The 87197-nt window shown below is 50.6% G+C and carries 65 protein-coding genes and 1 pseudogene; 25 read left to right on the top strand and 41 right to left on the bottom strand.

Annotation, left to right across the window (positions count from 1 at the left end; all coding sequences use genetic code 11):
- A pseudogene (locus X474_RS26195) lies at positions 1-134 on the bottom strand (IS256 family transposase); the annotation flags it as partial.
- Between the two features lie 472 nt (positions 135-606).
- Between X474_RS26195 and X474_RS14445 the strand changes: the two are divergent.
- Positions 607-4758: an autotransporter domain-containing protein gene (locus X474_RS14445; protein ID WP_044349886.1), complete on the top strand. Its 4152-nt coding sequence runs from the start codon at positions 607-609 to the stop codon at positions 4756-4758.
- 841 nt (positions 4759-5599) lie between these two features.
- On the opposite strand, the gene X474_RS14440 is transcribed toward X474_RS14445, so the two are convergent.
- From X474_RS14440 to X474_RS14355, 16 genes are all read right to left on the bottom strand, one after another.
- A complete protein-coding gene (locus X474_RS14440) occupies positions 5600-7789 on the bottom strand; it encodes a PEP/pyruvate-binding domain-containing protein (protein WP_044349885.1) in 2190 nt (729 codons plus the stop codon).
- Positions 7786-8262: a pyridoxamine 5'-phosphate oxidase family protein gene (locus X474_RS14435; RefSeq protein WP_197282117.1), complete on the bottom strand. Its 477-nt coding sequence runs from the start codon at positions 8260-8262 to the stop codon at positions 7786-7788. Before X474_RS14435 ends, X474_RS14440 begins: the two co-directional genes overlap by 4 nt.
- A gap of 148 nt (positions 8263-8410) precedes the next feature.
- A complete protein-coding gene (locus X474_RS14430) occupies positions 8411-9607 on the bottom strand; it encodes a CaiB/BaiF CoA transferase family protein (RefSeq protein ID WP_044349884.1) in 1197 nt (398 codons plus the stop codon).
- Between the two features lie 13 nt (positions 9608-9620).
- Positions 9621-10202: an HD domain-containing protein gene (locus X474_RS14425; protein WP_044349883.1), complete on the bottom strand. Its 582-nt coding sequence runs from the start codon at positions 10200-10202 to the stop codon at positions 9621-9623.
- Positions 10199-12133, bottom strand: a complete 1935-nt coding sequence (locus X474_RS14420) for a TRAP transporter permease (protein WP_052515236.1) — start codon at positions 12131-12133, stop codon at positions 10199-10201. Before X474_RS14420 ends, X474_RS14425 begins: the two co-directional genes overlap by 4 nt.
- Before the next feature lie 54 nt (positions 12134-12187).
- Complete coding sequence (locus tag X474_RS14415) at positions 12188-13192, bottom strand: TAXI family TRAP transporter solute-binding subunit (protein WP_044349882.1); 1005 nt, start codon at positions 13190-13192, stop codon at positions 12188-12190.
- Positions 13193-13203: 11 nt separating this feature from the next.
- Positions 13204-13989, bottom strand: coding sequence for an IclR family transcriptional regulator (locus tag X474_RS14410; RefSeq protein ID WP_052515235.1), 786 nt, complete (start codon positions 13987-13989; stop codon positions 13204-13206).
- Positions 13986-14894, bottom strand: a complete 909-nt coding sequence (locus X474_RS14405; RefSeq protein ID WP_044349881.1) for a hydroxymethylglutaryl-CoA lyase — start codon at positions 14892-14894, stop codon at positions 13986-13988. Before X474_RS14405 ends, X474_RS14410 begins: the two co-directional genes overlap by 4 nt.
- Before the next feature lie 810 nt (positions 14895-15704).
- Positions 15705-19901, bottom strand: coding sequence for an autotransporter outer membrane beta-barrel domain-containing protein (locus tag X474_RS14395; RefSeq protein ID WP_044349879.1), 4197 nt, complete (start codon positions 19899-19901; stop codon positions 15705-15707).
- Between the two features lie 904 nt (positions 19902-20805).
- The gene (gene tsaA, locus X474_RS14390; protein WP_044349878.1) at positions 20806-21381 is read right to left on the bottom strand and encodes a tRNA (N6-threonylcarbamoyladenosine(37)-N6)-methyltransferase TrmO; all 576 of its coding nucleotides are present in this window, start codon (positions 21379-21381) and stop codon (positions 20806-20808) included.
- 57 nt (positions 21382-21438) lie between these two features.
- Positions 21439-21963, bottom strand: a complete 525-nt coding sequence (locus tag X474_RS14385; RefSeq protein ID WP_197282115.1) for a class I SAM-dependent methyltransferase — start codon at positions 21961-21963, stop codon at positions 21439-21441.
- 155 nt (positions 21964-22118) lie between these two features.
- Positions 22119-22862: an FmdE family protein gene (locus tag X474_RS14380; protein ID WP_044349875.1), complete on the bottom strand. Its 744-nt coding sequence runs from the start codon at positions 22860-22862 to the stop codon at positions 22119-22121.
- A gap of 59 nt (positions 22863-22921) precedes the next feature.
- Entirely contained in the window at positions 22922-24991 is a 2070-nt protein-coding gene (locus tag X474_RS14375) for a TonB-dependent receptor (protein WP_044349874.1), read from the bottom strand.
- Between the two features lie 30 nt (positions 24992-25021).
- On the bottom strand, positions 25022-26311 hold the full coding sequence (locus X474_RS14370) for an MFS transporter (protein WP_156360774.1): 1290 nt from the start codon (positions 26309-26311) through the stop codon (positions 25022-25024).
- A gap of 166 nt (positions 26312-26477) precedes the next feature.
- The gene (locus X474_RS14365; RefSeq protein ID WP_156360773.1) at positions 26478-27488 is read right to left on the bottom strand and encodes a helix-turn-helix domain-containing protein; all 1011 of its coding nucleotides are present in this window, start codon (positions 27486-27488) and stop codon (positions 26478-26480) included.
- A 736-nt stretch (positions 27489-28224) separates the two neighbouring features.
- Positions 28225-29727: a methyl-accepting chemotaxis protein gene (locus X474_RS14355; protein WP_052515233.1), complete on the bottom strand. Its 1503-nt coding sequence runs from the start codon at positions 29725-29727 to the stop codon at positions 28225-28227.
- Between the two features lie 853 nt (positions 29728-30580).
- Here X474_RS14355 and X474_RS14350 point away from each other — a divergent pair.
- Positions 30581-33799 (top strand): tetratricopeptide repeat protein, encoded by a 3219-nt coding sequence (locus X474_RS14350; RefSeq protein WP_052515232.1) that lies wholly within the window; start codon positions 30581-30583, stop codon positions 33797-33799.
- Positions 33800-33896: 97 nt separating this feature from the next.
- On the opposite strand, the gene X474_RS14345 is transcribed toward X474_RS14350, so the two are convergent.
- From X474_RS14345 to X474_RS27115, 8 genes are all read right to left on the bottom strand, one after another.
- Positions 33897-34520, bottom strand: a complete 624-nt coding sequence (locus X474_RS14345) for a cyclodeaminase/cyclohydrolase family protein (protein WP_044349869.1) — start codon at positions 34518-34520, stop codon at positions 33897-33899.
- A gap of 14 nt (positions 34521-34534) precedes the next feature.
- A complete protein-coding gene (ftcD, locus tag X474_RS14340; protein ID WP_044349867.1) occupies positions 34535-35437 on the bottom strand; it encodes a glutamate formimidoyltransferase in 903 nt (300 codons plus the stop codon).
- Between the two features lie 67 nt (positions 35438-35504).
- Complete coding sequence (locus X474_RS14335) at positions 35505-36227, bottom strand: cyclase family protein (protein ID WP_044349865.1); 723 nt, start codon at positions 36225-36227, stop codon at positions 35505-35507.
- 100 nt (positions 36228-36327) lie between these two features.
- Positions 36328-37809 carry a purine-cytosine permease family protein gene (locus X474_RS14330; RefSeq protein WP_044349863.1) on the bottom strand — a complete coding sequence of 494 codons (1482 nt, stop codon included), beginning with the start codon at positions 37807-37809 and terminating at the stop codon, positions 36328-36330.
- Positions 37810-37940: 131 nt separating this feature from the next.
- Positions 37941-39773 carry an adenine deaminase gene (locus X474_RS14325; RefSeq protein ID WP_044349862.1) on the bottom strand — a complete coding sequence of 611 codons (1833 nt, stop codon included), beginning with the start codon at positions 39771-39773 and terminating at the stop codon, positions 37941-37943.
- Between the two features lie 506 nt (positions 39774-40279).
- Positions 40280-41707: a sigma-54 interaction domain-containing protein gene (locus X474_RS14320; protein WP_156360772.1), complete on the bottom strand. Its 1428-nt coding sequence runs from the start codon at positions 41705-41707 to the stop codon at positions 40280-40282.
- 543 nt (positions 41708-42250) lie between these two features.
- Positions 42251-42799 (bottom strand): mechanosensitive ion channel family protein, encoded by a 549-nt coding sequence (locus X474_RS27120; RefSeq protein ID WP_052515230.1) that lies wholly within the window; start codon positions 42797-42799, stop codon positions 42251-42253.
- An 8-nt stretch (positions 42800-42807) separates the two neighbouring features.
- Complete coding sequence (locus tag X474_RS27115) at positions 42808-43200, bottom strand: DUF432 domain-containing protein (protein ID WP_052515229.1); 393 nt, start codon at positions 43198-43200, stop codon at positions 42808-42810.
- Between X474_RS27115 and X474_RS26190 the strand changes: the two genes are divergently transcribed.
- The 3 genes from X474_RS26190 (at position 43195) to X474_RS27280 (ending at position 43956) form a co-directional block, all read left to right on the top strand.
- The gene (locus X474_RS26190) at positions 43195-43362 is read left to right on the top strand and encodes a hypothetical protein (RefSeq protein ID WP_156360771.1); all 168 of its coding nucleotides are present in this window, start codon (positions 43195-43197) and stop codon (positions 43360-43362) included. The two genes, X474_RS27115 and X474_RS26190, sit on opposite strands and share 6 nt — an antisense overlap.
- A 70-nt stretch (positions 43363-43432) precedes the next feature.
- Positions 43433-43735 (top strand): hypothetical protein, encoded by a 303-nt coding sequence (locus X474_RS26185; protein WP_156360770.1) that lies wholly within the window; start codon positions 43433-43435, stop codon positions 43733-43735.
- The gene (locus X474_RS27280) at positions 43681-43956 is read left to right on the top strand and encodes an integrase core domain-containing protein (RefSeq protein WP_353743133.1); all 276 of its coding nucleotides are present in this window, start codon (positions 43681-43683) and stop codon (positions 43954-43956) included. The genes X474_RS26185 and X474_RS27280 overlap by 55 nt, the downstream gene beginning before the upstream one ends.
- Before the next feature lie 142 nt (positions 43957-44098).
- On the opposite strand, the gene X474_RS14300 is transcribed toward X474_RS27280, so the two are convergent.
- The 6 genes from X474_RS14300 to X474_RS14275 all read right to left on the bottom strand — a co-directional run bounded on the left by X474_RS14300 (position 44099) and on the right by X474_RS14275 (position 50770).
- Positions 44099-44881: a sugar phosphate isomerase/epimerase family protein gene (locus tag X474_RS14300; RefSeq protein ID WP_044349859.1), complete on the bottom strand. Its 783-nt coding sequence runs from the start codon at positions 44879-44881 to the stop codon at positions 44099-44101.
- Between the two features lie 413 nt (positions 44882-45294).
- Positions 45295-46347 carry a glycine betaine/L-proline ABC transporter substrate-binding protein ProX gene (gene proX, locus X474_RS14295; RefSeq protein ID WP_044349857.1) on the bottom strand — a complete coding sequence of 351 codons (1053 nt, stop codon included), beginning with the start codon at positions 46345-46347 and terminating at the stop codon, positions 45295-45297.
- 505 nt (positions 46348-46852) lie between these two features.
- Complete coding sequence (gene proX, locus X474_RS14290; protein ID WP_044349855.1) at positions 46853-47887, bottom strand: glycine betaine/L-proline ABC transporter substrate-binding protein ProX; 1035 nt, start codon at positions 47885-47887, stop codon at positions 46853-46855.
- 213 nt (positions 47888-48100) lie between these two features.
- Positions 48101-48931 carry an ABC transporter permease gene (locus tag X474_RS14285; protein ID WP_156360769.1) on the bottom strand — a complete coding sequence of 277 codons (831 nt, stop codon included), beginning with the start codon at positions 48929-48931 and terminating at the stop codon, positions 48101-48103.
- A gap of 60 nt (positions 48932-48991) precedes the next feature.
- The gene (gene proV, locus X474_RS14280; RefSeq protein ID WP_044349851.1) at positions 48992-50200 is read right to left on the bottom strand and encodes a glycine betaine/L-proline ABC transporter ATP-binding protein ProV; all 1209 of its coding nucleotides are present in this window, start codon (positions 50198-50200) and stop codon (positions 48992-48994) included.
- Positions 50201-50230: 30 nt separating this feature from the next.
- On the bottom strand, positions 50231-50770 hold the full coding sequence (locus X474_RS14275; RefSeq protein WP_044349849.1) for a MarR family winged helix-turn-helix transcriptional regulator: 540 nt from the start codon (positions 50768-50770) through the stop codon (positions 50231-50233).
- A gap of 359 nt (positions 50771-51129) precedes the next feature.
- On the opposite strand from X474_RS14275, the gene X474_RS14270 reads away from it, so the two are divergent.
- Positions 51130-51624, top strand: coding sequence for a phospholipase A2 family protein (locus X474_RS14270; protein ID WP_197282113.1), 495 nt, complete (start codon positions 51130-51132; stop codon positions 51622-51624).
- Between the two features lie 264 nt (positions 51625-51888).
- Here X474_RS14270 and X474_RS14265 read toward each other — a convergent pair whose 3' ends face one another.
- Both X474_RS14265 and X474_RS14260 read right to left on the bottom strand, forming a co-directional pair.
- Complete coding sequence (locus X474_RS14265) at positions 51889-52332, bottom strand: Hsp20/alpha crystallin family protein (protein ID WP_052515228.1); 444 nt, start codon at positions 52330-52332, stop codon at positions 51889-51891.
- A gap of 314 nt (positions 52333-52646) precedes the next feature.
- On the bottom strand, positions 52647-55577 hold the full coding sequence (locus X474_RS14260; protein ID WP_052515227.1) for a bifunctional diguanylate cyclase/phosphodiesterase: 2931 nt from the start codon (positions 55575-55577) through the stop codon (positions 52647-52649).
- A 560-nt stretch (positions 55578-56137) separates the two neighbouring features.
- Between X474_RS14260 and X474_RS14255 the strand changes: the two genes are divergently transcribed.
- The 10 genes from X474_RS14255 (at position 56138) to X474_RS14210 (ending at position 65260) form a co-directional block, all read left to right on the top strand.
- Positions 56138-58123 (top strand): SpoIIE family protein phosphatase, encoded by a 1986-nt coding sequence (locus tag X474_RS14255; RefSeq protein WP_044349847.1) that lies wholly within the window; start codon positions 56138-56140, stop codon positions 58121-58123.
- Between the two features lie 105 nt (positions 58124-58228).
- Positions 58229-58777, top strand: a complete 549-nt coding sequence (locus tag X474_RS14250; protein WP_044349846.1) for a SiaB family protein kinase — start codon at positions 58229-58231, stop codon at positions 58775-58777.
- Between the two features lie 11 nt (positions 58778-58788).
- Positions 58789-59172 carry a biofilm regulation phosphoprotein SiaC gene (gene siaC, locus X474_RS14245; protein WP_044349844.1) on the top strand — a complete coding sequence of 128 codons (384 nt, stop codon included), beginning with the start codon at positions 58789-58791 and terminating at the stop codon, positions 59170-59172.
- Positions 59173-59175: 3 nt separating this feature from the next.
- Entirely contained in the window at positions 59176-59862 is a 687-nt protein-coding gene (locus X474_RS14240; RefSeq protein WP_052515226.1) for a GGDEF domain-containing protein, read from the top strand.
- A gap of 312 nt (positions 59863-60174) precedes the next feature.
- Entirely contained in the window at positions 60175-60645 is a 471-nt protein-coding gene (locus X474_RS14235; protein ID WP_044349843.1) for an alpha/beta fold hydrolase, read from the top strand.
- 11 nt (positions 60646-60656) lie between these two features.
- On the top strand, positions 60657-60965 hold the full coding sequence (locus X474_RS14230) for an IS481 family transposase (protein WP_044349842.1): 309 nt from the start codon (positions 60657-60659) through the stop codon (positions 60963-60965).
- Entirely contained in the window at positions 60965-61186 is a 222-nt protein-coding gene (locus tag X474_RS14225; protein ID WP_082464376.1) for an IS481 family transposase, read from the top strand. The genes X474_RS14230 and X474_RS14225 overlap by 1 nt, the downstream gene beginning before the upstream one ends.
- 317 nt (positions 61187-61503) lie before the next feature.
- Entirely contained in the window at positions 61504-62436 is a 933-nt protein-coding gene (locus X474_RS14220) for an alpha/beta fold hydrolase (RefSeq protein WP_197282112.1), read from the top strand.
- Positions 62437-62678: 242 nt separating this feature from the next.
- The gene (locus tag X474_RS14215; RefSeq protein ID WP_052515224.1) at positions 62679-64007 is read left to right on the top strand and encodes an MFS transporter; all 1329 of its coding nucleotides are present in this window, start codon (positions 62679-62681) and stop codon (positions 64005-64007) included.
- Positions 64008-64183: 176 nt separating this feature from the next.
- A complete protein-coding gene (locus X474_RS14210; protein WP_044349840.1) occupies positions 64184-65260 on the top strand; it encodes an AI-2E family transporter in 1077 nt (358 codons plus the stop codon).
- A 178-nt stretch (positions 65261-65438) separates the two neighbouring features.
- Here X474_RS14210 and X474_RS14205 read toward each other — a convergent pair whose 3' ends face one another.
- The 4 genes from X474_RS14205 to X474_RS14190 form a co-directional block, all read right to left on the bottom strand.
- Positions 65439-66269, bottom strand: coding sequence for an ABC transporter permease (locus X474_RS14205; RefSeq protein ID WP_044349838.1), 831 nt, complete (start codon positions 66267-66269; stop codon positions 65439-65441).
- Positions 66270-66284: 15 nt separating this feature from the next.
- Entirely contained in the window at positions 66285-67349 is a 1065-nt protein-coding gene (locus X474_RS14200) for an extracellular solute-binding protein (protein ID WP_044349836.1), read from the bottom strand.
- A gap of 84 nt (positions 67350-67433) precedes the next feature.
- Complete coding sequence (locus X474_RS14195; RefSeq protein ID WP_044349834.1) at positions 67434-68480, bottom strand: ABC transporter ATP-binding protein; 1047 nt, start codon at positions 68478-68480, stop codon at positions 67434-67436.
- Between the two features lie 59 nt (positions 68481-68539).
- A complete protein-coding gene (locus tag X474_RS14190) occupies positions 68540-69334 on the bottom strand; it encodes an ABC transporter permease (RefSeq protein ID WP_044349833.1) in 795 nt (264 codons plus the stop codon).
- A gap of 1219 nt (positions 69335-70553) precedes the next feature.
- On the opposite strand from X474_RS14190, the gene X474_RS14185 reads away from it, so the two are divergent.
- The 9 genes from X474_RS14185 to X474_RS14140 all read left to right on the top strand — a co-directional run bounded on the left by X474_RS14185 (position 70554) and on the right by X474_RS14140 (position 80665).
- The gene (locus tag X474_RS14185; RefSeq protein ID WP_044349832.1) at positions 70554-71348 is read left to right on the top strand and encodes an IclR family transcriptional regulator; all 795 of its coding nucleotides are present in this window, start codon (positions 70554-70556) and stop codon (positions 71346-71348) included.
- A 330-nt stretch (positions 71349-71678) separates the two neighbouring features.
- Positions 71679-72866: a M20 metallopeptidase family protein gene (locus tag X474_RS14180; protein WP_044349831.1), complete on the top strand. Its 1188-nt coding sequence runs from the start codon at positions 71679-71681 to the stop codon at positions 72864-72866.
- Positions 72867-72887: 21 nt separating this feature from the next.
- Entirely contained in the window at positions 72888-73973 is a 1086-nt protein-coding gene (locus X474_RS14175; protein ID WP_044349830.1) for a C45 family autoproteolytic acyltransferase/hydrolase, read from the top strand.
- Between the two features lie 20 nt (positions 73974-73993).
- Positions 73994-75532, top strand: coding sequence for an ABC transporter substrate-binding protein (locus tag X474_RS14170; RefSeq protein WP_052515223.1), 1539 nt, complete (start codon positions 73994-73996; stop codon positions 75530-75532).
- 159 nt (positions 75533-75691) lie between these two features.
- Positions 75692-76609 (top strand): ABC transporter permease, encoded by a 918-nt coding sequence (locus tag X474_RS14165; protein ID WP_331456625.1) that lies wholly within the window; start codon positions 75692-75694, stop codon positions 76607-76609.
- A 13-nt stretch (positions 76610-76622) separates the two neighbouring features.
- Positions 76623-77465, top strand: coding sequence for an ABC transporter permease (locus tag X474_RS14160; protein WP_044349828.1), 843 nt, complete (start codon positions 76623-76625; stop codon positions 77463-77465).
- Positions 77466-77522: 57 nt separating this feature from the next.
- Positions 77523-78497, top strand: coding sequence for an ABC transporter ATP-binding protein (locus X474_RS14155; protein ID WP_044349827.1), 975 nt, complete (start codon positions 77523-77525; stop codon positions 78495-78497).
- Between the two features lie 16 nt (positions 78498-78513).
- The gene (locus X474_RS14150) at positions 78514-79485 is read left to right on the top strand and encodes an ABC transporter ATP-binding protein (RefSeq protein WP_044349826.1); all 972 of its coding nucleotides are present in this window, start codon (positions 78514-78516) and stop codon (positions 79483-79485) included.
- A 352-nt stretch (positions 79486-79837) separates the two neighbouring features.
- Complete coding sequence (locus tag X474_RS14140) at positions 79838-80665, top strand: prephenate dehydratase (RefSeq protein ID WP_052515222.1); 828 nt, start codon at positions 79838-79840, stop codon at positions 80663-80665.
- Positions 80666-80770: 105 nt separating this feature from the next.
- Here the strand turns inward: X474_RS14140 and X474_RS14135 are convergent, their stop codons facing one another.
- The 4 genes from X474_RS14135 to X474_RS14120 form a co-directional block, all read right to left on the bottom strand.
- Entirely contained in the window at positions 80771-81982 is a 1212-nt protein-coding gene (locus tag X474_RS14135; protein WP_082464373.1) for a response regulator, read from the bottom strand.
- Positions 81979-83805, bottom strand: coding sequence for an ATP-binding protein (locus X474_RS14130; protein ID WP_197282110.1), 1827 nt, complete (start codon positions 83803-83805; stop codon positions 81979-81981). Before X474_RS14130 ends, X474_RS14135 begins: the two co-directional genes overlap by 4 nt.
- Positions 83806-84811: 1006 nt before the next feature.
- Positions 84812-85702: a transporter substrate-binding domain-containing protein gene (locus tag X474_RS14125; protein ID WP_052515220.1), complete on the bottom strand. Its 891-nt coding sequence runs from the start codon at positions 85700-85702 to the stop codon at positions 84812-84814.
- Between the two features lie 338 nt (positions 85703-86040).
- Positions 86041-86838: an IclR family transcriptional regulator gene (locus X474_RS14120; protein WP_044349823.1), complete on the bottom strand. Its 798-nt coding sequence runs from the start codon at positions 86836-86838 to the stop codon at positions 86041-86043.
- Between the last annotated feature and the right edge of the window lie 359 nt (positions 86839-87197).

Raw genomic sequence — 87197 nt, 5'->3', positions numbered from 1 at the left:
GTAAGCTCCGCTCCAAGCGCCTTCTCAACCAGGGCCTTCTTCAGCTCTTGGAATATTCCGTTTTCTCCCAACAGGTCTTCGGGCTTCTCATAGCCCTTGAGCAACTCATCAAGCAACTCGTCCTTGGTAGCCATTGTGCGTACTCCTCCGATGAAGGGGTGATTATCTCACAATTGGCTCCATACACGAAATTCCTGACACTCCTGCCATGGGCTTAAAGCCTAACCCACATCAAGACTGTCACCAAAACTGCCATACCGACAAGCGTAGATCTAAAAAACATAAAAACGAGCCAGGCATCACGCTTGGCTCTTCATATTTTAAACGCCTTCGTTGTAGGTCGTCACCAGCCCCATAGCTCCGCGCCACCATCCCAAATTACAGCACTCACCGGGGCATGACCTTGCTGCCCTTGTCCCGCAGCGACAAGGTTTATCCTTGCTTCACGGGTGCCGGCAATATTCGCCCACCGTTCACCAGATATTCCCTACCGTTCGTCGAATACCAGTCCAACCGCTCCATATTGCGTGTTACGAATTTAACCAAATCCCCTCTTAACCTATCTCGTTGGAGGGCGGCAATCATCCAACGCCCCCGGAGGACGTCATGCCTCGCCCCATTTTATCTGTCGGATCGTTTCGGTTGGTTTTTTCCCTCCTGCTATGTCTGGCCTTGCTGACTATACCCATCCCCGGCCTGGCCGGGGTGGGAACCAACCCGACCTCGGGCAACCCCCTGGACTATAGCGGAACCGGAGACTGGTACGGCAGCGCCGATCCAGACCAACTGACCAATGAATCCGGGGCCACGGTCAACGGCGACATCTACGCCAACCATAACAGCGCCGGCGGCTCCAGCGGCGGCGGCAACACCATCTCCAACCAAGCCGGCGGCCAGGTGGATGAGAGCATCTACGGCAGCTACAACGAAGGGGTTGGCTCCAGCGGCGGCGGCAACAACATCTCCAACTCCGGCGCCGTGGTCGATAACATCTACGGCAGCCGCAACACCGGCGCGAACAGCAGCGGAAGCGGCAACACCATCACCAACAACTCCTACAATGTGGATGGAGTCATCTTCGGAAGCAGTAACGAGGGCGAGGGCAGCAGCGGCGGCGGCAACACCATCATCAACTCCGGCTCCGGCTATCCGTTAGGCATAATCGGCAGCTGCAACGAGGGCCTGGGCAGCAGCGGCGGCGGCAACACCATTACCAACATAGGCTCCGCCAGAGTGTGGGGCGTCATCATCGGCAGCGACAATTTCGACGAGGGCACCAGCGGCGGCTTCAACACCATAAACAATTCGGGATCCGCCGAAGACGCCATCACCGGCAGCAGCAACTGGGGCGACAACAGCAGCGGCGGCGGCAACATCATAAACAACTCGGGCGACGTGGCAGCCGGAATCTATGGCAGCGAAAATGCCGGCCTAAACGCCAGCGGCGGCGACAACACCATCACCAACTCCGGCACCGTGAGCGGAGACCTTTGCGGCAGCTTCAACCTTGCCAACAACAGCAGCGGCGGCGGCAACACCATAATCAACTCCGGCACGGTGGACGCAAACCTTGTCGGCAGCTTGAACTGGGGCTCGGGCGACAGCGGCGGCGGCAACAACACCATCACCAATTCCGGCACCGTGACCGGCAACCTCTACGGCAGCTGGAACTGGGGCGCGGGCAACAGCGGCGGCGGCAACAACATCAACAACTCGGGAACCGTGGAGGGCAATATCTATGGAACCTATTCTGCCCTGCCGGGCGCCGTCACCACCGACAACACCATAACCAACTCCGGCACCGTGGGGGGCAGCATCCTGGCCGGCGATGGCGACGACACGGTGATCATGGAGTCAGGCGCTGAAAACGTGACCGGCAGCATTGACGGCGGTGCGGGCACGGACAAGCTTGTCTATGGCGGCGGTACCTGGGCCCTTGGCAACGCCAAGCTGATCAACTTTGAGAGCTTTTCCATAGATGCCACCGCCAATCTGACCCTGGACGGCAATTGGGATCTTCCGGGCGACACCGCCCAAGTGAGCGGCGGCAGCCTGACCGTGAACGACGCCCTGAACGCGGGCGGCCTGAACATAAACAGCGGCACGGCGACCATCAATGGCGACGCAACGCTGAGCGGCGATGTGGCCAACGCCGGCACCTTGGACGTTTCCTCGGGCGGCGCCCTCAGCGCCGCCAACCTGGACAACAGCGGCACCGCCGCCATAAGCGGCAGGGCCAACATCAACGGCGGTGTGACCAATTCGGGCGGCCTGACCGTGGGCGAGGGTGGGGCCATCGTCGTGGACAGCCTGGACAACAGCGGCACCGCCGCCATAAGCGGCAGGGCCAACATCAACGGCGGTGTGAGCAATTCGGGCGGCCTGACCGTGGGCGAGGGTGGGACCCTCGTCGTGGACAGCCTGGAAAACAGCGGCACCGCCTACGTTAGCGGCACGGCCAACATCAGCGGGACCGCCACCAACTCGGGCACTCTGGGCGTGGGCGGCACCATGACCACGGGCAGCCTGGCCAACATCCGCAGGACAAGCATAACCGGGGCGCTCAATGCCGGCAGGCTGGACAACAGCGGCACCGCCTACGTTAGCGGCACGGCGACCATCAATGGCGACGCAACGCTGAGCGGCGATGTGGCCAATGCCGGCACCTTGGACGTTTCCTCGGGCGGCGCCCTCAGCGCCGCCAACCTGAACAACAGCGGCAGGGCCGACATCAACGGCAGGGCCAACATCAACGGCGGTGTGACCAATTCGGGCGGCCTGACCGTGGGCGAGGGTGGGACCCTCGTCGTGGACAGCCTGGACAACAGCGGCACCGCCTACGTTAGCGGCACGGCCAACATCAACGGGACCACCACCAACTCTGGCACCCTGGGCGTGGGCGGCACCATGACCACGGGCAGCCTGGCCAACATCGGCAGGACAAGCATAACCGGGGCGCTCAATGCCGGCAGGCTGGACAACAGCGGCACCGCCTACGTTAGCGGCACGGCCAACATCAGCGGGACCACCACCAACTCTGGCACCCTGAGCGTGGGCGGCACCATGACCACGGGCAGCCTGAGCAATACGGGCTACGCCGCCATTTCCGGCATTGCGGAAATCAGCGGAGATACCGGCAACTCCGGCAGGATGACCGTAAACGGCACACTCACCACCGCCAGACTGACCAACTCTGGCACCCTGGGCGGCAGCGGCACCATCAACGGCGTCATCGTGAACCAAGGCCTCATCAGCCCGGGCAACTCCATCGGCACCCTGCACGTGGGCGGTGCGGCGACCTTCGAGCCCGGATCCACCCTGGTTGCAGAATTGGACAGCACCGGCCTCTGTGATCAGCTGGACGCCTCCGGGCCGGTGACCATCAACGGCGGTACGATTTCCACTGCCGTTTCCAAGGCGCTGTACGCCGACGGCCATGCCTGGACCATCATCAGCGCGGACCAGGGCGTGACAGGACAGTTCGAGGCCGTTGACCACCAGCTGAAATCCGAGGTGCTGAGCTTTGGGCAGAAAAATACCGGCAACGCCCTGAGCCTGGTGATCAGCCGGAAATCTTACGGCGCATTCGCATCCGGCGGAGCCGCCGACGCGGGCCGGGGACTGGACAAAATTGTACCCCTGGCTTCGGGCGACATGGAAAGCCTTCTCACGTCCATGGACTATGACATGACGGCCGACCAGATCAGCCAGATCGTCAACGCGCTGAACCCGGAGATGTACACCGCCTTCTGCGCGGCCTCGCTCAAGGCGGCCAGGCTGTTCGACAGGGCCATGGTCCAAAGGCTGACGGAACTGGGGCAACGGCGGGCTTATTCTTTGGCCGGCGGGCGGGACGGAAGCGGCCTGGTGCAGCTGGCCGCGGCAGAGGCGGCCCCCATGACCGAGGTTTATCAACAGGCGCCACGGGGGTGGGGGATGTGGGGCCGGGCCATGGGCATGTGGGCCGACCAGAAAGAAAAGGACGACTATTTGGGCCGGGGGCAGACCACCGGCGGCGCGTTCATCGGCGCGGATTACATGGTAAGCGATAAGCTCGTGCTCGGCCTCGCCGTAGGCGCCACCCGGACGGACCTGTCCTGGAGCGGCGGAAACTACAGCGGCGACATTGACGCCATGCACACCGGCCTCTATGCGCGGGCCGGGTTCGGCGGCTTCTACACCAGGGCCACGGCCTCCTATGCCAGGCTTACCAACAGCGCCACTAGGCCGGTGAGCTTCGAGGGCTTTGACGCTAAAGCAAAGGCAGATTTCGACGCGAACCTCTACGCGGCGGGCCTGGCCCTGGGCTATCAGGTCCAATTGGGCGATTGGCTGTTTGAGCCTATGGCCGGGCTGGATTACCAGCACTTGCGCGAAGACGGCTTTAGCGAAAACGGGGCAGGCCTTTTCAGTTATGACATAGCAAGCCGTGACACCGATTCGGCTCTGTTCAGCCTTGGCCTCTGCGCCACAAGGCACATCCAGGCAGATGGTTGGGATCTTCTGCCCAGGCTGGGCCTCTCCTGGCAGCACCAGTTCGGCGACGACCGTCCCTCCCTGGACGCGTCGTTTATCGGTTACGGGTCTGCGCCTTTTAGCGTGTCCGGCGCTGAGTTTCCGTCCGACTTGGCGCTGATCGAGGCAGGCCTGTCGCTTTCCACGCGCCCGGGCCTGGATTTCTTTGCCGACTACAGCCTGGCCGTAGCCGACGGCTACCATGCCCAGACTCTGACTGTGGGGTTGAAATATAGTTTTTAGCCCAGGCGATGCCTCCTCAGATTCGGTAACTAGCTCACATCCCGGATCAGTTTATGGAGGAGGCCTCAGAAAGCCGGATTTCTCTATAATTACCCGGTGCCGCTAAGGGGTGAGGCTCACAAGGACCGATTGGAAAACCTGCTCAATTCAGTCAATTAATTCAAGGTTAAGGCGGTCTGATTATGAGTAGTTTGATATCTGTCAGCATGCCATACGGCGAGGTTCGGTCTATTATTTCGCATAACAGCTTGCATCCGTAGGCGGCTGACTGGACGAGCACACCTTACAGTCACTCCGGAATTACTTTGGGAGTTCTCACTTTGCGTGGCAGAAATTCTCATTTCGTCTGACAGCTTACAGCCGATCAAAAAAATATAGCAAAATCAGTGAAAATAGAAAAAGTAAAAAACAGTTCAAATTTTGAAGCGAAATTACAGGTTTATTTAGCTTGATATATGGCATAATTAAACGCTATTTTTATCTTGTAAAGCACAAATAGTGAAGCTTGATCCTTGAAGTTTTAATTTCTATTTTAAATTAATAATATGCGTTTTAATCGATTATTTGGGTGGGTATTAATTTAAAAAAATTGCCCTATTAAACTCGATAATTTACGATTTTGGTAGAAGTTTCTATTCATATATAATTTTATGTTTCATTTTTTATATTGGCCAGATTTATGTCATTTTGACACTATGTATATATTTATTCTAAAAAAATCCAACTTAAACTTGCAGTATTTTAAAAACGTGGAACCTTTACGTAGATAAAAATTAAGAGAAATAGTAATTTGTAGCGGAAAAGAGTGTCGGTAAATATGTTGTTTGTCACTCGAAGCATTTTATTCTTTTTCCAAACTTTTTTTAAGAGAATTCTCTCCTACTATAACAATACCTAAATATCCGTCAACACAGACCGATTCGCCTGTTTTGATCAGGCTCGCCGCTTCCGGCACACCGGTTACGCAAGGTATGTTTTGTTCTCTTGCGATTATGGCTCCATGGATTAACATGCCACCTCTTCGTTCCACAATGCCCGCAGCCAAAGGAACAACCAAAGTCATGTTGGGATCTATGGCGTCACAGATAAGTATTTCGTTTTTTTTGAAATCATAAAGATCTTGGGGAGTGGATACTATTCTGGCTCTGCCTACGGCAATGCCCGGGCTTGCGGGCTGACCTACAAGCTGGCGGGGTTTTTCTTTTAATGAGGTTGTGGGCTTTGTTTTTTGATCTTTTATTGAGCTGATTTGGGGTTTGATTTGATTGGTAAGCGCTTTACAAATTTCTTCTGGTCCAGGCCTATGGTCCAATTTGCCCCACTTCTCTTCCAGACGAATGAATCCCTCATCCAATGCTCTTGTGAGTTCACCTTCAACTTTACCCAAAAAAATGTTGTCATCGTCTCTTAAACGATAACTTGCTATACCTATTTCCAATATATCTTGAGCTTCTTCTCTTTGTTCAGGCTCAAAGCTTTCTAAAAAAACTTTCCGCATTCGGCCTTGATTCGGTTTACTTTTCGTGTCTTTTGGCGTCTCAAATTTAGCGGCCAATCGGGCCAGTTTTTGTCGGGTCATGCCCATGTTAAGGCCGCCCCAGCTCGTCTTGCCGTAGGACTCTATGAACTCATCTAAAAGATCTGTAAATTCAGGCCATTGATCAAAATCCTCATTTCGCTCCAACGCCAAAGCTATTTCTTTTTTTTGTCGGATGCTTTTTCCAATTTGGGAAAGCCGTTGATTTCTTTTTACGCTCACCAAGCCCGAGTTTTCTAACAGCTTCATAAACTCATAAGGATCATTGGGGTTCATACGGTCATTGTAGACTTGACCAAATAAACGCATGCCATGGGCAAAGGGAATGCAGTATTCCCAATAGTCGCCTACTCTTTGCCGTACGATTTCTTGCCGTTTTTTAATTTCTCGGACCAGGTCCTGGTCGGTAAGTTGAGTAAGATAAAATTTGTTTAGCTTTTTAGCCTGGGCTTCCATGTCCGGGATGAGTTGTTTTTCAATTACCAGTTTAAGGGATTTTAGATTATCCAGGCTTCTTTTAAGGCTCAAATATCTTTTGCGTTCGTCATGCTCGTCTGTGATTGTGGTTATGCTTCTGGATTGCAGAATATAAATTTGCTTAAGTCTGATGGTCCATTCCATATCCTGGGGCGATTGGAAGATCTTTTCCATTTGCCTTGAAAAATCGTAGACTTCTTGCACCTCCTGATCATTCAAAGGTGGTATTTTTTGCTGAATTTTGTTTAAGGCTTGGGCTGCCACGCCTTGTTTTTGGGCTTTTAAGGCCTTTGTCCTTTTGGCTGGTCTATGCTCTACGATTTGGCTGTTTGCCCGGTCAAGTTCCCAGTGATCCGGCTCAATGGTGCCGTCAACCAGACCCTGATTGAGGCCATAAACAGCCTCCACCGATCCTTGTTTTGGATTCACCGGATTCATGCTAAAAGAAACGCCCGAACTGTCTCCGAATACCATTTCCTGAACCACAACCCCCATGGCGCTTTCAAATGGGTCCAAGCCTAGTTCTCTTCGGTAAAGCAAGGCTCTGTCAGACCAGAGCGAAGCCCATACTAGCTTGATATGTTGGATTATTTCTTTTTTGCCCACAAGGTTAATATAGGATTCGTGAAGTCCTGCGAAGGAGGTTTGGCTTGAATCTTCGGCAAGGCTGGAAGAGCGTACGCCAACAGGCGTTTGGGGAAACATATCCTCTATGGTTTGGGATATTTCAAATAAAAGATCTTCAGGAATATCCCCTTTACTGAACCTGTTTCTTAAGCGCAAGGCAATATCCCAAAGTTCTTCCCAGCGCATATTGGAAAAATCTTTTTTCCCCAACTCCAGGTTGATTTGCTGGTCCAAAGAGTTTTGTTCAACAAAATATCTGTAAGCGTCTGCAGTGATAAAAAAGGCGTTTGGAACATTTAAATCTTTTTGCCTTAAGGCGGCAAGGGCGAAGGCTTTCCCGCCGATTTTTTCCTTGGGCGGATTTTCCCGGAACGTGAATATCCATTTCATGGCTTCACCTTAAATTCAAAGACATTCTGAAACCTACTCACCACATAGTAGCGATCAACCAAAAGACAGATTTTCGCTGTGTTGGGAGAAGATATAAAGTCAGCAAAATGAGAGTGCTTTTTTAGAAAGATATTTTGGAAATCTTCTTCCTGATCAAGGGAGAGCTCTTTTACTTTTCCGAGCGCTGTTGCCGCGGCCGCTTTTCTTAAGTCACCGATTTGGTTACTTCTGTTGTCTATAAGCATGGAACTTTTGGGATTGCCTTCAAGGTTGCTGAATTTTCTGGTCATGCGGCTTGTGGTGAAATATATGCGCGAAAGATCGTTGCTTGTCGCAAAAGCTACCAGGCTGGCGTAGGGTTGATCTCCTCCCACTGTGGAGAGCACAGCGAATAATTGTGTTTTAAGCATGTTTCTTAAGTATTGTTCCAGTTCTTCTGCTTGCTGCCCTTTGGGATTCGCATTCAAACGCACCTGATCCTCCATATGACCGGTTTGAAACCTTATGAAATAAGTAGTGCATATTTAAGGGTTGGGATCAATGGGTAATTTAAAAGAAACAGTAAAAGAAAAGAGGGACGATAAAAATCGCCCCTCTTGATTGGGATATTGAGGTGCTTTTTTAGGTTTGCTTATCCACCAACACCTGATCGCTAATTAGTTCATCAATCGCTTTTGCGGAAAAACCGGAATTTAAAAGCCATTCTTTTCCACCTTGTCCCAGTTTGGGCGGATTTTTATAAAGGCCCAAATCATGCTCGCCAATCTTTAAGGGAAGCTTGGGAAATTTGGCTTGTTGGCCATTGGGCAGCTCGGTTTTCATGAGCCAGCCGGAGTCATTTAAATGCGGATCATCAAAAAGGTCTCCCGGTTTGGATACTTGAGCAAAGGGAATAACCGCTTTCTGGGCAAAAGTCATTATCTGGCTTTTGGTAAGGCTGCCAAGCCTGTTTTTCAGCTCGGGCAAGAATTTATCCCGGTTTTCAACTCTCAGTTGGTTGCTGCCAAGTGAAGGGTCGTTTAAAAAATCGTCAAAACCAAAAGTTTCGCAAAACCGCTTCCAATGGCGATCACTTGTAATACCGATAAAAACCTGTTCATTGTCTGAGGTGCTAAAAAGATCATAAACAGACCAGGTTCTTCCTCTTTCCGGCATGGGCGGAGGATCTTGACCGGTCAAGGCTGTGACCCCCATATGCTGAGCCATTAACAAGGCAATGGATTCAAACAAAGTTGCTTTCACCAATTGACCAAACCCTGTTTTTTCCCTTTCCCTTAAAGCCGCCAATATGCCCACTGCGCCGAAAGTGCCTCCTAAAATGTCGGTTACCGATGCTCCGGCTCTTAAGGGCCGACCCTTGGGGCCTGTCATATAGGCAAGGCCGCCCATCATTTGAACCACTTCATCCAAAGCCAGGCGTTTTTCATATGGGCCGGGCATAAAGCCTTTTAGGGAACAGAAAATAAGCTTGGGATTGATTTTTTTGACTTTATCATAGCCAAACCCAAGCCTTTCTATGGTGCCGGGGCCAAAGTTTTCAATCAAAACATCGGCTTGTTTTACAAGCTGATTCAGTACGTCAGCGCCTTTTTCGGACTTAAGATCCAAACAGAGGCTTGCTTTGTTGCGGTTAAAATAAGGGAAAAACCCCGCGCCAAAGCCTTTTAAATGGCGAGTGTCGTCTCCTTTGGGAGTTTTTTCGATTTTTAAAACGCTTGCCCCTAAATCAGCTAAGATCAAACCCGCCGTAGGCCCCATGACCGTGTGGGTCATTTCCAAAACTTTGATGCCCGCCAAGGGTAATTCCTGGTCGCTCATGGTTCTCTCCCGGCTATTTCCCAAATTTCGATCCGCCCACCATAATAAGAGGAAGTTTGCGCGAGGCTCTTAACACATCCGCCATGCCGTAATCCAGGTAATGCAAAAGTACGGCTTCCGGTGAGTCGGGCGTTGCTCCGGTCAGCTTGGTGTGGGCCAGGATGATATTCGCGATTTTGGGGCTTAGCCCCTGGGCCATGGCCACCATGGCTCCATAGGTGGCGTGAGGCATTTGACGGTTTAAGGCGCTGAATATCGGTCCCTCATCCGAGGGCTCGATCTCCACAAGTTTGCTCACATCATGCAAAAGCACACCTGTGATCAAATATTGGCGATCAAGCTTTAGTTCGGGATTGTGTTTTTCAAGAGAATCCGCCGCGCCTAAAACCAAGTCGGTTAAGCAGTTTACATGCTCTACCAATGAGACATCGGAAAGATGCGGGTTAAAAGGGCAATCTTTTAGGTTTTCCCAGGCCGATTCATTCCAGCATCTTTGCCAGCAGGCGATGATATCGTTTTTCAGTTCCTGATCCTTTATCCTGGTAAGACCGATCAATCCCTGTTCTATTTGTTCTGTTGGTTTATTCTGCTTCATCTCAAGGCTCCTTGATCACTTGTAGTCATGGGATTTGTTTTTGGGGAAGGGGAGAAAATAAAAAGGTAAAACACCAACCCCAAAACAAGGGCCGCGATTCTTACCCAAATAAGGGGAAAGGCCAGACCAAAGGCCACCAGCAATATGGCCAATCTTTCCCAGGCAAGCATTTTGCGTCTTAAATAGCCGGTGTTTGCCGAGGCCAAGGCCACCACAGCCAGGCCGCAACAAAGAATCACCCAGATATTTGCGACTACATGGTCTCCCATGAGCATCAGCTCAGGGTTATAGATCCATAAAAACGGCAGCAAAAATCCGATCGCTCCCAAACGCACAGCCATGACGCCGGTTTTCAGGGGATCGCTTCCCGCTATGCCCGCACCCGCGTAGGCGCACAAGGCCACAGGCGGGGTGATGGCGGACATTACGGCGTAATAAAAAATGAATAAATGAGCTGTTATAAGGGGTAAGCCCAACTTGGTTATGGCTGGAGCCGCGATAAAAACCACCATAAGATAGCTTGCCGCTGTGGGAAGCCCCATTCCGATCATAAGGCAGCAGGCGGCAGCCATGATAAGAGCCAGGACAAGATTGGCTTCTCCAACTCCGATAATGGCCTGACTGAATTTTATGCCCAGCCCTGTGGCTGATATGCCGCCTATGATAATGCCGATTCCGGCGCAGCTTATGGTCAGGCTTAAACCGTCTTTTCCGCCTTCAACCAGCATTTTGATAAGCGTCTTAAAATTGGGGCGCATTTCTTTTACGAAAAATGAGGCCCCCAAAAGAACAATAGCTCCGGTAAGACCCGCTGTGGCGGGAGTTTGCCCGCTTAATATGCGCCAAAGGATAGCGGCAATAGATAAAACCAGGACAATTATTCTGGGGATCAGGCTTTTTTTGAATTGAGGTATCTGGTCTTCGGGTACGCGTTCAATGCCTCTCAGCCCGGCTTGAAGACGCACATTTGCCATAAGCGAGATGCTGTATAAGATCGCGGGGACTAAAGCCGCAAGCATAATGGCTCCATAGCCTATGCCCGTAATTTCGCTCATGATAAAAGCGCCCACGCCCATAATGGGCGGCATGATCTGGCCAACGCAGCTTGCCGTTGCCTCGACCGCGCCCGCGTATTCGGGCTTGAAGCCGGTGCGTTTCATGAGGGGAATAGTAAATGAGCCGGTGCTTACCACATTTGCAGGGCCGGAACCGTTTATGGAACCGAAAAACGCGCTTGCCACAACAGCGCATTGGGCAGGGCCTCCGGCAAAGCGGCCTGTCAACATATAGGCCAGGTCAATAAAAAGCTCGCCCGCGCCTGTTACCCTTAAAATCGCGCCAAATATGATGAAGATGTAAACCACATTGACCACAACGTTTAAGGCAATGCCGAAAACACCGTTCATGCCAAAGGACATCTCTAAAATTTCCTGATAAGTGATTTTGTGGTGTCCTAAAAAGCCGGGTATCAGATGCCCCAAAAATAAATAGGCCAAAACCAGCAACACCACAGTCAGCAAAGCCCAGCCGTCTGTTCTTCTGACAGCGTCAAGGCAGGCTATGGTGCCTGCGGCATAACAGATAAGATCCCAGTTATTGGGTAAACCTTCCCGGTATTCGGAGATTTCGAAGTAATTCAAAAAAAGATAAACCACCGCAAAGGTCAAAAGAGAGATCAAGCTCAGATCAACAACCCGGTTGGCCCATCTTAAGGTGGGTTTTTCGGATTCCAGCCATTTTTTGTTAAAAGGTTTGAGACAAAATACAGCGCAACCGCAAGCCAACAAAAAGATGCCCCGCTGCACCTGGGCTGTGAATTGACCCATTAAAATGGTGTAAAAGGTAAAGGCAGCCACGATGGCGCATAGGGTCAAACCAAATATTTTTAGACACTTATCCAGCGTGCTTTCAATTGTAAGAGACTGTGTCATGGGTGCTCCAATAAGACTTTGAGGAGCTTTTAAGCTCCTCAAAGCCCAAGTCGGTTACTTAAGCCAGCCTTTTTCTTTGTAATATTTGATCGCGCCGGGATGTAGTTCGGCTGAAAGGGCTTCAAGGCCTTCAACATGGTTGAGTTTGGATAAAGCGGCTCCTGTGCTTTTTATGTCACTTAAGTTTTCCCAGAAAGCTTTTACAAGTTCGTAAACCATGTCTTCGGGCATATCGGCTCTGGTTACGACCTGCATCTGAAAGGTCCAGAAGTTTGCAGGCGTGGTTTGTTCGACACCTTTGCCATAGAATTTTTTCAAGTCGGCGGGGGTGAATTCACGCAGTACATACCATTTGCCTTGGGGCATGTTTTTCTTGAAATCCTCGAAAGCCTTTTGGTCAATGGGAAGAAAGGTTAGGGGAATCTGGCGGGAGAAGTTGTAAGCAGCCGCCTGGGGAACTCCGCCCCAAAGAAAAGAAGCGTCCAGGCGGTTGTTGCGCATTTCATCCAAGGCAGGCCCGTATTTGAGATATTGCGGGCTGAAATCTTTGTCCGCTTCCATGCCATAGGATTTGAAAAGCAGCTTGGTCACTGTGCCTGCCATGCCGCCGGGTCTGCCTATGGCTATTTTTTTACCTTTGAGATCGTTGATGTTTTTGATTGAACTGTCAGCCCTGGCCACATACTGGCCCATGCCTGAGGTAACGCCGAAAAGGGCTTTGATGTTTTTGTATTTTTCCCTTAGCTGAGCAGGGTCTTTTTTAAATTTAAGAGTGCCTTCCAAGGCGTTTATGTAATGAGGAGATCCAATAAAGCCGATGTCGAATTTGTTCATGGCAACCCCCCTTAAAAGCTTGACCGTGCCTCCTCCTTCCAAGGGAGTCAGATTGAGGCCGGTTTTGGCCTTTTTAAGGGCAGTGGACCAGGCGACCGCCATCATGTAGGTGTCAGAAGTTTTCCCAATAGCTCCCAAGGTGAGTGTTTTATCAGCCAAGGCATTCATGGGTAAAATAAAGCCCAAAGCCAGAAATGTGATTATTACAACGGCTTTTTTGAACATCACTACTCCTCCTAGGTTTTTTTTGAGTGCCCTAATTGGGCGGAAAGTTTCTGCGCGGCTTTAGTGATTATTTGTTTTCCATTTGTTTCGATGAGATTTGCTATGCGCGCGGCAGGGCCCGCCAAGGCCAAGGCCCCCACCAGACGATGGTTTTGATCAAAAACCGGGCCGGCTATGGCTCCTGCCTCATTGGAACGCTCGGCAAGGCTCACTGCGATTTTGGCTTCTCTTATTTGTTCAAGCTCCTTTTTGAGTTTTTGGGGATCACTGATAGTGCTTTTTGTGAGTTTTTTAAGTTCGGTTTGCTTAAATAAACGCTCTTGAACGTTTTTGGGGGCAAAGGCCAAAAGCACCTTACCGCCCGCTCCGGCGTGTATTTCCATGCGCTGACCCTCAGTCACCGAAAATCGCAGCAAGCGGGTGCCTTCTTCTCTGGCCATGACTACTCTTTCCAAGCCCTCACGCACATATAAAGAAGCGCATTCACCTGTTTGGGCCACAAGCTCCTTTAGGATCGGTCTTGCCAAAGTCAATAGTGATTGGCTTCTTTCATAGACCTTGCCTAAGATCATGACCCTGGGGCCTAAGCTGTAGCTGCCGTTTGACGGGTCTGAGATCAGGTAGTTTTTATGCTCCAAGGTTCCGGCCAAGCGGGTTACGCGGTTGCGGGTGAACCCGGTCAGGTCCATTAGCTCCTTGGTGGTCAGGTGGGGTTGATTTTGAAAGCAATCCAACATTTCAATGGCGGCCAAGACCGCTTCCACATGTCTTTCGGCTTGTTTGGTGTTGGGGGTCATTTTCGACATCCATTTAGGGTTTTGAGCACATGGCACATGCGGCCGGGTAAGTCGCGGCCCAAAAGGCTTTTTAGTCTTTGCACCATGTTGCAGAGGATGTCGAGATTAATCCCGGTATTTATTCCCATTTGCTCAAAAAGATTAACCGCGTCTTCTGTGGGTATGTTGCCTGCCGCGCCTTTTACAAAGGGGCAGCCGCCTAAGCCACCCAAGGCCACGTCAAAGATGCGTACGCCTGCCATGTAGCCCTCGTACATATTGGCCAGGCCCAAACCTCTGGTGTCGTGGAGATGAAGCGAAATCCGATGATCCGGCAATTCTTGCCTTACTTTGGTCACAAGCTCGAAAACAGCCTTGGGATTCGCCATGCCGGTGGTGTCGGCAAGATTAAGCTCAGTCGCACCTGCCTTTGCCAACCCCAAAAGGCTTGTCAGGATGGTTTTCTCCTCAATCTTGCCCTGATAAACACAGCCAAAAGCGCATTGTAAGCCGGCTCTGACTGTGATTTGGGCTACATGGGCTTCTTTTATGAGGGTTGTCATTTCATTAAGAGCGTCTGAAGCCGTTTTTTTTACGTTTCTCAAAGAATGCTCGTTAGAAGCCGAAACAGACATGCTTAAGTGCTTTAAACCACATGCTTGGGCTCTTTCCAAACCTCTACGGTTCAATATGAGGCCGGTTAACAAAACTGCGTTCTGTTCGGAGCTCAACATTTTTACAAGTTGGTCGGCATCTGCCATTTGGGGCACATATTTGGGATGAACAAAACTGCCCAACTGGACGCGTTTTAACCCTGCTTCCAGTAAACCGTAGAAAAGTTCAGCCTTTTCCGTGGTGGAAATTATGGTGGGCTCAGGCTGCAGACCGTCTCTTAAGGTTTCGTCTTCAAGAATTACATGGGGCATTTAATTTCTCGCGATGTGGCTACTAGATAGCCGTTACGTTTATACTGTAGCCATTCAAACAAATTATGAAACTCTGTGTCAAGCCCATTTCAGGAGAAAATGGAGGCAGGATTTACTTTTTAGTTTTTTTTGGGTTTTGTCTTGGAGGTGAACTGAGGCCGTAACCATATAATTTTTTTAGTTTTTATGGTTGTTAATTTCTAAAGGATTTTGTTTTTATAATTTTATAAATATTAGAGCTTTTTTGCGGAGTATTTTTGTGCCTTACCATTTTACGCACAAAATTCATGGTCTCTTCAGGCGGAAATAAGAGGGTTTTTTATCCTCTTGCAATCCGTATACAACAAACCCGAGGCCGGTCCAATGACCAATGCCTCATTTTCCAAGCGAGGATAATTTTGCGGGGAATAAGCTTAATTTTTCAGGATCAGCCGGTTATGGGCAATCTGTTCTGCCGCCGATTTCCGCTCGGCTTTTTGATTGTAAAGGGCTTTGAAAAAATATAGGAAAGGCAGAATATCTCTCGGAAGCAATTACGGACCAGGACATCTAACTATTTTAAGTTATATGTATAAGCGTTGGCATGGGGAGCCTAAGGCTGTGAGCTCGAATCCCGCATCGCCCCCAAAATAGAGCCGGCTAAAAACAGGTAAAGGCCCTGCCGCTTAAAACCGGCAGGGCCTTTGTTATTTCGATTTTCGGGCAAACTTGACAACTTGTGCCGTCAATCTACCAATCTGTCCCGCCTTTATCCCGTTTCTTGACGTCCTGAAACAGCTGGTGCGGCCTTCCGCCGGAATAAAGCGGGAATCAGAAGCTGATCATAAGCCCCGCAGTTAGGGACTGAGCCTGATAGTCGTCGGCCCAAGCCAGGCTGTAGTCGGCAAAGAAATCAAGCCCAGGTTTTATGGTCAGGCTCACTCCAGCCTCTGCGAGCAGCAGGTCTTCGGGAAAATTCGCGCCGTAGACCGTGAAGGGGGTTGTTTGGTAGCCGGTGAAGGCCGCGTCCAAAGAGGGTTGATCGTCGCGGAGCTGATGCCGCCAGGAAATCCCCAGCCGGGGCAGGATCTCATAGCCTTGCATGCAAAACATCCGTGAGGCGCTGAGGCCAAGGCTGGTCATAAGCGAGTCTGTGTTGCGCTCCGCCACGTCAGTATTAAGATAACCAGCCCCGGATTCCGAGAAGCCTTCCTCCTTTAAGGCCTGGTAGTCAAGGCCCGCCAGCGGTTCCAGCAGCCATTCACCCAGGCGAACCTGATAGCCCAGGGCCAGGCCGGAGGCGAAAAGATCTCCGTCAAATTCAGATGTCGCCTTGGTGTTGCCGCCTGCAAGATTGATCTGCCGGGAGGCGCTGTTTTTCAGACGGGTATAGGAGGCGGTTAACCGGGCGTAGCCCGCGCCAAAGCCGGTCTGGGCGTAGAACCCGGTGTGCGCGGCTTCAATGTCGCCTGCGTAATTGCCCCGGGTCCAGGATAGGCGGCTTTGGGTGACGCCGCCTGCCAAGCCCAGCAAAAGCCATTGATTAAAGGCGTAATCCGCACCCATCACCCCGCCGCCGGTGGATTGGCCAAAGCCCAGGTGATAGTCCACCTGTTCCTGGTCCGCCCACAGGCCCAGGGCCCGGCCCCAAACGTTCCAGGCTTGCTTTGGCTGGTCATCTGCGGTAAAGGCCCGCTCCCGGCTAAGCTCCCGCATACGCAGGCCCAGGGAGCTGTCGAAAAGGCCGCCCGCCTTGAGCGAGGCCGCGCTGAAGGCCAGGTACATCTCGGGATTCAGGCTGTTCAGCACCTGCTCTATCTGGGCCGCGTCCATATCAAAGTCCATGGCCAGAAGCAGGTTTTCCATATTGCCCGAGGCCAGGGAGACCAGGGAGTCCATTCCACGGCCGGTGTCGGCCGCACCGCCCTTGGCGAAATCGGCGTAGGATTTGCGGTTGAGCACCAGGCTCAGGGTGTCGCCGTTATTTTGCTGGCCAAGGCTCAGCACCGCTGACTCCAGCCTGTCGTCAATTGTGTCAAAGACTCCGTTCACCCCGTCTGTGGCTGTGATGAGTTTCCAGGAAAAATTGTTTTTGTAAAGAGCGCGGGAAATGTTGGTTACGATGGTTCCGCCGTCTATTGTCACCGCGCCGGTAACGGCTATCTGGTCACTCCGGCCTTGGCTGTCAAGCTCGGCGATTAATCTTGAACCCTCTGTAAATTTCAATGAACCGATTATATTGAGGGTGCCGATGGAGTTGCCCGGGCTGATGACGCCCGTGTTGTAAACCTCCGCGCGGATCAGGCCCGAGCCGCTTAGCAGGCCCGAGTTGTTAAGCCCGGCGCTTTTGAGCAGACCGTTGACATTCAGGCTGCCTGTGTTGCTTGCGTTTCCTGAGATGGAGGTAGTGCCGCCTATGACCGCCGTGCCCGAGTTGCCCATGCTTCCGGCGCTTAACCTGCCGCCAACATTCAGATAGCCGCTGTTTGCGACCCGGCCGCCTATGGCTGCCGAGCCTTTGATAACAGCCGTCCCTCTGCTGGTGAAGCTTTTCGCACTTAATGTTCCGCCCGAGCTGACGGTCAGGTTGCCTGTGTTATTGGCATCCCCTGAGATGGAAGCCGTGCCGCCAATAGTTGCTGTGCCTGAGTTGATGAGGGTTTCGGCGCTTAATGTTCCGCCCGAGTTAACGGTCAGGTTGCGTGTGTTATTGGCATCCCCTGAGATGGAAGCCGTGCCGCCAATAGTTGCCGCGCCTGAGTTGATGAGGGTTTCGGCGCTTAATGTTCCGCCCGAGTTTACGCTGAAGTTACCCGTATTGTTGGCATCTCCTGCGATGGAAGCCGTGCCGCCAATAGTTGCCGTGCCTGAATTGGTCAGGGTTTCGGCGCTTAATGTTCCGCCCGAGTTTACGCTGAAGTTACCCGTATTATTGACATCTCCTGCGATGGAAGCAGTGCCGCCTATGGTTGTCGTGCCTGAGTTGGTGAGGGTTTCTGCGTTTAATGTTCCGCCTGAGCTAACGGTAAGGCTCCCCATGTTGCCCACGCCGCCGCTGATGGTTGTCTGGCCGTTGATAACCGCCGATCCGCTGTTGATGGTCAGTCCACCCGCGTTAAGGGAGTCGCTCACGGTCAGTTTGCCGCCACTCACCCTGACGGTGGCGCTGCCCGCGTCCCAGGATTGGAGCAGGGTGAGGTTTCCGGTGGCGTTGATGTCCAGCTTTTCAAAGTTGTCTACCCTGGTGCTGAGCCAGGTTCCGCTTCGCACTCCAAAGGTGTCGATTCCGGACCCGCCGTCGATAACACCTCCCACGGTTTCCGGGCCGGATTCCATGATCACGGTGTCGTCGCCGTCTTCGGCGTAGATTGAGCCGCCCACTGTTCCGCTGTTGGTGATGTGGTCGTCCCCGCCCCTGGCGCCATAGTTACTGTTGCAAGAACCCCAGATGTCGCCGTTTACGGTTCCCGAGTTTGTAATGGTGTTTCCGGCGGAGGTGCTGTAGACGCCAATGTTGTAACCGCCGTAGATTGAGCCGCTCACAGTACCCGAGTTCGTAATAGTGTTGGCGGTGGAAGTGGAGTTGTCGCCGATATTTTGACTGCCGTAGATTGAGCCGCCCACGGTTCCCGAGTTTGTAATGGTGTTTCCGCCGCCGTCCGCTCCTTCACCCTCGTTCAGACTGCCGTAGATCGAGCCGCCCACGGTCCCTGAGCTGGTTATGTTGTTTTCACCGCCTTTGGTGTTTTTGGCTTCGTTTTTGGAGCCGTAAATATCATCAAGCACACTGCCTGAGTTCAAGATGGTGTTTCCTCCGCCGCCGCTGTTTTCGCTCATGTTGCGGGAGCCGTAGATATTGCTGTCTGTTGTGCTGCCGTCGCCCACGGTCCGGTAGTTTACGATGGTGTTTGAGCCCCCCTGGACTCCTGCTGATCTGTTATTGCTGCCATAGATGTCATCGGCCACAATTCCGTGGTTATATATGAAGTTGTTGCCGCCGCCGGTGGTGAATGCCATGCTGTAATCGCCGTATATGTCGTTTCCCACTGTGCCGTAGTTGTAGATGGTGTTTGCACCGCCGCTTGAGTTGGCTCCGCTGCTGAAAAGGCCGCAAATGGTGTTGCTGACGGTTCCGTAGTTGTATATGAGGTTGTTGCCGCCGCTTGTGTTGCCGCCCTCGTTTTTGGCGCCGTAGATGACTTGAACCGAGCCGGTGGATTGATTGATGATCTTGTTGGAGCTTCCGCTTGAATTGTCGCCTACGTTGGAGGTTCCATATATATAAGCTCCCACCTCGCCTGAGTTGTAGATAGTATTTCCGCCGCCTGTGGCGCCTGAGTTGGCATTATAGGAACCATAGATATATTTCACTGAACCGGAGTTTTTTATTGTGTTGCTTCCACCGCTGGAATTGACTCCGGCGTTCATGCTGCCGTCAATGAACGACCCGGCTTCTTTGGTGTTTACTATATAGTTGCTTCCGCCGCTTGAGTTCTTGCCGCCATTTAAGCTGCCGTGGATGCCGGTCAGGTTGATCGTTCCATGGTTGATAATGGTGTTTCCGCCGCCGCTTGCGCCTTCACCTTCATTAGCGCTGCCCGCTATGAAATCACCCACCACGCCAGTGGCTGCATTGGTAATGGTGTTGTTCCCGCCCTTGGCGTTTTTGCCGTAACTTGAGCTGCCTAAAATCTTTTGGTCTACATTGCCATAGTTTAAGATGGTGTTTTCGCCGCCGCTTGAGTTGAGGCCATTGTTATAGCTGCCGTCTATTTCATCGCCCACCGAGCCGTAGTTGTTGACGGTGTTCCCGCCGCCGCTTGCGTTGTCCGCGCTGTTGTCATTGGCAATAATATCGTCGGTTACATTTCCGGCGGCCTGGTTGGTCATGGTGTCCGGATCACTGGTGCCGGTCCAGTCACCGGTGATGGTGGCGTTATTGACAAGGTCTGCGGAAAGGGCCGGGTTCGGGGTTGCCAGTATGAAAAGGATTGACGCGGAGGCAATAAGATATGAGTGCAGACGCATTTCTCCCCCTTGGAATAGGCGTTGCGGTTCAGATGATTTCAGTGCTGCTTGAGTTGATGTTTAACAATTCAAATCTTTGTAAAAAAATCGAGATAGAGTTTTTGTTCCGGATTAATGTAAATTAAACGCTGTCTGTAATTATCAAACTAGGCAATACAATAAGAGGTTAACGACTAAGTAAATAGTTGTACGTTTATACCCTATATCTATATTAAAAAGCATTAATAAAATGTAATAGGCTACCTGTTAGGTTAAATAAAATCAATAAATAGCATGAGTTGCCTGCCGGTTTATTGGGAGGTTAGAATTAAAAAAGGTTCTGAAAGTGCGAACCGTCTTTGAAAGGCCACTGTTTTCCGGCAGTCGTCTTTGGCAAAAGAACAGAATTTCGCCGTGGTTATCATCTATCGACATTATAAATATCCGCCGGCCCTGGAATATGTGGATAGCCCGAGTCTGGATATGCCAATTGTGTGTGTAATTGGGAGAGGTTTTACAGAGTTGGTTAAGTTTAGCTTAATAGTGATCTGTCTTTTTGCGGGAAGACGGGGCTGGATATGTATTGGCAAATCTGTTCCAGGTCCTTGGCTGCTTGGTGATAAGGAAACCCGTTAAGACATTTTTTGCCTTTTTCTTAAACTGGGCAGACCGGCACGCTCGAGGCCGGTGGCTTTAACCAAGTTGGCCTATATCTGGTGGTATGGCGGGCGGGATCTATTAATCGTTTTGATGCCAACTACTGTGTATTTTTGAGATTATCCGATTTTTTTAGCAATGGCCCGGCCCTTGCCATGGTGGTGTTTTGCCCGGGCCGCTTTACTGCGGCCCGGGCAAAACCGTGGTTGGAAAAGTGGAGGACACGCGACCAACTCACTACGCAGGTTAGGGGCCGGGCCATGCAAGGTTAACTTTCGTCTTCAGCCATTTCCTCTAACAGCTGCTGCATCCAATCGGCTATCATAATCTCTTTTTGTGGATAGAAGCTTTTGACATAGGGTTTGATGTCAAGCACGGGCGAACCGTCGATGGCGTCGAGGCCGGATACGATGAGGGTGTTGCCTTTTCGTTCACACACCTTGACGACGGTCATGAGGATGGGGTTGGGCCGAGCCGGACTGCAGGTGGAGAAGATCCCCATCAAGGGTACATCTTCTCTGCCCATGGGGTGAATCTTTTTCAGGGATCGGCCGGACCCGGGGACCTTGTGGCCCCAATACAACACCACAAGGTGAGAATAATCGTCTATGCCGTCCAAGATGTCGCCCAACTCATCATTTATGGTTATCTCGGATAAACCATGTTGTGCTTCGTGCACCACCTTTGCGACATCATCAAGTTTGCCCCGCATCTTAAGGCCGGATTCTTCCGCCTTTAGAAAGGGTTCTTTTGTCGTGTTTGTTATGGCGCCCACGGGGGTCAGCACCATTTCCGGACCTTGTCGATTCGCATGAGAATTGGTTTGTTTTTCAGACAATTTCATCTTCCTTGTTACGATCGTCCGTCTAATAGAAACTAGCGCCGTCACCTTTTGAAAGGGCTATTGAACCGCGTATTGCACCATATAGTTCAACCCCAGATCAGCCAGGCTGATTCTTAAAAAACCGTGTTCATCCAGGGCTTCGTCTATTTCCTCAGGAGAAAGACGCATATGGATCGGCGGCCCGAACTGTTGATCTCCCTTTTTACATTCGATGATCGCCAAACGGCCGCCGGGCTTCAGCACACGGCGAACTTCCTTGAACAATTCAGCTCCGGCTTTTTGCACTTGAGGAACGTGCAGAACCGTACACAGAAAACAGACATCAACACAAGCATTGGTTAGTGGCAAGGGGGCTAAGATGTTGGCTTCCATTGCATGGATATAGGAGCACCCTTGAGCTGCGGTTTTTTCCTTTAGTTGCTCCATGCTTTCCTGCTGCTTATCCAGGGCGAAAACCAGGCCTGAATCGCCAACCAGCTTGGAGGCCTGGAGAGAATAATCTCCAGGTCCGCATCCCAGGTCCAGAAAACAGTCTCCGGGTTTTAGTTTAAGTTCTGCGAAGACCTGTCCGGGATCGTGCATCCAATAACTGCTGGGCCCGCGTCCATGTCTTGCATGCCCGCACCGCTGCGGTTCTTTTTTAGCATGCATCTATTTCGCTCCTTGTAACCTTGACCAATCCATATGTTTGGCGTTGTCAACCTTGGTTTGGGGAATTTCGTCTGTTTGCCTGATCCTCAGATCACTATGCCGCGTCCGTCAATCTGGCCGGATTTATGCTTGGCACAGGCATAGCAAAGCCCTTTATTGTCGCCATCTTTAACGACTTTGCTGGCCATGACCTGCTCTCCGCAGGCCGGGCAGATATGGCTTTCGGTGATGGGGGCGTAATCCGGCAGTTCCGGAGTGACCTTTTGGGAGATCAAGAGCTGCTCAAACGGCATTTCAAGTATGGTGAATGCCGCTTTGCGCGCCGTGGCCTTGAAGGTGTCGGCCGCCTCCTGGCCGCCCTCGCGTTTGATTATGACTTTTTCCAGAAGGGGATAAAACTCCGGCACCGCCTGGGCGATTTGGCTCTGAAAGTCGGGCCGCACCCGCACCCGCACACCGGAGTCGCTTCCGCGCACAGTGAAGGTGACGGCGTGTTTGCCATAGTCCCGCAGGACCAGAGCGTTGTTGCCCAGGGTGCATCCGGAGACCGCCTGGACCCCGTCTGTGAAGCAGGCGTTTATCTCAACGATTGCCATGAGTTCTTCCAGCCCGTCCGACTGGGAGGAATCCAGGCCGAGTTGGGAAAGGCCCCAGACCGAAGCCATGACTCCCATGGCGCTGCCCGGACAATAATGCCCGTGTATTTCCGCTGTTTTCAACAGGCACGCTGCCAGGTCTTTTTCCAGAATGGCCTTGCCGAATTCATGTCGCGGATCTTCCAGCAAGTCCGTTGCGCGGGAGTCGCCGAGTATTGTGTTTGATGCAATCATTTGCGATTTCTCCTTTTAATTGATTTTGCCGGAGCGGTTCTCCGTGGAGCCGTCATCGGCTAAAAGCGATAAGTCAAACTTGCGCCGAAGGTTTGAGGAGGACCGTCGATGCCCACCATAGACTGCCTGAACGGGCTGAGGAAGGTCAGGTATTCCTCATCAAATGCGTTTTTCATCCACAGGACAAAGTCAAGGGTGTTGGTTTTATATCCCAGTTGAAGGTTCACGGTCATGTAGGAACTTTGCTCGGCCTTGTTGGCGGCGTCCCCAAAAAACGGGCCGGTGCCTAAAAAGTCTGCCCGCGCAAAGATTCCCGAATCAGCTGTGTATTGCGCGCCGAAGTTGTAGGTGTATTTCGGTGCATATGTGAGGTGGTTCCCCTCATAATTTTTGGTTGTAAGGGCTGTGCCGGTGCTGTTCCACACCGTGGCGTTGAACTTGTCGAATGTGGCCTCGGTGTATCCAAAACCGCCGAATATATCCAGACAGGATAGCGGTTTCGCCTGCAACTGGAACTCGAAGCCCTTTGAGGTCGCTTCGGCCGCGTTGGTTATGGTGGTGGCTGCTATGGTGGGGTGCAATTCCGAGACCTGTTTATCGTCAATGGAGATATAAAAAACAGACAGATTGGCCATAAGTTTATTGTCGAGCCATTTGGATTTCACCCCCACCTCGTAGTTCCAGGTGTATTCTGGATCAAAACAGAAAGTATCGATGGTTCCGGTCAGGCCCCAGTTGTAGCCGCCCACCATATATCCCTTGGCCGCCGAGGCATAGACCATGACGTCGGGGTCAATGTCATAAGATAATGACATCTTGGGCAACACTTCGTTGAACTCAAGGTCTTTACTGTAGCGGACCTTTTTTACGTCATCGCGCAGGTCGCCTTCCATGCTTTGGTGGTCAAAACGAAGACCAAGGGTGAGATGAAGTTTGTCGAACATGGTGTAGGTGGCCTGGCCGAAAAAGGCATAGCCGTTGGTGTCGACATCGGTCACCGGGCGCATGTAGATACTGTTGGCGGAAAGGACTTCATAGCGGTAATCAAAATGTGAGTCCTCGATAAATCCGTAGGCCCCCAAAAGCCATTGCAAAGGGCTGTCATAGGTAGAGGAAACCCGCAACTCCTGGCTGTACTGCCTTTCGGTCATATCAATGGGATTAATGGCTTTCATCCCGGGGTTGTCCCACAGGTCGGCGTCGTTGACTTTTTCCAGGGTTTGATAAAGCGTGTTGGTGACGGACACCACTTTGACGGTGTCGGTGGTGTATTTGGCCCGCAGAGTCTGGCTGTTCCAGTCCTGCCGTAAAAAAGCGTCTGTGTCTCTGCGGTTTTTGTGAGGTTCGGTGGCCATCGGCCCGGATAACACGCGGGACTCGCCGCCATGATCATCTGCGGTTATAAAATCGGCCAGGAGTGATATGTCCCAGGATTCCGAGGGCGTCCAGCGCAGATTGGCCCGGCCGGAGGCTCTGTTTTTATCGGCTGCCTTGTCATCTCCATTGGCTATGTTTTCAACATAACCGTTGGTGGAATAGTACATTCCAGACAGGCCCAAGAAGAGTTTGTCTTCGATAACCGGGCCGCTGACACCGGCAATTGTGCGGAGGGTGTTGTAATTTCCATAATCGGCCGATATGTTGCCTTTTACCTGGTTTCCGGGCTGTTTGGTGAAAAGGCTGATAACCCCGGACTCGGCGTTGCGGCCATACAGGGTGCCCTGGGGGCCTTTCAGTATTTCCGCGCGCTCCAGCTCAAACAGTTCTATGTTTTGCATGTAATGCAAAGGATAGCTCACCTCGTCCACATAAAATGCGGCCGGCGAGTAGGTGCAGCCCCGGAAAGGCGATATTCCCCTGATCACCACAATATGCTCGCAAGACCTTTCCAACATGTGGGTGTTGGGGCTGAAGGTGAGAAGATCAAATAAGTTGTTTATTTTAGAATCTTCCAGTTGCACTTCCGAAAAATGATCAAGGCTTATGGGTACGCTTTGCGGGTCTTGTTCATATTTTTGAGCGGTAACCGAAATTTCCTCCAAATTGTGGGTGTTCGCCCAGGTTATGGTGTTTTGCGCACAGATTGACAAGATCATTACCAAAATAGTCAGCCGGGTTTTGTTACGCATAAAAGGCTCCATGGCGTTCATAGTTTAGATTCAATCAGCTATGTCACTATTGAAAACGTTAATGTTCATCAGGCGTTTTCGTAAAATGTAATCTCCGATGAAAAGGGTTGTGACTCCGAACAGGGCCAGGAAGATATATAGATGGAAGTAGCCGATCATGTCGCAGATCACACCGGCTGCGGGCATGACCGCCAGTTGCACGAGCTGGACCATGCTGGTCAGAACCGCGTAATTGGTGGCTGATTGGGGACCCACGCTGATATTCATGATGATGCTTGAAATAAAGGTGATGATTATGCCCGCCATGAGCTTTTCAGTTCCGATCATCACCGCTATGAGCCGGGTGCTTTCAGATACGCCTTGGGAGATATAAGCCGAGAAAAGACTAAGGCCGGCTGCGCCCAGACAATAAAGAACGCAAACCGGCCTCTCGTTCAATTTGGAGAGAAGCGCGCCGCCCAGGGTGGCGCCGACAATGCATAAAGGTGAGCCGAACCAGATGTTAAGCCGCCCAAACCCGGCGGGGTCCAGGCCTATATCGACCAACATGGGCAGCCTGAGCTGCAGACCGCCCTGGTCCATCACTATCAATAATCCGGCGAACAAAAAGAACCAAAGCGTGTTTTTCTGCTTTAATAAAGGCCACACTTTTGGTTTGACGTCTGCCTTCAGCTGATTTTGAATGCCGGTCTTGGCGGGGTAAATGGCGGGAAGTTCTTGGTGCAAAAATATCGGCACCATCAAAATAAGCTGTATCAGGGTCATTATGAGCACCGTGGCCTGCCACCCGGCGTGCTGATAGACGATTAAAAACACGCCGGAGCCCAGCATATAGCCCACCACATATCCTATGGTCTGAATTGTGTTTCCCCAGGGCCGCTCCTTTGGCTCCAGAATATCCGTGGCATATCCATCAACAGCTATATCAATGGTGGAAAAGGCAAAATTAAGCAGAGTGACCACAGCTAAAATCAGGCCCAGATTGCCTTCAGGAGATAAAAAGGCCAGAAACAGCATTGTCAGGGCCGAGATGCCCAATAAGGGGATTATCCAGCTTTTTCTGCGCCCCAAGCGCCTGCCTTTGGTGCGGTCGATTAGTGAGGCATAGATGAATTTCAGTGCCCAAGGGCAATAGACCAGGGCTGAAAAACCGATGAGGCTGAGGCTCGCCCCGTTCCGGCGCAGAACAATGGGGAAAAGGGTCCAGGAAAAGCACAGGAAAATTCTCTGCGACAGGTACATCACCAGGAGAAGAGATAACTTGTGCGAGGTGCTGGAAACCAATTTATCGTGGATGCTCGTTAAGGGAAAAGCCTTCATCACTAAACCTGTTATGTTCCGGTTGAAATGCAATAGGCTCCTGCTCCCGTGCTTCAGGCGGCAGGAAACGGGGATCTTGCATGAGTGATAGGCTAAAAAGGCGGAGTTGTATTATGAACGGCGCACGGCTGTTTTTGAGAAATGCACTTTTTTTGCAGAATAGGTCTTAACTCAGGGAAATCGGTTTTGTTACGGGCTTGGATAAACCAAATTTGCGCACCATGTTCGGCGATTGGCCAAAATGGCGTCTGAAAGCGGTGGTGAAGTTGGCTTGGCTGTTATAGCCAATGGAAAAGGCTATCTCAACCAGGCTCAATTCGGTGTGCTGCAAAAGAGAGCAGGCCTTGGTAAGCCTTGCGTTGCGCAGGATGTTGAAAACGGTGTCGCCGTAAATCTTTTTAAAGCTGGTGTTGAGCTTGTTTCGGTTGAGGCCCACCATGCGGCTGAGATGGTTCAGGTCCGGGGGATCCGCCATGCGCTCAACCAGGATCTGATGCGCCTGGCGCGCCTGTTGCATTATACGCCCCCGGGGTTCGTCGGTTTCCATACAGCTCTTGGGGTCCAATTCGGCCAGCTTGAGCGCCACCAATTCAAGTGTCTTTGCCTCCATGAATAATTCGCGGGCTTTTCCGGTAAAAGGGCACTGCAGAATTTGCCAAAGCGCCAACCTGGTTTCCGAGTCAAACCGGGATTGATGATAAAAGGCCGGGGTGTGGCCGCCTTGATTGGGCCAGGTGCGCATAAGATTCATCAGCTTTTTACTTATACCGAACATCTCCATGAATGCTTCAACCGGGAAGTAAAGGGATATGCCCAGTACGTTCTCGCCGCTGGTGGATTCCAGAATGCCGCGGCTTTGGGGAAGGTAGGCCAGCACGCCGTCACCGGCCTTGCGCTCAAAGGCTATTTTGTTATCACCGCCGACCAACACGGTGCAGCGGGCCTTTTGGGCGAGGTTGTAGCAGAAACACACCGGAGCCTGGTCCTGGTCAAAAGACATCTTAAGGCTCTCGCCCCGGGTTTGACGGGTTATTGTCATAAAATGGCCCGGGTTGAATTTGATCTCCTCGTGGAAAGGCCTCTCCCGGCGCTCAGCGAGAACAGAGATGCCGTCACTCAGGGCCCCATGGACAGGAGGGATCTCGCTGGTTCCAATGGAATTAATACACCTGATCACTTATCCTCTCCCGAGGCGCAGGGGATAGCTCAAACCTGGCCAAAGTTAACCGTGTTCATATGGCTTGTTGCCCATGAGCCAAAAAAAGACCACCTGTCCAAAAACGGAAAGGTGGTCTTCGTGACCGAAATTAATTCGTATTATTACTTGAGGCCCGGAAGGCTCTTCAATGAGCTAAGCTTCAAAGGGAAACTTGGCGCCCCAAGAGGCGGTTTGTTGTTAAATAGAAAATTCCCAATTCGTTTGGTGAATTGAAAGGATTATATAAGAAGCGAAAATTATAGTCAATGCGGCCAAGGGCGGCGGAGAAGGGGGAGGGTAATTAGCAACGGCTCGCATTGTTTTTTGTGATTGCGCAAGATAGCGGCAGGATTTGGCTTTTAACTAACTTATGGGCTTGATTCGCTTGGGCAATTCCAGAAAGCCCGATTTCAACCGCGCCTCCACTTTGTGGCGTCCTGTGTTCGACTCTAAAAGAGCCTTTTGATTCTGTAATCAATCCGCCTGTCATCCGGGTGGATATCTGGAGGAAATCCGTTTGAATGCCGGCACCCCCGAAGGCTTGGCGAACCAAGTCTTCTTAAATATCAAGCCCGCCAAGCCCTATAAGTTGATTTAACCCCAATAGTGCTTACTGAACCGGGGCGGCAACCGCACCGAAATTTGCGGTTCTTGGTGCCGCCCCGGTGGGCGCCCTTTTAATAAAGGGTAAAATTCATTGGTATTAATGGTCAAATTAACCTTTAAACGGTATGGTCTTTTGCCCCTTTGACGAGGTTTTTCTCCGTGTGGACACCCCGCCCACCAATGATTCCAGATTTGCGACCAACGCTATCATGTTTTTGGCCTGGGCTCTCAGCTCCTCAGCCCCGGCGGCGGATTCCTCGGCATTGGCGGCCAAACTCTGGGTCACCTTATTCATCCCGACAACGGCAATATTCACCTGCTCAATTCCCTGGGACTGTTCTTTATTTCCCACGGCGATCTCGCTCACAAGCTCAACCGCCTTGGATGCGCTCTGAGCCACTTCACCAAAAGCATCGTCGGTTGTAGAAACCAATTCAGTTCCGTTTTTGATAATTTTCATATTATCCGCAATAAGATTCTGAGTGTTGTGAGCCGCCTCGGCCGTGCGCATGGCCAGGGAGCGGACCTCATCGGCCACCACGGCAAATCCTGCGCCGTGAATCCCGGCGCGGGCCGCTTCCACCGCCGCATTTAAGGCCAGCAAATTCGTTTGAAAGGCAATGTTATCTATGGTCTTTATGATGCTTGCAGTCTCATCGGAAGCTTTGTCTATTTCCGTCATGGCCGTCTTCAGCTCACCCATGGCGGTATTAGCCTTGCCTACAATATTGGTCACCTCTCCCATGCGGTTGTCCGCTTGTTGGGCGTTATCGGAATTCTGCCTTGTCATGGAGTCCATTTCCTCCAAGGATGCGGAGGTTTCCTCCAACGATGCGGCCTGCTCTGCCGAGGCCTCTGCCAATGAATGCCCGGCCCCGGCTGTCTGCTCCGAGGCCGCGAAGACTTGGTCTGAGATATTATGAAGATTTTTGATCACCCCGCGTAATGATTTGGTAATGCTTCTGCCAATGCCCAGGCTCAAGCCGATCCCGGCCAAGATGCCCAAGGCCAATATGATAAGCAGGCTGATCAGTTGGGAGCGATATGATTCCGAGGCCTTTTTGTGTTCGGACTGGATTATTTCAAGGTTAAGATCCTGGAGCTTGTCAAGATGATCCCGCATGGCCTCGAATTTTTGTTTTGCCTCGCCCAAACTCAGCTTTTGAGCGAGCTTTTGATCGTCTTTTTTATTTGATTTTCGCAGCTCCAGGACTTTCCGGGATATTTTAGCCCATTCCTGCCGGGCCGCTTGATATTTTGGGAAAGTTGCCTTTTCCGCTTCAGTGGAGGCCAAGGCCTTATATTTGTTCCAGCGGTCATTCGCCTGGTTTAAGTTTAATTCATATTCCTTGAGAAGTAGATTGAACTCATCACTTTTCGAGTCCGTAAACATCAGGGTTCGTTCGGCTATAAGAAGCTGTTGCAAATCTCGATCGGCTTGTAATAAGTAATCAGAACAAGGGAGCCGTTCAGCAAAAATGATTTCCAGATTCTGTTGGATTTCATGGGTTCCTTTAACGCCGGTTAAACCTATTATGACCATGAAGATAATCATAATTACAAAAGAAAGAACCAGTTTTCCGCCGACTTTTAAGTTGCTCAACACAGCCATTTTCAACCTCACACCCAAGGGGTAAATATCTAAAATCCTCTAGTTGTTATTATATCTCTCCCCAAGCATATAGGTTAATACTGCTCTTTTTTTTCTTTAATTCATAGGGATAAAAACAAGAAAATAAATAAAAATTTTAAAGCCTGTTTTGAAAAAAGGTAATACGTTTTGCTTTGATAAAATTAACCTTATTGGGACGGTCTCATAGGAAATTTCCATAAAAAGTTTGATATTTAAATTTACTAAGCTTATGGAGATAATAAATTATAATGTATCAAATGATGTGATATGGAGGCTGGTTCCCTCTGATCGGTTGAAGAAAAAGAGGGCTGGTTCCCTTGTATGTCTATTTCGTTCCGCAAGAGGGCAAGAAGCTTTTTGCTCAGCTTTAACATGGCCATGACCGGGGGTACATTGAGAAATCACTAATCTAAAAACTAAGGCAAAATAAAAATGCCGAGGCATTTTCTCTCCTCCCTCTGCTTGGCATGGCTACCTATTATTTTTAGATCCCAGGTATCGATAACTCAAACCTACAGGCCATGGATAACGCCTTGGGTAATCGAATTTTATTATGGCGGTTTTGCGAGCATCTTTAAGAATGCAATTTGGGGGTGTCAATGGTTGCATCCAATCGCCGCTCCGGGAAAAGCCAAACCTTGGAAAAGGTGGCAGGTCAGGATAACCGAAACAGCTATGGGGATCTGTCGGTTCGGAGGGTCTCTCAAATACGCCTTGACCTTGACTCCCGGTTTTTAATAGGGCTATAAATTGATCACTGTCCCCCTGTTGGGAATTATCGCCCCGGAAGATATGACTTGCCTTGATCCCACCTGAAACAGCGGAGGCTGTAATGGTCGACTTGGTTGCTGATATGGAAGCCGAGGTGGTTGAGCTGATTCCTGAATCAGAGCGCCAGGAGGCGTTGAAATTTCTGTGGGATTCCAAGGAAAGAGACCAGCTCATAGAGGCGTTTTTGCGGGAGGAGATGGGCCTTGAGGGATATAAGGCCAAGCTGGTTGCCAAGATTCTGATTCCCTCCTTGGGTAAGCTGGTTGGTGGGGTGGCTAAACGCAGCGCCAAGCACCTGCACCAATCCCTTGAGGCCTATTCCAGTAAATACGAGAAAATAGCCCAACACATCAGCATATGGCTGGCCTACAGGTTCAGGCCAACCATGGCCAAGGATAAAGCCCTTAAAAATCTGACCCAAAAACCACAGGATATAGATGAAAAAGACTGGGCCAGGTTCAGCGAACAGAACAAGGTATGGATCACCGAGCTTGCCCAATTGGAGCAGATCAGCCTGGCCCTGGGGGACCTCGGCGCAGAGGTGACCCTGGATATTGATAAACCCAAGGAATTGGCAGGTCGTCCCCCCAGTTTTTGGTTGCATCCCTATAATGATTTCATCCCCCTGAAAGGCCGTGACAAGGAGCTTGAGAGCCTTGGTGAACTTGCTGAAAGTTCAGATCCCTTTCTCTGGACTTTTCTTACAGGTGACGGCGGCATTGGCAAGACTAGGCTGGCCCATGAGTTTGCCAAAAGCCGGGAACAGGCAGGCTGGCATGCCGGGTTTCTCAGGGCTGAGAGCCTGGAGAGCCTGGTCAGTAATCCGGGGTTTAAGAAATGGCGGCCCTTTGTTGACACCTTTTTGATAGTGGATTATGCGGCCCAAAAGACCGAGCCCTTAAAAAAACTTTTGTTGCGCTGCGTTCGCCTGGCTGATGCAGATGGGCAGGAAGAAGAGCCGGTGCGGGTTAGGCTGTTGCTCTTGGAACGCCAGGGCGCAATGGATGACGGCTGGCTGAAAACCTTGCTCAGCGCAGGCGAAGGGGCGCAAAAGCAAGACCTGCAATTCTCCCTTGTGTTGCCCAGAGAGCTATATGCCCCGGTGAACGACTCGGCTGATGAGACCCTACAGGATATTTTAAGCCTCTCCTTTAAGCGCTGGCAGGAGATCACAGGCAAAACTCCGCCCCCAATACCTGGCTTTGATGATGACTCCAGGGCCCATTTTCGGGAAGCCACCCAGATGCGTCCCCTTTTTGTGCAGATGGCGGCTATCCATGCCTGTGAAACAGGCGATGCCCTGGGCCTGCATCACTGGACCATGGATGATTTGATCAAAAATGCGGTGGAGCGGGAACGGGAGTTTATTAGAAAAATCCACCCAGACGCATCGTTCAGAATCTGCCTGGAAAGGGCTGTGGCCCTGCTAAACTTCACCGGCCCCCAACCTGTGGATAGCAGCGAATGGATGAACCTGCTTGAACAGGATGCAAAAGACTGCGGCTACCCCAACATCCAGCCCGGTGAATTGTGCGAGGCCATGAAAAGCCTTTTGGGCCAAGAGGCGGGCGGCATCTCCCCCATGCAGCCGGATATCTTGGCCGCCGCCTTTTCCGTAACCATTCTGCAGGAAAGACCAGCTCATATCCAGGAATTGCTGGCCAGGATAGTGGCGCTGTCTGGAACAGAGGCCTGGGGCAGGCTGCTACGCGCTGTGGTTGACCTTTATTACCTGGAAAAGTTGGATGTAATTGAAGATTGGCTGCTTGAGTTTGTTCCCGGTCGGTCTGCAGAAGAATTGTACGCAGTTGAAAAATTGGCGGGGAAGGCATCGGTTGCTTATCGGAAGATATTGGCGGTTTTATACAAGGCTTTACTTAGGTTGATAAAACAGGAAGAAGAAGCATTACCCGAAAGAGGCCGTATTTTTAATAATCTTGGATACAGTTATGATGCCCTTGGCCGCCGTGAGGAAGCCTTTGAGGCCAGCCTTAGTGCTGTGGAGATTTATGAGCGCCTTACGGTGAAGCATCCTGATTCCTTTGAACCAGACCTGGCCAGCAGCTTGAACAACCTGGGTAATCGCTATAGCGCCCTTGGCCGTCGTGAGGAAGCCCTTGAGGCCAGCCTTAGTGCTGTGGATATTTATGAGCGTCTTGCCGTGAAGCATCCTGAGGCCTTTGAACCAGACCTGGCCCGCAGCTTGAACAACCTGGGTAATCGCTATAGCGCCCTTGGCCGCCGTGAGGAAGCCCTTGAGGCCAGCCTTAGTGCTGTGGATATTTATGATCGCCTTGCCGTGAAGCATCCTGATTCCTTTGAACCAGACCTGGCCGGCAGCTTGAATAATTTGGGTATGGATTATAGCGCCCTTGGCCTTCATGAGGCAGCCCTTGAGGCCAGCCAGAGGGCTGTGGATATTTATGATCGCCTTGCCGTGAAGCATCCTGATTCCTTTGAACCAGACCTGGCCATGAGCTTGAATAATTTGGGTATGGATTATAGCGCCCTTGGCCTTCATGAGGCAGCCCTTGAGGCCAACCTTAGTGCTGTGGAGATTTATGAGCGCCTTGCCCAAAAGCATCCTGATGCCTTTGAACCAGATTTGGCCCTGAGCTTGAACAACCTGGGTCATTGCTATAACGCCCTTGGCCGTCATGAGGCAGCCCTTGAGGCCAGCCAGAGGGCGGTGGAGATTCGTGAGCGCCTTGCCGTGAAGCATCCTGAGGCCTTTGAACCAGATTTGGGCAAGAGCTTGAATAATTTAGGTAATGATTATAGCGCCCTTGGCCTTCATGAGGCAGCCCTTGAGGCCAGCCAGAGGGCTGTGGATATTTATGAGCGCCTTGCCGTGAAGCATCCTGAGGCCTTTGAACCAGATTTGGGCAAGAGCTTGAATAATTTAGGTAATGATTATAGCGCCCTTGGCCGCCGTGAGGAAGCATTGGAGGCCAGCCTTAGGGCTGTGGAGATTCGTGAGCGCCTTGCCGTGAAGCATCCTGATGCCTTTGAACCAGATTTGGCCCTGAGTTGCGGTGCAAGGGGCAACGCCTTAAAAGAAGCAGGCCAAGATGGGAAAGCGATTGAATCATTCCTTTTGGGAATAACTAAACTTGAACGTTTATTCCTTTTAAATCCCCAACTCCATGGGCAACTCATGGCCGCTTTAATAGGAGATTACAATAATGCCTACCAGGCAGCCGGAATTGAGCCGGATCAGAAGACTTTGTCACCGATAATTGAGGTATTAGAGGACTTGAAGCAGGAACAGAACCCTTAAGCAAACCAACCTCTCCCCCCCCAAAAAAAAGCCGCCGCTGTCTCCAGCGGCGGCTAAAATCAGGCGGCGCACACCGCCCACTTTCAAGGGCTGTTGTTTAGAGTGCCTTTTTCACTTCTTCATCCACCTGGGCCTTGGCTGCGGCGGCCTGGGCTTTGATTTGGGTCTGTTTTTGCTCAATGGTTTGGACAAAGTCTTTGTCCTTGAGCGAGGGCAGGTTGATGGCCACGTTCATCAAAGCGCCGTTCAGCCCCGCTTCGGCGCATTGGGCGCTGACGCCCAAATCGCTGGCTGTGTTGGGGTTGAATTTGCCCAGAATGCCCCGGGCCAGCTCCAGCACCCGGGCGCAGGTCTCGGCGGTTTTAAGGGGTGTGTTCACAGCCTGGGCAAAGGCCTTTTGAATGGCTTGTGAGCGGGCGGCCTTTTCATCATCACTTGCCTTGGGCATTTTAAAGGCCGCCATAACCTGGTTAAAGGCCTCGGTGTCCTCATCCACCAGGCTGGTCAATAGCGCCTGGCAGGCCTGGGCCTTTTCCAGGGTTTCGGCCAGGACGCCTGCATACTGCTCCAACCCTTTGCGGCCCCGGCTCAGGCGGCAGACCATGCTCACCAGCCCGGCCGCCATGGCTCCGTTTAAGGCGGCTATGCTGCCGCCGCCCGGCGCGGGCGCGTCCGAAGCCAGAACATCCAAGAAATCTTCGACCTTGAGTTGGGTCAGCATGTGGTTAAACCTCCCTATAGGCCAATCATGTGGTTTTCAATGATCTGTTTGGGGTCAAAATCCACCAGTCGGAGGGCATGGCCCGCGCAGCTTATCAGGGCGTCGTTATGCAGGGTGCCCACGATCTGAGTCCCCAAGACCCCCACCCCCTTGGCCCTGGCCTCGTCTTCGATCAGGCGGAAAACCCGGTGCAAAGGCGTGTTTTGGGTGTCGAACATGTTCATGGAGACTGCGACCTTGTCCTTGTCCTCCATGTAAAAGCCAACCGAGCGAATGGTGCTGAAACCGCCGCTGGGTCCGCGCACCATCATGGCTATGGCCTTGGCAATGGAAACGTCGGTGGTGTCCAAGATAACATTAACCGCAGTGAGCCCACAGGTGGCCGCGCTCACAATGGTTGCGCCCGCCGTGGGGTGCAGTGCGGCCGGGCCGATGTCCGGAGCCCTTTCAGGCAGATGGGCGACTTTTTTCAGCCCCTCGTACTGGCCTTTTCTGATAAAGGCCAGGTTTTTGCGGTCTTCATTCCTGGCGTTTTCACCGGAAAAGAATACAGGCACTTCATAGCGCTTGTAAATCTCCCGGCCGATTTCTTCGGCCAGGGCCACGCATTCTTCCAGGGTGACCCCTTTCAGGGGGAACAGGGGAATGGTGTCCTGGGCCCCGATGCGGGGATGGGCGCCCTGTTGCTTTTCCATATCGATCAGCTCATAGGACTTGCCCGCCATCTTGAGCATGGCCTCTTTCAAGGGTTCGGGCCTGCCGATGGCTTCAATCACAGTGCGGTTGAACTCTGCGTCCGGGTAAAAGTCTATGAGCTTGCAACCTTCAGTTTCCCGCACTTGGCTGACGATTGCTTCTATGATCTTCTGGTCGCGGCCTTCACTGAAGTTCGGCACTGCGTGAATGAATTGAGACATCTTGGTTCCTTTAAAGGCCCCTTTTCCCCTTGGCCGGGAAAAGGGGCGCTTATCATTTAATTATGAATCAGTCTTTTTCCACAAAGGCAACGGCCCGGATGGGGGAGCCGCTGCCCGCGCGAATGCGCAAGGGAAGCCCCATGTACACAAAGCGCTTGCCCACCAGCTTGTCCAGGTTGCACAGGTTTTCGGTGTTGGTGATGCCGTATTTGCCACAGACCCAGTGGCCCGAGAAATCCAGGTCGTCCGGGGTCTGGTCAATGGCCGGGGCGTCCACGCCGATATTCACCACGCCCTGCTCGGCCAGCCACTCGGCGGCCTTGTAGCTCACGCCGGTGTGCTTGCTGTTGGGTCCGCCATAGTCCTTGTCCGGATAGGTGCGCTCAAAGTGGCCGGTGTACATCAGCACAATGTCGCCCTTTTCAATGGTGAGTCCGGTTTTTTTAAGGGCCTCTTCAAAGTCTTCCACCTCGATGTAGTCCGGGTAGCGCTTGTGGGAGAGATCCAGGCAGATGGCGTCGCCGTAAAAGAGCTTCATGTCCATGTTTTCAATGGTCGGGCCGCTGGGCTCATACTCCCACACAGCGTCCGAGTGGGTGGGGCCGTGCTCACTGATCAGCATGTTCCTGGCGGAAAAGCCCAGGGTCTTGGAACCGGTGTCCTGCATGTTTTTTTCGTGGGTCTGGTTCACCATGAAAAAGGTCTTCTGGTGCATTCCAAAGACCGGCATGCCCTCGTATATTTCCTGGGAAAGGTCGATGAGCTCAAATTTTTGATTCCAATTGGCCATCTTCATTCTCCTTAAGGCAAAGGCTGGCCTTTGCCTTGGTTTGGTATCAGTAGGAAGAAGGGCTTTTTCAAGGCCCCCTTCCGGGAAAGCGGTTTAAGTTCTATTCGCTCGCCTCGGGGAACACGCTCTTGCCCAGTTCCTTGGCCCTCTTGTACATGGGGTTGTTCCTGGCCCACAGGTAGTACATGCCCGCGCTCACACCGATGCCGGCAAAGTAGCTCAAGTCTGCCCCGCCAAAGTACTCGAGCATGAAGGGGCTGGCGTAGAGCGAGGAGTTGGTGAACAGAAGGCTTACGGCCATACCGGCGATAAAGCTCACCATGGCGGGCCAGAAGATGCCGGTTCCGTACCAGTATTCGCCTTTGCCCCATACTGTCAGCTCCCTGGCGTCATAGTTGGCGTCCCTTAGGTGGTAGTCTACCAACAAGATGGATACCCAGGGGCAGGTCCAGATAATGATGTAGATCAGCCATTCCTCGTAAAGGGTGAAGAAGTCACCGTAAAGCAGGGTGGCGATGCGGAAGAGCAGGGTGGCGGCTCCGATAACCAGAACACCCTGGACCCTTTTCAAGGGAAGCCTGAGGGCCAGAAGCGAGAGGCCCGCGGTGTAGCCGTTGGGAACGTTGGTGGCCACGCAGCCCAAAACCAGGGCGATCATGAATATGGCGAAGAACCAGGTCGGCAGAAGCTTGGGCAGGATGTTTACCGGATCGTCGGGCATTTCACCCACATGGGAGACCAGGGCCACGCCCAGGCAGATGCCGATGAACTCGGTTACGATCAAGGCGGTGCACTGACCCGCGCCCGCGTAAAAAGCAACTTTTTTCCAGCTTACGTCCGGATGGAAGTAGCGGGAGTAGTCACTGGCAAAGTTGGTCCAGGAAATGGGGTAGCTGAAGATGATGCCCATGGCCAGGAGCCAGGTTCCCCAGCCGGTCACCCCGTCGGCCTCCACCACGGTGGTGGCGTGGGACCAGTTTACATTCGGCAGCACGAACAGGAAAAGGCCGATGAACATAATGCCCAGGACCACGGCGATCCACTGTTCGGCCTTGATGATGGTGGCGTGGCCATAGATGGCCAGCAGGATCTCGCCAAAGAGCACCAGGCCCAGGCAGACCCACATGACCCACATGTCCTGGGGCAGGCCCACCAGGTGGAAGAGCTCTTCCAAGCCCCTGGTGGCGACCACCGAGTTGATGGAGAACCAGCCCAAAACGCTGATGGTGCTGATAAAGGTGGGGATAAGCGCGCCCAGGTGGCCGAAAGGGGCCCTGCTGGTGGCAATGCCGGCGGTGCCGGTTCTGGGGCCGAAGATGGAGGAAAGGCCCAGCATGGTGCAACCCAGGAGGTTGCCAATCAAAATGGCCCAGATTGCCTGGCTGAAGCTGAGGCCCAGGGTGATCATCAGAACGCCGTTCAGCATGACCACGTAGTTGGTGTTGGCCCCGATCCACATGCCGAACAGGTCCTTGGGGCTGCCGTGGCGGTGTTTCAAGGCAATCGGTTCCAGGTCGTTCTCTTCGATCTTGCCTACCTGGTCGATCTGGCTGATGTCTTTAACGTCGACTGTAGCATCCATGTCGGTTCGAGCTCCTTTGCAAAGGTAAAAGGGCTTTTTAGGGTGCACTTAGCCCTGCACCCACCGGGCTCAGAGCCTTGGAGACTTTGCGCCCGGCGGGGTATAAACCGTTCTATTTTTAAGACTTGGCCTTAATCGATGATTGTAGGCAACACGCAGTAGTTAACCGCGTCCACCACGCCCTTGTCGGTGATCTTCCATTTGGGGCTGGTGGTGAGCGATAAGAACGCCAGGTGCATGAAAGGCGCGTGGGCCTGGCATTCAAGCTGGTCCTCGGCCAGCTTGGTAAGGTGGATCATCTGGTTGGTGAGCTCGTCCGCGCTGAGTTCGTCGGTCATGAGGCCGCCGATGCGCAAGGGCAATTCACCGATCACCAGCTCGTCCCTGACCAGGACCAGGCCGCCCTGCAGCTCGATCAGGCGGTTCACGGCCACGGCCATATCCTCGTAGTTGGTGCCCATGACCATGATGTTGTGGGTGTCATGGCTTACGGTCTCGGCAATGGCTCCGTGCTTCATCTTGAAGCCCTTCACAAAGGTGGAGCCAATGTCGCTCTGGCCGTGCCTGCCGACTACACAGATGGGCAGGAGGTCTTCATCCAGGGAGGGGACCACATAGCCGTCTTCCACCTGCATCTCGGCTTCCACCGCGTCGGTGAGGTTCTGGTCCAGGATAAGTCCCACCACCCGCACCTTGGCGCTGCCGTCCTTTTTGCAGGCCACCATGAGGTCGGAAGCGCTGATGGGCTCGCGTTTTACCGAGTGCTTTACATGGTCGGGGTAGACATAAGGGGGAAGGTCGATCAGAAGTTTGCCGTCTTCGGCCACCTTTTGGCCGCGCAAAAATACCTGGCAAACGTTCATGTCCTTGAGTTCGCCTTCTATAACCGCGATATCGGCCAGCTTGCCCGGGGCCAGCACGCCGATATCCTTGAAGCCCTGCCAGGTGGCCGCGTTGATGGTGGCCATCTGGATCGCCTCCACCGGGTCCACGCCCTGGCCAATGGTGCGGCGGATGATGTCGTTCATATGGCCGGTCTTGGCGATATCCTCGGCCAGCATGTCGTCTGTGGCCAGGATGGCCCGGCGGGAGTCCAGGCCTTCTTCGGTGACGGCGCGGATGCATTCGGGCATGTTGCGCTGGGTGGAGCCCTCGCGCATCAGCATGTACACGCCGTTTCGCAGTTTTTCCACGGCTTCGGCCTTGGTGGTGGTCTCGTGGCAGCTTATCTCTGTGCCGCCTGCGATGATATGGGCGGCCAGATCCTTGCCAAAGAGCTCGGGCGCGTTGCCGTCCACCTTTTTACCGATGGAATCGGCATAGACCGTGGAGACCACGCTGTCCCTGAAGACCCAGGGATTGTGTTTGTACACGTGTTTGGCCGCGCTGATGCCCTGGGTCTCGCCAATGCCCGAGACCGAGGGGTAGTTAAGCATCTCGGGCAGGTCCTTGGAGGTGATGTCATAGCCCGCGGTTTCCAGGCCGGGAGAGTCCGGAGCCATGGCCGGAACCCTGGAATGCACATGCTGGGGCATCAGCGCCGCCTCGTCACACATGGTCCTTATGCCCTTGGGGCCGAGGACGTTTCCGATTTCATGGGGGTCCGAGACAAGGCAGGTGGTGCCGGTGGGAATGGAAAGGCGCGAGAACTCGGTGATAGTGAGCATCGCGCTCTCGAAATGCATGTGGGAGTCAATGAATCCCGGGGTGAGGTGCTTGCCCTCAAGGTCATGGACAACGGTTTTTTCTCCAATCAGGTTGGAACAGTCTCCCACCATGAGGATATATTCACCGCTGATGGCAATATCCGCCTGGTAGACTTCCCGGGTGATTACATTCACCACATTACCGCCTTTTAAGACCACGTCGGCGAACTGGTTGGGGTCCATCAACACGTCTATTGCTTTTTGCCTCTCCGACACTAATTTCAAAGGGGCGATACCGGCGTTTTTGACGTTATCCATGAGGGGGCCTCCTTAGTTGCTGCCAGGTATTTAGCCTGGCAATTATTTCTGATTGAGAGCGTGAATTGGAGAAGGGGCTGTGCGGCAAAACATCTTGGGAACAAGAGCAAGGCTTAAATTCAGACAGCTCCAGCAACGCTCACAGGCTGATTCAGATATCAAGTTCCGTACCAAAAACGTAATGTTTGGTGGGTTAGAGGTAATGACACGTAAAACCGCATGGTTGAGGAGGGGGAAGGGAATAGTGACAAAAAGAACAAGCTCTATGAATAATGTGATTTTGAATTAAAGTAAGTCGTAGACGACTTAAAAGGGGCTGAAAGTGGGCCGGAATAACTCATCTGAAAGGTTCTCCCTTTTGAATTTTACAAGGTGAGGTTTGAGAACTAGGCAAAATTACATATGTTTTAAGTTTGTACGATTTTGGCGGATCGCCTTCCTCGAGCTCCCCATACGGGGTGTTGGGTTGGATGCCCTGCCTTGGGAGGCTTTCACAAAAAAGGCTCTCAGTCGGAGGAGTGTTTTTGCATGAGCCGGTAGGCCCTTGACTGGCTGATTCCCAATGCCTTGGCCACTTTATAGGAACTGCCATGGGCCTGTTGGGCCTTTTGCACTAATAACTTTTCCACCTTCTCCAAGGCCTGGTCCAGGTTTTGGGCCTGGTTGGGAGCCCAGTCCGGATTAAGGTTTTCGGTGGGAAAGACTACGGCCGGGAGGGATTCCGGGCCAATGGCCTGCTGGGGTGAGGTAACCACCACCCTTTCAACCAGGTGCTCAAGCTCCCTTACATTGCCGGGCCAGGTGTGGTGGCTCAAGATATCCAGGGCTTCGGCGGTAAAGAAGTGATCCTTGGCGAATTTGAGATTGTACTTATTCAAAAAGTGTTGCAATAACGGGATGATATCTTCCGGCCTCTGTGCAAGGGTGGGGATCTCAATCTCTATGGTGTTTAAGCGGTAGAAAAGGTCTTCCCTGAACAGCCCCTGATCAACCAAAGCACGCAGATTCTGGTTGGTACCTACCAGAATACGGCAATCGATTTGTTCGTAACTATTTGATCCTATAGATATAAATCTTTTTTCCTGTAAAACGTGCAGCAGCTTGGCCTGGAGCTGGGAAGGGATCTCGGCGATCTCGTCCAAAAACAGGGTGCCCTTGCCCGCCAGGCTGAAGAGCCCGGCCTTGCCTTTGGTGCTGGCGCCGGTAAAGGCCCCGCTTTGATATCCGAAAAGCTCCGATTCAAAGAGTTGTTCAGGTATGGCGGCGCAGTTTACTGTAATGAAAGGACTTTTTTGGCGAGGGCTGGATTCGTGCAGATGCCTTGCCAATAGCCCTTTGCCTGTGCCGGTCTTGCCGGTTATCAGGACTGTGGAATCCACCTGGGCAACTCGGTTGGCCAGCTCCAGGGTGTTTTCCATGGCCTTGCTCTTGGCCACTATCTGTCCTTGGCCGGAAAAATGCTTGGATCTCAACTGCTTAACCTCTTTTTTATAGCGGGCCAGCAGTTTTCTGGTGTGGGCTAAGTCATTTTTGACTTGATCTAGCCGTGAGATCTCCCTTAAGTTTTCCACCACCATCTCCACCTTGCCTTTTTCATTCAATACAGGTGTGGCGGTGACCAGCATCAACTTGCCGGTGTTGGTCCTTTGCTCATAGGTGGCGGTTTTCTTATTACGCAGCACAATGGGGCCGATGGGCGGAAACCAATATCCCTTTTGGGTGGATTCCCATACCTTCTGGCCGATGATCTCCAAAGGGCTTATCCCGTAATGCCTTTCACAGGCCTTGTTTACATAGATGCAGGTGCCCTGGCTATTGATCACGTACAGCTCGTCATACATGTGATCCAGGATTCTCAGCAGGGTCTCCCGGTCCGGGTAGGGGTCCGGGTTGAGCATTTTGGTTTTTGGCCGTTGATATCTTTGGGGGGACAAGGGAAAACTCCGGGCTAAAGGTTTTTTCAGCTCAGAAAGCAAGGGTGATTTGCCTGGCAAGCACCCCGCCAGAGTAGGGAAGGCCTGGAAAAGGCGAGTATTATACTAAAGTTATATTTCCCTGATTAACTATACTTATCGCATGAAATAATTTTGAGCAAAGTTGCAAGTCATTTTTAAAAAACCAAAATGGATTCTGAATATGTAATTCACCAACACCTCTGGTGCTTTAGCGGTCCGGGAGAAAATGTAATTCAGAGCTGAATAAATATGAATTGCGCCTCTGCCAAGGACTCAGGCATTTTTTTACACATTAATAAAAACGTGGAGGACTGGTGGTTGGGCTCCAACGGCTTGCAGTGACACCTGTTTGATAAAGCCCCGGGGCTGCTTTTGTTTGCTTAGGGGAAGGGACCTGTCCCTGTATGGGGCGGGTGCGAAGAGGTGATTATTTACGGTTGATCCCTTTGCTATTGCCGCAGACTCTCATGAAAACAGCCAAATCCCCTTGTTTTCACTGCTTGGCATAATAATAAAACTGACTCATTGGTGATTTTTTCTTTTGGGTCGATGGGAATCCTTTAAGGGCAGAATTCGTGTCTTGGGGATGCGCGCGCCGAACGGGGCAACGGCGCTCCCTTTTTTAGACAATAGTTTCGGGTCTCCGAGATAAAGTGTCAAATGCGGGTGGGGTATTTCAATGCCCGCATCATCCAGCGCCTTTTTTATCCCAGCGGTTACAACGTCTTTGGCTTTCAGTAATTGGGTGCGGTCAATCCAGACTATGCCCTCCAACAGGACTCCTGAGTCTGCAAGAGAGGTTGTTATTGTCATAGGTTTGGGTTCTTCCAGGACGAGTGGGCTGGCTTTCGGGAACTTGCGCACCACTTCTTTTGCCTCGGCTATTTTCTCCTTGTATGCAATTGAAAAATCAACGGTGATGCGTCTTACCTTGTATTTGCTGGAAGTCTTGACGGAATTTTTCAGGATGTTTTCGTTGGGTATGCGAACAAAGAGGTTGGCAAAGGTGCGCAGCTTGGTTGAGAGCAGATCCAGCGAGAGGACTATGCCCACCTCGCCTTCAATCTCCACCACGTCGCCTACTTCAAAGGTTTTTTCATTAACAGGAAAAAACCTGAAATAATGTTGGAAATTGAAGTCTGGGGCGCAAAGCCAAGGGCTACGGTCAAAAGTCCGGCTGTGGCCAAAAGACCGCTGAGTTTAATCCCCAGGGTGGAGAGTTTGCCTATTGCTCCGCCTTTAGCTGCTGTTTTGGGATCTGCTATGCGGCTGAAATCATTAAGCGTGGTATCGTTGGAAAAATAAAGATCCCCCTCTTTGTCTGTCTCGATTTTCACCTTTACGGGATTAGTTATCAAAACGGATTCTTTTGCAAATAATCCCAGCCTGTTGGGTGGAATCGGCAATCTGGTGATGGTGACTTGCATTGAGTGTTGGTTTTCAATATGCAAGGGGAGCTGGCAGCTTTGCATACCCGTAGCTCAAAGCCTATAGACAGCCCCAAGCGGATGCCTGTTGAGCAGGTTGCCACCATCGCGGCTATGAGGCGCTTGAGGATGACCGGGACAGCCATTGCCTATTTTCTTTCCCTGCCTCTTTCCACGGTTGGTCTTGAACTGAGGCTTTGGGCTTGAATAAGTTGTCTGGTCTGGATGAACCGATTCCTGTTGTGCGAGCACAAAGCTCCAGGCGACATGGTCCATCTTGATATCAAAGAGGTTGGGAAAGATCGACGGTGTGGGACATTGCATCACCGGTGACCGTTCCGGCAAAAGACGCAAGTCAGGCTGGGAATACCCGCATGTCTGCGTCGATGATAACAGTCGCACAGCCTGCACCGAGGTGCTGCCGGACGAAAAAGCAACCAGTGCCATCTGTTTTCTGATCCGTGCCGCAGCTTGGTTCCAAAGGCATGGTGTGGCCATCAGTAGATTAATGGCGGATATTGACTGGTGTTCCCTTACTTGTTCAAGACAGCTGTGGACCACATCAAGGCCAAGCATGTGACCACGCGGCCATATACGCCCCGCACCAACCGCAAGGCAGAGCGCTTCATCCAAACAAGCGTCAAGGAATGGGCTTACAGCCAGGCTCATGAAAACTCCGAGGAAAGAACAGAGCACCTCAAACCATGGACTGACTTCTACAACCAACAGCGGCCACACTCCGCTTTAAATCGCAAACCACCAATCTCAAGATTGCATAATTGTGAACAATGTCCTTGTTAACAACACCTAGGGATTTATTGTCAATTATACTGACTGAACCTGTCTGATGCCGGGGGGAGTCCGACTGACTTTGGCGAGCCTTTCAATTCAATCCCTTCAGGTTGCTAAACCGGGAAAGGTTTTTACCTGGCTTGAAGATCGCCTAAAGGCGTTTTTTCATAAAATCAAATTCGGCCGCCAAGTCACGGGGCAGGCCCCCCTGGCTGGGCCCTTCCAAGACGATGCTTTTTTTAAAATCCTTTTTGATCAGCCTTAAAAGACGGTCCAGATTCATGTTGCCCCGGCCTAAAGGCAGGTGCATGGTCTCAAGGCTGTTGTCGCTTAAGTGTATGTGCAGCAATTTTTTCTGATCAAACGATTGCCAGATTCGGCAGGGATCACCCCAGGTATTCAAGTGGGCCAGGTCCACGGTGAAGAAAAGGTTGGAAAGATTCCAGGCCGCCACCTTGGCAAAGGCTTCTAAAGAGCAGACAAGCTCGCAGGGCTTTGTTTCCATCAGCTCCAGGGCCAATGGAATTCCCCTTTTTTGGGCCTCCTTGCTTAAGTCCGAGAAAATATGGCGCATTAAAGCCCAGTAATAGTCATCCTCGTCTGCGGTAAAGGATTTGCGCCCGGGATGAAGGACCAGGAGGCTGGCCCCGGCTTCCTTGGCCAGGTCCAGGCAGGCTTTGGTCTGTTCAAATGCCGCCTCCCGCAAATAGGAGTTGCGCGAGGTGAGGTTAAGATCATGGGAGGCTGCATGCCAGGTAAGCTCCAGGCCGAGTTGCCGGGCCAGGGCGCCTATCTCCCTGGCCGACCCGCCGTGAAGCTGGATCTGGTCGCTCCAAACCTCGGCCAGGGAAAATCCGTTTTGCTTGATGATGCGCAAGGCCTCGGAGATAGGCATATGCCTCAAAAACCAGGTGGAGCAGCCCAGGGTGATCATGCAGGCCTCCGTAAACTGGATTTGGAAAAATGACGCCGCTTAGTAGATAGACTGTAAATAGAATGGATTTTATTACGTTTCAGATGTTCAAGCCAAGGAAAACCATGGATGTGATCGTAAGGTAAAGAGAGGCCCGGCTGGTTGGGGCGAGCTGAGCCGCAAGATCCTGCGGCTCCTTTTAAATTTATTGCAAAAGTGTGCGGCCATGCGGGCCGCACACTAGCTTGCTGACAAAGTCCTCCTGGACTTTGTCAGAGGCCACTTGGCAAAACCGCGGTTTTGCCAAGTGGCTAGAATTACTCGTCTTAAGAAAGCCTCGCAATTCGGCAGGCCGTCATTCGGGGTCCCCAAAATCTCTGATTTTAGGGGTATTTCATGGCCCGCACCCTTTAATCAGCTAACTTTTGTCCTTCTTATTTGGTTTTTTCGGCTTGGTCAGCGGCCTTGCGAGCAGCTTCCAGCCAGGAATTCCACAGGTCTTTATGCGCCGCTATCCATTCGTTGGCATGACGCTCGATATCCTTGGCGGATTTTTCGCCGTGATGCATTCTGGTGTTTTGGGCGTTTATTTCAGACAAGGGGAGCTTAAAGATTTCAAAGAACTTTTTGGCCGCGGGATTTTTCTTGAGGAAATTTTTGTTGGCCACTATGCGGATATCGCTGACCACAAAACCGGTTTTCAAGGGATCTGAGACCGCGCCCTTGACCCCGGCGACGGTCATGCGGGAGACGTTTTCCTTTTGACTCTCCTTGGGAATGATTTTAGGCACATTGATCCACATGACATCTTTACCTGGTTTCAGCTTGTACATGGTCCAGTTAGGAGCCCAGGTGTAGAAAAAAATCGGCTTGCCGCTTTTATAGTTGCCCAGGGCAGAGGCCATGCCTGCTTCATAGGCGGCCTTAATGGGCTTGATGTGGTCCTTTAAGTCGTAGACCTTGCTATGGTGTCTGATCACGGTTTCACAGCCCCAGCCCGGAGGGCAGGCAGTAAGATCGGCCTTGCCGTCGCCATTAATGTCAAAGGCCTTTTTTACTTCGGGACGCTTAAAGTCTTCCAGAGACTTGATGTTGAACTTGTCTACTTCCCTTTTGGACACCAGGTAGCCCTGAAGCCCTCCGGCCTTAACCACATACCCGATCATTTCGCCTTTTTGGTCAAAATTTTTGGGAAGTTGTGCATTGTGAAGCGGGAACCAGCCATTGGTCCAGTAGTCCACGTCTCCCATGACCAGGGATTTATAAAAAATTGGGTTGCTGAGATTTTTGGGTTTTTCAACTTTATAACCCAGCTCTTGCAGTCCTTTGCGGACAAGGGCCTCTTGAAAAAAACCGGTGTTCCAGGTTGCGCGGGCGGGGCTCACTTCAACGCCTTCACCGGGCTTTTGATAGTCGGCAAATACAGGGGCTGTGGAGAGAAGGGAAAAGGTCAGTAAAAGAGTGATAGCCAGTTTGATTTTTCGCATTAGGTCTCCTCTACTCAATAAATAATTGGGTTTTGGTTATGTCAAAAGATTGCCGCGATAATCGTTCGGGAAAGGCCCCTTTTTAAAACGCGACTCCGCTGCGTCGGCCCTTTGGGGCTTTACTGACCAGCAAAAGGTCAGGGGGATCAAGATGGAATATTTAGAAGATCGGCCTTGGGGCCGCTAAAGCGGATTTTTTGCACTGTTTAGTATTAGGATAAGTCTGTCCCCAAGTCAAGGGATTGGGTAAAATAATATGGACCTCTTAAGATTATTTAAAACTTGAATAATGTAAAGTGTAGTTATTTGGCTTGAATTTTTAGTTGGTTAGTCTCCCTGAGACTTGGTGAAAAGTAAAGTGATAAATCGATAAGTCATTTGTCGGAAAAATATACCATTAATAAATGTTAAACCGGGCATTCAATGCTAGAGTGCCTGATTTGTCAGCAATCTCAAGAGGGCATCCCCTTTTGGGGATGCCCTCTTGAGAAATTAAATTTTAGCTTTACTTGGCAGCTTTGCGTGCTGCGTCCAGCCAGGAATCCCAGGTTTTCTTGTTTTTGGAGATCCAGTCCGCCACATGACGCTCAATATCCTTTTGGGATTTTTGACCCTCATACATCAAGGTGTTCTGGGCGTTGATGTCATTCAAGGGCAAGGTGAAGACTTCAAAGAATTTTTGTGCAGCCGGGTTTTTATCCACGAATTTTTTGTTGGCCACGATACGGATATCGCTGACCACAAAACCAGCCTTAAGCGGATCGCTGACCGCGCCTTTAACTCCGCTGACGGTCATACGCTCTTCGGCTGCCTTCTGGGAGGCCTTGGGGATGATTTTGGGGACGTTGATCCACATGACATCCTTGCCGGGTTTCAATTTAAAGATGGTCCAGTTGGGGGCCCAGGTATAGAAAAAGACCGGCTTGCCGCTTTTGAAGTCACCCAGAGCAGAGGCCATGCCCGCTTCATAAGAGGCCTTGATAGGGTTGATGTATTTTTTAAGGTTGTAAACTTTCATGTGGTGGGAGATGACGTTTTCGCAACCCCATCCCGGAGGGCAGGCGGTTAAATCGGCTTTGCCGTTGCCTGTGCGGTCAAAGGCCTTTATAACTTCGGGGCGCTTGAAGTCATCCAGGGACTTGATGCCGAATTTCTCCACATCTTTTTTAGAGACCAGGTAGCCCTGCATACCACCGGCTTTTACTACGTAGCCGTACTTGCCTGCTTTTTCATTGAAGTTTTTAGGGAGTTGGCTGTCATGGTTGGGAAACCAGCCATTGGTCCAGTAATCCACGTCACCTAAGGTTACGGATTTGTAGAAAATGGGGTTCTGCAAATCCTTGGGGGCCTTGACATCGTAGCCCAGTTCCTTGAGTCCCTGACGGACCAGGGCTTCCTGGAAAAATCCCGTGTTCCAGGTTGCACGTGCGGGTTTTACGACCACTCCCTCGCCGGGTTTGTTATAATCGGCAAGTGCCGGTGCAACTACTGCCAAGGAGGCTATTAAGGTAAAAAGTAAGGTTAACTTAAAAAGTCGCATGTAGTTTCCTCCGTTGCTAAGCTAAATAGGTATGTTACAAAGAATTGGTTGTACTTATTGCGTTAAGGGCCCTCTTGTTGATCCGGGACGGTCCTTTGTTAGTGAGATAGTTTTCAACCAGTTAATTAGGAGGCAAACTGCACCAAGGCAGTCGGGTTTGTGTTGGCCGAGCCGTCCTTTACCATAAAGGACGGCTCGTTTTTCTACTGCGAGTTAGTCTTTCTGGGCCATGGACTGGGTTATCCGGTCCAACACCATGGCCATGAACACAATGCTTAAGCCGCCGATAACAGCCCTGCCGATATCAAGAGTGTTCAAGCCCAAAATCACGGGTGATCCCAAACCACCGGCTCCGATCAGGGCGGCGATAACCACCATGGAAAGAGCCATCATTATGGTTTGATTAAGGCCGGCCAATATGGTGGGCATGGCCAGGGGGATCTGTACTTTACGTAAGATTTGCCAGCGGGTCCCGCCAAAGGCCTGGGCAGCCTCGATCAACTCTTTGGGCACACCTCGGATCCCCAGGTTGGTCAACCTGATGATCGGGGGCAGGGCAAAGATGATGGTGGCCAAAACACCTGCCACATTGCCCACGGAAAAGAGCATGACAATCGGAACCAGATAGACAAAGGCGGGCGTGGTCTGCATTGCGTCTAAGATCGGTCTTAAAAATGAGTCAAACCGTTCGCTCCTGGCTGCCATGATACCCAGGGGAAGTCCGGCGACGGCGCAGAAGAGAACCGCGGAAAGGACCATGGCCAAGGTTGTCATGGTTTCTCCCCATAACCCCAAAAGCCCGATCAGAACCATTACCGCGGTTGAAAAAATGGCCAGAATCACACCTGAAAAACGCCAGGCCGCAAAAGCGATCACCGCAATTACAATGAGAGGGTGAATGGCGTTTAACGCTGAGTCAAGCCCCATCAGGGTTTGGTCAACCGGCCATTTAATTGTCTGGAAAAAATCACGGTAATTGTCAACCAACCATTCCACAAATTGGCTAACCCATATATCTAGAGGAATAACTTTATCTTCAAACATATTACTTTTTTCTCCGAACATTTGATTAACAGGTGGCGTTGTTTTTTAAATAATTAAACACTAAGCCACTGCCTGATCAGCCCTGTGGAGAGTCTTTAAGAAACTGTATTTGGAAACAACGCCTTTGTAGACGTTGTTTTCGTTTACCACTGGTATGGGCCAGTTGCGGGAGGCCACTTCGGGCAATATATCCTGCATGGAGTCATCCATGTTCACGGCCGTGGCATCTTTAATATAGGCCTTGTCCAGAGAAGCCTTGCCTGTGTTTTCCTCTATGGCCTTGGTCAGGCTTTCGGTGGATACTAAGCCGAGAAAACGGCGCTGGGAGTCAAGAACATAACCATAGGAACGGTCTTTTTGGCTTAAAAGTTCGTGGGTTGTGCGCAGGCTGCCATCTTTGGTTTTAATGATGGTTGGGTAGACATCGCGGACAATATCTCCGGCGGAGATAACATTGGTTGGGTCCACACCTCGGAAAAAGGCCCGTACATAGTCGTCGGCCGGGTTCTGCAAAATATCTTCCGGCGTACCCACCTGAACAACGCGGCCGCCTTCCATGATGGCGATGCGGTCTCCTATCCGCAGGGCTTCGTCCAGATCATGGGAAATAAACACCACGGTTCTTTTTTGTTTTTCCTGCAGGTTTATAAGCTCATCTTGCATCTCGGTCCTGATAAGCGGGTCCAGGGCGCTGAAGGCCTCATCCATCAAAAGGATGGCCGGGTCAACAGCCAGCGCCCTGGCCAGGCCCACCCTTTGTTGCATACCACCGCTGAGCTGTGCGGGAAGGGAGTCTTCCCAACCTTCCAGGCCAACCTGGGCCAGTGCCAGACCTGCGCGTTCATTCCTTTTTTTCTTATCAACCTGGGCCAACTCCAGGCCAAAGGCGGCATTTTCCAAAACCGTAAGGTTCGGCAAAAGGGCAAACGACTGAAAGACCATGCTCATGTTGTGCAGTCTGAAGCTGACCAGTTCATCATGGGTCATGGTGGTTACGTTTTGGCCGTCTACAAGGACGTTGCCCGCGGTGGGCTTGATAAGGCGATTGAACATGCGAACTATGGTGGATTTGCCGGAGCCGGAAAGCCCCATAATTACAAAAATTTCGCCTTCGTCGATGGTAAAGTTGGCATCCTGGACACCTACGGTCATGCCGGTTTTCTCCAGGATTTCTTGCTTGCTGAGGCCCTTTTTGCTAAGCTCCAGCCCCTTTTTCGGGTTAGGGCCGAAAATTTTATACAACCCTTCTATCTGAATTTTTTCACTCATACTTTTCCTTTGACCTTTTGTAAGGCTTTCTTAGCCCGAAGATTCTTTCTCTGTTTTGTTTTTTTGAGTTTCCGGCGCTTCCAGCATTTCGCCCTTGCTGTTCCAGTATCCGGTGCAAACAACCGGAGCAGCTTGCAGATCCTGGGCGTTCATCATCTCCACCACTGAAGCAAGCAGTTCGTCAATTTGCCTCTGCTTTTCATAGGGGAGACTCTCAAATCGCTCGGCGAACTTGTCCTGCAAAGGAGTGGGAAGATTTTCGGTCAGCTCTTGGCCTTTGGGAGTCAGGCTCACATAAATTTTGCGGCGATCAGGATTGTTGCGTTGCCTTTGCAGCAATCCCCGGCTTTCCAGACGGTCCAGAATGCCTGTAATGGTCGCCCTGCTCAAATAGACGTTATCCGCCAGGCTAGAAGGGGTGATGAACTCACTTTCCATGATTTGCCGCAGGCATACCACCTGAGGAACAGTCAGCCGGTATTGTTTGTTAACCTTGCGGCTGTACAGGTCCGTGGCCCTGATTATCTGGCGTATATATCTGAAAACATTTTCAGTATAAGATTCAGTCATTTATCTGAAACTTTTGCGCAATGCGCCGGTAAATAAAAATGGTTTATAAAAAAGGATCACATTGTTATTTATATGATTCGTGGCGATATGGTTTGCGATCAAACTATCACGACGCAAAGCAGATGTCAAGGTTGCCGGAATGAACCAATGTGTAAAATTTATACATCAAGCTGAAAATACAAGAAAAACGAAGCATTCTGCAGATTGGTGTTATTTTCCTGTGATTGTTGGTCGGCAAGTTATTGCCGGGTTTGCTGTGTTGGCCCCTGATAAGGGAATGCCTAGTATCAGTAGACTTTTGTTTGTAATCTGTGCATGATAGGTAAGGTCCGCGCAACGCTTGAAAGGGGGCTATGCAGGTGTCTACCTTTCCGAAAAACCTTGCAATAAGCCTTAAGTATTTGATTTATTTATGTATTTGTTTGATTGTAATTCTGTACACACCTGAAGCGGCTTCAGCTGGGCAGCATTGCGGGGCCGAAAATGACTGGCGGAGTCATCTGGTCCCAGACTATTGGCCGCCAAGGCCGGTGCGGCATATTAAATCCCTGGACAGTAAATTGCTAAAGCCTGTGGGGTTTTACAATGCATGCAAACGCCATGATGATTGCTACGACACCTATGGCAGATCCAGGTCAAGCTGTGATAAAAAATTTTATAAAGACATGAAAAAACAGTGCCAAAAGGTTTATGACGCCTTTTGGGATCTGCCCCAGAGAAAGGCATGCGAGGGTGCGGCTTACGGCTATTATCAGGCTGTAGTTAAAAACGGCAGACCTGCCTACTTGTCGGCACAAAAATCGGCTGCTCCGCAAATAAATGCCGATGATAAGCTCCAGACGGTGAAAAAATGAAGATGCCTTTTACCGATCCATAGTCCGGGCGGGTGATAATTTTCATTTCCACCATTAGAACCAAGGAAGAGCGGGGATATTTAGCAAAACCGGATAGACAGGTGATTTGCTAAAAGGTTGGCGGGTATGTTGATTTAATGATTGTCCGTGAGCATCTCCAAGCGATGACGAGTCTTAGCCGAATTCCCATGATGACCTGAGGGGCTCCGGGCCCTGCAACCCGGAGCCTCTTGTTTTATTTGATATTTCTTCTGGTTGAACCCATCAGGAGATCTCTATGCTTTTGGCCTTTTCCTCTGCCTTTTGCGGCAATTCCAGGTTTAAGACGCCGTTTTTGAGCTTGGCCTTTACCGCCTTGGAATCGATCTCCACCGGCAGGCGCAAACTACGGCTGAATTTTCCGTAGCGGGCCTCTTTCAGGTAAAAAGTTTCTCCTTCTTCCTCTTTCTCATAGGCCTTTTCACCGCTGATGGTTATTCTGTCACCATCAATCACCACCTTCAGCTTGTCCTTTTCCATTCCGGGCAGTTCAGCTCTCAGAAAATATTTGCCGTCCCTTTCCTTGAGTTCCAGGTCTGGCTGCCACTGTTCTTCCATCTGGCGAGGCCATTCGGTCCACAGGCGGTCAGAGAAGATATCTCCCATGGGCTCACGGCCAAATGGTGTCATCCACCAGGGACGCCCCTCGCGTGTGGTCAGATTTGCCATTTCTACACCTCCTCTTTGGAAGTTTTCGGTAATCTATATGCGGTTCATGGGGTTGGCACTCCTTCGAGAAACGACCCCATCTTTTAATTTTCAAGATAATAACTCCCGGTTCAATTTCAAATCCGGAGCTTAATTTTCTGTCTTTGCGATTAAGCGGCTTGAATTTTGGGTCGGCAGAAAGGGGATCTAAAGGCGAATTGTGCCTCACAGGCAGAGACTCGGACTTATGTTTCTGTCAATTGTAAAAATTTCGGGCCAAGGAAAATGTTTTAGGGAATAGAAAATAAACAGGGAATGATTTAAGAGAGGTTTTCTTAGTCTACAGTAAAGACGACTTTTTTTGCCAATAGAGATCCCATTTCCTGATCCGGCAAGGGACGGCTGAAATAATATCCCTGTATGCTGTTTGCCCCCAGGCTGTGCAGGAAACGCACCTGATCTGCGGATTCCACGCCTTCAGCCACCACTCGCAGCTTCAATCCCTGGGCCATTGCCAAAATTGCCCGTAGAAGCATGTTGGCATCCTGATCGGCAGGCGCGCCGTCCACAAAGGACTTGTCTATCTTAAGCACGTCAATGGGGAAGAAGCGAAGATATGACAAGGAAGAGTAGCCGGTGCCAAAGTCGTCCAAGGCGATGGTGGCGCCCATTTTTCGTAATTCTTCCAGGACTTTCTTGGTCGCTTCGGGGTTCTGCATCAAGGCGCTTTCCGTGACCTCCAACTCCAGGGCTGATATGGGCAGGCCGGTTTCCGAAAGGGCATCCTCCACTGCTTGAATAAGATCGTCATCCTTAAATTGCCGGGCCGAGACATTGACCGCAACCTTCAGGTTCTGACCAGTGCTTTTGCGCCATTTTTCAGTTAACTGACACGATTTGGTCAGCACATATCTGCCGATCGGAACAATCAACCCCACGTCTTCGGCAAGTGGGACAAAGTCCGCAGGCGAGATCAGTTTTCCGTTTTTCTGCCAGCGGACCAGCGCCTCCATTCCCAGTATGTGCCCATCAGGGCAGGAGACCTTGGGCTGGAAATAAACTAAAATTTCGTTATTTGCCAAGGATCGTCTGAGATCGTTTTCCATTTTGAGCCGTTTGACGGCTTCGGCATCCATGGTTTCAGTAAAAAAGCGGTGTTTCCCCCTCCCGTCCTGCTTGGCCCAACTCAAGGCCAGGTCCGCGTTTTTAATTAATGATTCCGGATCCGGTGAGAAATCCTGGTGATTGCAAACGGCGATTCCCAAAGAGGCTGTGAGAATGATTTCATTGTCATCTACAATAAAAGGCGACTTAAAGAGTTCCTGAATATGGGTGGCCTCAAATATGGCGTCCTCTGGATGTTTAAGGCCTGGGGTTACTAAAACAAATTCATCAGCCCCCAAACGGCAGATCAAGTCGGGATGATGAGTATTTTGGGTCAAACGGCTGGCAACCTTCTGTAAAAGGGAGTCGCCTGCCAAATGCCCCAGGCTGTTGTTGACGGTCTTGAACTCATCTAAATCCAGGGAAATGACAGCCAGGTGCCTCTGATCGTTTTTGGCTTGATTTAGGGCCCGATTCAGGCGATCGACCAGGAGTTTTCGGTTCGGTAATCCGGTCAGCGCGTCGTGATATGACTGATGGTGAAGTTCCTCTTCCTTACTTTTTATGTCAGAAAGGTCGTGAAAGATGGCGACGTATTTGTCGACCCGGCCCAAACTGTCTTTGATTGTGGTGATGGTGCTCCATTGGGGATAGGCCTCACCGCTTTTACGTCTGTTCCAAATTTCTCCCCGCCACTCGCCGTAGGTGCTCAGGCTCTCCCACATTTCTTCATAAAATTGCCGGTTATGGCGCTTTGATTTGAGAATACGGGGAGTTTTGCCCAGAACTTCTTCTTCGTGATAACCGGTTATTATGGTAAAGGCCCGGTTCACCATGATTATGTGGTTTTTATTGTTTGTGACCAGTATGCCTTCCAGGGCCTCGTCAAAAGCCTTTTTAGCCAAGGTCAACTGGCTGTTGGCTTGTTTCCAGGTGGTTATGTCCTGCAAAGTGCCGACTAATCTGACCACAGCCCCGGAGGCGTCTTTTACGACTTTATTAATTGAATTAACATAAGCCATGCTTTGGTCGGCTTTTATTATGCGGTGTCCTATGTCGAAATTTTGGCCCTGACCAATGGAATTATCTATGGCCCTTCTTAGCAACTCGCGGTCTTCCGGGTGAGTTGCCCCCAAGATGTAGGTGACTGAAGGGGGGATGCTTTGGGGGGCAAGCCCCAGGATGCGGTAGGTCTGGTCAGACCAGATGAGTTCATTTGTTTCCAGGTCCCAGTCCCAACTGCCTATCTGGGATATTTGTTGGGCCCTGTTTAGGTTTTCACGGCTCTTTTGAAGGGCGTCGTGGGCTGTTTTTCTTTTGGTTATGTCCCGGCCCAAAACAACCAGACCCATTTTTGTGCCGTCGTCTTCAAACAAGGGTATCTTGAAAGTATCCAGGATTTTTTGTCCGCCTTGAGGTAAGGGGATTATTTCTTCATAGCGGGTGGGCTCCCGCTGCTGCCAGGCCCGATTATCCGTCTCAAAGCCTGTCTCGAAAATGGGCTTGAATAGCGGGTGGATCAGATCGGCCAGTTCTTCATTTGTAAGGCCTTGATAGTCAATGTCCTTTAGGCCGAACAGGTCAATTTCAGCCTGATTGGCCATAATCCAACGCCCCTTGGCGTCTTTGAAACAAACTATGTCCGGCATGGCCTGAATCAGGATGCGGCACTGTTCCTCGGAAAGCCTGCGCGCATTGTCCCTTATGGCTTTTGGGTGCAGATTTTTTAAGCTGACCAAATACCCGCGTGGTATCTCCTGATCATCTAAAAGAGATGAAAAAATAACGTCCGCCCAAAGGTATTGACCATTTTTTTCTTTTACTCTAATGGGCAGGGCATCTGTTTTTTTCGAAAAATCTTGATTTTTTAGGTGGCTGACTGAAAATTGCTTGAGGTCTCCGGGATGGACAAGATTTTCCCACGGCATGGGCTCGCAGGGGCCGGGAGCATAACCCAGGTTGCGCGATATGGAATCGGAGATAAATATTATTTGAAAGTCAGTATCCAGAATCAGATGGATACCAGGGGTGTTTTTAACGATGAGTTTATAAAGACCGTTCTCCAAGAACTCTAGACCAAGGCCTGGGCTGTTTGGCATTCTGTTGAAAACCAGTTTCTCCAGCATGCGCCTGAGTTCTGTGTGGGCGCTCTTTGTTTCCATTCACCTGTTCCCGCGCTTATCCTGAGGAGTCCGTCTTTTTCGGCCTGCTCGCGTTTTTTGACTGCCAGAAGGCAAAAAATCCTTTTGGAAGAAAACCTTTATTGAAATACTCTATTAATTCGGTTGCTTGGCCGGTATTGGCTTATCTTGGAGCGTGCCTATAGAATCCGGCCTAAGACTAATAAAAACGGATCACCTATGATTACTCTTTTTTCTTAGAATATATAACTCTTTGATAAGGCAAACGTTTTAGATAAAATACCTTAGAGGCATCCTTTGTTCCACTATATATTAACTTTTTAGAATTATTCCGACTTAAGAATAACAGCTGCCGGAGCCGAAAACGCCTCCTAGTAGAAGTTATAAAGAAATATGGTTAGGTATCTGCTTAAATATATTAACGGTTTTAATAGGTATGGTCAACTTTGCCTGTCAGGCCCATGTGAATACTACTTTTTACGTTTTCGGGACCTGTGTGCTCCTTATAACCGAGTGGAATTCACAGACAACTCTCTGCTCTAAAAGCAGGAGACAGATGGCAAAACCAGGGGAAAGAACAAATGCGCCAAAGCCTTACCCGCAAAATGAATACAATGGTCCTGGTTATTTTCTTGGCCATGGGTGGTTTGATTACCTTTGGCTTCATGGTTTTGGGGCAACCCATAGTAGACGAGCTGGGGACAAGTTACGCGGTAAACAGGGTGTTGAGGGAGAAAAGCCGGGTGGAGGCCCTGGTGGAGAAGGAAATCGCCCTGGCCCTCAAATTGGCGGATTCACCGATCATAAAAAAATGGTGCACGGATGAATCAGATAAACGTATAAAATCCCTGGCCTTGTCCGAATTGGAGAGCTTTAAGAAGCACTTCAAAAATCATAACTATTTTTTGGCCATGAGCCACTCAGGCCACTATTACTTTAATGATCGTGCAAACAAATATGATCCTCTTCGGCATCGTTACACCTTACACGGGAAGGTTGAAAAAGACGCCTGGTTTTATCGGATGCTCAAGGAAGTTGATGATTATGAACTGAACCTGGATATCAACGTCTTTTTGCAGACTGTTAAAATCTGGATAAATGTCATTATTAAAAATCGGGGCGAAAAAGTGGGGGTTACCGGCACAGGTCTTGACCTTACCGGTTTTCTGAAAGACGTGGTTTATCAGAGCGAAGAGGGGGTGGATATTATCCTCTTGGACCGCGAAGGCAATATCAGCGCCTATAAAAATCCGACCTATATCGAGGCCAATGCCAGGGCCAAGCAAAGCGGTAAAAAAATTAAGATCTTCGACTTGTTGGAAAGCCAAGAGGATAAAGAGAGGTTCGCCTCTCATCTGGCGGCATTGGATAAAGGGACCCAACAGGTCGAAACCTTTAAGATAAATGTTGACGGAAAATCCTATCTCGCCTCGGGAGTGAGGTTGGCCAACCTAGGCTGGCAATGTTTTGTGCTGATTGATCTGCCCAAAATATTAGACCTTAAAACCTTTACTCCTGTCCTGGGGCTGATGCTGGTCTTGCTGGGAATTGCGGTCTTTTTGATAAGCTGGTTTGTAAGACGGGAAATGTTAATGCCTCTTTCCAGGCTATCAGATTCAGCTGAATTGATTTCCCAAAGAAATTACCAGGTGGATCTGCCGGAAGACAAAAATGATGAGATCGGTGCTCTTAGCAGATCTTTTGGGCAAATGGCTGTTCAGGTGAGGCAATATACAGAGAACCTGGAGGATATGGTCGAAGAAAGGACCAAAAGCCTTACTTTGGCCAACCAGGCCTTGGAATTTTCCAATCAAAGGATGACCGACAGCATCAATTATGCCCGGATTATTTTGCAAGGGGTGCTGCCTGCTGATGAGTACTTGAAGGCAATATTCCCGGAGCATGTATTGGTGTGGCAGCCCAAAGACTTGGTCGGCGGGGATATGTATTTTGTAACCCGTACACCCAGCGGAAGGATTATAGTGGTGGGAGACTGCACAGGCCACGGTGTGCCCGGAGCCTTGATGGTGATGAGTGTTCAGGCGCTTTTAAAAAGGGCGCTGAAAACTGTTTCCCCCACCGATCCCTCTCTCGTCTTAACCGAGTTGAATCTTTTGGTGAAAAAAACCCTGAACCATGACCCCGCTTCTCCGGTGGACAGCGGCCTGGATATAGGAATCTGCTACCTTCCCGATCATAATGACGAAATGATATTTGCCGGAGCCGGTATGTCTATATATATTAGGGAGAATGGTAAAGTCACGGTTATCAAGCCGGACAGAAAAGGCTTGGGATACCGTAGGTCTCCCGATAATTACGTCTTTACCAGACACCAGATAACCGGGCTGAAAGGAAAGGTGTTTTATTTAGCATCAGACGGTATTCTTGATCAGCCCGGTGGAAAAAGTGGTCTGCCTTTTGGCAGTAGACGTTTTATAAACTTCCTGGAGTCTCTTGCGAATTTGCCTCTTGAAAGGCAGGGGGAGGCTGTTTATAAAGTGCTTTTAGAATACTCCGGGCCAAGGGAGCAGAGAGACGACCTTGTCTTCTTCGGCTTCCGGGCTTAACAGGGTGTTGAAAAAGCCGAAGCATTTTTTGGGGGGGGCATGGCCCGCATAGCTGGGCGTTTTTTACACCCTGCTAAAAGTCCTTTGTAATTTTAGGGGCGAACTATGAGTAAATTGGATTTATTTGACCTGACTAAAAAATTTCGGGAAAAGGGCATACTCATCACCTTCAGCGGACCTTTTACCCACAAGATAATAGAGGAGCTGGGTAAAGCTATAAGGGGGCATCTGGAAGATGAAAAGTTAAAGGCTTCCGATACCATGCGGGTTTTTTCCGTATTTGTGGAGCAGGCCCAGAATGTGAAGAACTACGTAACCACAGCCTTTAAGGACTGCCCGGACCAGGTGCTTCTCACCACCGGGATGGTAACCATAGCCAAGGCTGGAGTGGATTACAGTGTCAGCTCGGGCAATATGATTAAAAAACAAGATGCCCAAAAGCTCATCGACTGGCTGGAATATTTGAACACCTTGGACCGCAAAGAGCTGCGCGCGCTTTACAAAGAGCAGGCCAGAAAGCCCATGCCGGAAGGCGCCTTGGGAGCCGGTTTGGGGTTGATTGATATGGCCCGCACCGCCAAAGCTCCACTTCAGCATTCCATAAGGGAAGTGGATGCAGAGTTTAGTTTTTACAGCCTGACGGTGCTGGTTTAAGGAAAAAGGTAATGAACAGTTTGATAATAGAAAAAACTTCTTCCACCCCTTCTGTGGAATTTGATCCCCAAAGCGGGCCGCTCAAGATATCGGGAGAATCATATCCTGAAAATACGTTGGATTTTTTCAAGCCCATCATCGAGTGGATAAGTGCCTATGTGAAAGAGGTCAAAACGATAACCCTTGACCTGTATCTGATCTACATGAACACCAGCAGTGTGAAATGTATGCTGGAGTTATTGGATGTTCTGGAAGAAGCCCATGGCAATGGCCACGATATAACCCTGAACTGGTTTTATGACGAGGACAATGACCGGGCTTTGGATACGGCAGAGGAGTTTGAAGAGGATTACACCATGCCCTTTAACATTATTGCCCAGCAAAAAAGGGAGTAACCCGTGGCCAGCTTCAATCATTTTATAGGGGATCTGAAAGCCAGGCTGGCCGAGCCGGAGATGGAAAAGAAGGAACTTTATCCGGAACTGATTTGTTTATTTGATTATTATCAAAAGCTTGAGAGCCGGCTGGAGAAGATATCCCGCATATCGGACGGTATTCAGGCTGAACTGAGAGACTTGAAAGACAAATATGAAAGGCAGTCTGTAACCGATCACTTAACCGGGCTTTTTAACCGCAGGTACGCCACCCAGCGTTTGAAGGAGGAGATTGCCCGTTTTGAACGATATGGGGAGGGCGTGTCGGTCTGTATTGCGGATATAGATAAATTTAAAACAATCAATGATACCTACGGCCATAATTGCGGTGATTTGGCGCTTAGGGGGATAACCCGGCTTTTGATCAATAATTTGAGGAGTTCCGATGTGGTGGCCCGGTGGGGTGGTGAAGAATTTTTATTTCTCATGCCACACACCAACCTGGGGCCGGCGATTCACACTGCGGAGAAGATAAAGAAAATCGTTGCCGAGGCCTCTTTTTCCCATGAGGGAGAGGAGTTCAGAATAACCATGAGTTTCGGCCTTGCCCAATACCAGAAAAAAGACACCCTTGATTCAGTTCTGACCAGGGCTGACCACGCCCTGTACATGGCCAAGGGAAAGGGCCGGAATCAGGTCGCCCATCTGTAAGAATACCTTACCGGGCAATAATCCATACCTTTTATGGCTACCGGTGATCGTCTTGTTCTATTATTCCTTGTAAATTCAATTTGCACCTCTTCCTGTTTTTGCGCTTCCTTAATATTTTTAAATTGATATTAAATTTGTACCTAAATTTCCTGAAAAATGTTACTTAAAATAGGTTGTTTTTTACTATCTCTTGCTGGTTTATTCGCTGAATAACAGGGGGAATTTTTAATGACTGCATCTGGGATGATAATGGCAAAGGGATCGGGAGTTGAGATCTGTTTACATAAATAGTCCGGGCGGGGAAAGCCGCCTTTGGCTGTTCACGGACTTATCGCTAACGGCAGGTCCTTTGATGCCATTGCCTCTGAAATAAATTCCGCCTGCGAATTTTACGCCCTGGATCTCAGGGGCAGGGGCAGGAGGCAAAAACCGGCCAAGGACTATTCCCTGTTCAGGCATGCCTCGGATATTGAGGCCCTTCTGGCAGATCTTGCTTTAAACAAAGTCATCCTCATGGGGCATTCTCTGGGGGGCTATGTTTGCCTGGCTTTTTGCCACCTTCGCCCGGATCTGGTGGAGAAGATGATTTTGATGGACGCCGGAGCCGACCTGACCCCTGAACAATGGGGCAAGGTAACCGCAGGTATAAAACCCAGCCTTGATCTTTTGGATAAAAATTTTTCTTCTATTGGTGAATATCTAAACTTTGTAAAGAGGGCCCCTTTTTTAAATCCCTTGCCTTTTCTCTTTCCCTGCCTCTTTCCACGGTTGGCCTTGAACTGAGGCGTTTGGGCTTGAACAAGCTGTCTTGTCTGGATGAGCCGATTTCTGTTGTGCGTTATGAATACAAGGCCCCAGGCGACATGGTCCATCTTGATATCAAGAAGTTGGGAAAGATCGACGGTGTGGGACATCGCATCACCGGTGACCGTTCCGGCAAAAGACGCAAGCCAGGCTGGGAATACCTGCATGTCTGCGTCGATGATAACAGTCGCACAGCCTACACCGAGGTGCTGCCGGGCGAAAAAGCAACCAGTGCCACCTGCTTCTTAATCCGCGCCCCAACCTGGTTCCAAAGGCATGTGTGGCCATCAGTAGAGTAATGACGGATAATGGCGGGTGCTATCGCTCTTATCTGTTCAAGACGGCTGTGGACCACATCATGGCCAAGCATGTAACCACGCGGCCATACACGCCCCGCGCCAACGGCAAGGCAGAGCGCTTCATCCAAACAAGCATCAAGGAATGGGCTTACAGCCAGGTCTATGAAAACTCGGAGGAAAGAACAGGCCACCTCAAACCATGGGCTGCCTTCTACAACTAACAGCGGCCACACACCGCTTTAAATCGCAAACCACCAATCTCAAGATTGGTTAAATGTGAACAACCTCCTTGGTAATAACAGCTTGGCTGTCTGGATCGCAAGACCTGGACCGACCTTTTTGCGGGCCTCGGGCATGACCGATGAAAGGATGCTTGCCTGGCATGCTGCCTTTGAAAGATTCTGAAAAGCATCGCGAATTTTTAGAGTATCTCGGCGTGCCCAACAAGGAAATAAAAAGAATTCGTTCCCTGGGCATGGCCTGATTTAAGACGAATATGAACCCTGATTCCACATTAACTATTTATTGTCAGAGGGACATGATGGCTTTCAATCTGAAAAGAGTGTTTTTGGCGGTCCTTTTTTTGATTGCCCTGGCGTCTCACAGTGCGTTTGCACAGAGCTCCTCCTGCCGGGAAACGGCCCAATGGCAATATGCAAGCCTCGACGGCTCCAAGGTTTATTATCAGCTGATCGGAGAGACAGGTCAGGCTGTGGTCTTTGTGCATGGCTGGAGCTGTGATTCAAGCTTTTGGCGCAAGCAGATTCCACCCCTGGCCAAGGGGCGCAGGCTGGTGCTGGTTGACCTTATAGGTCACGGAAAGAGCGACAAACCAAAGCTTGAGTATGATCTGGCCCTGTTTGCCGAGTCTGTCAAGGCGGTCGTTGATCACGCCCGGCTTGATAGGGTGGTGTTGGTGGTGCACAGCATGGGGCTGGGGGTGGCCAGGGAGTTTATCAGGCAATGCCCCGGCAGGGTGGAGGGTCTGGTTATCGCTGACGGAGCCTATATCAGAATTCCCCAAGATCCCAAGGAACGGGAAAAACAAAAAGTCCAATGCGCGGCCCTGACGGATATGTTTCGCAAACAGCCTTTTAAAAGGGGCGTGCAGATCTTTGTAAAGGGACTTCTGGATAAAAAAACCCCTGTGGATGTGGCTCAAGAGGTTACTGAAAAGATCTCCTCTACAGAGCCTCGGGTGGCCGTTTCAGCCATGGCCAATTTCTGTAATCCGCACTTTTGGACTGAAGAGCCGATGGGGGTCCCCACCCTGGCGATCTATGCCGACAGTCCGGATATGCCTCAAGATAATCGGCATTACCTTGAAACCTTGTTCTCCGATTTTGAATATCACCTGTGGCAAGGGGTGGGCCATTTCCCCATGTTGGAAAAACCAGTTAAGTTTAATTCACTTTTAGACGGTTTTTTAAAAAGGCTGGAGAATCGTCCAAAGAGGGTGAAAGAGAAATAGACCCAGGTCTGATCGGCAAGGCAACTCCAGCTGAGGCATGCTAAAAGGTGTTGTCGCCCCTTGCCAAGAACGGTTCGGGTCAGGTGGTTTTATAAAATTATGTAAGTAGCTTCAGTCTGCTTGACAAGCAGGGTGTAAAACTTGTAAATCATATATTGAGACAGTATCTCGCTAAGTGAAACAAGCGGACTGCCTTAATCGGCTTCCCGCTTTTATTTTACAAATCTCGAAAAAGAGCACCCATGCCCCATACAGATTCACCCGCAAGCCGGGAATACGGCGCTTCCCCCTATCGTTGGCTGATTTTGGGCCTTTTGTCCTTTTCCTATCTCCTGGTCTACGTGCATCGCATGTGCCCGGCGGTTCTGGCCCAGGACCTGATGCAGTCTTTCGACACCTCGGCCGCGGTGACAGGGCTGATGGCCTCTGCCTATTTTTTCCCCTATGCCCTGATGCAGGCGCCGGGCGGCATCCTTGCCGACAAGCTGGGCGCCAGACGCCTGATAACCCTGTGCATGCTGGTCGCCACCCTGGGGTCGGTTTTGTTTGCGGTTTCCGGCAGTGTAAACGCGGCTTTCTGGTCCAGGGTTCTGGTGGGATTGGGGCTGTCGGCCGTGCTGGTGCCTTCTTATAAAGCGCTTACCTATTGGTTCCCCGCCCGTCAGTTTGTCATGGGGGCTTCTGTGATAATCGCCATCGCGGGCTTGGGCGGTGTGGTGGCCAGTTCTCCCCTGGCCTGGCTAAGTGAGCTGATTGGCTGGCGTTCCAGCTTTATGGCCTTGGCCGGGTTGACTTTTGTCAACGGACTTTTGATCTGGTTTCTGGTTCGGGATAAACCCACGGATATGGGGCTTCCCAGGGTGGAGCCTCAGGTCAGTCAGGGAACAGGCAAAACCAAGGCTGCCATGCCGGTGAAAAAATCCCTGTCCCTGGCCCTGGGCAGCCTGGATTTTTGGCTTTTGGCTGTTTGGTTCTTTTTCAACGGCGGTATTCTTTTCAGTTTTGCCGGGCTGTGGGCCGGTCCCTATTTCATGGGAGCCTACGGTATGACCAAGACCCAGGCCGCCGGAGTCATCGACCTTTTCTCCTTTGGCTGGGTTTTCGGGCCTTTGATCTTTGCCTGGATCGCAGCCAGGTTCCCCTCCAGAAGCAAGGTGCTGGGCCTGAGCATGACCGGGTTGGGCCTGGTTTGCCTGTGGTTGATCTTGCGAAACGGTCATATGAGCCAAATGGAGCTATATCTGTTTGCCTTAAGCTTCGGTTTTTTGGGAGCCGGACCGGCCGGGGTCTGCTTTACCGCTGCCAAGGAGCGTTATCCAGTGGAAATGGCGGGAACCGTAACCGGGCTGGTTTATGTGTTTCCCATGGCCGGAAGCGCGGTTTTTCAACCCCTGGCCGGGGTTATCCTGGATATGAGCGGCCATATGGATTCCGGCCTCACCAGCCAGGACTTTATTCCCTTGTTTATTTTGTATGCGGTTATTTCCTTTGTGGCCGGGCTGGCCGGATTTGTGTTTCGCACAGATCGGGGAAAAAAAATTCCCAAGGAGCCGACCAAGAAAATGGCCTGACAAGCAGTTTGAGCCTGCCTTTGGGCAAAAATAAATGATTAAAATCAGGAAGAGGTTGAAGGTCGCCTTCAACCTCTTTTTTCTTAAGCAAAGGTCTGGCTTTACAAATCCGGTTTTTTTGGCTCAGAATGCCACATAGTGTATTTTGTGCCTTTTTGGGTCATGGGGAGACCGATATGTCAGTTACGGAAAAGCCTCTTAAAGGTATCGGCTATCTGGTCAACGCAGCTGCCCTGGTTATTGTGATCGCTGGCATCAAGGCCGCGGCTTCGCTTTTGGTCCCCATTTTGCTCTCCGCCTTTGTGGCTGTGGCCGCCACTGTGCCCCTGCGCTGGCTTCGCAGAAAAGGGGCGCCCGCCTGGCTGGCCAGTTTGCTGACCATATTCACGGTTATCGTCTCGGCGGTGCTTTTGGTGAATATGGTGGGGGTTTCCATCCGGGATTTTTCCGCGGCCTTGCCCCAATACACCACGAACCTACAGAACCTGCTGGGCAGTGTTTTGGCCTGGCTCAATTCCCTGGGGATGGATCTTTCTCCAGACTTGGTAAAGGACTACTTTGATCCCGGTAAGGCGGTGGGGCTTTTTTCCAGTTTGCTCACTGGACTGGGCAACACCCTTACCGATTCGGCCTTTATCGCCATGACCACGGTCTTTATGCTTTTGGAATCCGTGGATCTTCCCCAGAAGATAAAGGTCGCCTTTGCTTCCAACCAAAGGCCCCAGGAAGCAGCCACGGAACTCATGGAATCCTTGAACAATTATTTGGCCATGAAGACCCTTTTAAGCCTGCTTACCGGGGTTTGCGTTGCAATTTGGCTTGCGATTGTGGGGGTGGACTACGCTATCCTCTGGGGTGTACTGGCCTTTGCCCTGAACTACGTACCGAATATCGGCTCTATCATAGCGGCGGTGCCGGCTGTTATGCTGGCGCTTCTTCAGTTGGGCCTTTCCGGCCTTATCTTCAGCAGCATTGGTTTTCTGGTGGTTAATCTGGTGGTGGGCAGTGTGCTGGAGCCAAGGCTTATGGGGCGCAGTCTGGGACTCTCCACCTTGATTGTTTTCATTTCCCTGGTTTTCTGGGGATGGGTTTTGGGGCCGGTGGGCATGCTGCTTTCCGTGCCCTTAACCATGATCGCCAAGATTATTTTAGAAAGTCACGAGGAAACCCGCTGGGCCGCGATTCTCATGGAACCCGTACGCCAGGTGAGGCAAGAGGCCGTGGAAAAGGAAAAAGATGGGGGCGATAATTGATTTTGGGAAGGATTTGTCAGCAGCGCTGATGACGGCCCGCCGAGTTGCGAGGCTTTCTAAAGACGAGTAATTCGATCCACTTGGCAACATCCAAGTTTTTGCCAAGTGGCCTCTGCCAAAGTCCAGGAGGGCTTTGGCAGTAAGCTAAGACCGGCCCCGAAAGGCCGGTCTTTTGAATTTAAGCTTCCTGATGCCCACGCTCCTTAAATGAGGCAAATCCTTCGCCCGCCGCCATGATAAAGGAGCAGAGGGCCAAAAGCACCACTGAAAGGGCTGCGGCAGCCGGGAAATCGCTGCCTGTCTCGGATATTTTGCTGAAGAGCTGCAAAGGCAGAATGTTCACTTGAGTGCCGACCAGGGCCAGGGCTGTGCCATAGGCCCCCAGGGCCACGGCAGCCACCAGACAATAGGCCGTAAATAAAGAGGGCATTATCTGGGGCAGAAGAATCTCGGCCACAGACCTGAATCGGCTGGCGCCCAGGGATTGGGCGGCCAGAAGCTGGGAAGAATCGAAGTTAATAAGAACCGGCAGGATGATCAGAACCACCCTGGGGATCAGGTAATAGGCATAGGCAAAGCCCAGGCCATAGGGACTGTAGATGAATCCGGCGAATTCTGTGGGGTCCACCCCCACCTTGGCCAGCAAAAGGGTTATGAACCCGGCCCTGCCAAAGGAAAGGATAAAACCATAGGCCACAATCAGCCCGGAGAAGGTCAGGGGCAGGGAAAGCAGGGCCAAAAGAAAAGAGCGCACTTTCTGGGAAAGGCGGGCCAGATGATAGGCCACCCCAAATCCCACCATAAGCGAGACACCGGCGGTGACCGTGGCCAAGACAATACTGCCTTTCAGCCCGGACCAGAAAAGATTGCCTTCAAATAGCCCCCAAAAGGCGACGCCCCCATTGCCAAAGGCCTCTGTGACCACTCCGAAAAGGGGGGTCAAAAAGAACAGAAGCAAAAAGAGGGCGCCGGGGCCTGCCAGTAAAAATAGTAACCACCGGCGCCTCATGCTCAAAGGACCTTTCTACTTGCCCAGGACCGTCTTGGCCCAGCCCTTGTCAATGTCTGCCTTGCGGGCGGCAGCCTTGATGATATCCAGGGGCTTGACCTGGGGAGCGGCGGGCAGGTGCTTGGCCACGGATTCGGGCAGCTGCACACCGGGGACCGAGGGGCGCACAAAGCCGTTGGCAAAGATGGCCTGGCCCTTATCTGTCATGATGAAGTTGAGCCACAGGGCGGCCGCGTTGGGGTTGGGGCCTTTTTTAACCCGGCTGATGGCATAGGGGGCGGCGGCGCTGGCCTCTTTGGGAATGATGACTTCGCAGTCTTTCATGCCGTCTTTGAGCCTGGCCTTGAGGCCGTCGTTCTCATAGCCGATCCAAATGGGGATCTCGCCCTTGACGAATTTGGCGTAGGGAGTGGTTCCTTCGACCCTCAGCACGTTACCTGCTTTGTGAAGTTTTCCCAAATAGTTGAGGCCCGGAGTAACGTCGTCCATGTTGCCGCCGGCGGCAAAGTTGGCGGCAAAGGTGAGGACTTGGCCCTGGCCGGTGGTTCGGGGGTCTAGATAGACCACGCTTTTTTTGTATTCCGGCTTCAGCAGGTCTTCCCAGGAGGCGGGGGCGTTTTTCACCAGTTTTTTATTCACCAAAAAGGCGATGGTCAGTTTGTGAATGGTGAACCAACGGCCTTCGGGATCACGGAACACATCGGGAAGCTTTTCAAAATTCACCGGTTTAAAAGGAGCCACCAGGTCTTTTTTCTTGGCGTCCACGGCAGAAGCGGCAAAGTAATAGGCCGTGTCTGCCTGGGGACGGTTCTTGGCCTTGTCCAGGGCCACTACTGTGGCGGCGCTGCCCAGGTCGTTATAGACCAGCTCCACGCCGGGATAGCGTTTCTTAAATGCCTTGAACTGACCCGCCCAGTTGGCCCAGGTGGGGCCGGTGTCAAAGGAGACGACCATTCCCTCTTCTTTGGCTTTTTCATAAAGGGCTTTTTCTCCCTTATAAAGCTCCGGGCCTTCAAAGGCCATGGCGCCTGTGGCGGCCAGCATCAGTGCTGCGGCCAAGGCTGCGGTTAACTTGCGCATAGCTTACCTCCGATGTCATCTTTTCTTTGTCTGTTTAAAAACCAGGCCCCAACTGGCCCGGATTGATTGACAATGTAAAGGGTCTCAGTTGTCCAGAAGCTGGACGCCTTCTTCGGGAATTTTGATCGCCTTCATACCGGTGCGGCGGGCGGTTTCACCTGTGATGACCTGGCCTTTAACCTCCGCGTCGAAACGGCGGATGGAACCGAGAAAACGGTCATTGGTGACAGAGCAGGCAAAAATATTTTCCCGGCCTTTTTCTGTGGGTATTTCAGGCAGGGGAATTACGTTTTCTGGCCTTATCAAAACACACACCTTGCTTTGGGGCGGTCTTTTTTGAGCAACGGTCTTTAAGGTCCCGATGGGAGTCTCGACCAGGTTTTCGTTCTTGATAACCCCGTCGATCAGGTTGGCCTGGCCCACAAAGGCGGCGATGCTTTTAGTGGCGGGATGGTCGTAGACCTCTTTGGGAGGGGCTATCTGCACCAGACGGCCTTTCTCCATTATCGCCACCCGGTCCGCCATGGAAAGGGCTTCTTCCTGGTCATGGGTGATATGCAACGCAGCTATGCCCTGTTGCTTTTGGATGGAGCGGATTTCGTCTCTCATCTCCACCCGCAGACCGGCATCCAGAGCGGAAAGGGGCTCGTCAAGCAAAAGCGCCTGGGGTTCGAAGACAAGGGCCCTTCCCAAGGCCACCCTTTGCTGCTGGCCGCCGGAAAGGGTGTGAATTCTACGCTCGGTAAAGCCCTTCAGCCCCACCCTCTCCACCATCTGGATGGCCTTTTCCTTGCGCTGGGCGGCAGTTACGCCCCTCACCTTCAAGGGGTAGGCAATGTTCTGCCAGACAGAAAGGTTGGGGAAAAGGGCATAGGACTGGAAAACCACTCCCAGGTTGCGCAGCCTGGGCCTGGCTGTTGTGAGGTCCTGGCCGTTTATCATGACCTTGCCGGTCTGGGGAGTGACGAATCCCGCCACTGCCTTTAAAAGGGTGGTTTTACCGGAGCCGCTGGCCCCTATAACCGCCAGGAGTTCACCTTGGGCCAGCTCCAGGTTGATGTCAAAAATGCCGGTGGTGGTGCCCGGATAGGTGAAGTTTAAGTCTTTTAATTGAACAGTGGGTTGGGTCATTTTATATTCGCAATAAAAATAAAGGTTTAAAATATTTTATATTTTTTTTGGGCCTGTTCTCAGCGCCCCTTGCTTTGGCCCCCCAATTGGGCGTGGGCCATGGCGCTGGTAACGGAACCTGCGCAGGCTGCCAAGGTTGCCAGTAATAAAAGCGCTACTGTGGCGGCGCAGGCAAAGCCGGTGGCTCCATAAAAGGCCTGCAAAAGAACCACCGGGTAGTTACGGTTCAGGAATCCGGCTATCAGGTTGCTGAGCTGGAATTCACCTATGGAAAGGGCGGCCACCATGATCAGGCCGGTGGCCAAAGAGTGCCGCAGACAAGGCACTACAATCTGGTAAAAGCCCTGCCACCAGGTGGCACCCAGGGATTCGGAGGCGCTTTCCAACTGGCCGATGCCCAGGTGCCTGAAGTCACTCACCAGGGTTTGCAGCATATAGGGCAGGGTGAGAACCACATGACCGGCGATCAACAGCCAGGTGCTGCCGAGCCAGGGGAGGGTGTCTGTGGAGAATAAGAGAATGAAACCAAAACCCAGCACCAAAGGCGGAGCTGCAATGGGCAAAAGGGAGATAACCCGGGTTATGGTCTTAAGATAGGCGCTTCTGCCCATGTAAAGGGCGTAGGCCATGGGCAGGGCCAGGACCGTGACCAAGGAGCAGGTGGCAAAGCATACCTTGAGGCTTACCCAAAAGGCCCGCGAGAAACTGGGGTCGTCCCACAAATCCAGGTACCAGCGCAGTGTGATTCCGGTGGGCAGGAGTTCATTCACCCAGGTTTCACCAAAACTTCCCACAAAAAGCAGGATAATGGGAGTGAGTAGATATAACAGGTAAAGTGATGTCAAAAACCGCATGTGTTACAACTATCTTTACTAATAACTATGAAAAAAGGATGCAGACTAGTTATTTCCATTGGGAAATATGTTTTTCTTTTTAGCTCAACCAAAATCCTGACCATAATGGAATTGAATATAACTCGCAAGTGCTAAACCTAAAAAATGTTTGTTCTGTAGCTATATTGTAATAATTTTAACTAAAACTAAACATATTCTAAAACAATGCGATTGCTTATATGTTGCAACGAAGTTAAGTGTTTGTTAAGGATGGTGAGAAAAATATCTGAATTGCTATTATATTATACGGATAAATCATAATTGCCGATATAGGAAAAGTGAATCCGGCCTGATAAAGCTGGTAGAGGGGTGGTCAGGGCAGGGAGACGGATCCGGCCTATCGGCTTGGGACAGTTTCTCTCGGATTTTCATTTAGTAGATGATGTTTAAAAAAAATCGCCGGCCTGATTGTTTTTGGACGAGGCTCATTTCCCGGAAAGTAGTAAGGGTGATTTGTAAATCTTCAATGGCCGTTTTGGTCTTAAAGAAACTGCATTGAACAGATCAGTGGAAACTTGCCTTTTGCCGGTCCTTGATCATATAAATTTCTTTCAACTCGTTTTGATTCCATAAGTCTGCCATAGATACATTTTATCATTTTCGGCATTTTATAATGTGAATCCACGAAAAATCTTGTCAACATAACTGTTGAAACCAAAAATTTTTTTGTTATTCAGGCTTGGCCGGGTGAATTGGTTTGTTGGGCGCTAATATCCTTTTTATGGTTCTTAGCCTGAGTATGACTGCTTATGGTGTTTTGGGGCTCAGTATCACCAGGTGTCCTAAGAACCACGCATATTCTGTTCATTTATGAAATATAGATAGACACAAGCCGCGCTAGCTTTCTTCATATCCGTTTGCGGTTGTTTAGTGCTCCAAGTGAGGCGGCTTTGAGAAAGGCCCACTAAAGGCGTTTGGCTGTCCTTGGGTGTACGGGGAAGGGTTCGCTATATTATTTAATGATATGAATAATATGTAGGACTAAAAATAAAATTGTATAAGGATAAAAACTTAGAGCTGCTGTTTAGTAAATTGTGATAATTCTTAACCTACGAAAAACCCTGCCTTTTTAGATGTTTTTTACCATATTGTGATAATTGAATTGGACATTATGATATTTTTTTCTTGACAGTCATGGGAGGAAGAATTAAAAAAGTTTAATACTTCGGGAGTCTTTGATATGAAAACGACTTCAAAACCAGCGGCGGCAAATTCCACCCCGGTTAAAGGTGCGCAGAGCGTTCACCGAACCATTGCCCTTTTGCGGGCCTTGGCCAAACGCAATCAAACCGGCGCGCGCCTCACCGCCCTGGCCGAGGATGTGGGCCTTCACATCACCACTGCCCACAGAATTCTTTTAAGTTTGGTTGAGGAAGGGATCGTTACCTTAGATCCGGTGACCAAACTCTACAATTTGGGTTTTGAAGTCTACCTGTTAGGTAAAAACGCCCAGCAATTCACCTTACGCTACAAATTGAGCCCCCTGTTGGAGGAGATCGCCAAAGTGTCCGAGGACACGGTCACTTTGATGATCCGTTCCGGTTATGACGTTCAGTGTATTGATATGGTCCAGGGCAGCTTTCCCATAAGGACCACGCTCACTGATGTCGGTTCGGTCATGCCTCTGGGCATCGGTGCGGGCAGCCAGGTTCTGATCGCCTCTATCGACCAGGACGATATTGACAAAATTCTGGCCTATAACGTTGTCAGATATCCCGAATATATGAACTCCACTGCCGAAGACATTCGCCAGACTCTGATTGATACCCGAAAAAGGGGCTATGGGGTCTGTGACGGTATGATCCACCCCGGGGCGGTTTCAGTCTCCGTACCGCTGAGCGACGCCAAGGGAGAGCTTCTGGCCGCAGTGACGGTAGCTGCGATCAGGAGCCGACTGGGTCAGAAGCGGCAAAAAGAGATCGTGGATTTGATTAACAGTCAGTGGAAGGCCATGGCCAAAAAGCTGGGTTTCTAAATACGATTCAAAGCAAGCGGGATTTAACGCTCTTTGTAAATGTCTGTCGTGTGGTGACATGCGGCAGGCTTTATAAAATCAGCCTGTGAGAAAACAGGCAAAAGCCGCAACCCGGCAAGGGCGCTTGGAGGGCATTCAGGCGGCGCCTTTAATCGTCGGGTTTGGGGATATTCAAGGCCCCTGGCACCCTTGAATATAAACCTGATAGAAAGGACTTTGCCAAACTGACAGGCTGAAATTTTAAGCCTCGGAGCTATGCTTTCCGAATTTTAATGACCATCTATAAAACAGTGGTAACCCAAAAAACCACAAGAGACGCGTTTGTGATAAATGGCTTCAGAGATATTTGAAAAAGCCTTGGCTATCAAGGATTACATCGTAGAGGTAAAACGCCATATCCACCAAAACCCCGAGCTGAGCATGCAGGAGTTTGAAACCTGCGCTTTTGTGAAATCCAAGCTGAGCGAAATGGGGGTGGAGCTGGCCGATATTGATACTGAGATCGGTGCGTTAGGTCTGATAAGAGGAGAGAAGGAAGGAAAAGGCAAGGTAATCGCTTTAAGGGCGGAGATGGATGCCCTTCCCATTGAGGAAAAGACCGGCCAACCGGATGCTTCCAAGGTTCCGGGCGTGATGCACGCCTGTGGCCATGATTGCCATACTGCCATGCTTTTAGGGACTGCCAAGCTCTTAGTCTCCATGAAAGACCGCTTCTCCGGCCTGGTGAAGCTGATTTTCCAGCCGGGCGAAGAAGGTTTTGGCGGTTCTACTCATATGATAGAAAAGGGTGTTTTAGAGGACCCGGTTCCCGACTACATCATAGGCCTGCACGGAAATTCCTATCACGAGTGCGGCAAGTTGGCCTTGTGGAAAGGCCCCTATATGGCCAGCGCCGATGCCTTTACCGCCAGAATAGTAGGTCAGGGCGGTCATGGCGCCTATCCTCACCGCTTGGGTTGCGACTCTGTGCTGGCCGCTTCCAATGCTGTAATGGCTTTGCAGAGCATAGTCACCAGGCAGGTGGACGCCCTGGATAATGTGGTTTTGAGCGTCTGCACCATAAACGGCGGCTCAGCCAAGAACGTGATTCCCAAAGAGGTCGAGATCTCGGGCACAGTGCGCTGCCAGGACAAGGATGTGCGGGGCCTCATGGAAGCCCGCATGGCCAAGGTGATCAAAAGCGCGGCTGCCTGTTACAACTGCGAGGCCGAGCTGGATTATGACTACGGTGTTCCCCCCCTGGCCAATGACCCCGAGGTGGTGGACCTGGTGGCCCAGTCTGCCAAAAACGCCCTGGGAGAAGAAAACGTGGAGCAGATCGCCTCTCGGGCCATGGGTTCCGAGGACTTTGGCTGCTACCTGGAGAAGGTGCCCACCGGTGTGTTTGCCAGGATCGGCATCTATGACCCGAGTAAACCCAGGCCGGTTTTCCACAGCAGTGAATTCGTTTTTGATGAAGACGTCCTGCCCAGTGGCACGGCGATGTTTACCCAGTTTGTCCTAGACCACAATAAATAGAGCGAAACACCGGGTGCTTAGATGATTAAGCCAGTTGAAACACCGCGAAAAATAACTGTCAAAGGTTCTCCCTTTGAGCAGGGGGCGGCCCACGGCCGCCTGGCCCGGCCCTTGATCCGTCAAAACATCAAATTAATGGAAGAGGTGCTGGAGAAAAGCTCTTTTGACAGAAGTGAATTCTGGTGCCGCTTAAAGGCCAATTTTGAATTTCTGACCAGGACCGAGCCTGAACTGGTCGAGGAACTCAAGGGCCTGGCCGCAGGGGCTGAGATTGATTTCGCGGAGATCCTTTTTATAAATATCCCGCTTTTCTTTGTATTCAATTGGCTGCCCCAGGAATGCACCATGGTTTATTTCGGACCCAGGGCCACGGCCGACGGTAGAAGTTATCTGCTGAAGAACCGGGACATGGGATTCAACCTGGAGCATGTGATCTTAACCAGGGAATATGGGGACAACAGATCGGTCATAGAGCTTAACGGCGCCGGGATTGTCACCTATCCGGGCAACGGCCTGAACAGCGAGGGGCTTGCCCTTGCCACCACAGGGGTCTGGTCGCGCAGGATTCCCATTACGCTTGACCAGAGCAGATCCTGCCATGTGCTTTTGAATTCTCACCTGGTTTTGGAAAAGTGCTCCACAGTGGATCAGGCGCTGTCTTACTTGCGGGAAGTCCCCCGCATGAACGGCTTGAACCTTATCCTGTCAGACAAAAACAAGGCTGTTGCCGTTGAGTTGACCAGGGACGGGATGGTGGTTGAAGACTGTGTGGAAGGTGTGCTTTTCAGGTCCAACCATTATGTGGCCGAAGAGTTGACCCATCTGAACCAGACCGAGGAGGAATACCCCTCCACCTACCGCAGATACGAACGTATTGCGGAATATGTATGGCCCCGTATGGGCAGGCTGGCCTTTCAGGACATGCTTTTGCTTGCCCAGGACCATAAGCATGGCCCGGTTAATTGCATCTGCAGACACGGGACCGCGGATGCTCCGTCAAAAACCATTTACTCAAGCATCATAGTGCCCGAGGACGAACAGGTGTGGACCACCCTGACCAATCCGTGTGAGTCCATGCTTGCGGCTTCGCTTTCGAGCTTAACTTAAACCCAAGGATGAAGGTAATCATGGCAAAAAAAGCATTTAACTTTTTGACCTTGTCTTCGATGATCCTGGCACTTTGCCTGGTGCTGGCCGCACCGCAAAATGCCATGGCGTCGGACAAAGATCAAACCAAGGCAGTCTTTGCCCAGGGCAGGGGCATCTCTTCGGTGGATCCCTACAACGCGCTCGGCACCACCACATCCATGATCAAGTTCTACATGTTCAATGGATTGACGAAGCGTGACGTCAAGGGCAAGGTGGTCTGTGACCTGGCCGAGTCCATGACCAAGGTGGACGACAATACCTGGGAATTCAAGTTGAAAAAGGGCGTCAAGTTCCATAACGGCGAGCCTTTCAACGCTGAGACCGTGAAGTTCTCCTTTGAGATGATGAACGATCCCAAGTACAAGTTCAGGCTGGCCAAGGACTTTGACTTCCTCAAAGAGATCCAGATCATCGACGACCACACCGTGCGTCTGATCACCAAGTATCCCTTTGCGGGCCTCCCCCTGCGCTGCTTCAACTTCACCATGCTGCCGCCTAAGTACATCACTGAAAAGGGTCATGCCTACTTTACCAAGCACCCTGTGGGAACCGGTCCCTACAAGCTGATCAAGTGGCTCAAGGGCAACAAGATCATCCTGGATGCCTATGACGGTTATTTTGAGGGCGCTCCGGCCATCAAGAGGGTGGTCTACCGGGTTATCCCCGAAGACTCTTCCAGGGTGGCGGCTCTGGAAGCCGGTGAGGTGGATGTTATCTCCGCAGTGCCCACCAGCCAGATCGAACGGTTGAAGGCCAATCCGGATATCAAGGTGGTCACCGCTCCCACCACCCGCGTGATTTTTATCGGTATGGATACCATTCATCCCAAGTACCCCACCAGCAACAAGAAGTTCCGCCAGGCGATGAACTATGCCGTGGACGTGCCCGCGATTGTCAAGCACATCTTCCACGGCAACGCCACCAGGCTGGCCACCCTGATTGCCCCGGCCTTCTTTGGCTACAGCCCCAATGTGACTCCCTACAAGCACAACCCGGAAAAGGCCAAGGCCCTTTTGAAAGAGATTGGCTACAAAGGCGACCAGGTGCTGAAGCTTTCCGTGGCCCCGGGTGCCTATATCAACAACACCGAGGTGGCCCATGCCATCGCCGGTCAGCTGCAAAAGGTGGGCGTGAACGTCCAGGTGGCCGAACTGGAAAACTCCGTGGCCAGAACTCAGCTGCTTACCAAGAAAAACAATCCCTTTTACCTTTTAGGTATCGGTGGACACTACAATGACGCGGACCTGATCACCAGGATCGCCTTTGGCACCAAACAGCGTTACAGCACCTTCTACAACAAAAAGTTTGACGATCTTCGCATGAAGGCGGGTTCAACCCTGGATGACGCCAAGGCCGAAAAGGCTTGGGAAGAAGTCCAGGCTATGCTGAAGGAGGAGGCCCCGGCCATCTTCCTGTATCAGCAGTTCGACACCTATGCCTACAACAAGAAGTTGAAGAACTGGTCCCCCAGGCTGGATGAGATGATTCTCCTTTATGGAGCCTCTTTGGAAAAGTAGTCAGCCTCTCTTTTAGCAGGGGATTTTGACTTTAAGGCGCTTAATGCTGACAATGAGTCCCTCTTTTTGCGGCCTATACCCATGGGCCGCTTAAGAGGGACTCAAAAAAACTCTCGCAAACAGGTTTGTATTTTCACGCATGCGCTTTGCATAAGGTAGATGATGGCAACTTATATAACAAAAAGGCTACTGCAGGCTGTGTTAGTTTTGTTGGGGATCACAGCGGTGGTGTTCTTTGTCCTGAACCTCACCGGCGATCCGGTGGAGCTGATGCTTCCCCCCACAGCCACGCTGGATGATATAGCAGCCTTTCGAGCGGACCACGGATTTGACGATCCGATAATTGTACAGTACGGACGCTTTTTAAAAGGCCTGTGTGTGGGGGATTTCGGAACTTCCTATTATTATGATGAACCGGCGCTGGACCTGGTCCTGGAAAGGCTGCCCGCCACCTTGGAGCTGACCTTGGCCAGCCTGTTTATGGCCTTGATCTGGGGAATCCCGGCAGGCATTATCTCAGCGGTCAAAAGGAACAGTAAAACAGACGTGCTGGTGAGGATAATCGCCCTTGTGGGGCAGTGTATCCCGGTTTTCTGGCTCGGCATTATGATGATTATGCTTTTTGCCGTGGAGCTTCACTGGCTTCCTACTGCCGGTAGAGGCACCTTCTGGCACCTTGTCATGCCCGCTTTCTGTCTTGGTGTCTTCACCTCGGCTTCAATCACCCGGCTTTTGCGATCCGGCATGATCGATATCATGGGCAAGGACTTTATCCGGGTGGCCCGGGCCAAGGGGCTCAGCCAGAAAGTAGTAGTTATAAAACACGCATTTAAAAACGCCATCAGCTCGGTTCTGACCCTTTTAGGTTTGCAGGTGGCAGCCCTTTTGGGCGGCGCTGTGATCACTGAGACGGTCTTTGCCTGGCCGGGCATTGGCCGCCTGGCCGTGGAATCCATCCACAACCGCGATTTTATGGTGGTGGAGGCCGTGGTGATAGTCATGGCCCTGGGCTTTGTGCTCATCAACCTCATTGTTGACATCCTGTATTCAATCATCGACCCCAGAGTCAGCTACTGAGTGAGACGTATCTATGTGGAATAATTTAAAAAGAAATAAGGGGGGGCTCATAGGGGTGATAATCATCGGCCTTATGCTCCTGGTTGCCCTGGCCGCAGGCATTTTAGCCCCTCACAATCCCAATGATCAGGATATAAGCCAGCGCCTGATCGGCCCCTTCTGGACGCTTAAGGGCAGCATGGACCATATTCTCGGCACGGACAACATGGGTCGGGATATCTTGAGCCGACTTATCTACGGTAGCCGGGTTTCCCTTTTGGTGGGCTTCCTGGGCACTATGGCCGGAGGTTTTATCGGGGTTGTCCTGGGCTCTTTAAGCGGTTTTTACGGTGGGAAGGTCGACAACATTATCATGCGAATTGTCGATGTTCAGTTGGCCTTTCCCTTTATTCTTCTGGCCATATTCATTGTGGCGGTTTTAGGACCGGGCCTTTTCAACATTATTGTGGTGGCAGCCATTTCAAGTTGGGTGCGCTACGCCCGTCTGGTCAGGGGAGAGATCCTCTCGGTCAAGAAGATGGAATACATTGAGGCCATCCGCTCATTGGGCGCGGGCGATATAAGGATCATGTTCCGCCATATCCTGCCGAACGTGATCAGCCCGGCGATTGTAATCGGCACCCTTGAAATGGCAAGGATCATCCTGATGGAAGCGGCTCTCTCTTTCCTGGGGCTCGGGGTCCCGGCTCATGTGGCCACCTGGGGAAGAATGCTTTCCGAGGGCAGGGTTTATATTGTCACCTCTCCCTGGCTGGCCATTATACCCGGACTGGCCATTACCATCGCTGTTTTGGGGGTTAACCTCTTTGGCGACTGGCTGAGAGACTATCTTGATCCCAAACTCAAGAATGCTTAGTGAATGTATCCATTCCTTGAGAGCTTTTTTTGTTGGGTAAATAAGGAGTGAGAAGGATTGGGCAATTCAATTCTTGAAGTAAAAGATTTAAAAGTCTCCTTCCGAACCGAAGACGGTGTGGCCTTTGCGGTGAACGGTGTGGATTTCACACTGAACAGAGGTGAGACTTTAGGCATAGTGGGTGAATCCGGTTGCGGGAAAAGCGTTTCCTCTTTGGCTATTTTGGGGCTTCTGCCCCAACCACCGGCCAAGGTGGAATCCGGAACCATAATGTACAAGGGCTCCGATCTCCTGAAAAAAACCGATAAGGAGATGCAGTCTATCAGAGGCAATGAGATCTCCATGATATTCCAGGAGCCCATGACCTCGCTGAATCCCCTGTACACCGTGGGGAACCAGATCTCCGAGGTGATTAAGCTGCACCAGGATCTGGATGCCGCCCAGACCAGGGACAAGTGTATAGAAATGCTTACCTTGGCCGGGATCCCCTCGCCGGAAAAAAGGCTTAAATGTTATCCTCATGAGCTCTCCGGCGGTATGAGGCAGAGGGTGATGATCGCCATGGCGCTCGCCTGCAATCCCGAGATACTGATTGCCGATGAGCCCACAACCGCCCTTGATGTGACGATTCAGGTTCAGATTCTGGAGCTGATGAACGAGCTGCAACGCAAGTTCAACACCGCTATCATGATGATCACCCATGACTTGGGGGTGATCGCCGAGATGGCGCATAAGGTATTGGTTATCTATGCGGGCAGGGTGGTTGAATACGCCGACGTCAACTCTATTTTCGATTCCCCCTTGCATCCTTATACCGAAGGCCTTTTGGCCTCTATACCGGTTTTGGATGACGTAAAGGAAGAGCTTAACGTTATCAAGGGAATGGTGCCGAGCCCCTTTAATATGCCAAAGGGCTGTAGCTTTCATCCCCGCTGCCCAGATGCCAAAGATATTTGCCGAACTGAACAACCCGAGCTTTACCAGGCGGGCGACAGACAGGTTCGCTGCTATAAGTACTCCAGCCTTTGGTAAGAGGGAAGGGTTTCAAATGAGAGAAAAAATACTTCAAGTTAACGATTTAAGAAAATACTTCCCTATTAAAAAAGGTCTGCTCGGAAAAACTGTAAACAATGTCAAGGCCATTGACGGCATCAGTTTTTTTGTCGAGCAGGGGGAGACCTTGGGCTTGGTCGGTGAGTCCGGATGCGGCAAAAGCACCACCGCCAGGGTGGTCTTAAGGCTTTTGGAGCCGACTTCCGGCCAGGTTATTTTCAGGGGCCGCGATATAACCTCTTTCAACTCTGCCCAAATGCGTAATCTGCGCAAGGATATACAGATTATCTTTCAGGATCCCTATGCCAGCCTGAACCCCAGGATGACCGTTGGCCAGATGCTGAAAGAGGCCTTCACCATTCATGACGAGAAAAAGGGCCATGAAATGGAAGAGGTTGAAAAGCTGCTTGAGATTGTGGGCATCCGGGCCGAGCAGATGAAAAAATATCCCCACGAATTCAGCGGCGGCCAGCGCCAGAGGATCGGCTTTGCCCGGGCCCTGGCCCTGCGCCCCAGCCTGATTATCTGCGACGAGCCGGTGAGCGCCTTAGACGTTTCCATTCAGGCCCAGATCCTGAACCTGATGCGCAACCTGCAAAGGGAGCTCAGCCTCACTTATTTGTTTATATCGCACGATTTGAGCGTGGTCAGGCATGTCAGCGACCGGATAGCGGTCATGTACCTGGGCAAGATCGTGGAGACTGCGGATAAGCACGAGCTATACACCAATCCCAAGCATCCCTACACCAAAGCCCTGCTCTCCAGTGTACCGATCCCCAGGCCGGGGGCCAAAAAAGAGCGGATAATCCTGAAAGGCACCATCCCTTCACCTTTGAACCCGCCGGAAGGTTGCCGTTTTAACACCCGTTGCCCCATGGCACAGGATATCTGTAAAACAAAAGAGCCTGAGTATAGGGAAGTGGGCGTCAGGCATTACACTGCCTGTCATTTCAGTCAGGAAATTTAGCAACAAATCCAAAAGCCGAAATAACGGCACATCCCCCCCCCATTAAAAACGCCAAAGCCTTTAAAAAGGCTTTGGCGTTTTTAATGGGCAGGTCGGAACCGGCTTGTTCTGACTATTTGCCTTATAAAAGAATCGTATTCCGGGTGGCCATGAGCACCCTGAGAAAATGCGTAAGGCGGCATAGGGAATTGGACAGGCTTTTGGTGGTGGGTATTCCCCGGGAACTGAAGCGATTTTTCAACAGGCCGGTAAAACCATGTGTTTTTAAAAAAGTTTGGTTAATTTATGCGGCAAGTCTGTTTAGAGAAGCTTATTTTATTATTTGGGAGTTGGTTTTATAGTGGAGCCTGTTATGAGCGAATTTGTTTCCGCCTATCTGGGGCCCAGGGGATCCTTCAGCAGCCTGGCGGCAAAGGAATATTTTTCTACAACTTTTCCCAACCACAGCCTCGTTCCCCTTAATTTGGATGCGCTCTTTTCGGCCTATGAGACAAGGGAGGCGGAGAATATTTTGCTCCCCCTCAGCACTTCCCTGGCTGGTTTGGTTGGCAGGCATTTTGAGCGTCTGATCGGGCTTTCGCAGGTCAAGGTGATAGCTGAATATAACCGTTTGATTTATTACGCTCTTTTGGCTAGCCCTGGGGTGGCGGCAAGTGATCTCAAGATAATTTATTCCCACCCGGTGGCTTTTCAAGAAACCCGTAATTACCTGAAAGAAAATTTTGCGCACCTTGATCTGAAAGAGACTTCTTCCACTGCCGAGGCGGCAAGGCTTATTAAGGCCGGAGAATGTAAAGACGCGGCCTGTCTGGCTCCCGGAGAAGCAGCTGGGATTTACGGATTAAAGGTATTGGCTGATGAAATAGAAAAAGGGCCGCACAACCTGACCCGGTTTGTGGTTTTGGGCAGGCGGACACCCCTCCCTTCGGGCAGGGATAAGACCACCTTGCTGGCTGAAATAAAGGATCGTAACTTGGCCTTCACCCTGGCGTTTCTGGTTAAAAGTGATATTTCAATACTGAATATTTTCGAGCACCCCACCGGACAGGGAATTGACAGTCACTACTATGTGTTTGAGGTGTCAGGCCACGCAGAAGAAGAACCTTTGCGAGGTTTTTTAAAAAGGCGGCCGGGTTTTAGAAATTTGGGTTCCTATAAAGTGGCAGGTCTTTCCGGTTGAAGGGGGCTTCTGTGGTAGAGGAGGAACCGGAGTGCTCCTTCCTTTTAAGAAGTTTTTTGGCCTAAGGCCTTCCAAGGCCAAGCGGTTGCTTTGGGCCCTGCCCTATTACCCCTCCTTGTTTTGGGTGAAATAGTCTTCTGCGATTTTTTGGCAATTTTTAAAGTAGTCCAACAAACCAAGGTCATCTAACAGACCCATGTCTATATGGGGCTGATCATAATCCGGATGAATGACATTGAACTGGTGCTCAAAATAATCCGCCAGGAGAATGGCGATAACCACTTTGTCACCGGTTTCCAGTGCCGATTGCGGGCTGTGGTGAAAGCGGATCGCCTCTATCAACTGCTGGCTCATTCCCCAAAGACCAATGAAATAAGTCCCGACCTCAGCGTGAGTGAATCCCAGCCTCTCCATCTCCACTTTGTAGATAGCCCGGTTTTCAGCTTGGGAGATTTGTATGATTTTTTCGAATTCCTCTGTAAGTGTGTATCCCAAAACCAATTTGCCCACATCATGAAGCATTCCGGCAATAAAGGTGTTATCTATTTCTTTTTGGTCTTCTGAGTGGGTCTTGATAAGCGTTTTAGCTATAAATGCGCTCTGCAAACAATGTTCCCAAAGCATGGAGCAGGAAAAACCTTTAAGTTTTTTGAAGTCAAAAACAGCGAAAAGATGATCACTCAGGACCAAGGCCTTTAAGATATCCAGCCCCAAAAAGGCTATGGCGTCCTTGGCTTCGGCTATTCTCCTGGGGATGCCGAAAAAGGCCGAGTTGACTATCTTGAGCAGGTTGGAGGTCATACCCATATCCTTGGAAACAACCTCGGACACATCTTTTATGGATGAGGTCTCATCGTTGATTATATTTAGAACCTGTTGCACATTTTCGGGGGGGCTGGGCATGCTTTCCACCTTGGAGACCAGAGAGATCATGCCCCGGTTGGTCAGAGTGCCTATAAAGTCGGCGGCCCTTTCCAGAATGTGGATGAACTTTTTACTGTCAATGGGCTTGGCAATATATTGATGGGCAACCTGCGTGCTCTTGATCAGAATTTCCTGATCAGCGTGACCCGAAAGAATGATTCTGTTTATATGGGGGTAAAGCTTCCGCACCTCTTTTAATAATTCAGCACCGCTCATCATCGGCATACGCATGTCAGTGACAATGATGTCTATATGCTCGTCTTTCAAAAGCTCCAGGGCTTTTGGTCCGCTATCCATAAAATGCATCTTCCACTTGGACGACTTGGAACGGAGCATTCGTCTGAGACTGTTGAGGAGCATTACTTCGTCGTCGACAAACAATATGCTGATCATAAAGATCCATCCTCAAATTCCAGGGGCAGAGTTATGGTGAATTGAGCGCCTTCACCCTGTTTTGATTCCAGAACTATGGCGCCTTTATGTTTTTCAACAATTATGGAATGGCTGATGGCAAGTCCCTGCCCGGTCCCCTTTCCAGGTTCCTTGGTGGTGAAAAAGGGCTCAAAAACCCTTTTTTGAAGGTTCTCAGGGATACCTTCGCCATTGTCTTTGATGATTATCTGAAGATTGTCTTTAATGCGGGCCGTCCTGATAAGTATTACACCTTTATATTCAGGATTTTCTTCTTTTTTTTGGCTAATGGCCTGAGCTGAGTTCACTATCATATTAAGCAAAACCTGGTTAATCTGCCCGGCCAGACAGGATATTTTGGGTAAATCCTGATCCAGGTCCATGGTCAGCTCAGCCACATATTTCCATTCGTTTTTGGCCACTGTGGCTGTGTTTTTTATGGCCTCATTGATATCTATGCTGGAGAGTGATTCCGCGCTGGGATGAGCGAATTCCTTCATGGATTGAACGATTTTGGTTATGTGCTTTAAACCGTCCAAGGTCTCGGCTATGGCATTCGGCACCTCGTCAAGCATGTAGTCCAGGTTATATTCCCTGGTCGCCTGCTTTATGGCATTTAGTTGTGGGTTGGCTTCCGCGACTTGAGGCGCTTGCTCGCAGATTTTATTGCAGGTTTGCATCAAGCCCAGAATATCTTGAAAAATGTCTTGCAGAAACAAAATGTTATTAGAGACATAATTGGTTGGAGTGTTTATTTCATGTGCTATTCCTGCGGCGAGCTGTCCAATTGCCTCCAGTTTTTGGGCCTGGAGAATTTGGGCTTCCTTGCCTTTTTGCTTGGTCAGATCAGTGATCAAGGCCACGGAGCCGCAGAATTCTCCTTTGGGCCCAATAATGGGTCTGGGATAAACCATGGTGTGGATTGGCGAACCATCTACGGATTGCCAGGTCAGTTCATATGGTTCGGCAATGCCGATCCTGCGTGACCGCCATTTCTTACGCAGTTTTTCTTCGTTCCTTATGTCCAGGAAATCAAAGATTTTAAAACCTTCGGCCTGGTCTCTATCCAACCCCAACAGGGCGAGCATGTTATCGTTTATATAATCCAGTTGAGCGTCCTGATTCACAACAATCAGACCTTCGGTAATGGATTCAACCAAGGTGCGGTTGCGCTCTTCACTTACTTTCAGTTCATTTTCTGTGATCTTTTGGTTAATGGCTGTAACAAAGAAAGTGGAGAGTTCCGCCAAGTCGTAGCTGTCTTGTTGGGTGTAACCGCCGGGTTTGTTGCCCAAGGCTATCAAGACAATGGAGCTGCGATTGACCTCAAGTGGAATTAAGATAAGGGAGTCGAGTTTAGGGTGGCCTGCGGGCAGATTGGGTGAGGAGTTGCTCATGTTATTTATAAGAATGATTTGTTTTTTGGTTAGAGCCTTTCGTAGTAAAGGAGTCTTGGACATGTCACCGTGGGCCGTTTTAAGATCATTCAAGTAAAGTCGGCAGGTGTCGTCAACCGATTCATCCATAGCCAGAAAGACAAATTCTGTTTGTTCCTTGTACAAACCGACAAAACCAACGGTGCTATTGGTTCGGGCCTGGGCAAGCTTGAGATGGGCTTGGGCTACTTCGTACAGGCTTGAACTGCGTAAAGCCAAAAGCAGCACTTGGTTTACCCCGGCCAAGAGGTTGTTTTTTTCCTTAAGTTTTTTTTGGGCCTTGCTTCGCTCGAGAACCTCAGCGTCTAATTTCCGGTTCAGCCCTTCAAGCAAAAGCCTTTTGTTTCGCTCCTCTGTGGCCATCTTCATTTTAAGACGGGCTGATTTGATTTCGGATCGGATCAGATAGGAAAGACCACTTAGAAAAACAAGCAAAAGACCCAACAAAAAATAAAGTATATGGGTGACACGTTGGGTAGTCGGCGTCTTTCCTTTTGTGTTTAAGGAAAGTAGATAAACAGGTGTGTTTCTTATCGGTAGAGCTATAGTGTAGGTTTGGGGGGTGTTGAATTTGATTTTCTCATTATGAGGCCCCCTATTCAAGACGGCGCTTAATCCTTGAGGTAAGGAGAGGTTTGGGTCGCCGCAAATAACCTCTGCCCTTTCCTTGGTACAACCGACTAATATAATGCTTCCTTTAATTTTAGTGCTGCTGCGCAATATTATTTCTTCAAACCAAGGGCAGATATTGATTATGGCAAGGATAAATCCTACATTTTTATCCTTGAGTATAATGGATTTTATGATGTAAATTTTGGAGTTGTATAGCTGTATCAAGGGGTTACTTTTAAATGTTTCTGCTAAGCGCCTCTTGTTTTCTATTGTGAGAAGATGTTTGTAGCCTTTATGAGTATTATTATTGGCCGCGATAATATTGCTTTCAAAGTCCAAAACCGCCAGTTCCGAATAAATTTCGTAATATCTGGCTTCTTTATCATTTTTCACTCTTTTTATAAGATTTTCAATTTGTATAAGACTGGCTCTGAGCCCATATTCCAGGCTCATTCCCAGAGCCTTGTTTGCAAAATAGCTGGTAACAAATTGATCTTGGGCAATTAGTTGAATTTCGCGCAGCCTGCTCTCAAAGAAGTGAGTGACTAATAAATCTGAATGTTTAAGATCCTGAATTAATTCTTTTTGAAGTTCTTTTTGCAGAGCAACCTGGGCCTGGTAATGAGAGAGGATAAGCCAGGAAAGGATGATGATGAGGCCAATCCCAAATAACAAATACAAAATGAGCCTGTAGGGCACTTTTTGGATAGCTATACTCATGTCCGCCTTAAGCTAAAACCGGTCTTAGGTTAGGCTTTTGATGTCATTTAAGGAATTCGGGGTAAAAGGCAAATACGGACGGATAGTATTTTCTGACCATTTCATGATACTTACCGCTGCTTTTGAGCTGTCTTAAAAAGTTGTTAAAGGCCTTTAAAAGGGCAGGCGAATTTTGGGCAAAGCCGACGCCCATTACCTGTTTTTGGGAAAGAGGTCCAATAACTTTTAATTTTTGAGGCCATTTGGCCAAGGCTACCAGAGCGTCGGGTACATCCAATAGGGTTAACTCGGCATCTCCATTGATAATGGCTGGGGCCATATCATTTAACCCGCCTTGGAAATGTTTTAACTGCACCCCTTCTTGGCTAAGGTTATAAAGACAGCCGTCAAGGCAGGTGCCCTGTTTATCAAGGATGGTTTTTCCTTTTAATAAATTTTTAGTTGCAAGGATATCGTGTTTTATATTGCCAGTTGGGTTAATAGGCTTAATCGATGAATGAGCTCTGGCTAATAACCAGACCTGGGTTGGGAAAGTAGGATCTGAAAAGTTTAAAACTTTTTTTCTCCAGGGGAGTTTAGTGAGGCCGTTTGCTATTACATCTCCTTTTATAGGCGCGGCGCCTAAAATATGAATATCGTCGCCCTGGGGTTTTACTTTTTTTCCGGTTAAGTCACTGATTACATTTTTCCAGTCAGTTTGTACATATACGTATTTCACCCCCAGGTGAGAGGCGAAAAGCTTCATCAAATCAACGTCGAGCCCGTCTCCGGTGCCGGTGACAAAATTAGCATAGGGAATCCCAAGGTGACGTAACTCTTTGTTTTTCTTTATGCTTTCTAATGTATTTGCCTGTACGGCAAGTGAGGGAATGATAAAGAATATACTCAAAACAAGACCGAGTAATATTTTTTGAAAATAGGATATTGTTTTCATAAAGATCCCCTTTCCTATGATTAATTATAGGATGACTTATTGTATTAATGGGGATAAAGATCGCGTTTTCAAGTCAGATATACATAAAAGGGGTAGAGATGCACGTTGTGAAGCAGTCTTTAATGCTCTAATGTGAGTGGCGGGAGATGCGGTTTTATAAATTTTCAGAGAAAAGATTCAATATCTTGCGGAGTTGATAATCGGTAATTCAAAAACTGATATTTGTAACTTAAGCGGGAAGGCCGGGCAAAGACGCTGCTGTTCGTCCAGGAAAAGGTCCCTTGAACAAGCCTGAAAATAGTAATTTCATGGGAGGCTGGGTTGTTCCTAAGAGACCGTTATTTAGTTTTAATCTTCCAATCATTGGGTAATTTCCCTGATGCCTGCTCAGTGATTGCCAATAATTTTTTAATCAGCAAATTCTCTAGGCCCGGCTCGGCAGATCGGATTATGGGGTATGAAACTCCGACCGATGCTTCAACCTGGCCGCTGCCATCAAAAACAGGGCTGGCGAGTGTTTTGAGACCCAAGGTAAGTTCCTGATCCGCTACAGCGTAACCTTTTTCCCGGGCCGCTTTAAGGTCAGATTCAAAGGTGTCTCGATCGGTGATTGTCTGTTCTGTGAGGGGAACAAATTCCATTTCTTCCAGAATGCCCCGCCTATTTTCCAAAGGCGCAAAAGCCAGGATGGCTTTGCCCAAACTGGTCGCATGCAAGGGGAGTCGAGAACCCGCAGTCAAGTCAAGATTAACCACGTCCTGGGAACGCAGGCGTTCTAAAGTTACTACGTCCAAACCCTCCAATATGGCGCAATGGGTTGTAATGTCCAGTTGCTTGGTGATAGCATTCATAAAAGGCAAAAGCCTTTGCCTAAGCCCCATGCTGTCCAGAACCCAGGCTCCCAGGCGCAGCACTTTGGGCGTGAGCTGGAACAAAAGTGTTTCGTGGTCTCGGACAATAAAGCCAAGCTTACTCAAGGTGTGGAGATATCGTCTCGCAGTGGGCAAACTCATTTGGTTTGCCTTTGCCACCTCCGAAAGGCTTAAAAGAGGTTTGGCCTTGGAAAAGGTCATGATAAGGTCCAAGCCTTTGGCCAAGGCGTTTATAAAATCGCGATCAGGTTGCCTTTCCTGCATCAGAACTCCTTGGTTGACTTAATGGTTTTTATGATAGGTCAACTGGGAATTATTGAGCAATATTTGACCTGGTGATTTTTGATTTGTCTGAGTCCAATACACCTTTATTTCCGTTTTCTTCAGTAACTAAAAATGCAGTTCAGTTTCATGGGACGGCTTTTAAGCAGGGTGTTGAAAAGGTTTTCCCGGCTTCTTTTAATTCATGCCGGTCAGCCATTTCCCCAATAAAATAGAAAATGCATGGCTTTTCTGAGCGCTTTGTTCGGGGTCGTCTTTTTCAAACAAAAAATATTGTGTTCAAGCACCCGCCCTTCTCCGACAGGGCGGGTGCTTTTTAGTTATCCCTTGATAATCCTCGG

Origin of the sequence: Dethiosulfatarculus sandiegensis (assembly GCF_000931935.2) — a bacterium.
Lineage (GTDB): Bacteria > Desulfobacterota > Desulfarculia > Desulfarculales > Desulfarculaceae > Dethiosulfatarculus > Dethiosulfatarculus sandiegensis.
The sequence above is the reverse complement of the archived record's forward strand: the minus strand, read 5'-3'. Positions and strand labels throughout refer to the sequence as shown.

Coding starts and splice junctions, on each gene's coding strand:
- X474_RS14445 (WP_044349886.1), top strand. CDS start 607: ATGCCTCGCCCCATTTTATCTGTCGGATCGTTTCGGTTGGTTTTTTCC.
- X474_RS14440 (WP_044349885.1), bottom strand. CDS start 7,789: ATGAAATGGATATTCACGTTCCGGGAAAATCCGCCCAAGGAAAAAATC.
- X474_RS14430 (WP_044349884.1), bottom strand. CDS start 9,607: ATGAGCGACCAGGAATTACCCTTGGCGGGCATCAAAGTTTTGGAAATG.
- X474_RS14425 (WP_044349883.1), bottom strand. CDS start 10,202: ATGAAGCAGAATAAACCAACAGAACAAATAGAACAGGGATTGATCGGT.
- X474_RS14420 (WP_052515236.1), bottom strand. CDS start 12,133: ATGACACAGTCTCTTACAATTGAAAGCACGCTGGATAAGTGTCTAAAA.
- X474_RS14415 (WP_044349882.1), bottom strand. CDS start 13,192: ATGTTCAAAAAAGCCGTTGTAATAATCACATTTCTGGCTTTGGGCTTT.
- X474_RS14410 (WP_052515235.1), bottom strand. CDS start 13,989: ATGACCCCCAACACCAAACAAGCCGAAAGACATGTGGAAGCGGTCTTG.
- X474_RS14405 (WP_044349881.1), bottom strand. CDS start 14,894: ATGCCCCATGTAATTCTTGAAGACGAAACCTTAAGAGACGGTCTGCAG.
- X474_RS14395 (WP_044349879.1), bottom strand. CDS start 19,901: ATGCGTCTGCACTCATATCTTATTGCCTCCGCGTCAATCCTTTTCATA.
- tsaA (WP_044349878.1), bottom strand. CDS start 21,381: ATGAAATTGTCTGAAAAACAAACCAATTCTCATGCGAATCGACAAGGT.
- X474_RS14385 (WP_197282115.1), bottom strand. CDS start 21,963: ATGCACGATCCCGGACAGGTCTTCGCAGAACTTAAACTAAAACCCGGA.
- X474_RS14380 (WP_044349875.1), bottom strand. CDS start 22,862: ATGATTGCATCAAACACAATACTCGGCGACTCCCGCGCAACGGACTTG.
- X474_RS14375 (WP_044349874.1), bottom strand. CDS start 24,991: ATGCGTAACAAAACCCGGCTGACTATTTTGGTAATGATCTTGTCAATC.
- X474_RS14370 (WP_156360774.1), bottom strand. CDS start 26,311: ATGAAGGCTTTTCCCTTAACGAGCATCCACGATAAATTGGTTTCCAGC.
- X474_RS14355 (WP_052515233.1), bottom strand. CDS start 29,727: ATGGCTGTGTTGAGCAACTTAAAAGTCGGCGGAAAACTGGTTCTTTCT.
- X474_RS14350 (WP_052515232.1), top strand. CDS start 30,581: ATGGTCGACTTGGTTGCTGATATGGAAGCCGAGGTGGTTGAGCTGATT.
- X474_RS14345 (WP_044349869.1), bottom strand. CDS start 34,520: ATGCTGACCCAACTCAAGGTCGAAGATTTCTTGGATGTTCTGGCTTCG.
- ftcD (WP_044349867.1), bottom strand. CDS start 35,437: ATGTCTCAATTCATTCACGCAGTGCCGAACTTCAGTGAAGGCCGCGAC.
- X474_RS14335 (WP_044349865.1), bottom strand. CDS start 36,227: ATGGCCAATTGGAATCAAAAATTTGAGCTCATCGACCTTTCCCAGGAA.
- X474_RS14330 (WP_044349863.1), bottom strand. CDS start 37,809: ATGGATGCTACAGTCGACGTTAAAGACATCAGCCAGATCGACCAGGTA.
- X474_RS14325 (WP_044349862.1), bottom strand. CDS start 39,773: ATGGATAACGTCAAAAACGCCGGTATCGCCCCTTTGAAATTAGTGTCG.
- X474_RS27115 (WP_052515229.1), bottom strand. CDS start 43,200: ATGCAAAGCTGCCAGCTCCCCTTGCATATTGAAAACCAACACTCAATG.
- X474_RS14300 (WP_044349859.1), bottom strand. CDS start 44,881: ATGATCACCCTGGGCTGCTCCACCTGGTTTTTGAGGCATATGCCTATC.
- proX (WP_044349857.1), bottom strand. CDS start 46,347: ATGCGAAAAATCAAACTGGCTATCACTCTTTTACTGACCTTTTCCCTT.
- proX (WP_044349855.1), bottom strand. CDS start 47,887: ATGCGACTTTTTAAGTTAACCTTACTTTTTACCTTAATAGCCTCCTTG.
- X474_RS14285 (WP_156360769.1), bottom strand. CDS start 48,931: ATGTTTGAAGATAAAGTTATTCCTCTAGATATATGGGTTAGCCAATTT.
- proV (WP_044349851.1), bottom strand. CDS start 50,200: ATGAGTGAAAAAATTCAGATAGAAGGGTTGTATAAAATTTTCGGCCCT.
- X474_RS14275 (WP_044349849.1), bottom strand. CDS start 50,770: ATGACTGAATCTTATACTGAAAATGTTTTCAGATATATACGCCAGATA.
- X474_RS14265 (WP_052515228.1), bottom strand. CDS start 52,332: ATGGCAAATCTGACCACACGCGAGGGGCGTCCCTGGTGGATGACACCA.
- X474_RS14260 (WP_052515227.1), bottom strand. CDS start 55,577: ATGGAAACAAAGAGCGCCCACACAGAACTCAGGCGCATGCTGGAGAAA.
- X474_RS14255 (WP_044349847.1), top strand. CDS start 56,138: ATGCGCCAAAGCCTTACCCGCAAAATGAATACAATGGTCCTGGTTATT.
- X474_RS14250 (WP_044349846.1), top strand. CDS start 58,229: ATGAGTAAATTGGATTTATTTGACCTGACTAAAAAATTTCGGGAAAAG.
- siaC (WP_044349844.1), top strand. CDS start 58,789: ATGAACAGTTTGATAATAGAAAAAACTTCTTCCACCCCTTCTGTGGAA.
- X474_RS14225 (WP_082464376.1), top strand. CDS start 60,965: ATGACGGATAATGGCGGGTGCTATCGCTCTTATCTGTTCAAGACGGCT.
- X474_RS14220 (WP_197282112.1), top strand. CDS start 61,504: ATGATGGCTTTCAATCTGAAAAGAGTGTTTTTGGCGGTCCTTTTTTTG.
- X474_RS14215 (WP_052515224.1), top strand. CDS start 62,679: ATGCCCCATACAGATTCACCCGCAAGCCGGGAATACGGCGCTTCCCCC.
- X474_RS14210 (WP_044349840.1), top strand. CDS start 64,184: ATGTCAGTTACGGAAAAGCCTCTTAAAGGTATCGGCTATCTGGTCAAC.
- X474_RS14205 (WP_044349838.1), bottom strand. CDS start 66,269: ATGAGGCGCCGGTGGTTACTATTTTTACTGGCAGGCCCCGGCGCCCTC.
- X474_RS14200 (WP_044349836.1), bottom strand. CDS start 67,349: ATGCGCAAGTTAACCGCAGCCTTGGCCGCAGCACTGATGCTGGCCGCC.
- X474_RS14195 (WP_044349834.1), bottom strand. CDS start 68,480: ATGACCCAACCCACTGTTCAATTAAAAGACTTAAACTTCACCTATCCG.
- X474_RS14190 (WP_044349833.1), bottom strand. CDS start 69,334: ATGCGGTTTTTGACATCACTTTACCTGTTATATCTACTCACTCCCATT.
- X474_RS14185 (WP_044349832.1), top strand. CDS start 70,554: ATGAAAACGACTTCAAAACCAGCGGCGGCAAATTCCACCCCGGTTAAA.
- X474_RS14180 (WP_044349831.1), top strand. CDS start 71,679: ATGGCTTCAGAGATATTTGAAAAAGCCTTGGCTATCAAGGATTACATC.
- X474_RS14175 (WP_044349830.1), top strand. CDS start 72,888: ATGATTAAGCCAGTTGAAACACCGCGAAAAATAACTGTCAAAGGTTCT.
- X474_RS14170 (WP_052515223.1), top strand. CDS start 73,994: ATGGCAAAAAAAGCATTTAACTTTTTGACCTTGTCTTCGATGATCCTG.
- X474_RS14165 (WP_331456625.1), top strand. CDS start 75,692: ATGATGGCAACTTATATAACAAAAAGGCTACTGCAGGCTGTGTTAGTT.
- X474_RS14160 (WP_044349828.1), top strand. CDS start 76,623: ATGTGGAATAATTTAAAAAGAAATAAGGGGGGGCTCATAGGGGTGATA.
- X474_RS14150 (WP_044349826.1), top strand. CDS start 78,514: ATGAGAGAAAAAATACTTCAAGTTAACGATTTAAGAAAATACTTCCCT.
- X474_RS14140 (WP_052515222.1), top strand. CDS start 79,838: ATGAGCGAATTTGTTTCCGCCTATCTGGGGCCCAGGGGATCCTTCAGC.
- X474_RS14135 (WP_082464373.1), bottom strand. CDS start 81,982: ATGATCAGCATATTGTTTGTCGACGACGAAGTAATGCTCCTCAACAGT.
- X474_RS14130 (WP_197282110.1), bottom strand. CDS start 83,805: ATGAAGATGGCCACAGAGGAGCGAAACAAAAGGCTTTTGCTTGAAGGG.
- X474_RS14125 (WP_052515220.1), bottom strand. CDS start 85,702: ATGAAAACAATATCCTATTTTCAAAAAATATTACTCGGTCTTGTTTTG.
- X474_RS14120 (WP_044349823.1), bottom strand. CDS start 86,838: ATGCAGGAAAGGCAACCTGATCGCGATTTTATAAACGCCTTGGCCAAA.